Genomic DNA, 110928 nt, shown 5'->3' with positions numbered 1-110928 from the left:
CAGCCATGATGGCGAGGCCCTTTCTCCTCATCTTCCCCATGGCGCACTTCGCCATGAGACGGAATTGGCACCTTCCCTAGCCGGGGACCTCGCTGCGGCGCTGGAATGCGCGATCGCGAGACCGACTGGAGGGTTGCCGGGGCTTCAACGGGCCGTGTCCCTCTGCCCCTCTGGATGAGCGGTATGGCACCGGCACACGCGCTCTATGGCGCGCCGGTGCGTTTGTACGCGGGCCCCCCGGCATGCGGTGGACCATCGCGTTGTTCAAGACTGTAACCGAAGGCCCGGGGGGTTGAGACAGCCGTCCGAACCGCGAGATGGATCACATTTCGGGCCAAACCAGTGAACGACCAGAGCGAACGACCAGGGAGTGCTGAGGGTGCTGGAAGAGGTGGAGCGCTGGTTGGCAGACCGCTCCTGGTCCGCCGCCGACCGACCGCTCGGCCAGCTGCTTTCCGCCAAGCGGGCAGCGGGGACCACGGTGAGCGTGGTGTTGCCGGCGCTGAACGAGGAGGCGACGGTCGGCGAGATCGTCGAGGTGATCCGGCGCGATCTCATCGAGGGGCTGCCGGTGCCGCTGGTGGACGAGCTCCTCGTGGTCGACTCGGGTTCCACGGACCGCACCGCGGAGGTCGCGGCCAAGGCCGGGGCCCGGGTGGTGCACCGCGACGAGGTCCTGCCGCGGATCCCGGCGCTGCCCGGCAAGGGCGAGGTGCTGTGGCGCTCGCTGCTGGCCACCACCGGGGACATCGTCTGCTTCGTGGACGCCGACCTGCGGGATTTCTCGGCCGCCTTCGTCTCGGGGATCGTCGGCCCGCTGCTGACCGATCCGGACGTGCGGTTCGTCAAGGCGATGTACGACCGCCCGCTGGGCGACGAGTTCGGCGCCAGGGCCCACGGCCAGGGCGGCCGGGTCACCGAGCTGGTGGCCCGCCCCCTGCTCAACCTGCACTGGCCGCAGCTGGCCGGCTTCGTCCAGCCGCTGGGCGGCGAGTACGCCGTACGCCGCGAGCTGCTGGAGCGGCTGCCGTTCCCGGTGGGCTACGGGGTCGAGCTGGGCCTGCTGGTGGACGCGCTGCACACGGCCGGGCTGGACGCGCTGGCCCAGGTGGACGTGGGCGTACGGCTGCACCGCCACCAGGACGGCCAGGCCCTGGGCCGGATGGCCGCGGCGATCTACCGCACGGCGCAGGTCCGGCTCTCGCGCGGCCATCTCGTACGCCCCGAGCTGACGCAGTTCGAGCGCGGCCCGCAGGGGTTCGTACCGCGCACCTACGCCGTGGACACCGAGGAGCGGCCGCCGATGCGGGACATCGAGGAGTACGCGCGCCGCCGCGTGGCGTAACGGGCCCCGCCCCCGGCGGTGTGGTCTTCCTCTCGGTCCGGCGGACTCGCGGGCGCCGACGTTTGACCGGAGCCGGGGCGGGCTAGGTTCGCCGCATGGCTTCCCAGGTGCTCGTCGCCGCGAATCGCGGCCCCCTCTCGTACGCCCTCGCCGCGGACGGCACGCTCAGTGCCCGCCGCGGCGGGGGCGGACTCGTCTCCGGCCTCTCCAACGCCCTCGCCGAGCAGCCGGACGCGCTGTGGATCTGCGCGGCGCTCTCGGACGCGGACCGGGAGGCGGTACGGCGAGGGGTATCCGAGCCGGGCGTACGGATGCTGGAGATCGACCCGGACGTCTACGACGGCGCGTACAACGGCATCGCGAACTCGGTGCTGTGGTTCCTCCACCACCACCTGTACGAGATCCCGCGCGAGCCGGTCTTCGACGCGGAGTTCCGGCGGCGCTGGGCCTCGTACGTCACGTACAACGAGGCCTTCGCGGCGGCCCTCGCGGAGGAGGCGGCCGAGGGGGCGGCGGTCCTGATCCAGGACTACCACCTGGCCCTCGCCCCCGGGATGCTCCGGGAGCTCCGCCCCGACCTGCGGATCGGGCACTTCACGCACACCCCGTGGGCCTCCACGGAGTTCATGGACATGCTCCCGGACGACATCCGGACCCAGCTGGTCTGGGGGATGCTCGGGGCGGACCGGCTGGGGTTCCACACGTGGGGGTGGGGGTTCAACTTCATCAACTGCGCGAACGTCGACGATGCGAGCGGTGTCGCCCAGGGCCACATCCCGACCGGGACCCCGGAGCGCGGGGTGTGGCACCGCAGGGCGGCCGGCACCCCGACCGGGCTCGGGGTGAAGCGGTTCACCGAGGTGACCCCGTACCCCCTCGGCGTGGACGCGGACGAGCTGCGCGCGCTCGCGCACCGGCCCGAGGTGGACGACAAGCTGGCGGCGCTGCGGGCGGAGGTCGGCGGGCTGCGGACGATCGTCCGGGTGGACCGGACGGAGCTGTCGAAGAACATCCTGCGCGGGCTGCTGGCGTACCGGGAGCTGCTGACCACGTACCCCGAGTGGCAGGGCGAGGTGGTCCACCTGGCCTCCGCCTACCCGTCCCGGCAGGACCTGGCCGTCTACCGGGAGTACACGCAGTCGGTGCGGGAGCTGGCGGCGGAGATCAACGCGGAGTTCGGCACGGAGGAGTGGCGGCCGGTGATCGTCTCCGTCGAGGACGACTTCGCGCGGTCGCTGGCGGCGTACCGGCTGGCGGACGTGGCGCTGGTCAATCCCGTGCGGGACGGCATGAACCTCGTCGCGAAGGAGATCCCCGTCGTCTCGGAGGCGGGATGCGTGCTGGTCCTGTCCACCGGTGCGGGGGCGTACGAGGAACTCCGCGCGGACGCGCTGACGGTGAACCCGTACGACGTGACGGCCACGGCGGAGGCGCTGCACGCCGCCCTCTCCATGCCGGCGGCGGAGCGCGCCGACCGCACGAAGCGCCTGGCGGCGTCCGCCACGGCCCTCCCCCCGGCCCAGTGGTTCACGTCCCAGCTGGACGCCCTGCGCACCCCTTCCTGACTCAGGAAGGGGCGGTCAGGGCCCTGGCCAGGGCGGAGAGGAAGCTGACGACCTGGGAGGGGCCCGGCAGGGTCAGGTCCGCTCGGGCGGCGAGTTCCGGGACCTCCGCCGAGCCGCTGCACAGGAGCAGGCCCGGCATGCCCCCGGCGCGGAGCTTCTCGACCGCCGAGTACGCCGCGAGGTCGCCCAGGTCGTCCCCGGCGTAGAGCACGGCCTCCGCGCCCACCTCCGCGAGGTACTCCGTGAGCGCGACGCCCTTGTCCATCCCCGGGGGCCGCAGCTCCAGGACGGCCCGTCCCGGCTCGACCATCAGGCCGTGCCGGGCCGCCAGCCCGGCGAGGGGCTCGCGCAGGGCCGCGAAGGCGGCTTCCGGGTCGGCCGCGCGGCGGGTGTGGACGGCCAGCGCCTGGCCCTTCTCCTCGATCCAGGTGCCGCGCCACGCGCCGATCGTGTCCAGGAACCCGGGCAGCTCCGCCCGCAGCGCCGCGACCCCCGGGTGCTCGGCCGGAGCGTGCACGATGCCGGTCACGGCGTCCCAGCGCTCGGCTCCGTAGTGTCCGAGCACCACGAGGTGTTCGAGTCCGGGGACTCCGGCGAAGCCTCCGTAGCGGACGGCGACCCCGGCCGGCCGGCCGGTGACGACCGCGACGGAGCCGACCTCGGGGGCGAGGGCGGCGAGCGCGGCGACGGCTCCGGGGTGGGCCCGTGCCTGGTCGGGGTCGGGGACGATGTCGGCGAGTGTGCCGTCGAAGTCGAGGGCGACGACGGAGCGGCGCGGTGACCGGAGGAGGGCTTCCAGTCCCTCGCGCCCGGCCGTGGTGACGGGCATCGGCAGATCGTGCGGATGGCTCCCCATACGCACGACCCTAACGGCCCCGCCGGGCCACGGCTACGGCGCGGTCCACGGCCGCTACCGCCGGGCCCGCTGGGCCTCCCGGATCCGCCGCAGGCGGTTCACGGTGCCGGGTGCGTGCTGGAGCGCCCTGGGGTCGTCCATCAGCGCGTTGAGCAGCTGGTAGTACCGGACCGGGGGCATCCCCAGCCCTTCCCTTATGGCCCGCTCCTTGGCGCCCGGGCCGGGCCAGGTGCGGGCTTCGTAGGCCAGTACGGCCGCTTCGTCGGGGCTCAGCCCGGCGGGCGGCCTCTCGTCCGCGTCCGTCATACGGCCAGGTTAACTCCGGCCTCCGACAGCCCCCACCGGGCGGGGACGGGCTTCGCCGATCAGCGCCGATCAGGGCCGATCAGCGCGGCTCCGCCTTGCGGCCGGCCTCCGCGATGTCCGCGAGGATCTTCTCGGGCTGCCCGCCCGGCTGCACGGCCTTGCCGATGTTCTTCTTGACGTCCTCGCTCACGGTCGCCCAGGACTTCTTGCCCACCGGGTAGAGCCGCGCGTTGGGCAGGGCGTGCAGGAAGGTCTTCAGCTCGGCCGAGGAGGTCCCCGTGGAGCCCTCCATCGCCCGGGAGCCGCTGGTGGTCACCGGGAGCAGGTCGTACTTCTCGGTGAAGGTCGTCACGTTGTTGGCCTCGTACAGGAAGTCCAGGAACTTCCCGGACTGCTTCTGGTGGCCGGTCCTGAAGGCCATCACCCAGTCGGCGACGCCCATCGTCGGGTGGCTGACGCCGTCCGCGGTCGGCATGGGGGTCATGCCGAACTTCACGCCCTTGGCGGCGGCCTGCTTGAGCAGCGTCGGGTGCCCGTTGAGCATGCCGACCTCGCCGCGCGAGAAGGAGTCGAAGGCGGCCTGGCGGTTGAGCTTGCCCGGTTCGACGGGGCCGGTCAGGCCCCCGCCGACGAGCTTGTCGCGCAGGAACTCCAGGGTGCTGACGTTGTTCGCGGAGTCGATCGCGTACTGGTCCTCGTTGTCGGCGTAGCCTCCGCCGCCCGCGAGCAGCCACTGCATCGTCTCGGCCTGCGCCTCCTCGCGGCCCAGGGGCAGCGCGATGGGCGTCGGGACGCCGTCCGCCTTGAGCTTCTTGGCGGCGGCCTCCAGGTCGGCCCAGCTCTTGGGGTGCCAGCCGGTCTTGCCGTCCTTGGGGATGATGCCGGCCTCGGCGAAGAGCTTCTCGTTGTAGAACATCAGCCGGGTGCTGGCCACGAAGGGCATGCCGTACTGGTCGCGCCGGACCTTGCCCGCGTCGGCGAGCGGTGCGAGGAAGTCGGCCTCGGTGTTCACGGAGAGCAGTTCGTCGGCGGAGTACAGCTTGCCTTCGGCGGCGTAGTCGGCGTAGGCGCCGATCTGGGCTATGTCGGGGGCGTCGCCGGCCTTGACCATCTCGGCGACCTTGGCGTCGACGTCCTCCCAGGAGTAGACGTCGACCTGGACCTTGATGCCGGGGTTGCGCTTCTCGAAGGCCGAGGCGAGCTCCCGCCAGTAGGGCTTGGAGGAGTTTTCCGGTTTGTCCCCGTAATCGGCCGCCACGACCTTCAGGGTGACCTCGTTGTCACCGGTGAGGCCCGGCACGGCGCCGCAGCCGGTCAGCGTCACCGTGGTCAGGCACAGGGTGAGGCCGGACGCGGCGAGGTTCAGCTTTCTGGCCTGGACAGTTCGGGCCTTCACAGTTCTCGTTCCACCCCAGGTTGTTCCGTACGATTCGCGTAAAGGTCTACACCACTTTTGACCCTGGTCAACATCCACCCCCCATCCCTGCACACGGCCTGCACGCGCACACACGTACGGGCCCGCGCCCGGGCGCTGTGCGGGCCCGTTCACAGGACCGTCCGCCGACGAAGGTCCTGAATTTGTATGGCCACTCAACAATCCCTCTCAGTGGACTAGACCTTTGCCCTCCGATCACGCGAGACTGTCACCCGTGAAACCCGTGAAACACGTCATCGCCCTCGATGTGGGCGGCACTGGGATGAAGGCCGCCCTCGTCGCCGCCGACGGCACCCTGCTCCACGAAGCGCGCCGTGCGACCGGCCGCGAGCGGGGCGCCGAAGCCGTCGTCGAGACGATCCAGGACTTCGCCGCCGAGCTCCTCGACCTCGGCCGGGAACGCTTCGGCACGGCCGCCTCCGCGGCCGGCGTGGCCGTCCCCGGCATCGTCGACGCCGAGAACGGGATCGCCGTCTACGCGGCGAACCTGGGCTGGCGCGACGTCCCGATGCGCGAACTGCTCGGCAGACGCCTCGGCGGCATCCCGGTCGCGCTGGGCCACGACGTCCGCACGGGCGGACTCGCCGAGGGCCGCATCGGCGCGGGCCGCGGCGCCGACCGCTTCCTGTTCGTGCCCCTGGGCACCGGCATCGCCGGAGCCATCGGCATCGCCGGCCGCATCGAGGCCGGCGCGCACGGGTACGCGGGCGAGATCGGCCACATCGTGGTCCGCCCCGGCGGACCCGCCTGCGGCTGCGGCCAGCGCGGCTGCCTGGAGACCCTCGCCTCCGCCTCCGCCGTCAGCCGCGCCTGGGCGGCCGCCTCCGGCGATCCCGAGGCGGACGCCGCGGACTGCGCCAAGGCCGTGGAGTCCGGCGACGAACGCGCCCTGGAGGTCTGGCTCGCCGCGATCGGCGCCCTGGCCGACGGGCTGGTCACCGCGATCACCCTGCTGGACCCGCGCACGCTGATCATCGGTGGCGGACTGGCCGAGGCCGGGGAAACCTTGTTCACACCACTACGGACGGCCGTCGAGGAACGCGTGACGTTCCAGCGGCTGCCCCACATCGTTCCGGCCGCCCTAGGGGACACCGCCGGATGCCTGGGTGCAGGGCTGCTCGCCTGGGATCTACTCGCCACGGAGGTACCAGCCTGATGTCCGGAAGCGCACATGTGGGCCGCAGCACCGTTCTCTCCGGCGCCGACGTGGTGCTGCCCACGGGCATCGTCAAGGGCGGGCGTCTGATCGTCGACGGCGACCGCATCGCCGGCGCCGCCGACGAGAACGCGGCCGTCGTCGACCTGACCGGGCACTGGATCGTCCCCGGCTTCGTCGACATGCACAACCACGGCGGCGGCGGTGCCTCCTTCACCTCCGGCACCGCCGAGGAGGTGCTCAAGGGCGTACGGACCCACCGCGAGCACGGCACCACCACCCTGGTCGCCTCCACCGTCACCGGCGACCTGGACGAGCTCGCCCGCCGCGCCGGACTGCTCGCCGAGCTGACCCAGCAGGGCGACATCGCGGGCATCCACTTCGAGGGCCCGTTCATCAACCCCTGCCGCAAGGGCGCCCACAAGGAAGACCTGCTGCGCGACCCCGACCCGGCCGAGGTCCGCAAGCTGATCGACGCCTCGCACGGCGCCGCCCGCATGTTCACCCTCGCCACCGAGCTCCCCGGCGGCCTGGACTCCGTACGGCTGCTCGCCGAGCACGGGGTCATCGCGGCGATCGGCCACACGGACTCCACCTACGAGCAGACCTGCGAGGCCATCGACGCGGGCGCGACCGTGGCCACGCACCTCTACAACGCGATGCCCGGGCTGGAGCACCGCGCCCCCGGCCCCATCGCGGCCCTGCTGGAGGACGAGCGGGTCACCGTCGAGCTGATCAACGACGGCGTGCACCTGCACCCGGCCATGCTGGAGCTGGCCTTCCACCACGCGGGCCCACACCGGGTGGCGCTGATCACCGACGCGATGGACGCGGCCGGCTTCGGCGACGGGACCTACCACCTCGGCCCGCTGGAGGTCGAGGTCAAGGAGGGCGTCGCCCGCCTCGTCGAGGGCGGCTCCATCGCGGGCTCCACCCTCACCCTGGACACCGCCTTCAAGCGGTCCGTCACCCTCGACAAGCTCCCCGTCGAGTCCGTGGTCCAGGCGATCTCCGCCAACCCGGCCAAGCTGATCGGCGTCTACGACCAGGTCGGCTCGCTGGAGCCCGGCAAGTACGCCGACCTCGTCGTCCTCGACTCCGCCTTCGACGTCCGCGGCGTCATGCGGCGCGGCGAGTGGATCGTGGACCCGCTCGCGGCGGGCAGCTGACCGAGGCCGTACGCGAAGCGGTCGGCCCGAGGTACTGGGCCGACCGCTCCCGCATTTGGCATGCTGTGGCCCCGCACCAGGCGGCACCCACCGAGACCGGGACCCGGCCATGATCCTGACCGTGACGCTCAACACCGCGCTCGACGTCACCTACCGCGTACCGCGCCTGCTCGCGCACGCCTCCCACCGCGTCACCGAGGTCACCGAACGCCCCGGCGGCAAGGGCCTCAACGTGGCCCGCGTGCTCGCCGCGACCGGCCACGAGGTCACCGCGACCGGCTTCGCGGGCGGCCCGACGGGAACCCTCGTACGCGAGCTGCTCGCCGGCTCCCCCGGCGTCCGCGACGCGCTGGTCCCCTGCGCGGGCACCACCCGGCGCACCCTGGCCGTCGTCGACGAGGCCTCCGGGGACACCACGCAGTTCAACGAACCGGGCCCGCTGATCACCGCCGCCGAGTGGTCCGGGTTCCTCTCCCGCTACGAGGCCCTGCTGGCGGGCGGCGCCCGCGCGGTGGCCCTGTGCGGCAGCCTGCCCCCGGGCGTACCCGTGGGCGCCTACGCCACCCTCGTACGGGCGGCCCGCGCGGCCGGCGTGCCCGTCCTCCTCGACACCAGCGGCGAGGCCCTGCGCCGCGGGGTCGCCGCCCGGCCCGACGTGATCAAGCCGAACGCCGCCGAGCTCGCCGAGCTGACCGGGTCCCGCGACCCGCTGCCCGCCACCCGCGACGCCCGCCGTCGCGGGGCCCACGCGGTGGTCACCTCCCTCGGCCCGGCCGGCCTCCTCGCCGCCACCGCCGGCGGCACCTGGCGGGCGGCCCCGCCCCGCACCCTGGCGGGCAACCCCACCGGCGCCGGCGACTCCGCGGTCGCGGGCCTCCTCTCGGCCCTCACCGAAGGCCTGGACTGGCCGGACCGCCTGACCCGCGCGGTGGCCCTCTCGGCCGCCACGGTCGCCGCCCCCACGGCGGGAGACTTCGACCCCCGCACCTACGAGGAGGTACGGGGGTCGGTGAAGGTCACGGAGGGCTAGGCCGCCGGGCCGGTCCCGGTCAGCGCTTCTCCAGCACGAACTGGTCGATGACCGCCTCGCAGGAGTTGCCCGACTCGCAGGAGATCTTGATGGTGTTCGTGCCCTGCTTGAGGTCCACGTACGAGTAGGTGTTGGTCCAGCCCTTGGCCCAGTCGCCCTCGCCGGCCTTCGCGAAGTTCTTCATGTTGATCGGACGCGTCTGCGTCTTGCCGTTGATCGCCAGCGTCATGCTGGCGTCCTTGCCGGGCACGCCGTAGAACATCCGGAAGGTGTACTCGCCCCCCTTGGGGAGGTCCAGCGTCCACGTCACCGCGGCACCCTGCTGGTTGAACTGGCCGACGTACTTGCCGCCCGCGCTCTTGGCCCCCGGCACCGCGCTCTCCAGCGCCGCGCCGCCGCTGATCACCATGCCCGAGCCACCCGCGTCGCCCTTGGGCAGCGGGGCGTCCGGCGACGCGGAACCGCTCGGCTGGCCCGAGGGGGTGCTCGGGGCGGGTGCCGACGGGCTCTGGCCGGTCTGTGCCGTGTCGGTCTTGCCCTTGTCGGTGTCGTCCTTCTTGCCGAAGATCACCGCCGCGCTGATGCCGATCGCCACCGCCGCGACCACTGCGACGGCCGCGATGAGCATGCCCTTGCGGCTGGACCCGCCGCTGCCGTGCCCGCCGCCGTGGCCACCGCCGTGCCCGCCGCCGGAGCCCGGGAGCGGAAGCGACTGGGTGTACTGCGGGGGCTGCTGCTGCGGCGGCACGCCGTAGCCGCCCGCCTGGAGCGCTTCGGGGGCCTGGTACTGCGCCTGGTAGCCCGGGGGCTGCTGGGGGCCCTGCTGATAGGGAACGGGCCCGCGCTGGCCGCGCTGGGGCCGGTCACCGACGGTGCGGACCTGGTTGTACGAGGTCCGGGGCACGCCCGGCTGACCGCCGGCCGGTCCCGGGTAGCCGTACCCGCCGCCCTGCCCGGGCGGGGTGGCCCCCGCGGCCTGGCCGTCCTCGTAGAGGTAGCCGAACGGGTCGTCATCCTCGGGCTGGTTCGCCCCGTTGTTCGGGCCGTGGTTCGCGGGCGTCGTCATCGCAGGTCACTCCTTTCGACCCCGGGGAGCCTACCCCGAACAGGTGCGCCCACGGGCGGCCCGAGAGCTTACCCGGCCCGGCGGTGCGCCTTCGAACGGGAGCGCTTCTCGATGTACATGCGCTGGTCGGCCGAGCGCAGCACCTCGTCGGCCGACATGCCGCAGCTCGCCCAGCCGATGCCGAAACTGGCTCCCACGCGGACCGCGCGGCCGTCCACCCGGATCGGCGGGATGATGGCGTTGCGCAGCCGTACGGCGAGGTCGGCGGCGTCGGCGGCGCCCAGCCCGTCGGCGAGGACGACGAACTCGTCACCGCCCAGCCGGGCCACCGTGTCCCCGTCGCGGACCCCGGTCGTCAGCCGCCGGGCCACCTCGATCAGGACCGCGTCGCCGGTGTGGTGCCCGAACCGGTCGTTGATCGACTTGAACCCGTCGAGGTCGCAGAAGAGCACCGCGAGCCCCTTCGTACCGTCGTCGATGTCGGTGGCCGGCGCGACCGTGTGCACGTGGTGGTCGTACGGGCCCCCCGCGGCCGGGCCGCCCATGCCGCCGGGCCCGCCCATGCCACCGGGGAACTCGAAGGGCTCGGGGAAGCCGTCGGGCCGGAACCCGTGCTCGCCGTGGTCTCCGTGCTCGCCGTGGCCCCCCTCCCCGGCCGGCCGGGTCTCGAAGGCCGCGTCCAGCGCCTCCACGGCGGTGGCCCGCACCGACTGGGGGCGGCGGCAGAGCCGGGCCCCGAGCCGGGAGCGCAGCTCGGCGCTGTTGGGCAAGCCGGTCAGCGAATCGTGGCTGGCGCGGTGCGCGAGCTGCAGCTCGTGCCGCTTGCGCTCCTCGATGTCCTCGACGTGGGTGAGCAGGAAGCGCGGCCCGTCCGCGGCGTCGGCGACGACGGAGTTGCGCAGCGAGACCCAGACGTACGTACCGTCGCGCCGGCCCAGCCTCAGCTCGGCGCGGCCGCCCTCGGCGGAGGTGCGCAGCAGGGTGCCGATGTCCTCGGGGTGCACGAGGTCGGAGAAGGAGTACCGGCGCAGCACGGAGGCGGGCCGCCCCAGCAGCCGGCACAGCGCGTCGTTGGTGCGCAGCAGGCGGCCGTGCTGGTCGCCGCCCATCTCGGCGATGGCCATGCCGCTCGGCGCGTACTCGAAGGCCTGGCGGAACGACTCTTCACTGGCGCGCAGAGCCTGCTGTTCACGCTCCAGCCGCACCAGGGCCCGCTGCATGTTCGCGCGGAGCCGGGCGTTGCTGATGGCAATCGCGGCCTGGAAGGCGTACATCTGGAGCGCTTCGCGGCCCCAGGCGCCGGGCCGGCGGCCGTTGCGCGGGCGGTCCACGGAGACGACGCCGAGCAGTTCGCCGCCGGAGGCGTACATGGGGGCGTAGAGCCGGTCCTCGGGGTGCCACTCGTCCTCGAACCGCGGGTCGGGGCCCTCGGTGTGCCACTGCGGGACGTCGTCCTCGACGAGGACCCAGCCCTCGGTGTGCGGGATGAAGCGCAGGCCGTCCCAGTTCTCGCCCATCGTCAGGCGGCGTTCCCAGGAGGCGCGCGAGCCGACGCGGCCGGTGATCAGGGCTTCGGCGGCGGGGTCGCCCGCGAAGGCGGCGACGACCAGATCACCGTCCGGGCGAACGAGGTTGACACAGGCGAGTTCGTAGCCGAGACCCAGGACGATGCCGTCCACGACGGTCTGCAGGGTGTCCGCCAGGCTCCGGGCCGTATTGAGCTCGGCCACCACCCGGTGCAGCTGCCGCAGGGTCGCAAGACGGACGTACGGCTCCGACTCGGTCTCCATTGCTCGCTCTCCCCGAGACCTCGACAGCAACTCCAGGTTTGTCATCGGCGCTTCGTTGCGGTGTCCCGTCCACTGAATCACAGTGAGCTGTGCGGCAGGTACACAGGGTCAACAAATCTTGCTCTCTGTGACTCAAGTCACATGAGATGAATAATGATGGCCTCTGCGCCACTCCCCGGGGGGCCGTTCCAATGAGTTCGCCCGGACCGTTCCCGGAAGCAAACGATACGCCCGGCCCCTGGGCGGCCTAGGTCGACGGGCCCGGGAGCGGCTCCGCCCTGCGCCCGATGCGCCGCGCGAGGGGTGACAGTAGCGTCCCGACCGTGCCCCCTACGACCCCCGTGACACCACTTTCCGCACCCGCACCCCATGCTGTGGGGGTGAGCGACGACGAGTTCCGGGCCGCGATGTCCCGACTGGCAGCGGGCGTGTGCCTGATCACCGCGCAGGAGCCGCCCCTGGCGGCCGGCGGCCCGCGCGGCGAGGACGTCGGCATGACGGCGACCGCCTTCATGTCCGTGTCCCTGGAACCACCGCTGGTCCTGGTCAGCGTCCGCGAGGGCTCCCGGATGGACGATCTGCTGGCCGAGCAGCCGCTGTGGGCGGTGTCGGTGCTCGCCGACCACCAGCTCCAGATCGCGAGCCGGTTCTCGATGAAGAACCGCATCAGCGACCGGCTGCTCTTCGCGGACCTCCCCCACACCCGCGGCGGCGTCTCCGGCGCCCCGCTGCTGTCGGGGGCGCTGGCCACCCTGGAATGCCGTACGGAGAACCGCGTCGAGGCGGGCGACCACACCCTGGTCATCGGCCACGTCCTCACCGCGTCCCAGCCCGCCCCGGACTCCCCGCCGCTGACGTACTTCCGGGGCCGCTACCGGCACCTGGCGCCCTGAGCCCGGGCGCCCGGGCTCCCTCCGGCTACCAGTCCCGCGGCTACCAGTCCCGCGCGTTGCGTCCCCGCTTGGTCTCGCCGCGGGCCTTCTTCTCCCGCAGCCGGCGCTCGTTGATCCCCCGGGGGATCTTCGTCGCCCGGCGCGCCTTGGGCGGCGGAGCCGTGGCCTCGGCGAGCAGCGCGGCCAGCCGGACCAGCGCCATCTCGCGGTTGCGGAACTGCGAGCGGTGCTCGGAGGCCCGTACGGTCACCACCCCGTCGACCAGCCGGGACGCGAGGCGCTCCAGCGCCCGCTCCTTCCACACGTCGGGCAGCGACTTCGTCGCCGCGACGTCGAAGAGGAGCTCCACGCGCGAGTCCGAGGTGTTCACGTGCTGGCCGCCCGGCCCGGAGGACCGCGAAAAACGCCAGGCGAGCTCGCCCTCGGGGAGCACGACCGAACCGCGGATGACATAGGGACCAGGCATGCCCCCTATGATCCGTGCCCGCGGGGGCCCCGTCACCCGCATTTCCGCCCGCATCGCGGACAATTCCCCGGATGCGGAACCCGGCGCCCCTCTCCCCGCGTTATGGAGGGCAGCGGTACCTTGGGCGCCTCACGGTCGGTACGACGAGTGAGACCAAGTGAGACTAGGAAGGGACACCAGTCACCATGGCAGTAAGCCTCTCCAAGGGCGGAAACGTCTCGCTCAGCAAGGAGGCCCCGGGCCTCGCGGCCGTCACCGTCGGCCTCGGCTGGGACACCCGCACGACCACCGGTGTCGACTTCGACCTGGACGCCTCCGCCATCGCGGTCAACGCGCTCGGCAAGGTCGTCTCCGACGGCCACTTCGTCTTCTTCAACAACAAGTCCACCCCGGACCAGACGATCGTGCACACCGGTGACAACCGCACCGGCGAGGGCGCGGGCGACGACGAGGCCATCAACGTCAACCTCGCCGGCCTGCCGGCCGACGTGGACAAGATCGTCTTCCCGGTCTCCATCTACGACGCCGAGACCCGCAGCCAGAACTTCGGCCAGGTCCGCAACGCCTACATCCGCGTCGTGAACCAGGCCGGCGGCGTCGAGATCGCCCGCTACGACCTCTCCGAGGACGCCGCGACCGAGACCGCCATGGTGTTCGGCGAGCTCTACCGCAACGGCGCCGAGTGGAAGTTCCGCGCCGTGGGCCAGGGTTACGCCTCCGGCCTGACCGGCATCGCCCAGGACTTCGGCGTCAACGTCTGATCCTGAGCACCCGCGTCCCAGGACGCGACTCAGCTGAAGCCCCCTCCCGGCCGTCCGGGGAGGGGGCTTCGCTACCGTTCGTCACGTGATCCTCCTGCCGCTCGCCCCCGTCGAGGACGGCGCCCTACCGGGCCCGGTCCTCACCGAAATCGCCACGCTCTACGCGACCAACCACGCGTTCTTCGAGCTCAGCGGAGATTTCCCCGACCCCGGCCGCATCACGGTCGAGCAGGTCGCCGCCTCCCTCGCCGACGAGCTCGCGCGCGAAGGCGCCGAGGTCCTCCTCGCCCGCTCCGCCGGACGCCTCGTAGGCCTGGCCGCCACCCTCGCCCACCACCCGGACCCGGCGTCCGAGGACCCCGACCCGTGGATCGGCCTCCTGCTCATCGACGCCACCGCACACCGCGAGGGATACGGCCGCGCCGTGGTCGCCCTGGTCGAGGACCGCTTCCGGGACGCGGGACGCAAGGGCGTACGGATCGCCGTGCTCGACGCCAACGACAAGGCCCTCGCCTTCTGGCAGTCCCAGGGCTACGTCACCCTGCGCCACGCCGCCGACCGCGAGGCGGGCCGCCCCTGCACGGTCCTGCGCAAGGCGCTGTAGCGCGGGCAGAACACCCTCAGGGTGTCTTCGGGGCCTTCGGGCGGTCCTTGCCGTACAGCCACACGTCCCAGACCTCCGACAGATCACGGCCCGTCTTCTCCTCCGCGTAGGCGGTGAAGTCGGCCGTGCTCGCGTTCCCGTGCCGGTGGTCGGCGGCCCAGCCGCGGACGAGGGCGAAGAACTTCTCGTCGCCGGCCTCCTGCCGGATCCGGTGCAGGACCATCGCCCCGCGCCCGTACACCGGGGCCTCGGAGATGTCCTCCGGGCCGGGCGGGGCGGCCGGCGGGAAGGCGTCCCAGTCCGAGTCCGCCGCGTCGTCGACGCGGGTGTCCCCGGCGAGGTAGGCGTCGAAGTGCTGCTGCGCGCTCGGGCCGCCGTGGTCCTCGGTCCACAGCCACTCGGCGTAGGTCGCGAAGCCCTCGTTGAGCCACATGTCCTTCCAGGACTTCGGCGACACCGAGTCCCCGAACCACTGGTGCGCCAGCTCGTGCAGCACCAGTTCCTCGCCGCCGGGCGCCCCCGGGAACACCGGCCGGGTCTGCGTCTCCAGGGCGTAGCCGAGGCTGTGCGCGGGCAGCACGATCGCGCCCGTCGCGGAGAAGGGGTACGGGCCGAAGCGCCCGACGCCCCACTCCACCATCTCGGGCAGCCGCGCGAGCACGGGCGCGCTCGCCGCCGCCTCCCCGGGCGAAACCGCCGTGTACACGGGGATCCCGGAGGGGGTCCGCCCGGTCGTCACCTCGAACTTCCCGACGGCCACGGTCGCCAGGTAGCTCGCCATCGGCTCCGCGGAGTGCCAGGCGAACACGGTCCGCCCGTCGTCCTCCTGCGTACGGGAGCGCAGCTCGCCGTTGGACACGGCCTCGTACCCGCGGGGGACGGTCACCGTGATGTCGTACGTGGCCTTGTCGCTCGGGTGGTGGTTGCCCGGGAACCAGCCCATCGACCCGACGGGTTCGCCGACGCCGACCGCGCCGTCGCCGCCCGGGGTGACGATCCACCCCTCCTTCGACCCGTCGGGGTCGGTGACGGCCCTGGGCCGGCCGGAGTAGTCGACCTCCGTACGGAAGACCTCCCCCTGCTCCAGGTCCTCGGCGGGGCGCACCGTCAGCTCGTTGCCGCTGCGGTTGAAGCGGGCCCCGGCGCCCTGCACGGTGACGCCCTCCACCTCCAGCCCGCTGAGGTCGAGGTTGAAGGAGCTGAGCCCCTGCTCGGCGCGGGCCGTGATGACGGCGGTGGCGTGCAGCTGCCCGTCGGCCGGGTCGTAGTCGAGGTCCAGGGAGTAGTGCTCGACCTGGTAGCCGCCGTTGCCGGCCTTGGGGAAGTACGGGTCGCGCACCCCCGACGCACCCGGCCGCCCCTGCACGGTCTCCCCCGTGCAGCCCGTGGTGAGGGCGAGCAGGGCGGCGACGGCGGGGGCGGCCAGGCGGGAGAGAACGCGGTGATCCACGCGTTCGAGAGTACGTCCCGCGGCGCTGCTACTTGTTGAGGGCGTCCACGCCGGCCTTGGCGAACTTCTCGTCCAGGTCACCGCTCGGGGCGCCGGCCACGCCGACCGCCGCGACCGGGGCGCCGTCGGCCTGCACCGGGGTGCCGCCGCCGAGGAAGAGGGTGCCGGGGATGTCCTTCAGGTTCGGGGTCTGCGCGAGGCGGCCGGCGAGCACGGAGGTCGGGGCGTTCCAGGACACGGCGGTGTAGGCCTTGCGCTGCGCCGACTCGTAGGACTGGGGGCCCGCGCCGTCGCCGCGGAGCGTGACGATGGTGTTGCCGTTGCGGTCGACGACGGCGACGGTCACCTTCTGGTTCTCCTGCTCGGCGGCGTCCAGCGCGGCCTGGGCGGCGCGGGTGGCGGCGTCGATGGTGAGGTGCGTGGAGGTGGTGAAGTTCTTCTTGCCGTTGTCCTTCTTCGCGACGGCGGCCGGGGCGGCGGCCGGGGAGGCCGGGGCGGCGCTGGCGCTGACCGCGCCGAAGGCTCCGGCGCCGAGGGCGACGGCGACGGCGGTACCGGTGAGAACGCGGGTGCGGGTGTTCATGTCTGCTGCTCCTGTGAACGTCGGCACGGCGGGCTGTCCTGCCGTTGCTCCAACCCTCGCCCCGCACCCCCCTCCACCCCGTCCCCGTACCGGCTCCGAAGCCGCCCCCCACCGGCTGATGCGGGGGTCAACCGATCGGCTGATGCGCGATGGCCCCGACGGCGGCTTACCTGAACTCCCGCCGGGGTCGATCCAGCCGTCCGGCGTCTGAGGACCGGGGTCCTCCCAGCCGTCCGGCGTCTGAGGACCGGGGTCCTTCCAGCCGTCCGGCGTTTGAGGACCGGGGTCTGGGGCGGAGCCCCAGGGGGCCCGGGCGCAGCCCGGGGGCCCAGAAGGGTCCGGGCAGCGCCCGGGGAACGGTGGAAGGGTGGGTAGGGGACAGCCCCGCGCAGCGCCCCCACCCGCACCACAGCACGACCCGGCACCATGGAACGACCGCACCACCCCAGGAGCACCCCGTGACCAGCGCGCCCCCATCGGCCCCCGCGGCCCCGCCCCCACCGGCCCCGCCGAGCCCGGCGACAACCCCACCCGCCCAGGACACCCGCGCGCTCGCCACGGTCATGCACACCGCGTTCTTCCTCCTCCTCGGCGCCTCCGTGGCCCGCTTCCTCCTCCGCCACCCCGACGAACCCCGCACCCCGTGGATCATCGCCCTCGGCATCACCCTGGCCCTGCTCTACGTACTGGGCCCCGCCCTCGGCGCCGCCCCCACCCTGCGCCGCCTCCTGTGGCTCGGTGTGGTCGTCGCCGTCTGGGTGGTCCTCGTCGTGCTCGCGCCGAGCTTCGCCTGGTGCGCCGTACCGCTCTTCTACACGGCCCTGCGCACCCTCCCGCCCCGCGCCGCCGTCGTCCTGGTGGCCCTGCTCACCGTGTTCGTCGTGGCGGCGCAGCTCCGCCTCGCGCAGACCTCCGTCCCGGGCGAGCCCTTCGATCCCAACCTGCTCCTCGCCCCGCCCGCCGTCGCCGCCCTCGCCACCGCCGTCTTCGTCCACATGGAGCGCCAGGCGGCAGCCCAGCGCACCCTGATCGACGATCTGATCCGCACCCGCCGGGAACTGGCCGCCACCGAACGCCGCGCCGGCACCCTCGCCGAACGCCAGCGCCTCTCGATGGAGATCCACGACACCCTGGCCCAGCACCTGTCCAGCCAGCAGATGCTCCTCCAGGCTGCCGAACGCACCTGGGACACCCACCCCGGCACCGCCCGCGCGCACGTCCGTACCGCCACCGAGATCACCGCACGCGGCCTCGCCGAGGCCCGCCGCCTGGTGCACGACCTCGCGCCGCCCGAACTCGCCGGCGGCGCCGGCCTCCCGGACGCCCTGCGCGCGCTGGACGCGGGCCCCGAGATCGAGGTGCGCTTCCACCTGGAGGGCGCCCCGGTCCCCCTCCCCGACCGCGCCGAACAGGCGCTGCTGCGCATCGCGCAGGGTGCGCTGGCGAACGTACGGGAGCACTCGGGGGCCCGTACCGCGGCCCTCACCCTCAGCTTCCTGGGCGACCAGGTCGTCCTGGACGTCGCCGACGACGGCCACGGCTTCGCCCAGCCCCGCGCCTCCGCCGCGGAACGCGGCCACGGCCTGCCCGCGATGCGCGCCCGCGTCCGCCAGCTCGGCGGCACCCTGACCATCGAATCCACCGCGGGCGAGGGCACGGTCCTCTCGGCGTCGATCCCCCTGGAGCACACCCCATGACCACGATCCTGCTCTGTGACGACCACGTCGTGGTCCGCGCCGGCCTGCTGGCCCTGCTCGGCAGCGAGCCGGACATCGAGGTGCTCGGCGAGGCGGGCAGCGGCGAGGAGGCGGTCGCGCTCGCGGCCAAACTCCGCCCCGACGTGGTCCTGATGGACCTCCAGCTCGGCGAGGGCATCGACGGCGTGGAGGCCACGCGCCGCATCACCGCCGCCCCGACCCCCCCGCACGTCCTGGTCCTGACCACGTACGACACCGACGCGGACATCACCCGGGCCATCGGCGCGGGCGCCACGGGCTACCTCCTGAAGGCCGAACGGCCCGAGGAGCTGTTCGCCGCGATCCACTCCGCCGCCCAGGGCCGCACCACGCTCTCCGCCCCCGTGGCCAGCCGCGTGATGGCCCACATGCGCGGCGGCAACCGGCCCACCCTGACCGACCGCGAGCTCGACATCCTCGGCCAGCTCGCCCGCGGCCTCGGCAACCGCGACATCGCCCGCGCCCTCTTCATCAGCGAGGCCACGGTCAAGACCCACCTGGGCCGCATCTACGACAAGCTCGGCGTGGACACCCGCGCGGGCGCGGTCTCGGTGGCCAAGGAGCAGCGCCTCCTCCCCTGACCCCCTCACGCCGGCACGCCCACGGCACGGAACCGCCCGGCACCGCACGGAACCGCACGACACCGCGCGGCACCGCCCCGAACCACACAACACCGCGCGACACCGCGCGGCATCGCGCGGCATCGCGCGGCATCGTCCATCCGTACGAGATCGCGCTCGTACGCCGCGCCGATCCCCCGCGGGCGGCGACACGACAGGCTCGTCAGTGCCCGGACCGCCCCGAGCAGGCCCGGGCGCCACCAGCCGTGTCGAGAGGAACCCGCCATGCCGACCACCGATTTCGCCCCGGAACGCCGCCGCATGCTCACCATGCTGGGCAGCGGCGCCGCCGTAGCCGGGCTCGGCGCCCTCGCCGCCGCGACGCCCGCCGCCGCCGCGTCCACGTCCGGCTCCGAGGAGCTCTCGACCGCCTCCTACGCCTCCGGCCCGGCCGGTTCGGCGGAGGACGAGCTGGCGATCAACCGCCTGCTGGAGACCTACCTCTTCGCCGTGGACACCAAGGACAAGACGGTCTTCCGGACCCTCTTCACCGACGACGCCACCCTCACCGTGATGGCCCACCCCGACGGCACCGCCGGCATCGTCAAGTCCGGCATCGAGGCGGTCGTCGCCAACCTCGACGGCGCGGCGGCCTGGGGCTACTCCACCCACGTCACGGCCAACGCCTACATCCGCGTCACCGGCCGGTACACCGCGACCGGCGACAGCCACGCCACCGCCCAGCTCGTCTACCCGGCCACCGCCACCGCCCCGGAGACCGTCGTCGTACGCGGCATCCGCTACCGCGACGAGTACGTGAAGTCCGCCGGCGTCTGGAAGATCCGCAAGCGCGTCTTCTCCCCGCTCTGGCAGTACAACGGCACCGCGGTCCAGATCGCGTACCCGAACTGACCCGGCCCGTCCCGGGGTTCACCCCAGCCCGATGAGCCCCCGGTCGACGGCCGCGCGCACGGCCGCCGTACGGTTCTCCACCCCGAGCTTCTCGTAGACGTGCACGAGGTGCGTCTTGACCGTCGTCCCGCTGATGAACAGGGCCGAGCCGATCTCCCGGTTGGAGCGGCCCGTCGCGATCAGCTCCAGGATCTCGGTCTCCCGGGCCGTCAGCGCCGCACTCGGCGCCCGGTACCGGCTCATCAGCCGCGAGACCACCGAGGGCGACAGCGCGGACTCCCCCGACGCCACCGTCCGCAGCGCCTGGAACAGCAGGTCGGGCGGGGACCCCTTCAGCAGGTACCCCGCCACACCCGCCTCCACGGCCCGTACGACGTACGCGTCGGACTCGTAACTGCTGAGCACGACCACCCGGGGCGGCGCGGGCAGCCGCCCGATCCGGCGCGTGGTCTCCACCCCGCACATCCCCGGGCCCATCCGGATGTCCATCAGCACCAGCTCGGGGCCCAGTTCGCGCACCATCCGCAGCGCGGAGCCCCCGTCCGCGGCCTCACCGCACACCTCGAACTCGGGGCACCCGCCGAGCAGCGCCCGCAGCCCCGCCCGCACGACGGGATGATCGTCCACCAGCAGGATCCGCACCGGAGCCGGAGTCATACCGGCCCCGGGGGCGCGGGCACGCAGACCGACACCACCGTCCCTCCCCCGCCCGGACTGCTCTCCACCGTCGCCGTGCCCCCCAGGTACGCGATGCGGCGGCGCAGCAGCCGCAGCCCGTCCCCACCCGGGCGCGCGGCCGCGCCACCGGAGCCCGCGCCGATGTCGGCGCCGGCGTCGGCCGGATCGCAGTCGAAGCCGACGCCGTCGTCCCACACGTCCAGGGCGAGCACGTACGGCTGGTAGGTCAGGGTCACCACGACGGCCGAGGCCCGCGCGTGCCGCCGTACGTTGGCCAGGGCGCCCTGGGCCGCCCGCAGCACCGCGGCCTCGGCCCTGCCCGGCACCGGCCGGGGTTCCCCCTCCAGCCGGAACCGGGCCCCGTCCGTCCCGGCGCACAGCTCGCGCAGGACATCGGCCAGGGCCGCCCGTTCCAGCTCCGCCGGAGCCAGGTCGTGGATGATGCGCCGGGCCTCGGCGAGGTTCTCGCGCGCCGCGGCGGCGGCCTGCCGGACCAGCCGCCGGGCCTGGACCGGCTCCCGGGTCCACTCCCGGTCGGCCGCGTCGAGCAACAGGTGCATGCTGGTCAGCCCCTGCGCCACGGTGTCGTGCAGTTCGGCCGCGAGCCGGTGGCGCTCGCGCAGCACTCCGTCCACCACGGCCTCCCCCTGCCCCCCGGCTCCCCCCACGCCCGTCCCCTCTCGCCACGACCCCCCGGACGCGCCGAGCTTAATCCGGCCAACCCGACACCCCCCGGGGGCATCAGGAACTCTGATCCCCGGCCCCGCACCCCCTCCACCCGGAGAACGCACGGTCGGCATGGTCGGCATGGTCGGCATGGTCGGCATGGTCGGCGTGGTCGGCGTGGTCGGCACGGTCCACATGGGACGCGTGGGGCACCCCCACCCCGCCCATGACACCATCGGGTACGTGCTCGACATCGGCTACTCCCTCTCCCGGCGCTTCCCCGACCCCCCGCAGACCGACTACCGCTCGGCGGACGTCCACTCGCTGCGCCACGACCTGTTCTGCGGGGACGTCTACCTCGCCGACACCACCGCGGACCGGGAAGTGTCCACAGCCTGGGGATGGGTGCCCGTACTGGACTTCGCCTGGGCGCTGTGCGACATCGTCGAGCAGCTCGACCAGGACCCGCGCGGCAGCCGCGCGGCCGGCCGGCAGTACGCGGAGATCGACTTCACCGAGTCCTCGGACCGCATGCTCTTCGAGCGCCGCTTCGGCTGGGTCGACGTCGAGGCCGACTGGATGCCGTCGGAGGAGGCCCCCCTCACCTTCAGCCACCGCCTGCTGCGCCGCGAAGCCCGGGACTTCCTCCACGACGTGATCGCGGACCTCGTCGACATGCACGACGGCCTGGCCGACAACCCGATCATCTGGACCCTCCAGTCCCGCTTCCCCCGCGTCCCGGCCTAACCCCCGGGCCCCCGGGCCAGGTCCGGCCCGTCCCGGGCCTACCGGGCCACAGACCTACCCAGACACGGGCCTGCCGGGCACGGCCCGCCGGGCCGCGGACCTGCCGGCCACGAACCTGCCCGGCAGACGGGCCTGCCCGCCACGGGCCTGCCAGGCTGCCTCTCCGCCACCCGGAGGCCGGGCACCGGCCGCCCCGTACGGCCAGCAGGTAAGGTCGCTCCCTTCGGGCCCGACCGGCCCGGAGTCCCCGTGAGGCAGCGCCGACCATGACCGACCCCGCCCCCACCCCCGGCTTCGACCCGGCGGCCGCGGCCGCCCCCGCCGCCCGGCTGCGGCTCGACCGGGCGCTGGACCGCCTCGCCGTCGTCTTCCGCGGGATGACCGCCCCGGCCGGCGAGGTCCAGTGCGACTGCCACTGGGGCAGCCCCGAAGAGCTCGCCCTGCTGAAGCTCCCCGGCACGGACGACCTCGACCCCGACCTCCTGCACCGCACCTGGAGCGCCCCCGACTGGAACGACCACGGCGCCGTGCTGCGCCGCGTCCTGCCGCAGTTCGCCCGCGAACTGACCGCCGGTCTCGGCGCCCACGCGGGGGAGATCGACCGGGTCGGCATCTCGTTCCACCGCGGCGCATGGCAGCAGTGGCCCGCGCCGCAGAGCGCGGCCGTGGCGGAGTTCCTGCACGCCTGGTGGGCCCACACCCTCCTCACCCCGCATCCCGCCATCCCCGCGCACGAGGTCCTCCAGACATGCACCGAGGCCTCCGGCGGCATCGGCCCCTGGCTCGCGGACTGGGAGACCGTCCGCCACCCGGTCGCGGACCAGCACCTCGCCGACACGCTCCCCGCATGGCAACGGGACCTCCTGTGCGAAGAGCTCCCCTGGTCCACATGGACCTTCTCCGAGGACGAGGAGGAGGAAGCCGTGCGCACGGAACTGACCGACTGGCTCGCGAGCCACGCGCCCGCACGCCTCCGCGCCCACGGCGCCCCCGAAGAGATCCTCCACACCGTGCGGCTGCTCGGCCTCGCGGATGCCGACCGCTGGAACGACCCGCACTGGCCGTGCCGTACCCGTGATCCGCCCGACGGGACGCAGCTGAAGGGGGATGGAGCCCGCGCCCGCGCCCCACGGCACCCCACCACGGCACCCCACCGCAGCACCGTGTCCGCAACCCGCCGCCCCGCGCCGGGCCGCCCCGCTACGGAACCACCCTCAGCCCCAGCTGCGCAGCCATCGCCGGAGCCAGCTCGAACAGTTGACCCGCGCTGATCACCGCCCCGGCCAGCGCATCCACCCCCCGCGCGATCTCCAGCGCACGCGCCCCCCTCAGGTCCACGTCAGCCATCCGCACCCCCGTGAAATCCACCCCCCGGACCTCGCAGTCCCGGAACTCCACCCGCTCCAGCACCGCGCCCGCGAAGTCCGGCTCCACCAGCACGCACCCCTCGAAGACCACGTCCTTGAGCCGCGCCGTGCGCAGGTTCAAGTAGTCGATCTTGCCCCCGCGCACGAGCACCCGCTCCAGCACCGCCCCGTGCAACTGCACCCCGCCCAGCCGGGCGTCCAGCAGTTCCACGTCGCGCAGCGAGGCCCCGGACAGGTCCGTCCCCACCCCGCGGACGCCGTCCAGCACCGAGTCCAGGATCCGTACCTTTGCCAGCCCGGTCTCGTCCAGCACGCAGCGCCGTAGCGCGCAGTCCATGAACCGGGCCCCCCGCCCGTCCCCGCCCGCCAGGTCCACCTCGACGAGCTCCAGCCCGTCGTAGTCCCCGTCCGGCTCCAGTTCCTGCCCCGCGTCCTGCCACCCGCCCAGCTCCGGCAGCCGCACCTCCGGCCGCCGCGCCGCCTTCACCGTCTGCTGCTGCCCGTTTCGCGCCATCCCCCCATCCTGACGGACCCCACCGACAACCCTGGCCCCTTGACCTCAACCCCACTTGAAATCGGACCCTTTCCCCATGACCACCACCAGGACCGCCACGCCCGCCGCGCCCGCCGCGCCCGCCACTCCCGCCCCCACCACGCCCGCCACTCCCGTCATGCGCGCCGTCCGCCTCCACGCGTTCGGCCCCGCCGAGAACCTCACCCACGAGTCCGTCCCCCGCCCCGTCCCCGGCCCCGGCCAGGTCCGCATCGCCGTCGCCGCCGCCGGAGTCCACCTCCTCGACACCGCCCTGCGCCGCGGTGTCCAGGGCCCGCCCGCGCCCCTGCCCGAACTGCCGACCGTCCCCGGCCGCGAAGTCGCCGGCACCGTCGAGGCGATCGGCCCCGGCACGGACACCGGATGGCTCGGGCAGGCCGTCGTCGTCCACCTCGGATTCGCCCCCGGCGGCTACGCCGAGTACGCCGTCGCCGACGCCGCCCGGCTGCACCCCGTCCCGGCCGGCCTCGACCCCGCCACCGCCGTCGCCATGATCGGCACCGGCCGCACCACCCTCGGCATCCTGCAGTTCGCCGAGCTCGGCCCCGGCTCCGTCGCCCTGGTCCCGGCCGCCGCCGGCGGCATCGGTACCCTGCTGGTCCAGTACGCCCGGCACGCCGGAGCCACCGTCGTCGCCCTCGCCGGCGGCCCCGCCAAGACCGCCCGGGCCACCGCCAACGGCGCCGACCTCGCCGTCGACTACACCGCCCCGGACTGGGCCGACAAGGTCCGCGCCCACCACCCCGAAGGCGCCACCGTCCTGTTCGACTCCGTCGGCGGCGCCGTCGCCCGCACCGCACTCGGCCTGCTCCGCGAAGGCGCGCAGCACCTCGTCTTCGGCTGGTCCGGCGGCCCCCTCGCCCTCACCGCCACCGAGCAGGCCGCCCTCGACGCCCGCGGCATCACCACGCGGAACGTCCTCGGCCCCGCCATGCTCCGGCGGGCCGGCGGCGAGGACCCCCTGCGCCTCCTCGAAACCCGCGCCCTCGCCGAGGCCGCCGCCGGCCGCCTGCGCCCAGCCCTCCAGCGCTACCCCCTCGCCGAAGCCGCCGCGGCCCACCGCGACCTGGAGACCCGCGCGACCACCGGCAAGGTCGTCCTGGAACCCTGAGGGCCCCCGGCTACGCGCCCCCGAGCTCCGCCAGCGCCCCGTCGGTCAGCCGGTACACCGACCACTCGTCCTGCGGGCGCGCACCCAGGGCCTCGTAGAAGGAGATCGTCGGCTCGTTCCACTTCAGGACCGACCACTCCAGCCGCTCGTACCCGCGCTCCACGCAGATCCGCGCCAACTCCCGCAGCAGCGCCTTCCCGTGGCCTCCGCCGCGCACGCCCGGGCGGACGTACAGGTCCTCCAGGTAGATCCCGTGCACCCCGCGCCACGTCGAGAAGCTGAGGAACCACAGGGAGAACCCGACCGCCTCGCCCTCCTCGGTCACCGCGAGGTGCGCGAAGGCCGCCGGGCGCTCCCCGAAGAGCGCCTCCCGCAACTGCTCCTCGGTGGCGCGCGCCTCGTGCGGCACCTTCTCGTACTCCGCGAGCTCGCGGATCATGGCCTGGATGACGGGTACGTCGCTGACGACGGCGCTACGGATCATGCCTGCACCCTACGAGCCACCGCGCCGGCCCCTCCCGCGCGGCCCGCCCCGCCCGCTCCGCCCGCTCCGCCCCAGCAGCTCCTCCGCGATCCTCAGCTGCCGCCCCGCGGGCCGGTCCCCGTCCTCCACGTCCCACAGGCAGTTCTGCAGCACCCGGCCCAGCGTCCAGGCCCGCGCCCGTTCCCGGTCCGCGCCCACCGCCTCCGCGAGCGCCTCGAACCGCCACCGCACCTCGTGCGCACGGAAGTTGTTGGCCAGCGCCGGCAGCAGCTCGAACCCCGGATCGCCCGCGAGCGGCTTCGGATCGATGGCCAGCCACGGCTCGCGCCCGGCCGCCAAGACGTTGTCGTAGTGCAGGTCCCAGTGCAGCAGCCGGTCCCCCGGCTCCCCGGCCACCTCCGCGAGGGCCGCCGCGCAGTCCGCGACGAGCCCCCGCTCCCGGCCGTCCCCCAGCCGCGCCAGCGCCCCCGGCGCCGCCTCCAGCATCGCCGCCGCCACGTCCCCGAGCCGCCGCACCCCGGCCGGCGCCGGGACCGCCGTCAGCCGGGCCAGCAGCCCGCCGAGCAGCCCCACCGCCCGCGCGGAGTCCCGTACGGCCAGGCCGGACAGCGGCCGGCCCTCGTCGAGGCGCTCCAGCAGCAGCGTGCCGGTCTCCGCGTCGTCCGCCAGCAGCCGTACGCAGCCCTCCCCGGCCCATGCGCGCAGCGCGAGCGCCTCCTGCGCGTTCTCCTCGTCCAGCGCCGGCAGTTTCAGCGCGGCCGGGGTCCCGTCGGCCCGTACGACCGGCAGCACCAGGGCCGTCACCCCGTACATCCCGGGCCCGGTGACCCGTAGCTCCCACCGCTCCAGGAAAGCGGCCACCCGCCCGGGCAGCGCGTCGACGAACTCCCGCCCGGCGGCGCCGTTGTCCCGCACCTGCGCCCGCGCGAACGGCGCCGGAACCCCGCCGAACCCACTCCCTCCCGAACCACCCGAACCACCCGAGCCACCCGAACCACCCGCCGACGCACCGTCCATGGCCCGACCCTAAGGCGGGCCGATGGGCCCCGGGGCGGACGGTTCCGGACATGCGAGAGGGGTGTCACCCGCATGCGGGTGACACCCCTTCGCCGCCCGCCCTCCTACACGCTGGAGTCGTCGAACGGGTTCTGCATCACCTTGGAGTCGTGGCAGCTCGCGACCGCGCCGCTGCTGGCGTTGATCTTGCAGACCTGGAAGTAGGCGTAGTCGATCCAGCCGGCCTCCAGGTACGTCTGCCACTCGGCGTGCGTCTGGCCGGTGGGCACGATCCGCATCGACCAGGTCTTCTTGCCGAGTTCGCCGCCGGTGACGAGGCGGATGCCGATGCGGTAGCCGTCGGTCGCCCGGTCCTCGGCGATGACCGCGATCGGGTCGAGACGGTAGGGGTTGATCCTCCACTGCCAGGCCATGCGCCCGTAGTACGCGTTGGTCGAGATGCTTTCATCGCTGACCAGGTTGCCCGCGGCCGCGGGGCTGGCGATGAGCGGAGTGAGGAGCGTGGCCAGAGCCGCGGCGGTGACGACGAGGCCGGTCTTGAAACGCAAGGATCCCCCAGGGAACGGATGTTGGCTGGAAACGCCTACTCTAGCTCGAAACCGATCACGCCTGACCATGCATCAACTCCACCCGAGCCGCGCGCGCTTCACCCTCCCGAAGGGACCCCCCGGCCCCGAAGCCACGCGGACGAGACCCGAAGGGGACGGCCGAGACACCCCCGTCAAAGGGACGGCCAGGACAGCCCCTAGGCGGAAGCCCCGATCCCCACACCGCTCAGCGCCCGCGTGAACGCCTCCGCGTCGAACAGCGACCCGTCCCTCGACCCGACCGGCTTCCCCTCCACCAGCACCATCGGCGTCCCCTGCGCATGCGTCGCCTCGAAGGCCCGCTCCGCCTCGGCGACCCACCCCGCGTACTTCCGCCCCTTCACCGCCGCGTCGAAGTCCGCCCCGCGCAGCCCCGGGACCCGGTCCGCGATCTTCAGGAGCAGCTCGTCCGTGAACCTCCCCTTCGGCTGACTGGCGAAGACGGCCGCGTGGTACTCCGCGAACTTCCCCGCGTCCGCCGACGCGCGCAGCGCGTTGACCGCCCGGACCGAACCGCTCGCGCCGTCCCGGTCGAGGAAGGAGGCCAGCAGGTACTCGATCTTCACCTGCCCGGCCGCCGCCAGCTTCAGCAGCGACTCCCCGCCGGTCGCCTCGAACCGCGCGCAGTGACCGCACCTGGGGTCCACCAGCACCTGCGCGGTGCGCGGCGCGTCCGGCTTCCCCACCACGATCTTCGCCCCGTCCACCACCGCCGGCAGCCCCGCGAGCTGCCCGGCGATCGGGCTGGTCCGCACCGGCACCTCGGAGGCGGTCACGGCCTCCCCCGCACCCGGCCCGGAGCCGCACCCGACGACCGCCCCGCCCAACAGGGCCACGGACGCGACCACCGCGATCAGCCGCCCCGCGATCAGCCGCCCCGCCCTCACCACCCGCGCCATACGAACCCGTACCTCTCACCCAAAAACCTGACAAAATCCCCGCTCCACCTTAAGAAGGATCCGCGCCGCCCACATCAGCCATCCGGCCACCCCCCGGCCCCCGAAACCCGACAGCACGCCCCTGGACACCCCTCCACCACCCCGTGTAGCAACTCCCCCATGACGATCAACGGCGGCATTTCCTTCTGGTACGCGACGGACGAGACCGCCCCCGCCCACCCACCGCGCGCCCCGCTCACCGGCAACACCACGGCCGACGTCGTCATCGTCGGCGGCGGCTACACCGGCCTGTGGACCGCGTACTACCTCAAGACCGCCGCCCCCGACCTGCGCGTCACCGTCCTGGAGCAGAAGTTCTGCGGCTACGGGGCCTCCGGCCGCAACGGCGGCTGGCTCTACAACGGCATCGCCGGCCGCGACCGCTACGCCACCCTGCACGGCCATCAGGCCGCCCAGCGCCTCCAGCACGCCATGAACGAGACCGTCACCGAGGTCATCGACACCGCCGCCAAGGAGGGCGTCGACGCCGACATCCACCGCGGCGGAGTCCTAGAAGTGGCCCGCACGCCCGCCCAGCTGTCGCGCCTCAAGGCTTTCCACGCCGCCGAACTCGCCTTCGGCGAGACGGACCGCGAGCTCTACGACGCCACCGACACCCGCGCCCGCATCGACGTCGCGGACGCCGTGGGCTCCTCCTGGACCCCGCACGGCGCCCGCATCCACCCCCTGAAACTGGTCAAGGGCCTGGCCGCCGCCTGCGAACGGCTCGGCGTCGTCATCCACGAGTCCACCCCCGTCACGGAGATCGCCCCGCGCCGCGCCCTCACCCCGTACGGCACGGTCCGCGCCCCGTACGTGCTGCGCTGCACGGAGGGCTTCACCGCCGCCCTCAAGGGCCAGAAGCGCTCCTGGCTCCCGATGAACTCCTCGATGATCGCGACGGCCCCGCTCCCCCCGGAGACCTGGTCCCAGATCGGCTGGTCCGACGCCTCCACCCTCGGCGACATGGCGCACGCCTACATGTACGCCCAGCGCACGGCCGACGACCGCATCGCCATCGGCGGCCGCGGCGTCCCGTACCGCTACGGCTCCCGCACCGACAACGACGGCCGCACCCAGCCGGCCACGATCACGTCCCTCACCCGCCTCCTCGAATCCTTCTTCCCGGCCCTCACCGGCGTGGAGATCACCCACGCCTGGTCGGGAGTCCTGGGCGTCCCCCGCGACTGGTGCGCCACGGTCACCCTCGACACCACGACGGGCCTCGGCTGGGCCGGCGGCTACGTGGGCTCCGGCGTGGCCACGGCCAACCTCGCGGCCCGTACCCTGCGCGACCTGGTCCTGAACGACAGGACGGACCTCACGACCCTCCCCTGGGTCAACCACCGCGTCCGCCGCTGGGAACCGGAACCCTTCCGCTGGCTGGGCGTCCAGGCCCTGTACGCCGCCTACCGCGAGGCGGACCGCCGGGAATCCACCACCCACACCCCGGCCACCACCCCCCTGGCCCGCCTGGCGGACCGCATCTCGGGCCGCGGCTGACGCGCCCGCGCAAGAAGGCCCCGGGCAACCGCCCGGGGCCTTCCGATGGGGCCCCCTGTCGGATTCGAACCGACGACCTACGCATTACAAGTGCGTTGCTCTGGCCGGACTGAGCTAAGGAGGCGTGGCGACTCCGTGCGCGGCACGGAATCGCCTTCACTCTACACATCGCCCCGACCGCTCAGCGAAGAACTTTCCGGTGGCCGGGGCCCCCGCCGGCGGCCCGCCTCACGCCCCCGGATACCCCGCCCGTGCCACCCGCGGGGCAACCGCCGCCAGCGGGAGACCCGGGTTGAGGGCGTCCACGACGGCCTGGGTGAGCGGGCGCAGCTCCCACACGTGGCGGACCGCCTCCAGGGGCAGGTCGGTCTCGTAGTAGTCCTCGGCGAAGTCGCGGTAGGCCTCCGGGGTGCCCGCCACGAGCAGCTCGAAGAGGTAGTCCGCGCCGTCCGGGTCGGACTTGCCCTCCGGGAACTCCACCTCGCCCGCGCGCCACTGCGTGTCGCCGGTCTCGCGCCAGAACACGGCGGTGGCGTTGAGCACGCCGTCCACGCAGAACGCCGGCTCCTCCAGGTACGGCCGGAAGGCCTTCGGTATGCCCTCGGTCAGGCCCGGCCACCCGTCCTCGTTGTCCGTGTCCGCCCACGGGCTCATCACCGACTCGTGGTCGAAGCCGTGCCCGAAGACCCCGTCGGCCGTGAAGACGATCGCGTAGTCGTCGCCGGAGCCGTTGTCCATCAGTGCCGCCTCCTCGCCCGGGCCCCACTTCGGGTCGTAGGCGAAGTAGCCGTCGTCCTCTTCGCCGCTGATCACCAGTTCCAGCGCCGCCATCGCCCGGCAGCGGTCGCGCAGCGTCTCGATGTCCGGCAGCGCGCGGGTCACGTCGTAGATGGTCATGCCCGCGATGAAAGCAGCCGCCTCTGACAGCCACCCCGACGGCCGGCTCCACGGGTGGAAACGCACCGGAACTCATCCGGGTCCAGGTGCTGACAGGAACGGCGCGGGCGGGTAGCGTCGGGCCGAGTCCAGTCCACTGGACTAGACCTTCCACTCGGATCGTCCGGCACGTTCCTGCCGGTAGAAGGGATTCATCACCATGGCTTCTGTCACGTTCGACAAGGCGACCCGTCTGTACCCCGGCGGCGACAAGCCCGCCGTCGACCAGCTGGAGCTGGAGATCGCGGACGGCGAGTTCCTCGTCCTCGTCGGCCCCTCCGGCTGCGGCAAGTCCACCTCGCTGCGCATGCTGGCCGGCCTGGAGGACGTCAACGGCGGTTCCATCCGCATCGGTGACCGCGATGTCACGCACCTGCCGCCCAAGGACCGGGACATCGCGATGGTGTTCCAGAACTACGCGCTGTACCCGCACATGTCCGTCGCCGACAACATGGGCTTCGCGCTCAAGATCGCCGGCGAGGACAAGGCCACCATCCGCAGGAAGGTGGAGGACGCGGCGAAGATGCTGGACCTGACCCAGTACCTCGACCGCAAGCCGAAGGCGCTCTCCGGCGGTCAGCGCCAGCGCGTCGCGATGGGCCGCGCGATCGTGCGCAAGCCGCAGGTGTTCCTCATGGACGAGCCGCTGTCGAACCTCGACGCCAAGCTCCGCGTGTCCACCCGTACGCAGATCGCGGCCCTCCAGCGCGACCTGGGCATCACCACCGTCTACGTCACCCACGACCAGGTCGAGGCCATGACGATGGGCGACCGCGTGGCCGTGCTCAAGGACGGTCTGCTGCAGCAGGTCGACACCCCGCGCAACATGTACGACCGCCCGGCGAACCTCTTCGTCGCCGGCTTCATCGGCTCGCCGGCCATGAACCTCGTCGAGGTCCCGATCACCGACGGCGGCGTCAAGTTCGGCGACAGCGTCGTCCCGGTGTCGCGCGAGGCGCTGTCCGCCGCCGCCGACGCGGGCGACCGCACGGTGACCGTGGGCGTCCGCCCGGAGCACTTCGACATCGGTGACACGGGCGGTCTGACCATCACCGTGAACGTCGTCGAGGAGCTGGGCGCCGACGGGTACGTCTACGGTTCCACCTCGCACTCCGAGGGTTCGCAGGACATCGTGGTCCGCGTGAGCGGCCGCAACGTGCCCGAGAAGGGCTCCACGCTGCACGTGGTGCCGCGCGCCGCCGAGATCCACGTGTTCTCGACCTCCTCGGGTGCCCGCCTCTCCGGCTGACCCGGCACGTACGCTTCCACAGCCGCCGAAGGGGCGTCCCGTCAAGGGGCGCCCCTTCGGCGCGAGTTCCGCGCGGCCGGGCCCGTGCCCAGGTCCGCGGTCCGGTCCGAAGTCCCCCGCGAGGTCCGGCAGATCGGGCCATTCGGCCCCAAGCGTCAACCCTTAATTCGAAAAGCCACGTCGAACCATCCCCCGACCGGGTGACTAAATGTCGCCATATCTTCACCGAGCGCTACTCTCGCCCTCGTGACCCACACTGCCCGCCGTATCGGCCGATCCCTCGCCCTGGTCCTGCCCGTCGTCCTGGTCCTGTCCGGGACCCTCGCGGTCACCATGGTCCCCTGGGCGGACAACACCCCCTCCCAGATCCTGACCGCGTCCGCCGAGGACGTCTCCGTCCCCGCGAAGCCGCGCGCCGCCCAGGACGTGCTGCGCGAAAAGCTGTTGAGCGAGATCCAGCAGGGCGAGCAGCCGGGTGACGTCCTCACCCACCTCCAGCAGGAGGTCGACCGGCGGCCGTCCCTCGCCGAGCACTGCGTGGGGATCGCCCGCGCCCTCGGGCGGGCCGCGGTGGACGCCTACGGGCCCACGAAGGCCCAGTCGTTCGCGCGGCCGGTGTGCGACACCGCGTACGCGTCCGGCGTCGCCTCCATGGGCTGACGGCCGCCGCCGCACGCCCTTCCGCACCCGGACACCGAGAACATGACCGATTCCGAGCGTTCCGAAGGCTCCGGGCCTTCCGACCGACCCCACGCGGCCGCGTTCCCGGCCTCCCCGACCCAGGCGGTTGTCCTGGCGGGGGGCCAGGGTTCGCGGCTGCGGCCGTACACGGACGACCGTCCCAAGCCGATGGTGGAGATCCCCGGTACGGGGCTGCCGATCATCGGGCACCAGCTCGCGTGGCTGGCCTCGGAGGGGGTGACGGACGCCGTGGTGTCCTGCGGGCACCTCGCCGAGGTGCTCCAGCAGTGGCTGGCCGAGGCGCCGTTGCCGCTGCGCGTGACCACCGTCGTGGAGGACGAGCCGCTGGGCCGGGGCGGCGGCCTGAAGTACGCCGCCCGCCACCTCCCGTACCCCGACCGCTCCTGGTACGCGACCAACGGCGACGTGTGGACCCGGTTCTCGCTGCGCGAGATGGCGGCCTTCCACGCCGAGCGCGGCGCCACCGCGACCCTCGCGCTCGCCCGGCCGCGCATCCCCTGGGGCGTGGTGGAGATCAACGAGTACGGGCACGTACTGGACTTCATCGAGGCGCCGCAGTCCCCGTACCCGGTCAATGCCGGCGTGTACGTCTTCGGTCCCGAATTCGCGGCCCTGCTGCCGGATTTGGGGGACCACGAGCGCACGACGTTCCCCCGCCTGGCCCGTGAGCGGCGCCTCGCGGGCTTCCCGCTGCCCCAGGGGGCCTACTGGCGGGCGATCGACACGGCGAAGGACCTCACCGAGGCGGCGCGGGAGTTGGCCGCGCAGAAGGCCACGTAGCGCCTCCACGGCCCGTACGCGAAGGAAGAGGGGCCCGGCACGCTCTCGCGTACCGGGCCCCTCTTCGCGTCTGTTCGCGTCTCTTCGTGTCTGTTCTCGCCTCTTCGCGTCTCCTGCGTGCCGCCCGCGCGGGCCGCCCCTCAGTTGCCGAGCAGTCCGCCCAGCAGGTCGGGCTTCTTGGGCGCGGTGCTGCCCGCTCCCCCGGTGGACCCGCCGCCGCGGGTCCCCGTGGAGCTGGCCGGGGGCTTCTGCGGGGTGGACTGGCGGGGGGTGCTGCGCGGGCTCTTGCTGCTGCTGCCGCTGGTGGCGCCGCGGGTCGCGCTGGGCGAGCCGGAGCCGGCCGTCGGGGAGCTCGAACCGGCGGCGCCGCGGCTGGCCTTGGCCGCCGGGGAGGAGGCTCCGGCCGAGGGCTTGACGGTCTGCTTCGGGGAGGTGGAACGCGTCGCGGGCTGCTGCTGCTTGGAGGTGCTCGGCAGCGGCCGCCCGGGCAGGTAGTTGCTCGGGGCCTCGCCCGGTCCCGGCACGGTGACGACGGTGGTGGAGCGGACGGCGCCGCCGAGGAGCGAGCCGACGAGCAGGGTGAGCCCGCAGATGACGCTGGCCATGACGGCCCCGCGGCGCAGGACCCGGCGGCGCAGCCGCCAGACCTCGGAACGCGGGCCCAGGGTGCGCCAGGCCTCGCTCGCGAGGCGGCCGTCCAGGGAGTAGACGGGGGCGCCCGCGATGATCAGCGGGCTCCAGGCGGCGAGGTAGATGATGTCGGGGGCGTCGTAGGCGGGGACGGTCTTCCAGCTCACCGTCATCAGCAGCGCGGCGGACAGCAGCGCCCCGAAGCAGGCGGCGAACCGCTGCCACAGGCCGAAGACCGTCAGCACGCCCACGATGACCTGGAGGAAGGCCACGCTCAGACCGGCGCCGACCGGGTGGGCCAGCGCGAAGTCGCGCAGCGGTTCGGCGAGGGCCCACGGCTGCAGGGTGTGCAGCCAGGTCACCATGGAGCCGCGCTCGCCGCCGTCGAAGTAGACGGGGTCGCACAGCTTGCCCATGCCGGCGTAGATGGAGATGAAGCCGAGGAAGACGCGCAGCGGAAGCAGCACGACGCCGAGGTTCATGCGGCGGCCGGGGTAGTACGAGGCCTGCGCGCGGGCGTCGCCCTGGGCCCGGCGGGAGTCCGCGGACCCGCTGCCCTCGGAGTAGGTGCCGTCGTAGGCCTCGTGGGGGTGGGAGAGACCCCCCACCACGGGCTGCAGCCGGGTTTCCTCGGCGTCGCCGTAGCTGCGCTGGCCGATGACGGTCGGGGTGGCGAGCGTGTCGTCCGCGAGGTCGTGGGCGAGGTCGATGCGCGGGATGGTCTGGGTGGCGCCGCCGTCGTACTCGTCGCGGCCGTGGCCGCGCCCGTGCTCGCGTACGGCCTGGAGCAGGCCGCCCATGGCGGCGCTGGCGGCGGCGTCGCCGGGGGCGGACTTGCCGCTCCAGACGACGGGGCGGCGGCGTGCGGCGCCGGCTCCGGCGGCCGCGAGGGCCCCGCCGAGTACCGGGGCGAGCCCCGGGGCGCCCGAGGGCCTGGGACGCGCGCTGGGGCTCGGTGCGAGCCGCACGCGGAAGCTGGCGTGGTTGACGATGACCTGTGCGGGGTCGCACGGCACCTTGACCATGCTCAGCGCGGGCTGGTCGTCGAACCCTGGCGTTCTGGTGTCCACACTCATCTAACCGAGTGATGAGTGTTTAGGACACTGCCTTGACATCAGGGATGTGTCCGAGACCCGTCAAATCAAGCCACCCCGCCCGTAAGGGGCGGGGTGGCACGCTCACGGGTCACGTCCGGTGAGCCAAGTGGATCAAGCGGGGGCCGCGGTGGTGCTCAGGCGCGGCCACGGGTGGCACGGCGGCGGGAGGCCTCGTAGAGGACGACGCCCGCGGCGACACCGGCGTTGAGCGACTCGGCGCCGCCCGGCATCGGGATGCGCACGAGGTAGTCGCAGTTCTCGCCGACGAGCCGGCCGAGGCCCTTGCCCTCGGAGCCGACGACGATGACGACGGGGCCGCCGAGCGCTTCGAGCTCGTGGACCTCGTGGGTGCCCTCGGCCGCGAGGCCGACGACGGTGATGCCGGCCTTCTTGTACTCCTGGATGGCGCGGGTCAGGTTGGTGACCCGGGAGACCGGGGTACGGGCGGCGGTGCCGGCCGAGGACTTCCAGGCACCGGCGGTCATGCCGGCGGCGCGGCGCTCGGGGATGACCACGCCGTGGCCGCCGAAGGCGGAGACGGAGCGGACGATCGCGCCGAGGTTGCGCGGGTCGGTGACACCGTCGAGGGCCACGATGAGCGGGTCCTCGTGGTTCTCGTACGCGGCGGCGGTGAGGTCCTCCGGGTGCGCGTACTCGTACGGCGGGACCTGGAGGACAAGGCCCTGGTGGTTGAGCCCGTTGGTGAGGCGGTCGAGCTCGGGGCGCGGGGCTTCCATCAGGTTGATGTTGCCGCGCTCGGCCGCGAGCTGGAGGGCCTCGCGGACGCGCTCGTCGTTGTCGATGAACTGCTGGACGTACAGGGTGACGGCCGGTACGCCGTCGCGCAGCGCCTCGAAGACCGGGTTGCGGCCGACGACCATCTCGCTGGTGCCCTTGGGGCCGCCGCGGCGGGGGGCCGGGCGGCGCTTGGCCGCCTGGCGCGCCATGGCGCCCGCGATGCGGTTGGCCTTGTGCTTCTTGCGGTCCTCGGCCTTGGGCGTGGGGCCCTTGCCTTCGAGGGCCTTGCGCCGCTGGCCACCGCTGCCGACCGTCGCGCCCTTCTTGTTGGACGTGCGGCGGTTCCTGCGCTGGCTGTTCCCGGCCATGACCTCTACCTGATTTCGTTGGTGCTGCGATATGTACGTATGAAGAGTGTGCCGCCCGGATCGCCGGGCGGCCCAATCCGAGTGCGCCAGTCGGACTGCTCCGGAGGGCCTGTCGGCGGTACGCGCCTAGCGCGGGCCGAGGGTCCAGCGGGGTCCGGTGGGGCTGTCCTCGATGACCAGGCCCGACTGCTGGAGCTGGTCGCGGATGGCGTCGGCGGTGGCCCAGTCCTTGCGGGCGCGAGCGGACTCGCGCTGCTCCAGGACCAGGCGTACGAGGGTGTCCACGGCTCCGTGGAGGTCCTCCCCGCGGTCCGCCTCGCCGGCCCAGTGCGGGTCGAGGGGGTCGAGTCCGAGGACGCCCAGCATGGCCCGCACCTCCGACAGGCGCGCGATGGCCGCGTCCTTGTCGTCGGCGGCGAGCGCGCTGTTGCCCTGGCGGACGGTCGTGTGGATGATCGCGAGCGCCTGCGGGACGCCCAGGTCGTCGTCCATGGCCTCGGCGAAGGCCGGCGGCACCTCGGCGGCGGGCTCGACGGAGCCGCCGGCCTTCTCGATGACGCGCTGGATGAAGCCCTCGATGCGCGCGAAGCCGGACTCCGCCTCGCGCAGGGACTCCACGCTGTACTCGATCATCGAGCGGTAGTGCGGGGTGCCGAGGTAGTAGCGCAGCACGATCGGGCGCCAGACCTTCAGCATCTCCGAGACGAGGACGGAGTTGCCCAGGGACTTGGACATCTTCTCGCCGGACAGGGTGACCCAGGCGTTGTGCATCCAGTACTTCGCGAACTCGTCGCCGTAGGCCTTGGCCTGGGCGATCTCGTTCTCGTGGTGCGGGAAGATCAGGTCGAGCCCGCCGCCGTGGATGTCGAAGGCGCTGCCGAGGTACTTGTGCGCCATCGCGGAGCACTCCAGGTGCCAGCCGGGACGGCCGCGGCCCCACGGGGTCTCCCAGTCGGGCTCGCCCGGCTTGGAGGCCTTCCACATGGCGAAGTCGCGCGGGTCGCGCTTGCCGGTGATGCCCTCCTCGGCGGGCTGGCGCAGGTCGTCGATGTTCTGGTTCGACAGCTCCAGGTACCCGGGGAAGGAGCGCACGTCGAAGTAGACGCTGCCGTCGGCCTCGTACGCGTGGCCGCGCTCGATGAGCCCGCGCATCATCTCGATCATCTCGGGGACGTGCCCGGTGGCGCGCGGCTCGTACGTGGGCGGGAGGCAGCCCAGCGCGTGGTAGCCGTCGTTGAAGGCGCGCTCGTTCTCGTAGCCGATGGACCACCACGGGCGGCCCTGGTCCTCGGCCTTCCCGATGATCTTGTCGTCGATGTCGGTGACGTTGCGGATGAAGGTGACGTCGAGACCGCGGTAGGTGAACCAGCGGCGCGCGATGTCGAAGTTCAGGTACGAGCGGACGTGCCCGATGTGCGGAGCCGCCTGCACGGTGGCGCCACAGAGGTAGATCGAGACGCAGCCCGGGACGAGCGGGGTGAAGTCACGGATCTGCCGGGCGCTGGTGTCGTACAGGCGAATAGTCACGGCATCCAGGGTAGTGCGCCTGTAGCAGTGCCCCGCGACCCTTTCGGTACGCGGGGCCCGCATTGTTGGCGCGGAGGTGCGGGCGGGGTGTGTCCGTACGGGGTACTAGGCCCGGTTCGTCCGGTGGACGAGGGCCGTGGCGATGGCGGCGAGGCCTTCGGCGCGGCCGGTGAGGCCCAGTCCGTCGGTGGTGGTGCCCGAGACGGAGACGGGGGCGCCCGCCGCCGCGGCGAGCGCCTTCTGCGCCTCTTCGCGCCGCTTGCCGATCTTCGGGCGTACGCCGATCACCTGGATGGCGATGTTGCCGATCTCGAAGCCCTCGGCGCGGACGATCCGGGCGGCTTCCGCCAGAAGGGTGACTCCGGCGGCGCCGGACCACTCGGGGCGGGAGGTGCCGAAGTGCGCGCCGAGGTCGCCGACGCCGGCGGCGGAGAACAGGGCGTCGCAGGCGGCGTGCGCCGCGACGTCCCCGTCGGAGTGCCCGGCGAGGCCGTCCTCGCCCTCCCAGAGCAGGCCGGCGCACCACAGTTCGCGGCCGGCCTCGAAGGCGTGCACGTCGGTGCCGATGCCGACGAGCGGCATCGGCACGGTCGGCGGGGCGTCGGGGCTAGTAGGCATCGGTGGCCCTCCTGCGGGCGAGTACGGCCTCGGCGAGGACGAGGTCCAGCGGGCGGGTGACCTTGAAGGCCTCTTCGTGGCCGGGGACCACGACGACGGTGACGCCGAGCTGCTCCACCATGCCGGCGTCGTCGGTGGCGCCCTCGCCGCTGATGGCGATCTTCTCGTGCGCGAGCCGCAGCGTGGCGAGGTCGAAGCCCTGCGGGGTCTGCACGGCGCGCAGCCGGGCCCGTACGGGGGTGGCGACGACCGGCTCGGGCTCGCCGGGCCGGCCGGGCTCGACCTCCTTGACGGTGTCGGCCAGCGGCAGCGCGGGGACGACGGCGGGTGCGCCGTCGCGGACGGCCTCGACGACGGAGTCGACGGTGTCGACGGGGACCAGGGGGCGGGCCGCGTCGTGGATGAGGACGGCCGTGACGTCGGCCGGGAGCGCGTCCAGGCCGGCGCGTACGGATGCCTGCCGGGTCTCCCCGCCGGGGACGACCAGGATCTCCGTGCGCTCGGGCAGGGCGTGCTCGTCGATCAGCCGGCGCACCTCGGCGGTGCCGTCCGGCGGCGCCACGACGACGACGAGGGCGATCGCCCGGGAGCGCGCCATGGCGCGTACGGCGTGGATGAGCATGGGGGTGCCGCCCAGGGTCCGCAGGGCCTTGGGGGCGCCGGGACCGAGACGGACCCCGCGGCCGGCGGCCGGGATCACCGCGGCGGTGCGGTGGGGGCGCGATTCGTCAGACATCAGTAGCTCCGAGCCAGGTTTGTGACTTCGGCCGACATGGGTATGGCCTGAAGGGTGCCGGGTGCGACGCCCTCGCCCCTTCCGTGACGACCGGTCGAGTCGGCTGCCCGGACCCGGCACGCCAGTGATGGTCAGGCCCAGTGATAGTGATGTTCAGGCCAGTGATGTTCAGGCAAGGCCGCACAGGTGCAGACATGCCGCAGCGCCCGGCAACAAGTCTCCTTGTCATCGGGCACCGCGGCACAACTGTGTACGACAAAAGCGTACGAAGATCGCGTCAGGACGCGAGCACTTCGTCGAGGAGGGCCTCGGCCTTGTCCTCGTTGGTGTTCTCGGCGAGCGCGAGCTCGCTCACCAGGATCTGACGCGCCTTCGCGAGCATGCGCTTCTCCCCTGCGGAGAGCCCACGCTCACGCTCACGACGCCACAGGTCACGCACGACTTCGGCGACCTTGATGACATCGCCAGAAGCGAGCTTTTCCAGATTTGCCTTGTAGCGCCGGGACCAGTTCGTCGGCTCTTCGGCATACGGTGCGCGGAGCACCTCGAAGACCCGGTCCAGCCCGTCCTGGCCGACTACGTCGCGAACGCCTACGAACTCCGCATTGTCCGCAGGGACGCGAACGGTCAGGTCACCCTGGGCGACCTTGAGCACCAAGTAGGTCTTGTCCACGCCTTTGATCTGGCGAGTTTCGATGGCCTCGATCAGCGCGGCCCCGTGATGGGGATAGACCACGGTGTCGCCAACCTTGAACGTCATGTGACAGGTACCCCTTCCGTGGCTATCCAGGGTAACACGAGAATCGACCGTTATGAATGGCGTTTTCGCAGGTCAGGGCCCATCTCAGGGCTTGACAACTGCGACAGGAACGTGCTGGGAGAGGCCCACGGAAGGGGGTATTCGCAGGTCGGAGCCGCTGTGCGGACCAGCCGAAACGGCTACGTTACACCTGCCCGGGACCCCCGACGATGTGACCTACGTCCCGTTTTGACGGTTTCGGGGTCGGGAAACCGAACTACTCCGTTCGACTGGCGGCCACCCGTACGGGTCCGTTCCGGCCCAATCCCGGAATTGATCACCGGTCCGTGTTCGATGAAATCCCGAAATTGATCACCGGAGGCCCGCCCGCCTTTGCGGGCGGGCCTTTTGCGAATGAAAGATCACCCGGCCCCGGCGGCGCGGTGACGGGAGCGGCGCGTGTGACGGCGGGACCCCGGTCGGGGCCCGGCCCCACACTGCGGAGGGTCGGGTGCGGGGGCGGGGCGGCGGCTCGGTAACCTAAGCGCGCTGACACATCCTTAGAGCGGCTTTACTTCGCCGCTCCGAGGCGTCCACCCTTCCGTTCCGTACGTCCAAGGAGTTGCCTCCCCCGTGAGCCGCAGCCTTCGACGCGGCGCCCTCGCCGCCACCGCCGCCGCCTTCTCGATCGTCTCGCTGGGCGCCTGCGCCGCGGGTCACGACGCGCCGACTCTCCAGGTCAAGCCGGACAACGCCGCCGTGACCAAGGGCGACATCAAGGTCCAGAACGCCTTGGTCATCACCCAGGAGAAGGACAAGAAGGGCCCGGCCGCGGTCTCCGCGACGGTGTTCAACAACGGCACCAAGGACCAGACGCTCGACGCCATCACGCTTCCGGGCAGCAAGGCCGTGGTGACGCTGAAGCCCGCGGGCAGCGCCTCCAAGGTGGTCGTCCCGGCCGGCGGCTCCGTCCTCCTGGGCGGCACGGGCAACGCCTCCGCCGTGGTCGCGGGCGCCGAGTCCGTCCTGGACGGCAACGTCCAGAAGATCGTCTTCCAGCTCAGCACCGCGGGCGACGTCGCGCTGGACGGCTTCGTCGTCCCGGCCACCGGCATGTACGAGGGCTACGGCCCGACCGCCGTGGCGGTCGTCCCGGGCGCCACCCCGTCCGGCACCCCGTCCGGCACCCCCTCGGGCTCGCCCGCGGCCACGCCGTCCGGATCCCCCTCCGGGGCCCCCTCGGGCTCGCCTTCGGGCAGCCCGTCCGGTTCCCCCTCCGGGTCCCCGTCCGCCGGTCACTGAGGCGCGCAGCACCGTACCCAACGGGAACGGCCCCCGTCCGCTCGATGCGGACGGGGGCCGTTCTTCGTGTTCCGGGCCGTGCTCGCGGGCCGTGCTCGCGGGCCGGTTTACGGCTCGAACTTGTAGCCGAGGCCGCGGACCGTGACCAGGTAGCGCGGGGCGCCCGGGTCCGGCTCGATCTTGGCGCGCAGGCGCTTCACGTGGACGTCGAGGGTCTTGGTGTCGCCGACGTAGTCGGCGCCCCAGACCCGGTCGATGAGCTGCATGCGGGTCAGGACGCGGCCCGCGTTGCGCAGCAGCATCTCCAGCAGGTCGAACTCCTTCAGCGGGAGGTCCACCTTCGCGCCGGCGACGGTGACCACGTGGCGGTCCACGTCCATGCGGACCGGGCCCGCCTCGAGAGCGGCCGGGGTGACCTCTTCCGGCTCGCCGCGGCGGCGCAGGACCGCGCGGATGCGGGCGACCAGCTCCCGCGAGGAGAAGGGCTTCGTGACGTAGTCGTCGGCTCCTATCTCCAGCCCGACGACCTTGTCGATCTCGCTGTCCTTGGCGGTCACCATGATCACGGGGACGTTGGAGCGGCCGCGCAGCTGCCGGCAGACCTCGGTGCCGGGCAGGCCGGGGAGCATCAGGTCGAGGAGGACGAGGTCGGCGCCGTTGCGCTCGAACTCGTCGAGCCCGTCGGGCCCGGTCGCGGCGATCGCGACCTCGAAGCCCTCCTTGCGGAGCATGTAGGACAGGGCGTCGCTGAAGGATTCCTCATCCTCGACGACGAGCACTCGGGTCACGGAAGGACCTCCGGGGCAGGGATGGCTGGAGCGGTGTGAGGTTCGAGCTGGGGGCGGGCGGGTGCGGAGGCCGTCGCCGGGGCCGGCGCGGCTGCTTCGGGGAGTCGCAGGGTGAACGTGGAACCCTGGCCCTCCGAGCTCCATACCGACACCTCCCCGCCGTGCGAAGCCGCTACGTGCTTCACGATCGCAAGGCCCAGGCCGGTTCCTCCCGTGGCGCGGGAGCGGGCCGGGTCCACACGGTAGAAGCGTTCGAAGATGCGCTCGCGGTCCTTTTCCGGGATGCCGATGCCCTGGTCGGTCACGGCTATCTCGATCAAGTCTCCACCCGGCGCGGTCACCCGGCGCGCGGCGATGCCGACGCGGGTACGGGCGGGGCTGTAGTTGACGGCGTTCTCGACCAGGTTCCCGAGGGCGGCCGCGAGCTGCCCCCGGTTCCCCCATACCCGCAGGTCGGCGGTGCCGCCGGCGGCCATGGTGATCTGTTTCGCGGAGGCCGTGTGGCGGCAGCGGTCTATGGCCTCGGCCACGAGCGTGTCCACACGGACGGGCTCCGCGTCCTCCAGCGGGTCGTCGTTCTGTACCCGGGAGAGGTCGATGAGTTCTTGTACGAGGTTGATCAGGCGGGTGGCCTCGATCTGCATGCGGCCCGCGAAGCGGTGTACGGCCTCGGGATCGTCCGAGGCGTCCATGACGGCCTCGGAGAGCAGGGAGATGGCGCCGACCGGGGTCTTCAGCTCGTGCGACACGTTCGCGACGAAGTCGCGGCGTACGGCCTCGATGCGGCGGGCCTCGGTGAGGTCCTCCACGAGGAGGAGCACCAGGCGGGAGCCGAGCGGGGCGACGCGCGCCGAGACGGCGAGCGCCTCGCCGCGGCCGGTGCCGCGCCGGGGCAGGTCGAGCTCGACCTGTCGTATCTCCCCGTCGCGGCGGGTGTCGCGGGCCATGTGGAGCATGGGCTCCACGGCGAGCTTGCCGCCGCGGACCAGGCCGAGGGCATATGCCGCCGAGCTGGCCTTGACGACCGCGTCCCCCTCGTCGAGCACGACGGCGGAGGAGCGGAGCACGGAGAGGACGGTGTCCACTCCCGGTGGGAGCACCGCGTTGATGTCGGGGCGCATGGAGCTCCGGGTGGGGCGGGCTTGGTCGCGCTCGCTCCAGCGGAACGCCAGCATCGCGATCACACCGGTGCAAAGACCGGCGATCGCTGCAGCTGCGGCGACCGCCGCGTTCACGTCCATGACTCCAGGTTAAGCAGGTCAGGGAACACTTCCACAGCCGTTCGGGTGGCACCTCGAACAGTCGTCGCCCAGAGTTCACCCTGACGACCGTGCTGATTCACTTGTGATGCCGGAGTCGGTCGCGTTGGGGGTTCACCGTGGCAACGTGGGGCCAGTGGCCGCACCGGCCCGCCCCGGGCAGCAGTACGGCAGTAGCAGTAGGTCGAGAGAGGGACACGAGACATGCGTGACGCGTACCACGAGGAACTGGACTCGATCGGTGAAGGCCTGGTCGAAATGGCCCGGCTGGTCGGATCCGCCATCGGGCGGGCCACGACCTCCATGCTCGACGCCGACCTGAAGCTCGCCGAGAGCGTCATCGCCGCCGACCAGAAGGTGGACGACCTCCAGCACGACCTGGAGGCCCGTGCCATCGCGCTGCTCGCGCGCCAGCAGCCGGTCGCCACCGACCTGCGCATCGTGGTCACCTCGCTGCGCATGAGCGCCGACCTGGAGCGCTCCGGGGACCTGGCACAGCACGTGGCCAAGCTCGCCCGGCTCCGCTTCCCCGACACGGCGGTCCCGCGCGACCTGCACGCGACCATCCTGGAGATGGGGCAGCTCGCGCAGCGGCTGATGGCGAAGGCGGCCGAGGTCATCATCACGAAGGACGTCGACCTGGCGCTCCAGCTGGAGCAGGACGACGACGAGATGGACCAGCTGCACCGCACGCTGTTCCAGCACCTGATGGACGACCGCTGGAAGCACGGCATCGAGACGGCGGTCGACGTGACCCTGCTGGGCCGCTACTACGAGCGCTTCGCGGACCACGCGGTGTCGGTGGCCAAGCGCGTGGTCTACCTGGTGACGGGCGAGCACGCGGACGAGCTCCAGACGCCCACGCAGGTCGAGGGCGTCTGAGCCCGGGCCCTGACCGGCCACCGGCGCTGGATCAACAACGAGCCCCCAATGCGCCGTTGACGCGGGGGCCCGGCTGGGCATGAATGAGGCGAAGGCACAACGCCTACGAGGAGGATCCATGCCCGATTCCCCCGTCCCCATCACCCCGGAGCAGGAAGCGCAGCCCCCGGAGGGCCTGCGCCTGAGCTTGCCCCTGCTCGCGGCCTGCGGCTGCGGCTCGGGCTGCGGCTGCGGCTGCCAGTCCGGCGCCCCCTGCCAGTGCGGCGGCTGAGGCCGCCCGCCCGGCAACCCGTCCACGAAGGGCCCCGTCCGACAACCCGTCGGCCGGGGCCCTTCGCGCACGCGGGGGCGGCCGAGCCCGTCAGAGGTGCCGCTTCGCGGCCGTGACCAGGGCCGATATGCCTTCGCGGGTGCTGGCCCGACGGGCCTCGAACTCCTCGCGGCTCTCCGTCTTGTGCACCACCGCGACCTCGGCGAACAACGCCTGCGCCCGCGTGCTCAGCACCTCGTCGACGGTGAGCATCTGCAGCCGGAAGAGGGCCTCTTGGGCTGCGGAACGCAGCTCGTAGGACCGGGCGGCGACCGAGCCCGGTTCGTCGTACTGCTGGGCGTAGGTGCAGAACCACAGGTGGACGAGGGTGCGCCGGAAATTCACGAGTGCCCCCGCGTACGCGGTGTAGGCATCGAGCCGCTCCTGCCGCAGCTTCTCCGACCGGGTGAACTCCTGCCCCCGCGTCGCCACCCGCTGCTGGAAGGCGAAGGTCACCCCCGACCCGAGCAGGGTGCCCAGAACCGCTACCGCGCTGGCGATGATTGCTTCCACCCCACCACCCGAGCACGTCGGGTCACCCGCCACAAGACGGAAATCGCCCTCCCCTGGCGGGAAACCCGCAGGCGGAGGGCGTTTCGTAGGAGAAAGCGGCTTCTTGCCCGGGTCAGCCGGCGAGTACGCCGAAGCCGCTGCCGGCCGTGGCCTGGGGGGCGGTCGGCGGGGTGACGACTCGGGTGGGCGAGGGGCCGGCGGGCTTGCCGGCCTTCGTGCCGACGGACCAGACCTGCGGGACCGTCGCCGCGACCGCGAAGGTGATCTCGGGCTGCTTGTCGCCGTTCAGGTCGGTGATCTTGAGCTGCGAGGGGATGCGGTACGTGCCCGCGGGGGTGGGCAGGCCCGGCGCGTTGTGGGCGTACCAGGCGGCTCCTAGGCCGGTGACGCCCTTGGCCGTGCCCTTGAGCACGTAGAAGCCGCCGCCGCTGATGTAGCAGTGCTCGCAGGTGGGCTTGCGCTCGCCCGGGGCGCCGACGATCAGCTCGGGGCTGCCGTCGAGGTCGAGGTCGGCCGCGGCGACGGAGTAGCCGAACCGGTCGGCCTTCCCGATGCCGCCCGGGACGCCGTCGCTGTCCTCGGTGAAGGTGCGGACCCCGCGGGTGTCGTCCACACCGCTGGCGGAGCCGTAGTTGATCCGGACCAGGCCCGCGGCGTAGTCCGTGCCGTTCTGGATCTCGGAGTCGCCCACCGCGATGTCGCCGTAGCCGTCCTTGTCGAAGTCCGCGACGGCGACGCTGCCGCCGCCGCGGACGGTGACCGGGGTGAAGCGCAGCCCGGACGTCCCGCCGAGGAGCACCCGGCCCCGCATCGCCGGGCCGTTGCCGAAGTCGGACCGTTCACCGAGGACGACGAGGTCGTCGATGGCGCCCTTGTTGATCCGGCCCACCGCGATCCGCTTCTGCGCGTCCTGCGCTCCGAAGACGGGGTAGTCGCGGCCGAGGTCGAGCTGCTTCGTCGAGAGGGGCGAGCCGTCCTCCTTGAACGGGCCCCGGAACAGCCAGAGCGAGGTGGAGTAGCCGACGACGAGGTCGGCCCTGCCGTCGCCGGTGAAGTCACCGGACTTCAGGACGACGCCGTAGCCCGGCCGCTTCTGCGGGTCGGCCATCGCGGTGGCGCCCTTGAGGCCGGTGGCGCTGCCCCAGATCAGGGTGACCTGGTCGTCGTGCGTGCCCACGGCGAGGTCCGCGTAGCCGTCGCCGTTGAAGTCGCCGTTGGTGAGGACCGCGCCGAAGGCCCGGTTCGCCGTCGGATCGCCCGGGATTCCGGGGCTGTTCTGGGTGATGACCTTCAGGCCGGTCTGCTGGGCGCCGTTCTTGCCGCCGTAGGAGACCGTCACGTAACCCGCGCCGTGCACCGGGGTGATGGCACCGTCCGCGCCCTTGACGTCGACGGCGGCGTCCGGGGCCCCGATCGCCAGGTCGTGGTACCCGTCGCCGTTGAAGTCGTCGGCGTACCGGCCGGCCGCGGGCCCGGCGGCGGCCGCCTCGGCCCGTCCGCCGGCGGAGGCCAGCAGGCCTCCGGTGAGCGAGGTGAGCGCCGCGGCGATCGCGACGGCATGAAGGATGTGGCGCCTCACGGCAGATTCCCCCGGAACTCGATCCAATGTCCGCCCCTATGACTCCCGTTGAGGCGAAACGGTTGTACGGGCCATGCCCTGCGCCCTGCGCGATCCCGGATCGCGCAGGGGTGCAACCGGCCAGTGGCATGGCGCGTCCGGAGGGAAATGAGACGGGGAACGGGACGGTGGGGAGCGACGCTGGCACTGGCACTGGCACTGGCACTGGCGTCGACCGGATGCGAGGAGCCGACACCGCCGCTCTTGGACCCGGAGTTCGTGCGCACGATGCGGCCGGTGATCCAGGACGATCTGGCCGCGACCGCGCGATGACGGCCGCGGCTTCGTGCGCCCGGACGCGGGGCAAACGAATGCCCCCGATCTGCGCCGTGTGCGCAGATCGGGGGCATGATCGCTTCGGCTACTTCTTCTTGCCCTGGTTCTTGACGGCCTCGATGGCGGCCGCCGCGGCGTCCGGGTCGAGGTAGGTGCCGCCCGGGTTGAGGGGCTTGAAGTCGGCGTCCAGCTCGTAGGAGAGCGGGATGCCGGTCGGGATGTTCAGGCCCGCGATGTCCTCGTCGGAGATGCCGTCCAGGTGCTTGACCAGCGCGCGGAGGCTGTTGCCGTGCGCGGCGACCAGGACCGTGTGGCCGTCCAGCAGGTCCGGGACGATCGAGTCGTACCAGTACGGGAGCATGCGGACGACGACGTCCTTCAGGCACTCCGTGCGGGGGCGCAGCTCCGGCGGGATGGAGGCGTAGCGCGGGTCCCCGGACTGCGAGAACTCCGTACCGTCCTCGAGCGCCGGCGGCGGGGTGTCGTACGAGCGGCGCCACAGCATGAACTGCTCCTCGCCGAACTCGGCGAGGGTCTGGGCCTTGTCCTTGCCCTGGAGGGCGCCGTAGTGGCGCTCGTTGAGGCGCCAGGAGCGGTGGACCGGGATCCAGTGGCGGTCGGCGGCCTCCAGCGCGAGCTGGGAGGTGCGGATCGCGCGCTTCTGGAGGGACGTGTGAACCACGTCGGGGAGAAGTCCGGCGTCCTTCAGGAGTTCGCCACCGCGGACTGCCTCCTTCTCGCCCTTCTCGTTGAGATTGACGTCCACCCAGCCGGTGAACAGGTTCTTCGCGTTCCATTCGCTCTCGCCGTGGCGGAGGAGGATCAGCTTGTACGGTGCGTCGGCCATGCGTACGAGCCTAATGGACGCACCCGCCCGCCCGCGCGCGGTGTGTACGGCATGTGGACGGTCCCCGATTGACGCCGGCCGTCAATCCAGTGGCTCCGCGAGGCCCCGGTCCGTAGGGTCCGAACGAGCAGGAGGACGCTTACATCTCGGGGGGATTCCGTATGTCCGTTGCCGGTATGAGACGGGCCGCACGCGAGAGCGTGGCGGGACTGCCCCGGGAGTTCTGGTGGCTCTGGACGAGCACCCTGGTCAACAGGCTCGGGGCCTTCGTCGCCACATTCATGACCTTGTACCTGACCCTGGAACGGGGCTATTCGGCCTCCTTCGTGGGACTTGTGGTGGCACTCCACGGGCTCGGCGGTGTGGTGTCCTCACTGGTCGCCGGCGTGCTCACCGACCGGCTGGGCCGGCGGCCCACGCTGATGGCGGCGCAGGCCTCGACTGCGTTCTCGGTCGCGCTGCTCGGGTTCATGGAGCATCCGGCGGCGATCGCCGCGGTGGCGCTGCTGGTCGGCATGACCTCCAACGCCTCGCGGCCGGCGGTGCAGGCGATGATGGCGGACATCGTCCGCCCGGAGGACCGGGTACGGGCCTTCGCGCTGAACTACTGGGCCATCAACCTCGGCTTCGCCGTCAGCTCGACCGCGGCGGGCTTCATCGCCGAGTACAGCTACCTGGCCGGCTTCCTCGGCGAGGCCGCCCTGACGCTGGTCTGCGCGGTGCTCGTCTACCTCAAGCTGCCGGAGTCGCGGCCGGAGCGGACGGCGGCGGAGAAGGCGTCCGCCGAGCCCGAGGTCGGCCTGGGGACGGTGCTGCGGGACGGGCGGTTCATGGGGGTGGTCGGGCTGTCGTTCCTGATCTCGCTGATCTTCATGCAGGGGTCCTTCGGGCTGCCGCTCGCGATGGGCGCGGCCGGGTTCTCCACCGTCGACTACGGGCTGGTCATCGGCCTGAACGGCGTGCTGATCGTGGTGCTGCAGATCCCGGTCACCCGGTTCATCGAGCACCGCGATCCGCAGAAGCTGCTGGTGGTCTCGGCGCTGCTGGCCGGGTACGGGTTCGGGCTGACGGCCTTCGGCGGCTCGGTGTGGAGCCTGGCCCTGACCGTCTGCGTGTGGACGCTGGCCGAGATCATCAACTCCCCGACCCAGATGGGCCTGGTCGCGCAGCTCTCCCCGACGCACGGGCGCGGCCGCTACCAGGGCATGTACACGCTGTCGTGGGCGGTGGCCTCGCTGATCGCGCCGCTGATGGCGGGCTTCGCGATCGAGCACTTCGGCGCGGCCTGGCTGTGGGGCGCGACGGCGGTCCTGGGGACCGTCGCCGCGGCCGGCTACTGGCTGCTGATGCGGGGGCTCGCGCGGGACGGTGACGGAGCGAGCCCGGTGGAGGCGGTCCCGGGGACCGTCGTGGACGTGGCCGCCGTCGTGGACGTGGAGGCCGTCGTGGAGGTCGCCGCTCCGGCGAAGGCGACCGATCCGGTGGCTCCGGCCGCCTGACCGTCCGCCCGCCTGAGCCCCCCTGCTCCCCTACTCCGGCCGCGCCGCCGCCCCCGACGGCTGCGTCAGGTTCTTGAAGGCGTCCAGGTTGCGCGTGGACTCGCCCCGCGAGACCCGCCACTCGTACTCCCGCCGGATCGCGCTCGCGAAGCCCAGCTCCAGCAGGGTGTTGAAGGCCCCGTCCGCCGCCTCCAGGACGGTGCCGAGGAGGCGGTCCAGGTCGTCCGGGGTGATCACGGACAGGGGGAGGCGGGCCGTCAGGTAGATGTCGCCGAGGGCGTCGACCGCGTAGGCCATGCCGTAGAGCTTGAGGTTGCGCTCCAGCAGCCACCGGTGGACGCCGGCCTCGTTCTCGTCCGGGTGGCGGATCACGAAGGCGTTGACCGACAGGGAGTGCTTCCCGGCCTTGAGCGAGCAGGTGGTGCTCAGCTTGCGGGTGCCGGGGAGCTGGACCACGTACGAGCCCGGCGCGGGGCTCTCCCAGCTCAGTTCCGCGCCGGTCAGCGTCGCTTCGATGATCCCGTGGATGTCGTGGATGTCGTGGACGTCAGCGTCAGCCATGGTGGGAGCGTACGTGACGGCGATGATCGTGCATCGCCCCCGTGTACACGTCGGCCGTACCGCTCGCGGCGGTGTCCCAGCCGAAGAACTGCGCGTGCCGCGCGGCCGCCGCGCCCATCCGGTCCGCGAGGCCCGGCTCGTCCACGAAGCGCCGTAGCTGACGGGCGTAGTCCACCGGATCGTGGCCGGGTACGAGGATCCCCGTGACCCCGTCGTCGACGGCGACCGGCAGTCCGCCGACGGCCGCGGCCAGCACCGGGGTGCCGGTGGCCTGCGCCTCTATGGCGACCAGCCCGAAGGACTCGTTGTACGAGGGCATGACCAGGACGGACGCCGCCCGGAACCAGTCCGCGAGCGCGTCCTGCGCCACCGGCGGGTGGAAGTGCACGAGGTCCGCGATGCCGAGCTTCGCGGCGAGCTTCTGCAGCCCCTCCGGCTTGGCGAGCCCGCTGCCGCTCGGCCCGCCGACGACGGGCACGAACAGCCGGGCGCGCAGCGCCGGCTCGCGGTCCACCAGCTCGGCGACGGCCCGCAGCAGGATGTCGGGGGCCTTGAGCGGCTGGATGCGGCCCGCGAAGAGCGGGATGACCGCGTCCTGGGGCAGCCCGAGGCGGGCGCGGGCGGCGGCGCGGCCGTCGCCGACGGTGAAACGCTCCAGGTTCACGCCGGGGTGCACGACGGCGACCTTGCCGGGGTCGGCCGCGTAGTGGCGGACGAGCTCGTCGGCCTCCTCGGCGGTGTTCGCGATGAGCCGGTCGGCGGCCTCGACGATCTGCGTCTCGCCTATGACGCGCGCGGCGGGCTCGGGGGTGTCGCCCTCGGCGAGCGCCGCGTTCTTGACCTTGGCCATGGTGTGCATCGCGTGCACGAGCGGGACGCCCCAGCGCTCGGCGGCGAGCCAGCCGACGTGGCCGGAGAGCCAGTAGTGGGAGTGGACCAGGTCGTAGTAGCCGGGGCGGTGGCGGGCCCAGGCCTGCATGACGCCGTGGGTGAAGGCGCACAGCTGGGCCGGCAGCTCCTCCTTGGCGAGACCCTCGTACGGGCCCGCGTCCACGTGCCGTACGAGGACTCCGGGCGCGAGCTCGACCACGGGCGGCAGGCCGCCGGTGGTGGCGCGGGTGAAGATCTCGACCTCGATGTTGATCGCGGCGAGGCGCCGGGCCAGCTCGACGATGTAGACGTTCATCCCGCCGGCGTCACCGGTGCCGGGCTGGTGCAGCGGCGAGGTGTGCACGCTGAGCATGGCGACCCGGCGCGGCTTGCGGTGACCGCCGACGGCGGGCAGGCGCAGGCGCGGCGGCTCGTGGCGGGTGCCGGAACGGGCCGCGGCGAAGCGGCCGCCGATGCTGCCGCCGATGCGGGACACGTACTGGCTCAAGGGAGCAGTTCCTCTCGCTCGGACGGCATGACACGCAGAGCGCTGTCGCGCTCTTCTAGGAGTGCAACCCGGATGGCCGTCCCCCGCATTCCGGGACGAGCCGTTTTCCTGCCCCCGTGCCGGATTTTTATCGCGCGGGAGCGCTCCGCTTACTCTCTGCACATGGCCTCCCGCTCCACCCCTCCCCCTCGTCGCCCCGTCGGCACGGTGACCCGCGGGACGACGAACCCGAACCGCCTGCGCCGCATGGACCGCTGGATCGCGGCGACGCACGGGGCGGCGCTGCGCCGTGCGGACGACCCGGTCGCGGTGGACCTCGGCTACGGGGCCGCGCCCTGGACCGCGGTGGAGCTGCTGGCCCGGCTGCGCGAGGCGGCTCCGCGGGTGCGGGTGGTCGGCATCGAGATCGAACCGGCCCGGGTGGCGGGCGCGAAGCCGTACGAGCGCGAGGGCCTGAGCTTCCGGCACGGCGGCTTCGAGGTGCCGCTGGAGGGCGGGGTCCGGCCGGCGCTGATCCGGGCCGCGAACGTACTGCGCCAGTACGACGAGGAGCAGGTCGAGGCGGTGTGGGAGCGGCTGTGTGCCCGACTGGCGCCCGACGGGCTGCTGGTGGAGGGGACCTGCGACGAGATCGGGCGGCGGCACGTGTGGGTCGCGCTGGGGCCCGAAGGGGCCCGGACGGTCACCTTCGCGACCCGGCTGGGCTCCCTGGAGCGCCCCTCGGACCTGGCGGAGCGGCTGCCGAAGGCGCTGATCCACCGCAACGTGCCGGGCGAGGCCGTGCACGCGTTCCTGCGCGACTTCGACCGGGCGTGGGCGGCGGCCGCCCCGTACGCCTCGTACGGGGCGCGGCAGCGCTGGATCCGGACGGCGCGGGCGCTGTCCGGGGACTGGCCGCTGGCGGACGGTCCGGTGCGGTGGCGTCAGGGGGAACTGACGGTGCGGTGGGAAGCGTTGAGGCCTTCGGGATGATGCGGGGTGCCGGGGCCGGCGGGGCAGTTGGGGCTGCGGGGGCGATCGGGACGCATCGGATGGATATCCACAAGGGTGTTGGAATTCACCGACTCATGGCACCATCCCGAAGGCAATCACAAGTTACTGACGATTAGTCAATCCGGTGTCTGGGGGGACCATGAGGAAACGACGACGCGGTTCGATCGCCCTCACCTTGCTCTGCGCGACCGCGCTGCTCTCCGCGCCCGGCGCGCTCGCCGGCACCGCCTTCGCGGCGCCGGAGCCCCAGCCCAAGACCCTGGAGCAGGTCCGCACGGAGATAGAGGGCCTCTACCGCGAGGCCGGCACCGCCACGGACGCCTTCAACCTCGCGGAGAGCGAGGCCAAGGCCCAGTCCGACAAGATCGTGGAGATCGCCAACCTGGTCGTCGCGGGCCAGGACCGCATCACCGCCCTGAAGGTCCGCGCGGGCGCCGCCGCCCGCGCCCAGTACCGCTCGGGCGGCCTGCCGCCCGGCATGCGGCTGGCCCTGGCCGACGACCCGACCCAGTTCCTGGACGGCAGCGACCGGCTGCGCCAGGGCGAGAAGGCCACCTCGGGCCTGCTCTCCGAACTGAACCGGACGCAGACCGACTTGGAGCAGTACGCGAGGGACGCGAGCGCGCACTGGGAGACCCTGGAGGCCAACCGGGTCAAGCAGGAGGCCGCGAAGAAGCAGGTCGAGGGCAAGATCAAGGCGGCGGAGGAGCTCGAGAGCAAGCTGGAGGCCGAGCAGAAGGCCCGGCTGCTGGAGCTGGAGGCGGAAGCCCAGCGCAAGGCGCAGAACGACTGGCTGTCCACGGGCGCGATGACCGGCTCCACGGGCGCGGCGGCCACCGACGCGGGCAAGCGCGCCGTGCAGTTCGCGACCGCCCAGATAGGGAAGCCGTACGTGTGGGGCGCCGAGGGACCCGGTTCGTACGACTGCTCCGGGCTCACCTCGCAGGCCTGGCTCGCGGCGGGCAGGGCGATCCCGCGCACCTCGCAGGAGCAGCTGCGGCTGCCGAAGGTCGCGGTCAAGGACATGCGGCCGGGCGACCTCATCATCTACTTCGACGACGCGAGCCACGTCGGCATGTACGTCGGGGGCGGCACGATGGTCCACGCCCCCCGCCCCGGGCGCAACGTCACCCTGGCGGGCGCCGGCTCCATGCCGATCAAGGCAGTGGTCCGGCCGGACGCGTCGTAGCGGCGGGCGGCAAGGCCGGTGGGGCCGGCGGACCGATGGGCCGGGCGGCCCGGTGGACCGGTGGGCCGGTGGGCCGGTGGGCCGGTGGGCCGGACAGCCGGCCCCGGTGGCCCGGCGGATCACTCCCCGCGTCCGGCCGTTCCCCGCGAACGGTCACGGTCCGTGACCATCCGCCCCGCCCCGGGGGGAGAGACGTCTCGGTGGGCGGGATGCCGCACCCCGATGCCGTGACGTTGGTCATTCGCCGACGCGGACTTTCCCACCCGATAACGGCATATGCCGGAGCCCCGCGCCGGACCCGGCATTCCGCTTCCCTCGTCCCGCGGCTAGGGTCGCCGGACGAGCGAACCCCCGAGGGGGCGGGAAGGAACCGGAGACGATGCCCGTACCCGTACCGCGGCAGAGGGACATCCCGGCCACCGAGAGCGGCCCGGGCGGCGCGTCATCGCTCACCCTGCTGGTGATCGAGGACGACCCCGCCGGCGGCCTCACCGTCCCGGAGATCCTCGACTCCGACGGCCACCGCATCCGGCTGCGCAGCGCCCGCAACCTCACGGAGGCGGCCCGGCTGCTCACCCCGGACGTGAACTGCGTCCTGCTCGACCTCGCCCTCCCGCACGGCCCGGGCGCGGGCTCCGGCTCCGGCTCCGGGGACCCCGCCGCCGATCCCTTCGCCGCGCTGCGCCAGGTGCTCCGCATCGCCCCGCGGCACGCCGTCCTCGTGCTCACCGCCGAGGACGACGCGGAGCGCGCCGCGGAGGCCGTACGCGTGGGGGCCCAGGACTTCCTGTTCCGCGACGAGCTCGACGGGCGGCTGCTGAGCCGGGCCATCCGCTACGCGGTGGAGAGAAAACGGGCGGACATCGCCCAGTACAAGCTTGCAGAATCGAAACTTCGGGCCCAGGAGAACGCCCGCCTGGAACGCGGACTGCTCCCGCACCCGCTGCTGGAGGGCTCCGACCTCCGCTTCGCCGCCCGCTACCGCCCCGGCCGCAGCCGCGCGCTCCTCGGCGGGGACTTCTACGACACCGTCCGCACCCCCGACGGCACCGTCCACGCGATGATCGGCGACGTCTGCGGCCACGGCCCGGACGAGGCCGCCCTCGGCGTCGAGCTGCGCATCGCCTGGCGGGCGCTGACCCTGGCCGGGCTGTGCGGCGACGACCTGCTCGCCACCCTCCAGGAGGTGCTCGAAGTGGAGCGCCCCTGCGAGGAGATCTTCGCGACGCTCTGCACGGTGGACATCGCCCCGGACGGCCGCCGCGCGGGCCTGTGCCTCGCGGGCCATCCGGCGCCGCTGATCTCCCGGCCGGGACGCCCCGCGCGGCTGCTCCCGTACGAGAACAGCGGCCCGGCGCTCGGCCTGCTGCCGCGGGCCCGCTGGCCGCGCCGCCAGGTGGAGCTGGGCGGCACGTGGAGCCTGATGCTCTACACCGACGGCCTGATCGAGGGCAGGATCGGCGAGGGCAAGGAACGGCTCGGGCAGGACGGGATGGTCGAGATGATCAACCGCCACCTGGCCGGCGGACTGACCGGCGAAGGCCTGCTCGAAGCCTCCGTGACCGAGGCCCGCCGCCTCAACGGCGGGGAGCTGACGGACGACGTGGCCGTCGTCCTGCTCTCCCGCGCCGAGGGCTGACGGGCCCGGGCGGACCTACGGCCGCCGTCGCGCCTGACGCCCTACGGCCCTACGGCCCTACGGCCCTGCGCCCGACGCCCGCACGCCCTACCGTCCGCCGTTGTAGGGCCCGTACGGCCCGTCGCTGCTGCTGCCGCCCCGCCGGCCGCCACCGCCGCCGCCCGAGACCTGCTTGAGGGCGGGACGCACGTCGACGAAGAACACGATGCTGGCGACCAGCCCGGCGATCTGCAGGAAGAGCATCCCGAGGAACAGGTTCACGACCACGGTGATGCCGAGGATGACCAGCCAGAAGGTCTTGGTCTGCTTGCCGGCCGCCCGGTACGCGTCCTCGCGCGCCATGAGCGCCATGACGAAGGCCACCACGGCGAGCCCGAGCATGGCCCACGCGAGCAACCGGAGCACTCCGTCGAACCCGTCCATCAACATCGCCTGACCGCCTTCTCACGTCGTGCCCGCCGGATGCCACCTGCCTCCACGCTACCGGCAGAGCCCCTTTCCCAAACCACAACGGACCGGGCGCCCCGTGGGTGCCCGGTCCGTCGCGCGTCGCTCAGCTCTGGTCGGCCGGCTCGGCGGCGGCCTTCTTGGCCGCGGCCTTGCGCGCCGGAGCCTTCTTCGGCGCGGGCTCCGCGACGGGCTCCTGCGCCACCGGCGCGGCAGCCTCCGGCTCCACGACGACGGCGATGTCGACGATCTCCTCGGAGACCTCGCCGCGCCACGCCCGTACGGTCTGCTCACCGTGCTCGGCGACCTTGTCGTAGGCCTCCTTGGCCTTGACGGCGTACTCGGCGGCCACGCCGACCCCGCGCAGCGCCAGGTCCTGGGCGGTTTCCCCGATCTTCTTCGCGTCGATCGCGCCGAGCACCTCGGCGACCGTGGCGGTGACCGCCTCCTGCGCCTCCTTGGCCTTCCCCTTGGCCCTCTCCTGCACGGCCTTCGGGTCGGTGTTCTTCACGGCCTCGATGCGCGCGGGGGCCTCGGCGCGGAGCTGCTCGATCAGCCCGGGCACCTTCTTGGCCTGCTGCACGGCGAGGTCGGCGGTGCCGGCGGCGAAGTAGAGGGGGGTCGGGTCGGTGAGGGTCTTCTTCAGGTCATCGGCGATGGCCATGTGGTGGTCCTCCCGGATCACGGTCTCGGTTCGTGCTCAGTGTGGTGCGTGCTCAGTGCGTACGGCGCGTCTCGGCATCGCCGCCGGCATCGTCGTCGTCGGCCTCGCCGGCGGCCTCGCCGGAAGCTCCCGCTCCCGCCGCCGCCTTCGGTTCGGCCTCCGCGGCGTTCTCCTTGCGGAAGGACTCGTAGATCTGGAGCAGCACCTGCTTCTGCTGCTCGCTGATCGACGGATCGGCGAGGATCACGGCCCTCGTCTCCACGGCGTCCCGGTCCGCCCGCTCGTCCAGGATTCCGGCCTGCACGTACAGCGTCTCGGCGGAGATCCGCAGCGCCTTGGCGAGCTGCTGCAGGATGTCCGCGCTCGGCTTGCGCAGCCCGCGCTCGATCTGACTGAGGTAGGGATTCGACACCCCCGCCGCATCGGCCAGCTGCCGCAGCGAAAGCTGCGCCTGCCGCCGCTGCTCGCGCAGGTACTCGCCGAGGTTCCCGACGTTGAGCGATGCCATGCCCCGATCCTGCCGCACCGCGCTAACTATTGCAAGCAGTCCCGCTTGCAATAGCTCCCACCCGTCGTGGTGCCCGGCGCGGCTACGGGGCCGTCGCGATGATCACCGTCGCGTAGTACTCCTCGGAGGTCACCGCTCGCACCGACAGGCCCGCCGCCGTCAGGGCCGAGGCCGTGACCGGCGCCTGGCGGGCGCTCGTCTCGATCAGCAGGCTGCCGCCCGGCGCGAGCCAGGGCGGGGAGCCCGCGGCCACCCGGCGGTGCACGTCCAGGCCGTCCGCCCCGCCGTCCAGCGACACCGGCGGCTCGTGGTCGCGGGCCTCCGCCGGCAGCAGGCCGATCTCCCCGGTCGGGACGTACGGGGCGTTGACCACCAGCACGTCCACCCGGCCCCGGAGCCCGGCGGGCAGGGCCGCGTAGAGGTCGCCCTCCCACACCCGGCCGCCGTACGGGGCCACGTTGCGCCGGGCGTAGGCGAGCGCGGCGGGGTCGATGTCCGCCGCGTGCAGTTCGGCCCCCGGCACCTGCGCGGCCACGGCCGCGCCCAGCGCGCCCACCCCGCAGCACAGGTCCACGACCACCGCTCCGGGCCGGGCCGCGCCCGCCGCCTCCTGCGCGAGGAACTCGCTGCGCCGGCGCGGCACGAAGGCCCCCTCGCCGACGGCCATCCGCAGCCCGCAGAACTCCGCCCAGCCGACGACGTGTTCCAGCGGCTCGCCCGCCACCCGCCGGGCCAGCAGCCCCTCCAGGTGCTCCGCGTCCTCGGCGGCCGCCGTCAGCAGCTCCGCCTCCTCCTCCGCGAAGACGCAGCCGGCCGCGCGCAGGGTTTCCACCAGTGTTGCCACGTACCTCAGTCCTCGGTCCTCGGCCCTCGGCCGCCGTCGTGCTTCGTTCCGCCGCTCAGAAGATGTCCGGGCACCACGGCCGGCGCGCCGTCCGGAACACCACGTCCGCGAGCGCCAGCGCCCCGGGCCGCTCCTCCGTGATCGCGCCGAGCGCCGCCAGCCGCACCGCCGACTCGTCGCCCAGGTACAGCGACCCCAGGGTGCCCACGTCCAGCCGCAGGTCGGCCGGCGCCTCCGTGCGGACGCACTCCCCCGCGCCCGCGTCGAGCCGGTAGCGCCCGCCCGCCGGGCCGGTCTTGTCGACGACCTCCAGGACGAGGACCCCGGGCACGGCGTAGGTCCGCGCGCCGAGGGCCCGTACGACGTCCAGCAGCCGTACCCACAGCCAGTCCGCCGAGGTCAGCGTCCGGGCGGCGCGCACGTCGGGCAGCAGCCGGGCGACGAGGTCGTCGGGGGCGCGGTAGCCGGTGCGGACCTTCACCACCCAGTCGATGGAGCACAGGAACCGCCACAGCGCCCGCTCCGCCTCCGGGGCGGTGGTGAGCAGCCGCATGACCCGTACGGTGTTCTGCGGAACCTTCGCGTCCGTCCAGTGGTCGTCGACGGTGTACCGGACCAGCCCGGCCACCTCGCCCCCCGCCGTGCGGTACACCGCGTGGAAGGACGGGGTGTACGGGTTGTGCGACAGCGTCTGCGCGCCCGTGTTCACCTGCCACCAGCGGTCGTCGCGGTTCACCGCGCCGGGCGTGGCCGCCCGCACCCGCTCGTGCAGGGCCGGGCCCAGCTCCCGCACCTCGTCCTCGTCCACGAGGTCGATCCTCCCCCCGTCCCCGGGGAGCGGCCGGCGCAGGTCGAGTCCGGTGCGCGGTACGTCGATCTCCCACTCCGCTACGGAGGTGGCGGGCCCGTACCCGTACCGCCCGTAGATCGGGTACTCGGCGGCGATCAGCGTCGACAGCACGTCGCCGCGCGCGTGGGCGGCGGACAGTTCGGCGGTCATCATCCGGGTCAGCAGGCCCTGGCGGCGGTGCGTGGGCGACACGGTCACGTTCGTGACGGCGCTCGACGGGACGAACGCCCCGCCCGGCACGGTCAGTTCCTGCGGGAAGGAGCGGAAGGTCGCCGCGCACCGGCCGGTGTCCGCGTCGAACGCGCCCAGGGTGCGGGCGAAGTCGAAGGCCTCGGTCAGCTGGGCGATGTCCGCGGCCGTGGGTGGGGTCGCGTTCAGGAAGCCGACCTGATTGGCACGCAGCCACTCGGACAGTTCGGATGCGGCGATCGGCCGGACGTCAGCGCTCATAACGGCCCACGCTAATCGGCCCGGCCCGCCCCGGTCGCGCGGATTTCCCGCGGCGCACCCCACCCGCGGCGCACCCGCCGCGCACCCCACCCGCGCCCGGCCCGCTCCGGCACGGGCCCGGGCTCGGGCACGCGCCCGGTCTCAGGCCAGCAGGTCGTCCACCTGCGCCTCACCCTCCCGGTAGCGCCGGGTGATCTCCGCGCTGCAGTCGTCGGCCGTGCGCTGGAGCTGCTGGCGGCGCCGCGAGACCTGCTGCTCGTAGCGCACCAACTTGCCCATGCCCTCGTGGAGTTCCTCGTCCGTGCGCGCACCGAGGTCCGACAGCTCCACGTCGGAGAGCATCTCGGCCGCCAGCAGCCGGTACTCCTCCCCGTGCGGGGTGCCGAGCGTGACGTGCCGGGCGGAGGCGCTGCGGCTGGAGGGGGCGTCGGCGAGGATCTCCGAGAGCCGGTCCACCACCGGCGCCTCGGGGTCCGTACGCCGCGCGAGCTCGGCGCGCAGGATGTCGATGCGGCCCTGGAGCAGCCGGCGTACGTAGCTCAGGTCGGCCTCGTCGCGCTGCGCGTCGCGGCGCAGTCCGCGCAGCTCCGGCAGTCCGAGCGCGCTGGTCGCCGTCGGCGGGGCGTCGGAGCCCCCGCTCCGCTGCGCGGGCGGCCGGGGCGCCGGGGCCTGCGGGGCCGGCGCCGCCGCGGTCTCGGCGGACGCCGCGGCCACCGCGGATGCGACGGGCGCAGGAGCAGGAGCAGGTGCAGGTGCAGGTGCGGAGGTACCAGAAGTGTTCATGCGTTCGTGTCCGTCCCCTCGACCGGTGCTGGGGGCACCGCCTGCGTGCATGGTGCCACTCCGCACGGTGCCGACGCAGTCGCACGCCACCCGATCGGCCCCGGACGGGTGCACGCCTGGTACACAGGTGGTATGCGAGCAGTGGTGCAGAGGGTGGACGGCGCGAGCGTCGTGGTGGCCGGCGAGACCGTCGGGGAGATCGTCGGGGAGGGGCTGTGCGTCCTGGTGGGGGTGACCCACGACGACACCCCGGAGAAGGCGGAGCTGCTGGCGCGCAAGCTGTGGTCGGTGCGGATCCTGGAGGGCGAGAAGTCCTGCAGCGACGTGAACGCGCCGCTGCTGGTGATCTCCCAGTTCACCCTCTACGGAGACGCCCGCAAGGGCCGCCGTCCCACGTGGAACGCGGCCGCGCCCGGCCCCGTCGCCGAGCCGCTCGTGGACGAGGTCGTGGCGCGGCTGCGGGCGCTGGGTGCGACGGTGGAGACGGGCCGGTTCGGGGCGGACATGCGGGTCTCGCTGACCAACCACGGCCCGTTCACCATCGTCATCGACGTCTAGCGCGGCCTGCGGCCTGCGGCCTGCGGCCGACGGCCGACGGCAAGCGCCTACGGCGCCACGACGACCTCCTGGGCGGCGGCCGTTCCGCCCACCAGCAGCGGGGCGTCCACCGGAACGTTCCGCTTGACCAGCGCGAGCGCGATCGGGCCCAGCTCGTGGTGGCGGACCGAGGTGGTCACGAAGCCCAGCTGGCGGCCCTCCTCCCCGTCCGCGGCCAGCCGTACGGGCGCGCCGTGCGCGGGGAGCAGCACCTCGGAACCGTCCAGGTGCAGGAAGACCAGCCGGCGCGGGGGCTTGCCCAGGTTGTGGACGCGGGCCACCGTCTCCTGGCCGCGGTAGCAGCCCTTCTGCAGGTGCACGGCGGTGCCGATCCAGCCGAGCTCGTGCGGGATGGTGCGGTGGTCGGTCTCCTGGCCGAGCCGCGGCCGGTGCGCCTCGACGCGCAGGGCCTCGTACGCGAGCAGGCCGGCGGCCGGGCCGTGGGAGCGGGCGAAGGCCTCCAGGTCGGCGCGGGGCAGGAACACGTCGCGGCCGTACGGGGTCTCCCGTACGGCGAGTTCCTTGGCGACCTCGGCGATGGAACCGGCGGGCAGGTGCACGACGGCGAACTCGGCGGTGGCGTCGGCCACTTCCACCCGGTAGAAGAACTTCATCGACTCCAGGTAGGCGATCAGCGCCTCCTGGGTGCCCGGCTCGACGTGCATCCACGTCGTCTCGCCGTCGTCCACGAGGTAGAGCGCGTGCTCGATGTGGCCGTTCGCGGAGAGGATCAGCGCCTCGGTGGCCTCGCCGGCCGGGAGCGCGGTGACGTGCTGGGTGATCAGCAGGTGCAGCCAGCTCAGCCGTTCCGGGCCGGTGACGGTGACCACCCCGCGGTGGGAGAGGTCCACGAAGCCGCGGCCGTCGGCGAGGGCGCGCTGTTCTCCGTAGAGCTCGCCGTAGTGGGCGGCGACGCCCTCGTCGCGGCCTTCGGCCTGCACGGCGCCGGGGAGATGGAGCAAGGGGCTGCTGGTCATGCCACCAGCCTACGACCCCGCCCCGGGGTGACCTAGGGCGCGCCCGGCCCGCGCCCGGCCCGCGGCCGGCCCGCGGCCGGCTAGTGCTGCTTGGCGGCGCAGGTCTTGCAGCGGCCGAAGATCGCGAAGTGCTTCATGTCGGTCTCGAAGCCGAAGGTGTCGCGGAGCGTGGAGGTGAACCCGGCGGCGATGTCCACGTCGGCCTCGATGACCTCGGTGCAGTCGCGGCAGACCAGGTGGATGTGGTGGTGCCGGTCGGCGAGGTGGTACGTGGGGGCCCCGTGCCCGAGGTGGGCGTGGGAGACCAGCTTCAGCTCCTCCAGGAGCTCCAGCGTGCGGTAGACCGTGGAGATGTTGACCCCGGAGGCCGTCTTGCGCACTTCCACGAGGATCTCGTCCGGGGTGGCGTGCTCCAGGGCGTCCACCGCTTCCAGCACGAGCTGGCGCTGCGGGGTCAGGCGGTATCCGCGCTGCCGCAGATCGCTCTTCCAGTCGCCGCCTTCGGCGGGGGCCGTGCTTTCGGCGCTGTCGGTGCTTTCGGTGCTGTCGGTGGTCACCACCCGGCCAGTGTAGGCCTCGGGCCCGCGGGAGGGGAGCGGGGAGGCCGCGCGCGAGGAGGCGGCGCTCGGGAGCCCCCGGCGGCCGAGGCTGCCGGGGGCTCCCGTGAACGTCCGTCGCGGCGCCGCCACGGCGGTCTAGCGGAAGAAGGCGATGCCGTCGTCCGGCATGTCCGGCAGGTTGCGCGCCATCTCCGCGACCTCCTCGGGCGTGACGACCTTCTTCAGCTGGGCCGACATGTAGGGGCGCAGCTCCACCTCGGGGGTGGCCTTCTCGCCGACCCACATCAGGTCGCTCTTCACGTAGCCGTAGAGCCGCTTGCCACCGCTGTACGGGCCGGAGGCCGCGGTGCGGGCCACGGCATCGGTGACCACGTCGATCTGCGGCTTCTTGTCGGCGAGCTCGCCGTACCAGACCTCGACGACGCCCTGGTCGCGGACCATGACGATCTCGACCTTGCGGTCCTTGTCGATGCGCCAGTAGCCCGACTCGGACTCCAGCGGCCGCACCTTGTTGCCCTCGGCGTCGAGCACCCAGGTGCGGGAGGTGTACTCCAGGAAGTCCCGGCCGTCGTGGCTGAAGACGACTTCCTGGCCGAAGTTGCACTTCTCCTCACCGGGGAAGTCGAAGACGCCTGCGCCCTCCCAGTTGCCGAGGAGGAAGGCGAGGGGGACGAGACCGGGGTTCAGGTCGGACGGGATCTGGATCATGGATGGCTGCTCAGCTCAGGCGATCTGTGGGAGGGGTTCCGGTATCCGGGGCGGTCGGCGGCAGATCCGGGGGGATCAGCGCTGGCCCTGGTACAGCTTCTTCACGGCCAGTCCGGAGAAGGCGAGGACGCCGACGCAGACCAGGACCAGCAGGGAGGTGAAGACTGCCTCAAGCACGGGGTGCTCCTCGGAATTCTCAAGGGTTTCAGGGTGGCGTTACGGGGCCGGTCCCCAAGCCTACTGGCCTGGGGACCGGAGCACGGTGTGAGGTGGCCCGTACGAGGGGCCGCCCCGGTGGCCGCGCGCTAGCCGAGCAGCTGGTGCTGGAGGATCACCGTCTGGTGGAAGGGCACGGTCGCCACCCCGCCCTTGCGGGTCTGGACGACCAGGGCCTGGATGTCCCCGGACTGGATGCAGCCCAGCTTGGTCTGCTCGTCGCCCGTGGGCTCGGGCTCCTGGTAGAGGATGATCTCGCTGGTGTTGCCCTGCGTGCTGTACCCGGAGGTCCGGGCCCCCAGCGGGTGCCGCTGCGAGGACTTGGCATTGCGCCAGGACGTGTCGATCTCCAGCCTCGCGGCACTGCCGATGCCGGTGTCGACGCCGCAGCCCTTGAAGGTGTTCAGGAACTCGTGCGTGTGGAAGCGCAGCAGGTAGACCCGCGTACGGGTGCCGTCCGGGGTGGTCCAGCCGCGCGCGGCGATCTGGCGCAGTCCTTCGTTCCCGAACTCCTCCTTCAGCTTCGCGCGCGACGTGGCCTCGTACTCGTCCAGGAGGGTGTCGACGGTCACCATCCCGTCCTTCTCCAGCTTCAGCGTGGAGTCGGGGGCCGAGCCGGTGGGCGCCGGCACGAGCAGCTCGCTGAGACCCGCGTAGTGGATGCCGCCCGGGTTGTCCTCGGCGAACGGCAGGGCGGCGCCCGGCGGCAGCGCCGGTTTGGCCAGCGCCGGGAAGGTCCAGCGGCCGTCGGCCTTGGTGGACAGGCCCGGCATGTCGGTGCGCGCGGGCTGGGCGACCCCGTACGCGACGCCCGTGCCGACCGCGCCGAAGACGAGTACGGCGGCGGTCCAGCGCAGTGCTGCGAACAGCTTGCGGCGGTCCTTGGGCGCGGCCGGGACCTCCGGGGCCGCGAAGGGGTAGGCCGCGAGCGGGTCCGCGGCGAACGCGGCGGCCCGGGCGGCCCCCTGCTCGTCCTCGGCGGACAGCGGCGCGGCGTCCTCGGCGGACAGCGGCGCGGCGTCCTCGGCGGACAGCGGCGCGGCGTCCTCGGCGGACTGCCTTACGGCATCCTCGGCGGACAGCGGCGCGGCATCCTCGGCAGACAGCGGCGCGGCACCTTCGGCGGACAGCGGCGCGGCGTCCTCCGGGAGCGCCGGCACGGATCCGGTGGTGGACTGCTCGGTCACGCGGACTCCCCGGGAGACTTCAGGTGCTTCATCTGGCTCTGGAAGAGCGCGACGGCATGGGCGGTGGCGAAGGGCTTGGGCCCGTACGCGCGGAAGGTGACCATCACGTCGCCCTCGACGGCCACGCAGTCGATCGAGTCGATCTTTTCCTTCTTCTTCTCGCCGACCGCCTCCAACGAGCACTTGGCGTTCGGGAAGCCGTCCACCTTCGGCGCCGTGCGGCCGTCCCCCGTGAAGTCGAGGAACTTCTTGCCGACCTCGGAGAACGCGCCCACGGCCTTGGGGTCGGCCTGCATGATGCGGATCTCGGCGAACCAGCTGGTCCGCTCGTTCACGTAGCTGCGCCCCGCCAGCCCCTTGAGCTTCAGGTTGGCCAGCATCTTGTCGCGGTCCTTGCGCTCGGCGCTGGTCAGGCCCCCGCGGGTCTCCTTGAGGCCCTCGACCGCCTTCTCGCCGGAAACGAAGAAGTTGTTGCCGTCCTCCTCCAGGTCCGGCCCCAGGACGAATCCGGCCGGGATCGGCAGCAGTTTGCCCAGGAGGGCGTTCGCCGGCACCGCACCGGGGGCCTCGCGCTTCGGGATGTCCTCGCCGAAGGGGACCCAGTAGGCGGTCGGCGCGTCCCGGTCGGCGTCAGCGATGGCGATGGACGCCCAGACGCCGCCGCCCACCAGCACGGCCGCGGTCACGCCGGCGGCGATCAGGGCGACCGCCTTGCGGTTCGGCTTGCGCGCGGGCTTCGCGGTCACAGTCGCTCCAGCTGTCGCTTGGCCAGGTCCACGACATCGCTTTCGCTGACCTTGCCGCGGTTGTTCGTGTAGTGGATGTCGAGCACGATGTCGCCGCGCCGGGCGATGGCACGGGCTCCGCGCAGCGGAAGGTACCCAGGCTTCTCGTCGGCCTTGGAGTTCACCCAGACGCGCCCGAGGTCCGCGCGGAGACCGGGAATGAGAACGCCGCTGTTGCCCGCGTACTCGGCCTCGGGCATGTACCTGGACTGGCCCGTCTGGTAGCTGTCCGCACCGGAGCGTTCGTTGAACTGGATCAGCCGCACGTACACGAAGGTCGTGTCGTTCACCGCCCAGCTCACCGCGGCGATCCGCCGGATGTCCTGTTCGGCGAGGTACTCCAGCTGGCTGTCCGGCTTCTTGAAGAAGGTCGCGAAGTATTCGATGGGCTCGTAGCCCGCCGCTTCGGTCTTCGCCCCGCCCGGTGCCTCGATCAGCAGCTTCGCGAGGTCGTCGTCCGTCTTGTGCCAGCGGTTGGCGTTGATCGTCTTGTGCGTGGTGGTGTCGTCGGGCGCGAGCGCCTTCGGCTCGGCCAGGTCCGCCTGCGCGAGCGGCGCCAGCGGGGTCGGTTCGCGGTCGTACTGGATCGCGTAGCCGGTGACCGCGCCGCCGAGGACGCCGAGGGCGGCGGCGGCCGCGATCAGGAGGACCGTACGGCGGCCGCGGCGGCGGGGGGTGGTCGCGGTTGCGCCCGCAACCGTGTCCGGAGTGCCCGATTCCGGGCCGCTCTCCCCCTCTTTCCGCTGCTCAGGGATGGTCTGTTCGTGTTCCAAAAGAAGTCCCCCCACAGGACTGGACGCGCGGATCGATTGCCCGCGTACACAGAAAACACTCTCGGGTGGGGAGAAGCAGCGATCATGCTTATTACATTTTTATCTCAACAGGTTTCAGTCCTCGTGGCGCCGCTTTCCATCCAGTTCGTCCCACCACTCGTCGGACTTCGGATCGCCCGAGGGGTCGTCCCACCACCGGTCGTCCGGGCCGCGCCGGTTCGCGACCATCGCGGCGACCGGAGGGATGACCATGGCGACCACGCACAGGGCCACGGCGGCCTCGACGGACCACAGGCGCACGAAGGACCAGGCGGAGACGAAGAGGAACAGGCATCCGCCCATGAGCAGGAAATAGGCGCGCCGGCGCCGGGCGTACATGACTCCAGGGTAGGGCCGCGCGGCGCTTCCGGGGAGGCCCGGAACGGCGCGAAGGGCCGCATCCCGAACCAGTGGCGTCCAACCCCCGGGGATGCGGCCCTTCGGCCGGTCATACGGTCACACAGGTGCGGTGCTCAGACCGCGATCGCCACGTCCGTCACGCCACCGGTCTCGGCGACGACCACGGCGCGGTCCGCCTGGGCGCCGGGCACGAGCGCGCGCAGCGTCCAGGAGCCCTGGGCCGCGTAGAAGCGGAACTGGCCGGTCGCCGAGGTCGGGACCTCGGCGGTGAACTCGCCGGTCGAGTCCAGCAGGCGGACGTAACCGGTGACGGGCTGGCCGTCCTTGGTCACCTGGCCCTGGATGGCGGTCTCACCGGGCTTGAGCGTGGCGAGGTCGGGCCCGCCGATCTGTGCTCCACACATGTTCTCTGTCCTGTCTTAGAGAGGTATGACTACGGGCGTCGCGTGCCCGGCAGGCTTGTCGCCCGGACCTACTTGTTGGCGCCGAGCTCGATCGGCACGCCGACCAGCGAGCCGTACTCGGTCCACGAACCGTCGTAGTTCTTGACGTTCTCCTGGCCCAGGAGCTCGTGCAGCACGAACCAGGTGAGCGCGGAGCGCTCACCGATGCGGCAGTAGGCGATGGTGTCCTTCGCCAGGTCGACCTGCTCGGCCTGGTAGAGGGCGGTGAGCTCCTCGTCGGACTTGAAGGTGCCGTCGTCGTTGGCGTTCTTCGACCACGGGATGTTGCGGGCGCTCGGGATGTGACCCGGGCGCTGCGACTGCTCCTGCGGGAGGTGCGCCGGCGCGAGCAGCTTGCCCGAGAACTCGTCGGGGGAGCGGACGTCGACCAGGTTCTTGGTGCCGATCGCGGCGACCGCGTCGTCACGGAAGGCGCGGATCGAGGTGTCCTGGGCCTTGGCCTTGTACTCGGTGGCCGGACGGTTGGGGACCTCGGCGCCGTCGACCAGGTCGCGGGAGTCGAGCTCCCACTTCTTGCGGCCGCCGTCGAGCAGGCGGACGTCCTGGTGGCCGTAGAGCTTGAAGTACCAGTAGGCGTAGGACGCGAACCAGTTGTTGTTGCCGCCGTAGAGGACGACGGTGTCGTCGTTGGAGATGCCCTTGGCGGAGAGGAGCTTCTCGAAGCCCTCCTGGTCCACGAAGTCGCGGCGGACCGGGTCCTGGAGGTCGCTCTTCCAGTCGATCCGGACGGCGTTGGTGATGTGGTTCTTGTCGTACGCGGACGTGTCCTCGTCCACCTCGACGATGACGACGTTCGCGTCGTTCAGGTGGGCCTCGACCCAGTCGGCGTCTACGAGGACGTCGCTGCGGCTCATGATGTTCTCCTCCGGGGCAGTGTGCGGCGGGGTGGTGCTGGTGGTGCGGGGTGCGTGCGTCCGGGTGTTCCCCCGGCTACCGCTGGGGGGCGCCCCCGGCGGATCCTGTTGCGGGGAGGCTTCAGGAGGGCGGGAGGCGGAGGTGGTCGCACGGAAAAGAGAAAGCGGAAGGCCGTCGTCCGGCTGTGGAGCGGGATGCGCTCACACGTCACATGGATCGACAGAGCATGGCGGCGACGCGACACAGGTCTACTGCCCGCCGCTTCGTGAGGTCCGCCTGCTGATGCTTCATAGCCATGGATCGTAGGGACGAATCGGCCGCCCTGTCACCGCCGTGTCATATTCCGAGACAGGATCGTCCGTATAGTGGGATGACAGGGCTCGCGGACGTCCCGTACGGGGCGTGCGCGGCCCTGTACGGCCCTCCCATCTGCGGATCGGACCCACGCGTCTCAGCATCCGGCCACTATCCGGCCAGCGCCAGATTCCTGCCGCCCAGGGTGAGCATCACGCCCGACGCGTCCGAGGTGAGCGCCGTCAGCTGGACCCCCGAGGGCAGACCCTCGTCGATCCGCCGGTCGAAGTCGGTCTTCCTGCGGACCACGGTCTCGATGCCGGGGAGCCCCTCGCCCGGCACCTCGTCGGCGCGGACCCGGACGGTCTTGCCGCCCTTGCCCCCGCCGGCGTCGACCAGGGAGACCGTCGAGACCACGCTGCGGCTGAGGGTGCGGCCGAGGAACTCCACGCGCGCGGTGACCTTCACCTTGCCCGGCGCCCCGCCGTAGGCGACCGTCACCCCGGGCTGGGCGGCCGCGGTCAGGTCGGCGTACGTGACGAGGGCCGAGCCCTTGGCGGAGCGGGCGGTGCCGCCGCTGTAATCGCCGTTCAGCTCCACGCCGCTGAAGGCGACCCGCAGCCGGGACACGTGGGTCGTACGGCCCTCCGCGGTCGCCACGTCGGCCCCGGCCACCTTCAGGTCGACCTCGTCGAGGTCGCGGGAGAGCGCCTGGGTCAGGAACGGGAACCCCTGGATGTCCACCTCCACCCCGGACAGGCCCTGCCGGGCCTGGATCCGCTCCGCGATGCGGTCCTCGGCGTAGCCGGCCGCCCAGCGGTCCAGCCCGGCGAACAGGCCGCCGAGGACCACTCCGATGATCACAACGACACGCAGGACACGCACGTGCCCACCCCCAGACGATTGGTACGACGGCCCAGTGGACCATGTCCGGCCGTGAGGGCGCTGTGAGATGACGGGGTGTGAGGTGGGGTGACAGGCGGTGCGAGGCGGTGCGCGGACGCCCGCCCCCGGGCAGGCGGGGCGGGCGTCGTGGAGGGCGATGCGGGGGGGGGCTCCGGCCCTCAGCCCACCACCCTGCCGATCAGGTAGACCGCCGGGGCCGCCGCGGCCAGCGGCAGCGCGACACCGGCCGTCATGTGGACGAACTTCGACGGGTAGTCGTACGCCGCCACGCGCAGCCCGATCAGCGCGCACACCCCGGCCGCCAGGCCGATCAGCGCGCCGCCCGCTCCGACGGACGTCAGCCCGCCCACGGCGATGCCCGCACCGGCCGCGGCGGCCAGCGAGACGCCGACCGAGGGCGCGGTGGGCAGCGGGAGCGCCCGGGCGAAGACGGCCACCGCCACGGCGGCGGCGCCCACGCTCGCGGCGGCGGAGTCGGCGGCGAGGTAGCCGGCGCAGACGATGGCCAGCGCGGCCGAGGCCACCGAGGCCATCAGCCCGTACATCCGCTCGTCCGGCTCGGCGTGGCTGCGCAGCTGGAGCACCAGCGTCAGCAGCACCCAGGCACCGAGGGTGCCGACGATCGCGCCGGGGCCGTACGGCTCCTCGACCGCGAGCACGGCGGCATCGGCGACGACCGCCCCGGCGAAGGCCAGGGCGATGCCCTGACGGGCCGGCCACATCCCGTTGAGCCGGAACCAGCCCGCCGCGGTGAGGCCCTGGAGGGCGATCAGCGGCGCGAGCAGCGCGTACTCGCTCAGCGCCGCGGCGGCGGCGAGGACCAGCCCGAGGGCGGCCGTCAGTATGGCCGCCTGCGGGCCGGGATCGATGATCGGCGAGCGGCCTTCGGCGCGGGCCTGGGCCGGGTCCACGGCGCGCAGCGTGTTGCCGGCGAGGGTGGGCGGCGACCAGGCGGGCTCCTCCTCGCCCGCCCCGTCGGGCACCGGGTCCGCGGCGGGAGCCCCGGCGGCCCCGCCCGGGGCCTCGGCCGCCTGCTGCGGGAGGTACGGGTCGTACGGGTCGGACGGGCCGGGGTAGGACGCCGGGTGGGCCGTCTCCCCCCACGGCTGCTGCGGCTCGGCCTGGGCCTGCGAGTCCTGCGGGACCTGCGGGCCTTGCGGGACCTGCGGGCCTTGCGGGACCGGAGCCTGCTGGGCCTGCGCCTCCTCGCGGAACCAGTGGTCCGGGGCCGAGGTCTGCGGGTAGGGGGCCGGCGCCGCGTAGCTGTCCGCGTACGGGTCCGCGTACGGGTCCGCGTACGCCTGCGGCTGCCCCCACTCCTGACCGGGGACGGGCGCCTGCGCCTGGACCTGCGGCTCCTCCGGGAACCAGCCCTCCGGGGCGACCGGGTACTGCGCCGGTACGCCGTCCAGCGGGGCCACGACCGGCTGGTACGAGGTGTCCCACGTCGGGGACTGCCAGGTCTGGGTCCCGTACGGATCGGGATCGGGCTGCACTTCCTGCTGCTGTTGCTGCTGTTGCTGTTGCTGGAGGTACTGCTGCTGCTGTTCCTCGGGCGTGCTCGGTGTAGTCATCGGGCTCCGCTCACCCGCCCGCGAACGGCGGGAGCACCTCGACGGTGCCCCCCTCGGTCAGCTCGACGGAATCGTGCGGGCGCTTGCCCACGGGCTCTTCGTTCACGAGGAAGGAGCAGCGCAGCAGGACCCGGGTCAGCTCCCCGGGGTGGCGTTCCCGCACGTCTTCGAGCGCCTCGGCCAGTGTCCGCGCCGAGTACGGCTCCTCCGCCGTCTTGGCCGCGGCCTTCGCCGCCGCCCAGTAGCGGATGGTTCCGGTTGCCACTGCACGCTCCTCTCGTCGGCGCTCTGCCGTCGGCCTCCATCATGACCCCTCCCGCCCCCGATCCCGGCGTGCCTCCACGCGCCCCGTGTGCGCCCAGGCGGCCCGCACCGGGTCCACCGATCCGGTGAAACCGGCGCATATGCGGGCCCGGGGGGTGGTGGGAACCACAGAAGTGGAAGGCGTAGAAGCCTCGGCCCCGCCGGGGCGGGTGGGCTATTCTGCTGCCGAGAGGATCCGGGCAACGTAGCCCCCGGGTCCTTTTGTGCTTTCAGCACGTTGAACGGACCGAGAACAGTGGTGTCCCTCCGGGCCTCAGGGCGCGGGGACCGGGCGGACACCGGCAAGTCGTACGAAGCAGTGCCGCGAAAGTCCTCGACGGGACCGAGGAGGAACCGACGTGATGGACCAGCGAACCGTCGTGCAAGTGCAGGTGCGGGCAGAGGTACAGGCGCACGCACCTGCGCACGCACACCAGCAGTACTTCCGCCCGACCCGGGCAGGTGGTCGGGCATGAGCTCACTCCTGCTCCTGACCAATGCCCTGCAGCCCTCGACCGAGGTCCTGCCGGCCCTCGGCCTGCTGCTCCACAGCGTCCGGGTGGCGCCCGCCGAGGGCCCCGCCCTCGTGGACACCCCGGGCGCCGACGTGATCCTCGTCGACGGCCGCCGCGACCTGCCCCAGGTCAGGTCGCTGTGCCAGCTGCTGCGCTCCACGGGGCCCGGCTGTCCGCTGATCCTCGTGGTCACCGAGGGCGGCCTCGCGGCCGTCACCGCCGACTGGGGCATCGACGACGTCCTCCTCGACACCGCGGGACCGGCCGAGGTCGAAGCGCGGCTGCGCCTCGCCACCGGCCGCCAGCAGCTCGGCTCGGACGACTCCCCGATGGAGATCCGCAACGGCGACCTGTCGGTCGACGAGGCGACGTACTCGGCGAAGCTGAAGGGCCGGGTCCTGGACCTGACCTTCAAGGAGTTCGAGCTCCTCAAGTACCTCGCCCAGCACCCGGGCCGGGTCTTCACCCGTGCGCAGCTCCTCCAGGAGGTGTGGGGCTACGACTACTTCGGCGGCACCCGCACCGTCGACGTGCACGTACGGCGTCTGCGCGCGAAACTCGGGCCCGAGCACGAGTCGCTGATCGGTACCGTCCGCAACGTCGGGTACCGCTTCGTCACCCCGGAGAAGGTGGAACGGGCGGCGGCGGAAGCGGCCGCGCAGGCGGCGACGAAGGCGGCGGCCGAGGCCTCCGCGCGGGCAGCCGCGGCGCTCACCCGGATGGACTAGGGAGCGCGCGGGAAGCTGTGGGAATGACCTCCTCCGGACGCCCTGCCCAGAGGTAGGTCACCCCGCGTAGACTTCCGCGCGTGGCCAAGGTGACGCGGGATGACGTGGCACGACTTGCGGGTACCTCTACCGCCGTCGTGAGCTACGTGATCAACAACGGACCCAGGCCGGTTGCCCCGGCCACGCGCGAGCGTGTCCTCGCCGCGATCAAGGACCTGGGCTACCGCCCGGACCGGGTCGCCCAGGCGATGGCCTCACGGCGCACCGACCTCATAGGCATGATCGTCCCCGATGCCCGTCAGCCGTTCTTCGCGGAGATGGCGCACGCGGTCGAGCAGGCCGCCGCCGAGCGCGGAAAGATGGTGCTGGTCGGGAACTCCGACTACCGCACCGAGCGCGAGGTCCACTATCTGCGGGCCTTCCTCGGGATGCGGGTCTCCGGACTGATCCTGGTCAGCCAGGGCATGAGCGAGCAGGCCGCGTCCGAGATCGAGGCCTGGGACGCCCGGGTCGTCCTCCTCCACGAGCGCCCCGAGGCCATCGACGACGTCGCCGTCGTCACGGACGACATCGGCGGCGCCCAGCTCGCCACCCGCCACCTCCTGGAACACGGGCACGAGTACGTCGCCTGCATCGGCGGCATCGAGAACACCCCGTCCGTGGGCGACCCGGTGGCCGACCACGTCGAGGGCTGGCGCCGGGCCATGCAGGAATCGGGCCGCTCGACCGAGGGCCGGATCATCGAAGCCCCGTACAACCGCTACGACGCGTACAAGGTCGCCCTGGAGGTCCTGGCCAAGCCCGACCGGCCGACGGCGATCTTCTGCGCCACGGACGACCAGGCGATCGGTGTGCTGCGGGCCGCGCGGGAGCTGCGCATCGACGTCCCCGAGCAGCTCGCGGTCGCCGGCTTCGACGACGTGAAGGAGGCGGCCCTCACGGACCCGCCGCTGACCACGGTCGCCTCGGACCGGCCGGCGATGGCCCGCGCGGCGGTGGACCTCGTCCTGGACGACGCCCTGCGGGTGGCGGGGTCGCGCCGCGAACGCCTGAAGCAGTTCCCCTCGGCCCTGGTCATCCGCCGCTCCTGCGGCTGCCGCTGAGCCCCTTTTTTGACGCGGAGCTCGCACCGCTGCGCGGGCCTCGCCCCGCTGCGCCGGACTCCGTCCGACGGTGGCCGGGCGGTGCATGCGCCACTGCCGTCCCGGCCCGGGGTCGGTGGGCGGGTGCGGGTGGGCGGGCCCTGCGGGGCGGAGTTCCCCTACCCGCCCTTCGCCCGTTCCCCGGGCTGCGCCCGGACCCCTCCTGGGGCTCCGCCCCAGACCGCGCGCCTCAGACGCCGGCGGGGCTGGAATTGCCCTGCGGGCGGAGCGGGGTCCGGGCAACGCCCGGGGAACGGTGGAAGGGCGGGTAGGGGACCTTGCCCCGCAGGGCCCACCCACCCGCACCCGGGGGACCACCGGGCCGGGCCGGCCCCCGCCCTTATATCGGGCATACACGGTTCTGTCGGGCTTCTCAGCCGGGACTCAGGAAGCTCTCATGATGCGCGGACAGAGTCATAGTCATGACCGAGAACATCCGCCGCGAAGGCGAGTACCCCCAGGAGAACCGCCCCCAGCCGCAGCGCGGTGGAGATGGGTTCGCTCAGGACGCCGCGGGCGCGTACCCGCCGCCGCCGTCCTACCCCCCGGCCGCCCCGGCCCCGGGCTGGCACGAGGCCCACCAGCCCCCCGTCCTCCAGGGCGAGACCGTTCCTCAGACGGGCGGCAACGGCAGCGGCAACGGCGCCGGCTGGGCCACCTGGGGCGAGGCCGCCCCGGCGGCCCCCGCACCGCAGGGCCAGGGCCAGGGCCACGCCCGGGCCAAGCGCCCGGTCGCCCTCCTCGCCGCGGTGGCCCTCGCGGCCGCCGTCGTCGGCGGCGGAACCGCCGCCGCGGTCCAGCAGATGCTGAACAAGACGAACGGCACCGGCACCGGCGTCAACGGCAGCACCATCTCCCAGTCGAGCAACGGCACCGTCTCCGGCGTCGCCGAGAACGTCAGCCCCTCCGTCGTCCGCATCGACACCCGCACCGGCTCCGGCCAGGGCACCGGCTCCGGCATCGTGATCACCGCCGACGGCGAGATCGTCACCAACAACCACGTGATCGACGGCGCGAGCCAGGTCCAGGTCACGATGAGCGACGGCAAGAAGTACAGCGCGAAGATCGTCGGCACGGACCCGGACAAGGACCTCGCCCTCATCAAGCTGCAGGGCGCGAGCGGCCTCAAGCCCGCGAACCTCGGCAACTCCGACACCATCAAGGTCGGCGACGAGGTCGTCGCCATCGGCTCCCCCGACCGCCTCACCGGCACGGTCACCAGCGGCATCGTCTCCGCGCTCGACCGCGAGGTGAACGTCCCCAAGTCGGAGCAGCAGCAGTCCCCCGAGGACGGCTTCCCCTTCTCCTACGGGGGCCGGCAGTTCAACGGGAACACCGGCTCGGACACCACCTCGTACAAGGCCATCCAGACGGACGCCTCCCTCAACCCGGGCAACTCCGGCGGCGCCCTGGTCAACATGAACGGCGAGATCGTGGGCATGCCCTCCGCGATCTACTCCCCCTCCAGCGGCAGCGGCTCCGCCGGCAGCGTCGGTCTCGGCTTCGCCATCCCCGTCAACACCGTCAAGGCCGACCTCCCCTCCCTGCGCAAGGGCGGCCCCGGTGGCGCGGGCAACAGCGCCGACAGCGGCACCGGCAGCACCGCGAACGGGTTCGGGACCTCCTTCTAGCCCGACTTCCCGCCCGCCCGTGCGAGCCTGGTAGGAGACCGACCACCACCTGGGGGGACCCCGTATGAGCGCCGAAGGCGACCAGCAGCGCATCCTCGTCGTCGACGACGAACCGGCCGTACGCGAGGCCCTGCGCCGCAGCCTGGCCTTCGAGGGGTACGGCACGCAGACCGCCGTCGACGGGCTCGACGCCCTCGACAAGGCGGGCGCGTACGCCCCCGACCTGATCATCCTGGACATCCAGATGCCGCGGATGGACGGACTGACCGCCGCCCGCCGGCTGCGCGCCGCCGGCAGCACCACCCCGGTCCTGATGCTGACCGCCCGCGACACGGTCGGCGACCGCGTCACCGGCCTCGACGCGGGCGCCGACGACTACCTGGTCAAGCCCTTCGAGCTCGACGAGCTGTTCGCCCGGGTCCGCGCCCTGCTGCGCCGCAGCTCCTACGCCGCCCCCTCCCCCGGGGAGGCCGGGCCCGGCGACGCCGACGCCCTGACCTTCGGCGACCTGCGCATGGACCTCGCCACCCGCGAGGTCACCCGCGCCGGCCGCCCGGTGGAGCTGACCCGTACCGAGTTCACCCTGCTGGAGATGTTCCTCGCGCACCCGCGCCAGGTCCTGACCCGCGAGCAGATCCTCAAGACCGTATGGGGCTTCGACTTCGAGCCCAGCTCCAACTCTCTGGACGTGTACGTGATGTACCTGCGCCGCAAGACCGAGGCCGGGGGCGAGTCCCGCCTGGTCCACACCGTCCGCGGGGTGGGCTACGTGCTGCGCGCCGCCGGGGCCGGAGACCACTCCGGCGGTCCGGAGTGAGCCCCACCGCCAGATTCCGCGCCCTCCCGCTCCGCTCGCGCCTGGCCCTGCTGGTCACCGTCGCGGTCGCGCTCGCCGTCGCGGCGGTCGCCGCGGTGTCCTGGGTGATGGTGCGCCAGCAGCTGAGCGACCAGCTCGACCGTTCCCTGATGGCGACGAACGTCAGCGCCGAGGTGGGCCAGACCATCCAGCGGGAACGGTGTCTGACCGGGCCTCCCCAGCCCGGCACCTCGCAGATCGCCGGGACGCTGAACGCGACCGTCCAGATCGTCCTCGCCGACGGCACCCACTGCTGGGTGAGCGGGCCGGCCACCCTGCCCGTCACCGGGACCGACAAGGAGATCGCGGCGGGCAAGCGGGACAAGACCCTGCACGACGTGACGACCACCGACGGCATCGGCATGCGCGTGTACACGCTGCCGGTGACGACCCCTGCCACCGGTCAGGTCTTCGCCATCTCCATCGCCAAGCCGCTGGCCGACATCGAGAAGCCCCTGTCCACCCTGGCCTGGGTCCTCGTCTTCGTCTCCGGCGTCGGCGTCCTCGGCGCGGGCGTGGCCGGCCTCTGGGTGGCCCGTACGGGGCTGCGCCCGGTCGACGAGCTGACCGGCGCCGTCGAGCACATCGCCCGCACCGAGGACCTCACCGTCCGCATCCCCGACGAGGGCGACGACGAGATCGCCCGCCTGTCGCGGTCCTTCAACTCCATGACGGCCGCGCTCGCCTCCTCCCAGGAGCGCCAGGCCCAGCTGATCGCGGACGCCGGGCACGAGCTGCGCACCCCGCTCACCTCGCTGCGCACCAACATCGAGCTGCTGGCGCGCAGCGAGGAGACCGGCCGGGCCATCCCGCCGGAGGACCGCAAGGAGCTGCTGGCCTCGGTCAAGGCGCAGATGACGGAACTGGCCTCGCTGATCGGTGACTTGCAGGAGCTGTCCCGCCCGGACGCGGCCGCCCCCGGCCCGCTCGGGGTGGTGGCCCTGCACGAGATCGCGGGCACGGCGCTGTCCCGGGCCCGACTGCGCGGCCCGGAGCTGGAGTTCGACTCGGACCTGGCGCCCTGGTACGTACGCGGGGAGGCGGCCGCCCTGGAGCGGGCGGTGGTCAACGTCCTCGACAACGCGGTGAAGTTCAGCCCGCCGGGCAGCACCGTCACCGTGTCGCTGCGCGCGGGCGAGCTGACCGTACGGGACCGCGGCCCCGGCATCCCGGCCGAGGACCTCCCGCACGTCTTCGAGCGCTTCTGGCGCTCCCCGTCCGCCCGGGCCCTGCCCGGCAGCGGCCTGGGCCTGTCGATCGTGGCCCGTACGGTGCAGCGCGCGGGCGGTACGGCCGCGCTGCGCGCCCCGGCGGACGGCGGCCCGGGGACGGAGGCGGTGCTCCGCATCCCGGGCGCCCCGACTCCGCCGCCCGCGCCCGCTCAGGCGTCAGTTGTGCCGGATCAGTGAGGCGACCAGGCCGGAGCGGGTGTTCGGGAAGTCCATGGGGACGATCCCGAGCCCGGTCCGGCCGGCCAGCTCCGAGCCGTCGACGAAGGCGTGCACCTGCGGGTTGAGCCGGTCGGAGTTCCAGCGGGGCGGCAGGGCCGCGGCCGTGCTGGTGTAGTTCATGAAGAACTTGCCGGGCTGGGCGGCGGCCTTGCGGAACTGGTTCTCGATCTTGCCCCGTTTGGCGAAGGGCTCGGCCATGTAGTCGTCCTGGATGTCGAAGACGTTGCCGTCGCCGTAGCGCAGGCCGCCGGGCAGACCGCCGTTGTCGGGGAGCAGCAGCACCTTGCCGCGGACCTGGCCGAGGGCGGGCAGCGAGTCCGCGACCTTGAACAGGGGGCTCCAGCCCCGGTTGTTCAGGTAGTCGTCGAAGACGGCGCGGAAGGTGGCGTCGCTCTCCTCGGAGTACTCCTGCTTGAGCCGCATCAGCACGGTCTCGGAGGGGTGCGCGGCGAGGAAGTTCCAGCAGGCGACGAGGACGTCGCCGAACATCAGGTTCTGGTAGTACGCGGCGTGGTGGATCGCGAAGGAGCCGCCGGTCACCCGGCAGCGGACGTCGAGGAAGCGGATCCCGGAGTCGAGCTGCTGCGCGATCGAGGTGTTCTGGCAGGCGACGTAGAGCCCGCCCTTCGTGGCGCCCGAGTCGTGGGTGCCGGGGATGGTCATCCGCTGGAGGGGGGTGGAGTCGCCGAGCCCGCTCATCCAGTCCTGGGTGGAGAGTCCCGCGGCGGTCGCCGGGGCCGCGCCGAGCCCGGCGGCGACGCCGGTGGCGCCCAGGGCCGCCGCCCCGGCCAGGAAGCTGCGCCGGCGCAGCCCCGTGGGCACGACCGTTCCCGTTCCCGTTCCCGCTTCCGTTCCCGTTCCCGCTTCCGTGCCCACGCCCGTGCCCACGCCCATGCCCGCCCCTTTGCCGACCCAGTGGTGGCCCGGATTATGGCGTGCGGAGCCATGCATTACTACCCACGGGTAGCGTCAGTTTTCGAGCAACTCCGCCATCAGGCGCAGCCCTTGGGCGAGCGAACGGCCGTCCGGCGCCTGCTCCGGGTCGGTCAGGACCTGCACCATGACCCCGCTCAGCAGCGCGATGTGCACCGATCCGAGGCTCCGTACGTCCTCCTCCGCGACCTCCTCGACGGGGACCCCGCGCAAGTGCGCGGCCACCATGCGCCGGTTCTGCCGCTGCCCCTCCGCCAGCACCGCGAGGAGCTCCGGTGAGGACTGCGCGTGCACGAAGGCCTCGACGGAGGCGGTCCAGAGCCAGCGCATCTCGCCGAAGTCCCGGATCTTGCGGTCCCAGGTGTCGGCGTAGCGCTCCCGCGCGGTGTCGCCCTGCCCGGCGAGCCGGCCCGACCCCGCGGCCCACTCGTCCATGGCGGCGAACAGCGCCTGGTTGAGCAGCACCTCGCGGGTGCCGAAGTGGTAGCCGATCGCGGCCATGCTCACCTGCGCCGCCGAGGCGATGTCGCGCACGGTCGTCCGGAGGTAGCCCTTCTCCTCCAGGCAGCGCCGGGCTCCGGCCAGCAGGTCCTCGCGATTTCCCATGCCGGGATCGTATCCGCGCCCAGGGTTTGGGCAAGCGCGCTAAACGATCGTATTGCGCGAGTGCCCAAATCCTGGCAGGCTGAACCCAGGCCCACCGACCAGCACACACGGGGAGAGCAACGCCATGACCGACGCCATGAGCAACGCCACGCGCCACGAGCTGAAGATCGACGACCGCACGCTGTCCTACCTGGACTTCGGCGGCCCCGGCCGCCCGCTGCTCGCCCTGCACGGCGGGCTCTCCGAAGGCGCCCACTTCACCGCCCTCGCCGCCGACCTCGGCGAGCAGTGGCGGGTCATCGCCCCCGACCAGCGCGGGCACGGCGACTCCGGCCTCGCCGCCGAGTACGGCCGCGCGGGCTACGCCGCCGACGCCGCCGCCCTGCTGGAACACCTCGCACCCGGCGGCCCCGTACCCGTCCTCGGTTTCTCCCTCGGCGGGATCAACGCCTACCACCTGGCCGCCGCCCGGCCCGACCTGGTCTCCGCCCTGATCAACGTCGACGCCCCGGTCGAGAGCCCGCGCCAGGACGGCCCGTCCTTCTGGGACTTCCTGCACGACCTCCCGTACACCGCGCCCACCCGCGAGGAACTCCTCGCCGCCCTCGGCCCGCTCGCCGAGGGGATCGGCCCCTTCCTGCGCCCGCTGCCGGACGACACCGGCTGGCGGCTGCCCTTCGACCCCGCGGCCACCCTGGCCACCCTCGCCGGGGACGAGAGCTCGCGCTGGGACGTCTGGCTCGCGAGCGGCTGCCCGGCGCTGCTCGTGCACGGGCTGCGCAGCGACGTGCTCTCCCGGGAACTGGCCGACGCGATGGTCGCCCGGCGCCCCGGGACCTCGTACGCGGGCCTGGACACCGAGCACTTCGTGCCCTTCCAGGACCCGAAGGGTCTCGCGGAGGCCGTACGCGGCTTCCTGGCCCCGCTGTAGGACGCTGCCGGCCCCCGGGAACGCCGGAGGGGCGGCAGGCCCGTGGCCCGCCGCCCCTCCGCTGGAGCAGGTGCTACTTGATGATCGTGATCCGGTCCGCCGCCGGCGGGGCCAGCGGCGCGGCCGCCGAGGAGTGGCCGGTCAGGTAGGCGTTGAAGACGTCCAGGTCGGACGCGCCGACCAGCTTGTTCTTGTGCTCCTTCAGGACGGTGAAACCGTCACCGCCGCCCGAGAGGAACTCGTTCATCGCGACCCGGTAGGTCTTGGCCTGGTCGATCGGCGCACCGTTCAGCTTCACCGAGTCCACGACGATGCGGTCGGTGCCCGCCTTCGTGAGGTCCAGGGTGTAGGTGAAGCCCTTGGAGATCTGCAGGATCTTCGGAGCCGGACCGTTGACCGGGCCGCTGACCTGCTGCTGGAGCATCGTGATCAGCTGGGCGCCGGTCAGGTCCACGACGTTCATCATGTTCGTGAACGGCTGCACCGTGTACGACTCGCCGTACGTCACCACCCCGTCGCCCTCGCTGCCGCCCGCCTTGTAGGCGAGGTCGCCACGGATGCCGCCCGGGTTCATGACGGCGAGCTGGGCGCCGCCCTTGGCCGCCGGGGCCAGGGCCTCCAGCTGCGCGTCGGCGATCACGTCACCGAGCGGCTTCTCGTACGCCGTCGAGCCGCGGCCCGCGATCTCGGCCGACACGTAGCCGATGGGACGGTTCGCGATCGGCGCGGCCAGCGCGTTCCAGCGCTTGATCAGATCGCTCAGGTCCTTGGCCCCGTCCTTCCGCTCGACGACCTTCTGGACCACCAGCGGCGAGGTGACCGGCGTACGGACGATGTCCTTGGTCCGGCGGTCGTACGTGAGGGTGGTCTCCGTGAACAGCCGGCCGAACGAGGCGGCCGAGGTGACCGTGCGCGGATTGCCGGCCGGGTCGGGGATGTTGCACGCGTACGCCTGGTGCGTGTGCCCGGTGACCAGGGCGTCGACCTTCGGCGAGACGTTCTTCGCGATGTCGACGATGGCCCCGGAGACACCGGCGCCGGCACCCGGCACGTCACAGTCGTAGTTGTACGCGCCGCTCGCGGGCAGCCCGCCCTCGTGGATCAGGGCCACGATCGACTTCACGCCCTGCCTGTTCAGGTCCTCGGCGTACTTGTTGATCGTCTCGACCTCGTCGCCGAAGGTGAGGCCCTTGACCCCGTCGGCCGTCACGATGTCCGGCGTGCCCTCCAGGGTGACGCCGATGAAGCCGATCTTCACGTCCCCCTTCTTCCAGATGTAGGTGGGGTTCATCATCGGACGCTTGGTCTTCTGGTCCACCACGTTCGCGGCGAGGTACTTGAACTCGGCGCCGCCGAACTCCTTGCCGTACTCGAAGCAGCCCTCGACCGGGTGGCAGCCGCCGTACTGCATGCGGCGCAGCTCGGTCTTGCCCTCGTCGAACTCGTGGTTGCCGACGCTGGTCACGTCCAGGTCGAGGTCGTTGAGCGCCTCGACGGTCGGCTCGTCGTGGAAGAGTCCCGACAGCAGAGGGCTGGCGCCGATCATGTCGCCGGCCCCGGCGGTGACGGAGTACTTGTGGCCCTTGCGGGCCTCGCGCAGACCGGTGGCGAGGTACTCGACACCGCCCGAGAGTATGGGCTTGGTGGTGCCGTCGGCCTGAAGCTCGTTCACGTAGGCGGAGGAGCCCTGCGGGGGCTCCAGCGTGCCGTGGAAGTCGTTGAACGACAGCATCTGCACGTCGACGGTACGGCCGTCGTCATGGCCGTGCCCGTCACCACTCGCGGCTCCGGCCGGAAGGGCGGCGGCGATCATCGCACCGCCGGCCGTGGCCACGGCGAGGGCGGTGAGGGCCAACCGGCGGGTTCGGCGGTGCCGTTGTGGCGTCGCTGACATGTGGTCCCCTTTGCGGACAGCGATACATCTTGGGAGGTCTGCCGCAGCCTAGAGTCAACGCGCGTAGCGCGACAGGGGGTACCGGGTATCGAGCTGGTTACACGCAGACGAAGAAGTACCGCGAGCAGGCCGTTCCCGGGTCGCTCCCGGCTCGTTCCCGGGTCGTTCCCGGTCCGCCCACGGGCCGCACCCCACCGGGCCCCACCGTGGTCGTAGGCTCGGCTCCATGACTGACGACGCAGCAGTGGTCCTGGAGCCGGGACGGCAGATCCAGACCCTCGACGAACTGACGGACGAACAGGCCGACGCCGTTCTCGCCCTGATCGAGGACGCGGCCCGCACCGACGGCACCACCGCCGTGTCCGAGCAGGGCCGGCTCCAGCTGCGCGGCGGAGCCAGGGAGGGCATCCGCCACTTCCTCCTCACCGCCGACGGACGGCTCACCGGGTACGCGCAACTGGAGGACACCGACCCGGTGGAGGCCCCCGCCGCCGAGCTCGTCGTCCACCCCGCGCTGCGCGGGCGCGGGCACGGGCGGGCGCTGGGCACCGCCCTGATGGCCGCGTCGGGCAAGCGGATCCGGGTGTGGGCGCACGGCGGCAAGTCCGCGGCCCGCCACCTCGCGCAGGTGCTCGGCCTGACCCTGTTCCGCGAACTGCGCCAGCTCCGCCGCCCGCTCGGCCCGGACGCCGCTCCCCTGCCGGAGGCGGTCGTGCCCGCCGGCGTGACCGTACGGACCTTCGTGCCCGGCGCCGACGACGCCGCCTGGCTGGCCGTCAACGCGGCGGCCTTCGCCCACCACCCGGAGCAGGGCTCGCTCACGCAGCGGGACCTGAACGACCGCATCGCGCAGCCCTGGTTCGACGCCGCCGGCTTCTTCCTCGCGGAGCGGGACGGCGAACTGATCGGCTTCCACTGGACGAAGGTGCACGCCGAGCAGCAGCTGGGCGAGGTCTACGTCCTGGGGGTGCGCCCCGGCGCGCAGGGCGGCGGCCTCGGCAAGGCCCTCACCGCGATCGGGCTGCGCCACCTGGCCGCGGCGGGCCTGCCCACCGCGATGCTCTACGTGGACGCCGACAACCCGGCGGCCCTCGCCGTGTACGAGGGCCTCGGCTTCTCCACCCACGAGGTGGACCTGATGTACCGCACGGAGAGCTGACCGCCGCGCGGCCCCGGCACCCGGGGCCGCGTACCCGGCCACCCACCACCGCGGCACCGTTCCCCGGGGCGCGGCATGGCGCGCGGACGACAGCCGGAGCCGCGCCGCCCTCAGCCGCTACCCGACCCGGCCGACAGGGGCGGCCCGGCGCCGGGCGCCGACCCCACACGGCCCCGGGCCCAGCTCCCGCACCGACCCTGCAGCAAGCCCTCCCCACGCCCACGGAGACCCCGGACCTCCACACCAGGTCCCGGGCCCCACGGCCGTACCCGGCAGACCGGGGCCGCAGGCCGTGGGGCCGCGCCCGAGACCCCGGACCGGTGGCCGTGCCCGCCGGCCAGGGCCCGTGACCGCCCCCGCGAACCGGGACCGGGCCCCGCATCCAGGTCGGCGATCCAGGCCCCGCGGCCGGTGCCGGTGTGCCGGTGGCCAGGGCCCGTGGCCACGCCCGGCAGCCGGGGCCGGAAGCCGGGCCCGGGTCGGTGGCCCGGGCCAGTGTTCCCACCCAGCAGCCAGGACCGGGAGCCGTGGCCAGGTCGGCGTAGCCGGGCCCGGCAGCCGGGCCCCGCGGCCCTGCCCGGGGGTGGCCATGCCCGGCAGCCGCGGCCGGGGTGCCGGTGGCCAGGGCCCGTGGCCATGCCCGGGACGGGGCCGGGCCGGGCCCTGCGGCCTTACCCCCTGGCCGTGCCCAGCAACCGGTGCCGGGCCAGTGCCGGCGCCGGCCCGCGTCCAGGTCTGCGAGCCGGGCCCCGCGGCCGTAACCGGCGGCCGGGCCCGCGGCGCCGGTGGCCGGGGCCCGGGGTCGCGCCCCGGCTACGTGGCCAGGGCCGGCGACCGGGGCCGGGGTGCCCGTGGCCAGGGCCCGGGGTCGTGCCCGGCAGCCAGGGCAGACCGCGCAGTGCCGCCGGCGCCACGCGGCAGTGCGGTGGTGGGGCGTCGCCGTGGGGCGCGAGCACCGCTGTGCGGGCGCAGCCGGCCGCCCCCGCGTTCCCGGTCGGCACCAGACGACCCCCGCCCGGACCCTGGAAGCCATACGCCATTAACCGGGCATTAATGCGCGGTCGCGAAGCTGACCGCATGCATCCCCGACTCCGACTGACGGCCGACCCGTCCGACGCGCCTGTCCTCCCGCGTACGCGGAAGAATGGAGTCATGAGCCACAAGCCCAGCGCCGCCCCCACCGAGGTCCCCACCCAGCAGCCGCCGCAGAAGTTCGCGTCCCCCTCCGCACCATCGGCCGCGGACATCTCCGCCGCCGCGGCCGCACGCGCCGGCACGCCGGAAGCGGTGGCCGCACGCGCCGCCACCGGCGCCCACGCCCGCCTGGGGTCCATAGCCGCCCACCGCCCGCACGTCGATCTGGAACCGGATCTCGACGCGGACCTGGACGCCTACGACGACAAGGACACCGGCGAGCTGCCCCCGGGCCGCTTCCTCGACCGGGAGCGCAGCTGGCTCGCCTTCAACGAGCGCGTCCTGGAGCTCGCCGAGGACCCCACGACGCCCCTCCTGGAGCGCGCGAACTTCCTGGCGATCTTCGCGAGCAACCTCGACGAGTTCTTCATGGTCCGCGTCGCCGGCCTCAAGCGCCGCATCGCGACCGGCGTCGCCACCCGTTCGGCCTCAGGGCTGCAGCCCCGTGAGGTGCTGGACCAGATCTGGACCCGATCGCGCGAGCTCATGGCCCGGCACGCCGCCTGCTTCCAGCAGGACATCTCCCCCCAGCTCGCCGAGGAGGGCGTCCACCTCATCCGGTGGCCCGACCTCACCGAGAAGGAGCAGGCGCGCCTCTTCACCCTGTTCCGCAACCAGATCTTCCCGGTGCTCACCCCGCTGGCCGTGGACCCCGCGCACCCGTTCCCGTACATCTCCGGGCTCTCCCTGAACCTGGCCGTGGTCGTACGCAATCCCGTCAGCGGCCACCGCCACTTCGCCCGGGTCAAGGTCCCGCCGCTCCTCTCCCGCTTCCTGGAGGCCTCCCCGCAGCGCTACGTCCCGCTGGAGGACGTCATCGCCGCGCACCTGGAGGAGCTGTTCCCCGGCATGGAGGTGCTCGCGCACCACATGTTCCGCGTGACCCGCAACGAGGACCTCGAAGTGGAGGAGGACGACGCCGAGAACCTCCTCCAGGCCCTGGAGAAGGAGCTCATGCGGCGCCGCTTCGGCCCGCCGGTGCGCCTGGAGGTCGAGGAGTCCATCGACCCCGGGGTCCTGGACCTGCTCGTGCAGGAGCTGAAGGTCAACCCGTCCGAGGTGTACCCGCTCCCCGGCCCCCTCGACCTCACGGCCCTCTTCGGGATCGCCTCCCTGGACCGCCCGGAGCTGAAGTACAAGAAGTTCGTCGCCGGCACGCACCGCGACCTCGCCGAGGTCGAGTCCGCGTCCGCGCCCGACATCTTCGCCGCGCTGCGCGAGCGCGACGTGCTCCTGCACCACCCGTACGACTCCTTCTCCACCTCCGTGCAGGCCTTCCTGGAGCAGGCCGCCGCCGACCCCGACGTCCTCGCGATCAAGCAGACGCTGTACCGGACCTCCGGCGACTCCCCGATCGTGGACGCCCTGATCGACGCCGCCGAATCCGGCAAGCAGGTCCTCGTACTCGTCGAGATCAAGGCCCGCTTCGACGAGCAGGCCAACATCAAGTGGGCCCGCAAGCTCGAGGAATCCGGCTGCCACGTCGTCTACGGCCTCGTCGGCCTCAAGACCCACTGCAAGCTGTCGCTCGTCGTCCGCCAGGAGGGCGACACGCTGCGCCGCTACTCCCACGTCGGCACCGGCAACTACCACCCCAAGACGGCACGGCTCTACGAGGACCTCGGCCTGCTCACCGCCGACCCGCAGGTCGGCGCGGACCTCTCCGACCTCTTCAACCGGCTGTCCGGCTACTCGCGCCGCGAGACCTACCGCCGGCTGCTGGTGGCCCCGCGCTCGCTGCGCGACGGCCTGATCTCCCGGATCGACAAGGAGGCGGCGCACCACAAGGCGGGCCGCCCCGCGTACGTCCGGCTCAAGATGAACTCCATCGTCGACGAGGCACTCATCGACTCCCTCTACCGGGCCTCGCAGGCGGGCGTGCCCATCGACATCTGGGTCCGCGGGATCTGCGCGATCCGCCCCGGTGTCCCCGGGCTCTCGGACAACATCCGGGTCCGCTCGATCCTCGGCCGCTTCCTGGAGCACTCCCGGGTCTTCGCCTTCGGCAACGGCGGCGAACCCGAGGTGTACATAGGCAGCGCCGACATGATGCACCGCAACCTCGACCGCCGTATCGAGGCACTGGTCAGGGTCGCCGACCCGGCCCACCGCGCGGCACTGGACCGGCTGCTGGAAACCGGAATGTCCGACGAGACCAGCTCCTGGCACCTGGGCCCGGACGGCGAATGGACCCGGCACAGCACCGACGGCGAGGGCCAGCCGCTGCGGCACGTTCAGGAGATGCTCATTGACGCCCGGAGGCGCCGGCGTGGCTCAGCCAAACCATGACCTGACCGCGACGACGGCAGGCACCGTGCTCGGTACGTACCTGCGTGCGCAGGCCACCGCGTTCCTGCGGGGCCTGCGCCTGCACGAGGAGGGCGCGGCGAACGGGGGCGCCGAGGGCAGTGAGGCGGCGCGCAGCCTGCGGGGGGCTGCGCGCCGGATCTCCTGCTCCCTGTCCACGTTCAGGGCGGTCGCCGATTCCTCCTGGGCGGATTCGCTGCGCACCGAGCTGGTCTGGCTGTCGGCGACGCTGGCCGACGAGCACGCGTACGGGGCCCGGCTGCTGCGCCTGATGGACGCCCTGCAGCGGCTGTCGGGGAGCCCCGAGGTACCGGCGCCCCGGGGCACGGCGGGCTCGCTGACGGTGGGCTCGGCCCGCGCGGGCGCCCTGCTGGAGCGCCAGCTGACCCTGGCCCGGACCCGGGCCCACTCCGCGACCCTGCAGGCGCTGGGCTCCTCCCGCTTCCACGCCGTCGCGGACGCGGTGGCGGTCCTGGCCTCCGAGGTCCCGCTGGACCCCGTGGCGGCCCGGGGCCGGGTGGAGGAGGTCCTGGTCCCCCTGGCAGAGGTGGCTCATTCCCGCCTGTCGACGGCGGTGCACTCCCTGCCGGCCCCCTCGCCCTCGCAGCCGTACGACGCCGACCACGACAGCGCGTGGAACGAGGTGCGCCGCCTGCTGCGCGTCCACCGCTACGCCCAGGAGGCCCTGGGCGGCGACGTGGCCCGCCTGACGGTCGCGGGCGAGGCCCTGACCCGCCACCGCGACGCCGCGGAGGCGGCCGCCGCCTCGGCCACGGCCGCCCGCACCCCCCGTATCGCCCCGGCGACGGCGTACGCCCTGGGCGTCCTGCACGCGGACCAGCGCCACGAGGTCGAGGCCTCCCGGGCCACCTTCCAGCACCTGTGGCAACCGGCCGGTTCCAGCCACGCCGGGGTCTGACTCCGCCGGCCCGGGGGCCCGGCGCCGTCCGCCTTCACGACGGTCACGCATCGGTAACGGCGGGGTAACGGGAGATGACGTCGGATAACGAAATCACCCGGACGCACCACCCCGTCCGCCACGGTTCACCATCCGTTCACTTACCCCGGTCGGCCGCTTCACCTGATCTGCCTAACTTCGTAGATGCAGGGAGCGAGTCACCGCGAAGGCGGACGATTCCTCCGGGCAACCGACGTAGTCCTCTTCGCACGCCGCCCCGATACAGAAAGCGGCCGGCGGCTTCTGGAAGGAAACACCCGAAAGTGAAGCTTCAGCGCAAGAACATGCTTCGTGCCTCCGCCCTCGGGGCGCTCGTCGTGTCCGGCGCCCTGGTCCTCACGGCGTGCGGCTCGGACGACAACACCAAGACCGACGCCGGGGCCTCGGGCAAGCCTTCCGCCGCCGCCGCGGGCGACATCAAGTGCGACGGCGCCAAGGGCAAGCTCCTCGCCTCGGGCTCCTCCGCGCAGAAGAACGCGATCGACCTGTGGGTCAAGAACTACATGGCGGCCTGCTCCGGCGTCGAGGTGAACTACAAGTCCTCCTCCTCCGGTGAGGGCATCGTCGCCTTCAACCAGGGCACCGTCGGCTTCGCCGGTTCGGACTCCGCGCTGAAGCCCGAGGCCGTCGAGGAGTCGAAGAAGATCTGCACCGGCGGTCAGGGCATCGACCTGCCGATGGTCGGCGGCCCCATCGCCATCGGCTTCAACGTCGCCGGCGTGGACAAGCTGGTCCTCGACGCCCCGACCCTCGCCAACATCTTCAACGACAAGATCAAGAAGTGGGACGACGAGGCGATCAAGAAGCTGAACCCCGGCGTCACGCTTCCCGCCACCCCGATCCAGGCGCTCCACCGCTCCGAGGACTCGGGCACCACCGAGAACCTCGGCAAGTACTTCAAGGCCGCCGCTCCCGAGGCCTGGACGTACGAGCCCGCGAAGAAGTGGCCGGCCCCGGGTGGCCTCGGCGCCTCCGGCTCCTCCGGTGTCGCTTCGCAGGTCAAGGCCGTTGACGGCTCGATCGGTTACTTCGAGCTCTCCTACGCCTCTGCCCAGAGCATCAAGACCGTGGACGTCGCCACGGGCGCCGCGACCCCGGTCAAGGCCACCGGCGAGAACGCCTCCAAGGCCATCGCCGCCGCCAAGATCTCCGGCACCGGCGACGACCTGGCGCTGAAGCTCGACTACGCCACCAAGGCCGAGGGCGCCTACCCGATCGTCCTGGTGACCTACGAGGTCGTCTGCGACAAGGGCAACAAGGCCGAGACGCTCCCGACCGTGAAGTCCTTCCTGAACTACACCGCTTCCGACGCCGGCCAGAAGGTCCTGACCGAGAACGGCTACGCGCCGATCCCGGCCGAGATCAACGCCAAGGTCCGCGAAGTCATCGCGAAGCTCGCCTGATCCAGACCCCCGGGACCACCGGTCCGCTCCCCCCGTCCGGGGGGCGGACCGGCCCCGGGGACCCTCCCCTCCACCCAGGGGATCCGGTGCACCGCCGCCAGGGGGCCTGCCCCCGTCCAGACCGGAAAGAACATGGCTTCCACCACACCCACCCAGATAGAAACGGCTCCGCCCGTCTCCAAGAGCGGAAGGTCCACCGGCCGCGCCGGTGACAAGATCTTCGCGGGCCTCTCCAAGGGCTCCGGCATGCTGCTCCTGGTGATCATGGCGTCGATCGCCGCCTTCCTCACCTACCGCGCTTCGATCGCTCTGGCCGACAACGAGGGCAACTTCCTCACCACGTTCGACTGGAACGCATCGGCCACGCCCCCCGTCTTCGGCATAGCCGTCCTGCTCTTCGGCACCGTCGTCAGCTCGATCGTCGCGATGCTCATCGCCGTTCCGATCGCCGTCGGCATCGCCCTCTTCATCTCGCACTACGCGCCGCGCAAGCTGGCCGCGCCCCTCGCCTACGTGATCGACCTGCTGGCCGCCGTGCCGTCGATCATCTACGGCATCTGGGGCGCCCTCTTCCTCGTCCCGTACCTCGGCGGCCTGAACATGTGGCTCGACGAGTACATGGGCTGGACCTACGTCTTCGACAAGACCCAGGTCGGCGTCGCCCGCTCGCTCTTCACCGTCGGCATCCTGCTCGCGATCATGATCCTGCCGATCGTGACCAGCGTCAGCCGCGAGGTCTTCCTCCAGGTCCCGCGCATGAACGAGGAGGCCGCACTGGCCCTCGGCGCGACCCGCTGGGAAGTCATCCGCATGTCGGTCCTGCCCTTCGGCCGCTCCGGAGTCATCTCCGCCTCGATGCTCGGCCTCGGCCGCGCGCTCGGCGAGACCATGGCCGTCGCGACCGTCCTCTCCCCGAGCTTCCTGATCTCCGGCCACATCCTGGACCCGGGCGGCGGCACGTTCGCGCAGAACATCGCCGCGAAGTTCGACGAGGCCAACGAGTTCGGCCGCGACGCCCTGATCGCCTCCGGTCTCGTGCTCTTCCTGCTCACCCTGCTGGTCAACGGCGCCGCCCGGCTGATCATCGCCCGTCGCAAGGACTTCTCGGGGGCGAACGCCTGATGAGCCACGCACTCCAGGACCCGCGCCCCTCCCGGGCCGCCAAGTCCGTCGCCCCCGGCAGCCTGACGCAGGGCCACCTGCCCCGCTGGGCCCCGGCCGGCATCGCCGTCCTCTCGGTCGCCCTCGGCTGCGCCCTCGGCGCCCTCTTCGGCCTCCACAGCAGGATCCAGTGGGGTCTGCTCGCCGCCGCCCTGTTCGTGGTCATCACGTACACGGCCAGCTCGATCGTCGAGAACCGCCGCCAGGCCAAGGACCGGGTCGCGACCTCCGTCGTCTGGGTCTGCTTCGTCCTCGCCCTCGTCCCGCTGCTCTCGCTGCTGTGGACGACGATCAGCCGCGGCATGAAGGTCCTCGACGGGGACTTCCTCGGCCACTCGATGAACGGCGTGACCTCCTTCGAGGCCGGCGGCGGCGTCTACCACGCCCTCCTCGGCACCATCGAGCAGGTCGCCCTCGCCACCGCGATCTCGGCCCCCATCGGCCTGCTGACCGCCGTCTACCTGGTCGAGTACGGCAAGGGCTCGCTCGCCAAGGCCGTCACCTTCTTCGTCGACGTCATGACCGGCATCCCCTCCATCGTCGCGGGTCTGTTCATCCTGACGACGTGGATCCTGATGCTCGACTTCGGCCCCTCCGGCTTCGCCGGATCCCTGGCCCTGTCGATCCTGATGATGCCCGTCGTGGTCCGCTCCACCGAAGAGATGCTCAAGCTGGTCCCGAACGAGCTGCGCGAAGCCGCGCTCGCCCTCGGTGTGCCCAAGTGGCGCGTGATCCTCAAGGTCGTGCTCCCCACGGCCATCGGCGGCATCGCCACCGGCGTGATGCTGGCCGTGGCCCGCATCGCGGGTGAGACCGCCCCGATCATGCTGCTGGTCTTCGGCACCCAGCTGATCAACAACAACCCCTTCGAAGGCGCCCAGTCCTCGCTCCCCCTGTACATCTGGGAGCAGTACAAGGTCGGCAGTGAAGCCTCCTACGACCGGGCATGGGCCGCAGCGCTCGTCCTGATCGCCTTCGTCATGATCCTCAATCTGGTGGCTCGCGGCATAGCCCGCTGGAAGGCCCCCAAGACCGGTCGCTGACGCGACCACTGAAAGCGAAGTGACCACCATGGCGAAGCGAATCGACGTCAGCGGACTGTCCGCCTTCTACGGCAACCACAAGGCCATCGACGACATCTCGATGACCGTGGAGCCCCGCTCCGTGACGGCCTTCATCGGCCCCTCCGGCTGCGGCAAGTCCACCTTCCTGCGCACCCTGAACCGCATGCACGAGGTCACCCCCGGCGGCCGCGTCGAGGGCAAGGTGCTGCTGGACGACGAGAACCTGTACGGCCCCGGCGTGGACCCGGTCGCGGTCCGCCGCACGGTCGGCATGGTCTTCCAGCGCCCGAACCCCTTCCCCACCATGTCGATCTTCGACAACGTGGCGGCGGGCCTGCGGCTCAACGGCTCCTTCAAGAAGTCCGAGCTCACGGACATCGTGGAGAAGTCCCTCCAGGGCGCCAACCTCTGGAACGAGGTCAAGGACCGGCTGAACAAGCCCGGTTCGGGCCTCTCCGGCGGTCAGCAGCAGCGCCTGTGCATCGCCCGTGCCATCGCGGTCGAGCCCCAGGTCCTCCTGATGGACGAGCCCTGCTCGGCCCTCGACCCGATCTCCACCCTCGCCATCGAGGACCTGATCGGCGAGCTCAAGGAGCGCTTCACGATCGTCATCGTGACGCACAACATGCAGCAGGCGGCGCGCGTCTCCGACCGCACGGCCTTCTTCAACCTCTCCGCGGTCGGCCAGCCCGGAAAGCTGGTCGAGATCGACGACACGGACCGGATCTTCTCGAACCCGTCCGTGCAGGCGACCGAGGACTACATCTCGGGCCGCTTCGGCTAAACCGGGATGTGAGTGAGCGTCCTGCGGTGCTGCATGGCGGTGCCACCGCAAGGCGAATGGGCCGGTTCCCCCTGGGTGGGGGGAACCGGCCCGCTTCTTTTCCCGGGCCCCGCACGCCGCCCCGCCACGTGACCCGGATCACAGCAACCCTGCTCCCGGCCCGTTGGTCATACGTACACCAGCGACAAGTGACGTACCGGCAGGGGCCCTTGGTCCCGCCACCGGACACCGGACACCGTCCCAGGGGGGACCCCACCCATGCGCACCCGCACGCTCCTCGCCTCGGCCGCCTGCACGGCCGCCGTCCTCGGCCTGACCACCCTGGCCCCCGCCACCGCGGCCCCAGCCGCGGCCGCGGCCAAGGCCCCCGCGGCCCCCGCCGCCCCCGACACCGCCGACTTCAACGGGGACGGCTACCCCGACCTCGCCATCGGCGCCCACACCGCCACCGTCAACGGCATCAAGAAGGCGGGAGCCCTGGCCGTGGTCTACGGCTCGGCCACCGGCTTCCAGTACGACAAGGCGTCCGTCATCAGCCAGGCCACCGACGGCGTCGCCGGCGACCCCAGCCTGACCGGCAAGTGGAGCCACGTCAGCGGCCACGGCGACTTCGACAAGGACGGCTTCGACGACCTGCTGGTCTCCAGCTACGGCCACATAGAGATCCTCTGGGGCAGCAAGCAGGGCATCACCGGCGCCTCCGTCACCGTCCCGAACGGGAACCGGCCCGCCGGACCGGACCGCCTCTACGCCGCCGTCTCCATCGGCGACGTCAACGGGGACGGCGTCCCGGACATCCACTCGGTGACCTGGGGCACCGGCCGCCTCGGCCACGGCCTGGTCACCGAGTTCGGCCCGTTCGACCGGACCACGGGCAAGCCGAAGTCGATCACCCAGCGCGACACCGCGGAGCTGGACGGCCACGAGACCAGTTCCCTCCAGGTCGGTGACATGACCGGCGACGGCATCGGCGACATGCTGGTGGGCGGCGCCGACAGGAGCTGGGTGTACAAGGCCACGCTGTTCAAGGGCACGCGTGGCGGCGGCCTGGTCAAGGTCGGCCCCGCGCCGGCCTTCGTCGACCCCAGGAACTACGACGTCATCAAGCCCGGCGGCTTCGGCGACATCAACGGGGACGGCCACCAGGACTTCGTCAGCGGCACGGGCGAGAAGGTGACCGTCATCTACGGCGGCCCCAAGGGCATCAGCACCACCCTCCCCTCCCGCTCGTACAGCCAGAACAGCACCGGCGTCCCGGGCGTCAGCGAGACCGGAGACCTCTTCGGCAACGCGATCACCGTCGCCGACACCGACGGCGACGGCTACGCCGACGTCCTCATCGGTGCCCCCGGCGAAACCGGTACGGACCCCGCCACCACCGCCCGCTCCGGCGCCATCACCATCCTGCGCGGCTCCGCGGCCGGCCTCACCACGACCGGCGCCAAGTCCTTCACCCAGAACAGCACGGGCATCCCCAGCACCTCGGAAACCGACGACAAGTTCGGCACCACCCTCCGCGTCCTGGACAGCGACAAGGACGGCAAGCCCGAGGTCTACGTCGGCGGACACGGCGAGGACGGCTTCGCGGGCCGCGTCTGGAAGCTGAAGACCGACACCACCGGCGTCACCGGCGCCGGCGCCACCAGCTTCGGCTTCGCCGACGTCGGCGGCCCGAGGGGCCTCGCCTCCTTCGGCTTCCGCACCGCCGGCTGATCCCGGAAGGAACCGCACCGTGCGCAAGCAGCACCTCCTCGCCCTGGCCGCCGTGTGCGCGGCCGCCCTGCTGGCCCCGGCTCCGGCCTCGGCGGCCGGCCCCGCCGCCGCACCCCGGCCGGCCACCGCCTCCGACGGCTCCGCCGACTTCAACGGCGACGGCTACCCGGACCTCGCCATCAGCGCGCTCACCACGACCGTCGGCGGGGTCGAGCACGCCGGGGCGCTCGCCGTCCGGTACGGGTCCGCCGACGGCCTCTCGGACAAGGCCGCACTGATCTCCCAGGACACCCCGGGCGTTCCCGGCGAGCCGAAGAACGGCGACCGGTTCGGCAGGATCCTCGGCCAAGGGGACCTGGACCACGACGGCTATGCCGACCTGCTGATCAGGAGCAACTGGCCGGGCCCCGCCGCGATCATCCTGCGCGGCGGCAAGCAAGGCCTCAGCGGTCGCGGCGTCGTCGCCATCGACCGCGCGGCCGTGGACAGCGGCGCCCTTCCGCTGTCCCCCACCGTGATGGGACTCGGCGACGTCACCGGGGACGGCGTCACCGACATCGTGACCGCCACCTTCGACGGCGCCCTCAAGCGCCGGCTGACCGTGCTCCAGGGCCCCTTCGACTTCTCCCGCCAGCGACCGGCGGCGGTCCACCACCGGCAGGTCGAGGTCCTGGACGGCATCCATCCCTACCGCGTCTACGTCGGGGACATGACCGGGGACGGCATCGCGGACGTCGTCACGGGCACCCACACCGAGGGAGTGACCGGCGCCGTCGGAAAGGGAATGGTCTACAAGGGCGGCCCGGCCGGCCTCACCCCCGCGGGCAGCGCCGCGGCCGGCACCAGCGGTGACTTCGGAGACGTGGACAAGGACGGCTACCAGGACTTCGTCACCGGTGCGCCCGGCGGCAAGTGGACCCCTGACGGCGGCTGGATCCACGTCACCTACGGCGGCCCGGGCGGAGCCCGCACCCCGTCCGCCATCCGCGCGTACACGCAGAACAGCCCCGGCGTCCCCGGGGCCGGAGAGCCGGAGGACTACTGGGGCGCCGCGGTCACCGTCGGGGACACCGACGGCGACGGCTACGCGGACGTCGTCGTCGGCGCACCCCGGGAGACCGGCACCGACACGGAGGCCACGTTCCGGTCCGGTGCGATCACCGTGCTGCGCGGCGGGCCCGCGGGCATCACCGCCGTCGGCGCCAAGGCGTTCACCCAGAACTCGGCGAGCATCCCCAGCACCTCCGAGCGCTTCGACAACTTCGGCGCTTCCGTGACCCTGATCGACACGGACAAGGACGCGAAGCCCGAGCTGTACGTCGGCGGCTACGGCGAGGACTCCTACACGGGCCGCGTCTGGAAGCTGAAGACCGACGCCACCGGCCTCACCGGCACCGGCGCCACCAGCTTCAACCTCGCCGACCTCGGCGGCCCGGGGGGCCGGGCCCACTTCGGCATCGGCTTCGGCCACGACCCGGGATTCGGCTACAACATGTGAGCGGCCCGCCGGGCACACCACCCTGCCCCGGACACCGGTGCGCCCCGCAGGATCAGCCGATCCGGCGGGGCGCACTGGGCTGCGTACGGCACGTAGGACAGGGACACCCACGTCGCGCGCGGTCACACGAAGGCGAGGTTGACCACCCAGAAGCTGAGGGCCGCGACCAGCGCCGCGGCCGGCATGGTGATGAACCAGCCCAGGATGATGTTCTTGGCGACGCCCCAGCGGACCGCGTTGACCCGCTTGGTCGCGCCCACACCCATGATCGCCGAGGTGATCACGTGGGTGGTGGAGATCGGCGCGTGGAAGAGGAACGCCGAGCCGAACATGATCGAGGCGCCGGTGGTCTCGGCCGCGAAGCCCTGCGGCGGGTCCAGCTCGATGATCTTGCGGCCGAGGGTGCGCATGATGCGCCAGCCGCCCGCGTACGTACCCAGCGACAGCATCACGGCACACGCGATCTTGACCCAGACCGGGATCTCGTCGCCCGCGCTGTTCACGTCGGCGATGACCAGGGCCATCATCACGATGCCCATGGTCTTCTGCGCGTCCTGCAGACCGTGGCCGAGCGCCATGCCGGCCGCCGACACCGTCTGCGCGATGCGGAAACCGCGCTTGGCCTTGTGCGGGTTGGCCCGGCGGAACATCCACAGGATGGCGACCATGACCAGGTAACCGACGACGAGGCCGACCACCGGCGAGACGAACATCGGGATGACGACCTTGTCGACCACGCCCGACCAGAGCACCTCGGTACCGCCCGCCAGCGCCGCGCCCACCATGCCGCCGAACAGCGCGTGCGAGGAGGACGAGGGCAGGCCGAAGTACCAGGTGATCAGGTTCCACACGATCGCGCCGACGAGCGCCGCGAAGAGGATCCACATGCCCCGGTTGCCGTGGGGCGTCTCGATCAGCCCCTCGCTCACCGTCTTGGCGACCCCGCTGCCGAGGAAGGCACCGGCGAGGTTCATGACCGCGGCCATCGCCAGCGCGGCGCGCGGGGTCAGCGCACGGGTCGAGACCGAGGTCGCGATCGCGTTCGCGGAGTCGTGAAAACCATTCGTATACGTAAAGCCGAGCGCGACACCGATGGTCACGATCAGAGCGAAGGTGTCCACGAGGTTCAGGACTCCTTGACCGCGATGGTCTCCACCGTGTTCGCGACATGCTCGAACGCGTCGGCCGCCTCTTCGAGCACGTCGACGATCTGCTTGAGCTTCAGCACCTCGATGGCGTCGTACTTGCCGTTGAAGAGCTGGGCGAGCAGCTTGCGGTGGATCTGGTCGGCCTGGTTCTCGAGGCGGTTGACCTCGATCCAGTACTCGGTCAGGTTCTCCATCGTGCGCAGGTGGGGCATGGCCTCGGCGGTCAGCTCGGCCGCGCGCGCCAGTACCTCGATCTGCTGCTCGACGCCCTTGGGCAGTTCCTCCACGTTGTAGAGGACGACCAGGTCGACCGCCTCCTCCATGAAGTCCATGATGTCGTCGAGGCAGGACGCCAGGTTGTAGATGTCCTCGCGGTCGAACGGCGTAATGAAGGAGGAGTTGAGCTGGTGGAAGATCGCGTGGGTCGCGTCGTCTCCCGCGTGCTCCGCTGCCCGCATCCGCTCCGCGATCTCGACCCGGGCGGAGGAGTCCGCTCCGAGCAGTTCCATGAGGAGCTTCGAGCCCGTGACGATGTTGTCCGCGGATGCGGCGAACATGTCGTAGAAGCTCGTCTCCCTGGGGGTCAGACGAAATCGCACGTGAGGTCCTCGGGGTGCATTGGATTCGGTCAGGCTGATGCTAGGCGCATCCCCCGGCCACGGCTAACCGGCAGTTCCCCAGTGTCCTCCATCAGGCAGAGTGAGGACGACGGGCCCCTGCCCCAGCGGCCGGGGGCCGGTACCCTATACCCATGAGGGGTATAGGTCCCCCATTCCGGACCACGGGAGGACGCATGACTGCCATCCAGGCGGAGGGCTCCGGAGCCACCACGGCCACGGACCCGGACACGGCGGCGGACGCCGTGACGGCCCCGGCGGCGGACGCGGCGGCAGCCGGCCCGGCCCCCGGCGCGGTGCACGGCTACCACCACCAGAAGGACGAGCACCTCAAGCGCCTGCGCCGGATCGAGGGCCAGATCCGGGGCCTCCAGCGCCTCGTCGACGAGGACGTCTACTGCATCGACATACTCACCCAGGTCTCGGCCAGCACGAAGGCGCTCCAGTCCTTCGCGCTCCAGCTCCTGGAGGAGCACCTGCGGCACTGCGTCGCCGACGCCGCCCTCAAGGGCGGGGGAGAGATCGACGCCAAGGTCGAGGAAGCCACGAAGGCGATCGCCCGGCTGCTGCGCACCTGAAGCCGGCCCGGGGAACGGGGGTCAGCCGGACCAGACGCCCATCAGCACCTCGTCGATCCGGTCCTGGCTGAGCCTCTCCTCGGCCACGGCCGACGCCGCGATGATCAACTCTCCGCACAGCTCGATCTCGGCGAGAGCCACGAGGTCCTGCACCGTCGAACCGCCTGCGGGAGTCACGCGTGTCACCTCAATCTGCCGTCGTCCGGTCGCCGGCGCTCGGCTTCTCAGCGTAGGGAGCGCGCGGCGCGGCGCGCATGACACGGAAGGACCATTTCCGGCTACCCGGCCATGGCCCGATCGCGCCGCCCCCGGGGGCTCCGGCCGGCTAATCGGCGATCTTCCCGGCGTAAATGTCCCCTTCGGCGGGCAATACGACGGCGACCGGGGTCCCGAAACCGTAGAGCAGCGTGGTGGAGGACACATCGATCACGCCATCGTTGACGTAGGTGAAGCGGTGGCGGACCTTCCGCAGCAGCCCCTCGGAGTCGAGGTAGGCGTCGAAGGGCACCGCGTCCTTGCCGAACCCTTTCGCCGCCGCCTCCAGCGCCCCCTTCACCGCCGGTGAGGCCTGCGCCGCGGCCCGCGCGATGTCCGTCGTACCCCGGTAGTGCCGCACCTTGGTCCCGCCGACCTCGGTCTCGCCCACGTACGTCACCTGCTGCGCCCCGCGCAGCAGCTCGGCGGCGGCCATCGGGTCGGTGGCCCCGCCGGTCACGAGGTTCCCGTCGGCCAGGGCCGTCGTGTCCACGCGGACCCACTTGTCGGCGGGGACGCCCGCGCCCCGGTTCTTCATGTAGAGCGCGCCGGGCACCAGCAGCTCGGTGATGGGCCGGTGCTCGGCCTTGCCCTTGGCGTCGTCGGGGAGCATGACGAGCAGCTGCCCCATCCGGTTCTTGAAGTCGACCCCGCCCTCGCCGCGGATCGTGACCCGGGTGCCGCCGGTGGCCATTTCCATGGCCGTACGGGCCTGCGCGCTCCCGGTCCGGGCGAGCGCGTCGGCGGCCGCGCGGACCGTCGCCGCCGGATCGCCCGCGGCCCGGATGCCGTCCGCGGCCCGGCCCTCGCCCGCGGCCCGGCCGTCGTCGCCCGCCACGGCGTCGCCGCCGCACCCGCTCAACGCCGCCACCGTCAGGGCCAGGCCGACCGCGACCGCAGCCCGGCCCGCGCGACCCCGCCTGTGCTGGTGCACCACCATCGCCTGCCAACCCCCAACGCGTGACCGCTTTTTGCCCGAGGCCCCACCCGCTCCGCTTAACGAGGTCCCGGGCCTCCCGTCACGGCCGCGGCCTCCTCGCCCCGGGCCAGTGCCCCACCCGCGCCCGGCCCGGTACCTTGGTGGAGTGGAACCGCACACCGAAGCGACTCTCGTCCCTCCGCTTGCCTCAGTGCCGCTGCCCCGCGATCCCTCGGGCACGGCGCCGGCGCCCTCCACCGGTCAGCCGCCTCATGCGACGAGCACCTCCGAGCGGGGCTCGTTCAGCCTCGCCGCCTGTACGTGCGGCTGGCGCGGCCCGGCCCGCCGCTCCCGCGACCTGGCCCGCAAGGACGCCACCGGCCACGCCCCGGGGTAGGCCGTCCCTTCGGATCCTGCCGGTCCGTGCCGCGGGGAACGGCCCGGGCCGGGTCGCCCGATCGGACGGCCCGGCTGGCCGACGCGCCCGGGAGCGGTTGCCCTTGACTCATGCCCGGACCCGCGCCCCGACTCGCCGCCCTCACCTGGGCCCTCCTGATCGCGTTCGCCCTCGCCGCGCCGGCCCGGGCCAGTCCCGTGGGCACGGCCGACGGGCCCGGCGACGTCGCCCTGGCCATCGGGGTCACCGCCGCCGCGGCCACCGCCACCGGCCTGTGGCTGCGCTCCCGCTACCGGCGCTCCGACACGGATGCGGACACCCCGGACCACGGCGGCGATCCGTGACCCCGCCCCCGCGTTCCCGCCCGGCGGCGGTCCGCGTCTGCTTCGGGGCCGCGGCGCTGTGCCTGCTGGCGGCCGTGGTGCTGAGCGTCTGGGACTCGTACCGCATCGGCTGAGGCTCCGGACACCGCCCGGAGCGGCCCGTCAGGCGGCGAGATCGCTCTCGTGCCCGCGCCCCGCGGGCTCCGTCGCCGCGAGGTCCACCGGGCGGGCCAGCACGCGGTCGCGCGCCCGTACCAGTACGCCCAGGCGCGGGGACCGGGCCACGGCCCGTACGACCGGGGTCAGCAGCGCCATCGCGATCGGAGCGAGCAGCAGCACCACCGCGGTGCCCAGCGCGAGCCCGCCGATGACGTCGGTCGGATAGTGCCGGCCGGTGTAGACCCGGGTGAACCCCTCCAGCAGGGCCAGCCCGATCCCGATGAAGCCGAGCTTGCGGTGGGCGACGAACAGGCCGACGCCGAGCGCCATCGCGAGCGTGGCGTGGTCGCTGACGAACGAGAAGGCGCCGTGTCCCATCCCGGCGCCGGGCTCCAGCACCTCGATCCCGCCGTGCTGCGCGGCCGGCCGCGGCCGGCCCACGAACTCCCGCAGCGGGATGTTGAGGAGCAGCGCGCCCGAGGCGGCGAGCGGGGCCCACACGAGGGCGGCGAAGGTCTCGACGGCGGCGGGCTCGTCCTGCCGGCGCGCTCCGCGCCAGCACCACAGCACCAGGAGCACGAGGGCGAGCAGGATCCCGTACTCCCCGAGGACCGCGACGGTCCGGTCCAGCCAGCCGGGGGCCTGCCGCGCCAGTCCGTTGATCTCGTACAGCAGGCTTACATCCACGTTCGGCCCACCTGTTGTGAGTCCAGCCATGGTGATGCGGCCCCTTGCCCTTGCCTTGGTACCCGTACGGCCGCACGCCTGTGTGCGGCCCTTCGCCCCCCGGTGATCAATCCGGCGCTTCCGCTCGTGCTGCCCCCAGTGACCATGGAACGCCCGTTCTGGCGGCTACGTTCCGCTCTCCACCGAATGATCACCCCAACGTTATCGAAGAGTGACTCATCGTTGCAGCTCAGGGCCTTCGGTTCACACTGCGTTGCCGACGCCCTCGCGCCGGGGCAAGGCCTCCGCCCCGTCCTTCGTCACCCGCGTCGCGCCGAAGTAGTCGGGCGTGTCGATCTTGTCGAAGCGGATGACCGCTCCGGTGAACGGGGCGTTGATCATGTATCCGCCGCCGACGTAGAGCCCGACGTGCCGGATCTCCCGGGAGTTCGTCAGATCGTCGGAGAAGAACACCAGGTCCCCCGGCAGGAGTTCCGCGCGCGAGGGATGCGGACCGGCGTTGTACTGGTCGTTCGCCACGCGCGGCAGATCGACCCCCACCGACTCGTACGCGGCCTTGGTCAGACCCGAGCAGTCGAACCGCCCGCCCTGCTCGGGCGTGCCGTTGCCGCCCCACAGGTACGGGGTCCCCAACTGCTTCTGCGCGAAGTAGATCGCCCCGGCGGCCTGCTGCGAGGGCGCGACCCGTCCGACCGGGGCCTCGAAGCTCTTGGCGAGGGTCGTGATCGTCTTCACGTACCCCTGGGTCTCCCGGTACGGCGGGACGCCCCCGTACTGCTTCACCGCGCCGGGACCCGCGTTGTAGGCGGCCAGCATGTTCTTCACCGCGTCCCCGGGCACCTTGGACACGTACCGCGCCAGCGCGCAGTCGTACGAAGCCGCCGACGGGATCGCGTCGTTCGGGTCCCAGATGTCACGGTCCCCGTCGCCGTCCCCGTCGATGCCCTGCGTCGCCCACGTGCCCGGGATGAACTGCGCGATGCCCCGCGCGTCGGCCGGGCTCACCGCGCCCGGGTTCCAGCCGCTCTCCGAGTACAGCTGGGCCGCCAGCACCGCCGGGGTGAGCGTCGGACAGAGGTTGCCCCACTTCTGCACGAGGGACTGGTACTTCCCCGGCACGGCCCCCTTCGCGAGCCCGGAAGCCCGCCCGCCGACGCCGGTCGCGATGCCCGCGGCCGCCGAGTACGTACCGATCACGAGCAGGGCGAGAAAGCACAGGCATGCCCCGAAGCTGATTCCACCGACCACCCAGAGTCTGCGCACCCGCCAACCTTCCCCCATCGAACGGCTTTTCCCGGCGCTCCCGCCACCCCGTGTCGAATCATCCCGCCGGGCAGGCCCCGCAGGAACCGCCGCACCCGAGGCACTTGGAGCACGGACCGGAGCGGACGGGTGAACTCATATGACGATACGAAGTACTTGAGCCCTCCCTCTCCCCTACCCCCGGGGAGCGACGAACAGGCTCTGCGCGCTCCGCCCGATCGGGCCCTTCTCGTCGTGCAGCCGTGCGTCCGCCAGCCCGATGCCCGCCGCGTCCACGCTCGTACGGGCCTCCACGCACACCCATTCACCGGCCGGATGGCGGTGCAGGTGCACGGTGAGGTCGCCGTTGACGAAGAGGTACCGGCCGAAGTCCACGGCGGCGCTGATGCCGTTGCCGGAGTCCGCCGCGACCAGCACCCGGTCCAGGGGCCGGGGCTCCTCCCCGGCCACGAGCGGCACCTTCATCCGCATCCAGCAGGTCCCGGGACCCAGTTCGACGAACGCGCCCCGCGTGAAACGGGTCTCCATCGCCGAGTGGTACCCCTGCTCCCACGGCACCGGGAAGAACGGCGTCGGCCCCACCTCCCCGGGCGGCGGCAGTTCCGCCGCCGGCGCGACCGACGGTACGGACTCCTCCGCCACCCGGATCCGCAGCGCCCGCGCGAGCATCACCGGAGCGGCCCCGGCGGGCGCGAGCGCGGCCTCGACCACCTCGGTCCCCCGGCCGGCCCGCAGCACACTGGTCGTCAGCTCCAGCGGGCCGATCGGCACCGGGCGCAGGATCTCGTAGGTGATCCGGGCGATCCGCATGTCGGAGCGCCCGCCCGGCCGTTCCTCGACCGCCCGCCCGAGCAGCGCGGCCGGCGGACCCGCGTGCTGCGAGCCCGGATCCCACGGGCCGCGCGTGTAGCCGGTCGCCAGGAACCGCCCGGCGTCGATCCGCTCGTAGAAGCCCTCGACATCGCTGATGTCACTGACAGCACTCTCGGCACCCATGACGGCCACGCTACCGACTGGTAATCCGCGACCACCAGCCCCCACGGGGCCCCACGGACGGCCACCGGCCCCCACGGACCTCCACGGACCCCCACCGGCCGCGCGCCCCGAAGGCTCAGCGGGCGAAGCCCAGCCCCACCCCGAGCCCGACCAGGACCGAGCCGATGGCCCGGTTCAGCGCCTTCTGCGCCTTCAGCATCCGGTCGCGCAGACGGGAGTTGGAGAAGAACAGCGCGACCGCCCCGAACCAGCCCAGGTGCGCCGCCGACATGAACAGCCCGTACCCGGCCTGCTGCCACACCGGCGTCCCCGGCCCGACCACCTGCGTGAAGGTGGAGACGACGAACAGCGTGGTCTTCGGGTTGAGCACGTTGGTCAGGAAGCCGCTCCTGAGCGCCCCGAACGGCGTCAGCCCGCCCTTCTCCTCCAGGTCCACCGCCACCTCGGTGCGCGCCCGGAAGGTCCGTATCCCGATCCACACCAGGTACGCGGCGCCCGCGAGCTTGATCACCGTGAACAGTTCGGCGGAGGAGGCGATCAGCAGACCGACCCCGAGCATCGTGTAGGAGACGTGGACCAGCACCCCGGCCGCGACCCCGGCGGCCGCGAACAGCCCGGTGGGCCGCCCGTAGAGGTAGCTGTTGCGGACGACCATGGCGAAATCCGCGCCGGGACTGATGACGGCGAGGAAGGTGATGACGGCTACTGCGATCACTTCGGTCATACGCCGATGCTCCCCGGACCCTCCCGCGGCGATCAAGGGCTTTCCGTTCGCCGGCCACCCGCGCACCGCCCAACTCCCCCACGGGGAGACAATGAGGACGTGCCCAAGCCCCAGCCCACCGGCCCCGCCACCCCTCCCCCGCTCCCGCTCCCCCTCCTGCGGGCGGACTGTGCCAACTGCTTCGCGCTCTGCTGCGTGGCCCTGCCCTTCTCCAGATCCACCGACTTCGCCGTGAACAAGCCCGCCGGCACCCCCTGCAAGAACCTCCGGCAGGACTTCGGCTGCGGCATCCACACCGGCCTGCGCGACAAGGGCTTCCCCGGCTGCACCGTCTTCGACTGCTTCGGCGCCGGCCAGCAGGTCTCCCAGCACACCTTCGGCGGCCGGGACTGGCGCTCCCACCCCGCCACCCGGGCCGCCATGTTCACCGTCTTCCCGGTGATGCGGAACCTCCACGAGCTGCTCTGCTACCTCGCCGAGGCCCTCACCCGCACCGACACCCTCGCCCTGCCCGCCGCGCGCCCCCTCCACACGCAGCTGCGCACGGCCCTGGCCGACACCACCCGGTGGACGGAGGCCACCCCGCAAGCCCTGGCGGAGTTCGACATCACCCCGCTGCGCCAGGACGCGAACGCCCTCCTCCTGCGGACCAGCGAGCTCGTACGGTCCACGGTGGCGGGCCGCAAGAAGAACCACCGCGGCGCCGACCTGATGGGCGCCCGCCTCCCCGGCGCCAGCCTGCGCGGCGCCAACCTCCGCGGCGCCTACCTGATCGCCGCCGACCTCAAGGGCGCCGACCTGCGCACGGCCGACCTGATCGGCGCGGACTTCCGCGACACCGACCTGCGCGACGCCGACCTCACCGACGCCCTCTTCCTCACCCAGCCCCAGCTGAACGCCGCCCGCGGCAACCCCGCGACCCGCATCCCGCCCTCCCTCACCCGCCCCCCGCACTGGCTCCCGTAAGGCCACGTCGCAGTCGTCGCCGGCGCCCACCGGCCGGACGCATCCGCATTGATCCACATGGAGCATCACCCGCAACAAACCACCCGTACGACCCGACTGACGGAATGTCGGACCACACCCCCGACACGGCCCGAAGCCGCCCGGCCCATTGCGCCAAACGGCGCGGCCCCCTCCGGACCACCACCGCACCGAGACGACAATCATTGCCCGCAGTCACGCCGCGTGATACACAGAGTGACCATACGTTCTTTCCCCCACACGCCGCCCGACCCCAGGTCAGGACATACGGACGACACCCGGGGCGACAGATCGGGTAAAGAGAGCGGTCAAGTCGACATCCGACGGCGGTTTCATCAGGGAAGATAGAGCGTGACCCCTGCCGTCCGGGCACGGGCGACCGGAACTACCCATACAGGGGCGGTGAGTTACATGATCCTGGCAGCCGAAAAGGGCGACATCACCACCATCATCGGCGGAATCGCCCCGAACTGGGGGCCGTTCGGCAGTCTCGGCAACGAAGCGAAGGTCATGATCGAGGTGGTCATGGCCGTAGCGATCCTGCTCTGCCTCGGCATCGCCATCTGGGGCGCGGCCAAGCAGCGCATCGGCGCCACCGCACTGCGCGACACCTTCAGCGCGGAACAGGGCAAGGGCCTCATCGTGGCCGGCCTGACGGGCGTCTTCATCATCGGCTCACTGGGCACCCTCTTCACGATCGTCTACGGAATGGCCGTCTAGCCCGAGCCCCGATGAGGACTCAACCAGCGCTACCGTCGTACGACGCGGAGGGGGCGAACACCGAATGAGCACCGACGACCAATACGGTGGCGGCGAGGTCGGCGGCACCGGCCAGACCCGTACCCGCTTCCCGGAGCCCTCGGACCCGTACGCCCCACCCCGCCGCACCCCCCGAGGCCTGATCACCGTCGTCGGCGTAGTGGTCCTCCTCATCGCAGCCATCGCCTTCGCCAACCAGTCCCGAACCCCGGAAGACCCCCCCACCGCGGACAAGGCCCCCACGGCCACCAACCCGACGGCACCCACGGGCGTCGCCCCGGTCGACGGCAAGTCCGCGGGCATCCCGAAGGGCTTCGCCCAGACCGAACAGGGCGCCCAGTCGGCAGCGGCGAACTACGCGGTGGCACTGGGCTCCGACGGCATGTTCAAGAAGAACACCCGGCACAGGCTCGTGGACGGGATCTACACACCGGACGCGGCCGCCAAACTGAGAGGCCCCCAGGACGAGGCGTACTCCGCCGCGTTCCTCGCCAAGCTCGGACTCGACGCGAACGGCAACGCCCCGCAGGACAGCACCTTCGTCACCCGGGCCGTCCCCGTCGGCACCCGTACCGACGGCTACACGCCCACGAACGCGAAGGTCTCCGTCTGGTACACGGGTCTCATCGGCATGTCCGGGACGAAGTCCACCGACCCCGTACGCACGACGTGGAAGACCTGGACGTTCGAACTGGCCTGGTCGAGCGGAGACTGGAAGGTCGTCTCCGACTCCCAGGCGGACGGTCCGGCGCCCGTTCCCGGTGACGCCGTCGCGTCGCCTTCCGAGGACATCAGCAAGGCCGTCAAGGACTTCGGAGGCTTCACCTATGCCCGCTAGCCTCCGGCTCCGGGCCGGCGTGATCATCACCGCCCAACTGGCCGTCGCGGCCCTGGCAACCCGCGCCTACGCCGCCCCCAGCCCCACGCCGACCCCGTCCCGGCTGCCCGACAACGACCCGTGCGACCTGCTCATCGGTCCTGCCAAGCAGTACTGCAACCGCGAGGGCACCGCCCCCAACGGCCCAGGCGCAGGCCTCGCGCCCAACGACCCCGCTGACGCCCTCAACCCCCTCTCCTCCCTCGCAAAGGGCTGCGCCGACGCCGCAGCCTGGATCGTCGGCGAACTCAGCAAGGCAGTGAACGGCACCGCCAACGTCGACTTCACCAACGGCGCCTTCCTCAAGCAGTACGCCATCGTCTTCGCCGCCTCCACCATCCTCACGCTCGTCCTCTGGCTCTTCGCCGTCGCCAAACGAGCCATCCGCGGCGTCCCCTTCACCACCGCCATGTCCGAAGCCATCGGCTTCCTCTGGCTCACCGTCCTCGCCTCCGCCTTCACCCCCCTCATCCTCTACACCGTCGTCTCCGCCACCGACGGCGTCACCGAGGTCATCGCCTCCGCGACCGGCGGCCAGACCGACGTCTTCTTCGGCTCCTTCGCCGAGGCCCTCAAAAAGGGCGACGACATCGGCGGCGGCCCGATCATGCTGATCGTCGTCGCCCTCGTCACCGTCCTCGCCGCCGGCATCCTCTGCCTCGAGCTCGTGATCCGCGCCGCGCTCCTCTACGTCGGCGCCCTGCTCGGCACCGTCGTCTACGCCGGCCTCGTCGACCGCAACCTCTGGGGCCACGTCCGCCGCTGGGCGGGCATCATGATCGCGGTCATCCTCGTCAAACCAGTGATCGTCATCGTCCTCGGCCTCGCCGGAGCCCTCGCCGGGGAAAAGGGCCCGAACGCCTTCTCCGCCGTCGTCTCCGGCCTCGCGATCATCCTCCTGGCGATCTTCGCCTCCGCGATGATCTACCGCTTCGTCCCCGGCTTCGGCGACGAGATCGCCTCCGCCCGCACCAACCGCAGCAAGGCCACCGACGGCGCCCAGGCGGCCGCCGTCATCAGCTCCCCGGCCTCCCTGGTCTCCCAGGGCATCAAGACCCACAGCAGCCGCGGCGGCGGAGGCGGAGCCGGAAACAGCGGCGGCGGCGCCCACCGCGCCGGCGGCGACAACCAGATCTCCGGAGGCATGGCCGCGCACAGCAGCCGCGGCTCCGGCGGCGGGAAGGGCGGCGCCCCCGCCGCCGCACCCCCGCCCCGTACGGGCTCCAGCACGAGGAACACAGGAGGTGACGGGCGGTGACGACCCAGTCGCACCAGCTCCACCCGGTCACGCCCCGCCGCACGTATCTCATCGGCCGGGCCCGGCCGAACGCGATCGTCGGCAAGAACCGCGAGACCGGCGAGATCGCCCTGATCATCGTCGGCGCGTTCCTCGGCATGATGAGCGGACTGCTCGTCCCCGCCCTCACCCTGCGCATCGTCTCCCTCGCCGGCTTCCCGATGCTCGCCCTCGCCGCCGTCTACGTCCCCTACCGCGGCCGCACCTTCTACCGCTGGTTCGAGATCAACCGCAGCTTCAAGCGCACCCTGCGCCGCGGCACGACCTTCCGCTCCGGCGCCATGGAAGCGGGCATCCGCGCCGGCGACGGCCGCGAGGTCGAGGTCGGTCCGCCGCCCGGCATCGGCCGCATCAACTGGCTCGCCGCCCCCTTCGGCCCCGACGAGATCGCCGTCCTGCTCCACGCGGACCGCAGAACCGTCACCGCGGCCATCGAGATCGAGGGCCCCGGCGTGGGCCTGCGCGACAGCGAGGACCAGGAGGCCCTCGTCGACCGCTTCGGCACCCTCCTCAAGCACGTCGCCAACGGCGACGGCTTCGTCACCCGCCTCCAGATGCTCGTACGCACCCTGCCCGCCGACCCGGAGGCCCACGACAAGGACGTCGCCGCCCGCGGCAACACCAGCGCCCCCGTCTGGCTGCGCGATTCGTACGACCAGCTCCAGTCGATGGTGTCGACCTCCTCCGAGCAGCACCGCGCGTACCTCGTCGCCTGCATCCACTTCACCCGCGAACTCGCCGCCGAGGCCCACACCATCGCCCGCGCCGCGGCCCCCCACAAGGGCCGCCGGGTCGACCGCGACGCCGGCCTCGCCATCGTCATGGCCCGCGAGCTCACCGACATCTGCGCCCGCCTCGCCGAGGCCGACATCCGCGTCCGCCAGCCGCTCGGCCAGGGGCGCCTCTCCTCCCTCGTGCACTCCATGTACGACCCGGACCACCCCATCGACCACATCCAGGCCATGACCAAGCGCAACGCCTGGCCCGCCGAACTGGACGCCGTCGAACCGACCTACCTCCAGGCCAAGACCCGCGAATCCTCCACCCGCGCCCCCTGGTGCCACGCCACGGCCTGGGTGAAGGAATGGCCGATGACCCCGGTCGGCGTGAACTTCCTCGCCCCGCTCCTGGTCCACACCCCCGACGTGATCCGCACGGTCGCCGTCACCATGGACCTGGAACCCACCGAGATCGCCATCGAGCGCATGCTCACGGAGAAGACCAACGACGAGGCCGACGCCAGCCGCGCCGCCAAGATGAACCGCACCGTCGACCCCCGCGACATCGCCGCCCACGGCCGGCTCGACCAGCGCGGCGAAGACCTCGCGAGCGGCGCCGCCGGCGTCAACCTGGTCGGATACATCACGGTCTCCTCCCGCTCCCCCGAAGCCCTCGCCCGCGACAAGCGCACCATTCGCGCCTCGGCGGGCAAGTCCTACCTGAAACTCGAATGGTGCGACCGCGAGCACCACCGCGCCTTCGTCAACACCCTGCCGTTCGCCACCGGCATCCGACGCTAGCTGGAGGGAATGGCCGCCCATGCGAGATCCCATGTCCGCCCTGACGGACGCCTTCACCAGCTTCCTGTTCGGCAAGGTAGAAACCACGCGCCTGCCCGTCCGCACGTCGACGGGCCAGGCACAGGCGGTCTACCTCCCCACCGCCGCGCCCGGACTCGGCGACTCCGGCGTCATCATCGGCCGTGAGGTCTACAGCGGCAAGGGCTACATCTACGATCCCTTCCAGCTCTACGGCCAGCAACTGCCGGCCCCCCACTGGCTGGTCCTGGGCGAATCGGGCAACGGCAAATCAGCCCTGGAGAAGACGTACGTCCTGCGCCAGCTCCGCTTCCGGGACCGCCAGGTCGTCGTCCTGGACGCCCAGGGCGAGGACGGCGTCGGCGAGTGGAACCTCATCGCCCAGCAGCTGGGAATAACCCCCATCCGCCTGGACCCCATCGCCGCGAACGACGACGGGATCCGCCTCAACCCCCTCGACCCGGCGATCACCGCGACGGGTCAGCTCGCGCTGCTCCGCACCATCATCGAAGTCGCCATGGGCCACGGCCTGGACGAACGCTCCGGCTTCGCCCTGAAGGTCGCGCACGCGTACGTCGTGGAAACGATCACGGACCGCCAGCCGGTCCTGATGGACATCGTGGAACAACTGCGCCACCCGGAACCCGAGTCGGCCCTCTCGATGAACGTGGCCATAGACGATGTCCGCGCCTGGGGCCTGGACGTCGCGCTCGTCATCGACCGCCTGGTCGACGGCGACCTGCGCGGCATGTTCGACGGCCCGACGACCGTGGGCATCGACCTCGACGCCCCCCTGATCGTCTTCGACCTCTCCCACATCGACCGCAACTCCATCGCCATGCCGATCCTGATGGCGATCGTCGGCGTGTGGCTGGAACACACCTGGATCCGCCCGGACCGCAAGAAGCGCATCTTCCTGGTCGAAGAGGCCTGGCACATCATCAACAGCCCCTTCGTGGCCCAGCTCTTCCAGCGCCTCCTCAAGTTCGGCCGGCGCCTCGGCCTGTCCTTCGTGGCGGTGGTCCACCACCTCTCGGACGTGGTCGACGGCGCGGCGGCCCGAGAGGCGGCGGCCATCCTCAAAATGGCCTCGACCCGCACGATCTACGCCCAGAAGGCGGACGAGGCCCGCGCCACGGGCCGCGTCCTGGGCCTCCCCCGCTGGGCGGTGGAAATCATCCCCACCCTCACCCCGGGCATCGCGGTCTGGGACGTCAACGGCAACGTCCAGGTCGTCAAACACCTGATCACCGAGGCCGAACGCCCCCTGGTCTTCACCGACCGCGCCATGACCGAGTCCTCGGTCCAGCACCGCCTGCCCGACGACCTCCTCGCCGCCGAACTGGAGACAGAGGAGCGGGCCCTCCTGATGGAACGCCACCGCAACGCCGGCGGCTCGGCCACCACGGTGGCCTGACATGCCCGACCGCACGGACCACCCGGCCCCCCGCCCCCAGGGCGGCATCCCGGACGGCCTCCTCGTAGGCCTCCTGGCCTTCCTCCTCGGCCTGGCCGTCCTCACCTGGACGGCCACCGGCCTGGCGGCCCTCTTCACGAAGGGCGCCTGGCCGAGCAAGGTCACCTTCACCCGCACCCCGACCGCGGTCCGCTCCCTGATAGCTCAACCCCACGACATCCCGGCCGCCTGGCCGGACACACCCCCCGAGGCCCTCTCCAACTGGGGCCTCTTCTGGGGCCTGTTCATCAGCCAGCTCCTGGTCCTCCTGGTCCTGACCATCTTCACCCTGGGCGTAGTGGCCCGCACCAGGTCCCGCCACCGCCTGAAGACCCAGCAGGGCGGGCACGGCGGGCCGACTCCAGGGCCCGGACAAGCTCACACAGCCCACACCCCCACCGCAGGCCAGCCCTCCCCGGCCCACTCAGCCCCTCCGGCGTTCGAGGAGCCGGGGTCCGGCGGCCGACCCCCGGCAACGGCCCCGCACCCGCCCACGGTCTCGCCCCCCACCGAGCCCCACCCGGCACCGCAGGTCCTTTCAGCGCCTCCGGCGCTCAAGGAGCAGGAGCCCGGGGGCCGGCCCCCCGCAACGACGACGCCGTACCCACCCACGGTCCCCCACCCCGCAGGCAGAGCCCCCGGCCAGGGCTCCGCACCCGCCCCCACGGACGAGGCGTACCGCTACGGCTTCGGCTACGCCCCGAGCCCGATGCAGCCGCACACCCCACCCCAAACCCACGGCCTCGCCTACGCCCCACCCGCGGCCCGGACCACGGCCGCCACGGCGGCCATCACAGCCGCCCCCGGCGCGATCCTCGTGATCACGTCCTCCCCCACCCTCTGGGCCGACACGAAGGACGCCCGCTCGAAGCTGGGCCCCGTCCTCCTCTACGACCCCTCCCACCTCTGCGACACCCCCGCCCGCATCCACTGGAGCCCCACAGAAGGCTGCGCGGACCGCGCCACCGCCGCCGCCCGCGCCATCGCCCTGCTCGCCCCGGTCCGCCCCCAGGCCCGGATGGACTCCGCCCTCGCGGACACCGCGGAAACGCTCCTCCGCAGCTGGCTCCAAGCCGCCGCCCTGGACAACCGCCCCTTCAAGCAACTGCACCGCTGGGCCCAGGGCACCAACGCCCAGGAGCCGGTCCGCATCCTGCGCACCCACCCCCAGGCCGCCACGGCCGCCCCCGGCGCCGCCGGCGAGCTGGAGAGCGCCCTCACCGCGCACCCCGACCGCCGCGAACAGGCCCAACACCTCACGGCCCGGGCCCTGACAGCGCTCTCCTCGATCCACATCCGGGAATCCTGCAGCCCGAACCGAACCGATTCCCTCGCCCTCGCATCGTTCGTCTCCGAAGGGGGCACCCTCTACGTGGTGGGCGAACCCCTGGAAGACCCCCGGGCCCACCCCGGTGCGATGCCCCTGCTGACCGCACTCGCCTCCAGCGTGGTCGAGCACGGCCGCCGCATGGCCGCACGGTCATCCGACGGTCGGCTCGACCCACCACTGACCCTGGTCTTCGAGGACGTCGCCGCCGTGGCCCCGATCCCCCAACTGCCGCAGCTCCTCCAGGACACGACGCTCCCGCTCCTCGCCCTGTGCCGCAGCCGCGAGCAGGCCCGCTCCCGCTGGCCGGAAGCGGACCTCCCCGTAGCCGCCCGCTAAACGGGCCGCGGGAACACGTACTCCAGCTCCTTCGCGGACGGATCGGTCGGCATCGGCACGACCTTCCCGCTGGGCACGAACCCGAACCGCCGGTAGGACGCGGCGGCCCGCGCGTTCTCCTCGTGCACGAAGAGCCGTACGCGCGCCAGCACGGGCTCCTGCAGCCCCCAGGCCCACTCCAGCGCGGCACCGAACAACGCCTCGGTCAGCCCGGTCCCCCGCTGCTCGGGCCGGACGAACACGCCCACCAGGTGCCCCTGAGTCTGCTCGATCTCCCCGTCGAAGAGGTCGGCCGTGCCGGCTTCCTCGATGAGCACGGTCACCGTTCCCACCCATTCCCCGCCGGCGCCCTCGGTGACGAACTGCCGGACCCGCCCGCCCAGCGCAGCCCCGGCCGCCCTGTCCCGCCAGAACGCATCGCTCCGTCCCTCACCCTCCTCGAGCGTCTCCAGGAAGGCCACCGGCGCAGCCGGATCCCGCAGTGCCGCGATCCGCAGCTCCTTCACCTTGGCCCAGTCCTCGGCCCGTACTCCCCGTATCACGTACTCGTTCATAGCCCGGGATCCTAACCAGCCCACCATCCCGACCTCATCCGGATTCTTCGCGGACGGTCGGGTAAACGCAGAAAAGCCCCGCACCGAACCCGTAAGGGTTGGTGCGGGGCTTTCCCACAATGATTGTTCGGCGGCGTCCTACTCTCCCACA

The 110928-nt window shown here is 72.4% G+C and carries 112 protein-coding genes, 1 tRNA gene and 1 riboswitch (1 of these 114 only partly in view); of the genes, 51 read left to right on the top strand and 62 right to left on the bottom strand.

Annotated features, from left to right (window positions below; all coding sequences use genetic code 11):
- Positions 1-31 carry the start of a threonine synthase gene (gene thrC / locus ACWCP2_RS18550; protein WP_450909644.1) on the bottom strand. Its footprint begins 1319 nt before the window's first position, so 31 of the gene's 1350 nt are visible here — the first part of the coding sequence; the start codon lies at positions 29-31; its stop codon lies off the left edge, out of view.
- A riboswitch (SAM riboswitch) is annotated at positions 25-181 on the bottom strand. It overlaps the preceding gene by 7 nt.
- Positions 182-379: 198 nt before the next feature.
- On the opposite strand from thrC, the gene ACWCP2_RS18545 reads away from it, so the two are divergent.
- Both ACWCP2_RS18545 and ACWCP2_RS18540 read left to right on the top strand, forming a co-directional pair.
- Entirely contained in the window at positions 380-1345 is a 966-nt protein-coding gene (locus tag ACWCP2_RS18545) for a glucosyl-3-phosphoglycerate synthase (RefSeq protein WP_450909643.1), read from the top strand.
- Positions 1346-1440: 95 nt separating this feature from the next.
- Positions 1441-2910, top strand: coding sequence for an alpha,alpha-trehalose-phosphate synthase (UDP-forming) (locus tag ACWCP2_RS18540; protein WP_450909642.1), 1470 nt, complete (start codon positions 1441-1443; stop codon positions 2908-2910).
- 1 nt (position 2911) lies between these two features.
- Here the strand turns inward: ACWCP2_RS18540 and otsB are convergent, their stop codons facing one another.
- From otsB to ACWCP2_RS18525, 3 genes are all read right to left on the bottom strand, one after another.
- A complete protein-coding gene (gene otsB, locus ACWCP2_RS18535) occupies positions 2912-3766 on the bottom strand; it encodes a trehalose-phosphatase (RefSeq protein WP_450909641.1) in 855 nt (284 codons plus the stop codon).
- A 54-nt stretch (positions 3767-3820) separates the two neighbouring features.
- A complete protein-coding gene (locus ACWCP2_RS18530) occupies positions 3821-4072 on the bottom strand; it encodes a DUF3263 domain-containing protein (RefSeq protein ID WP_450909640.1) in 252 nt (83 codons plus the stop codon).
- 79 nt (positions 4073-4151) lie between these two features.
- Positions 4152-5468, bottom strand: coding sequence for an extracellular solute-binding protein (locus tag ACWCP2_RS18525; RefSeq protein WP_450909639.1), 1317 nt, complete (start codon positions 5466-5468; stop codon positions 4152-4154).
- A 301-nt stretch (positions 5469-5769) separates the two neighbouring features.
- Between ACWCP2_RS18525 and ACWCP2_RS18520 the strand changes: the two genes are divergently transcribed.
- The 3 genes from ACWCP2_RS18520 to ACWCP2_RS18510 all read left to right on the top strand — a co-directional run bounded on the left by ACWCP2_RS18520 (position 5770) and on the right by ACWCP2_RS18510 (position 8862).
- Positions 5770-6663, top strand: coding sequence for an ROK family protein (locus ACWCP2_RS18520; RefSeq protein ID WP_450909663.1), 894 nt, complete (start codon positions 5770-5772; stop codon positions 6661-6663).
- Positions 6663-7832, top strand: a complete 1170-nt coding sequence (nagA, locus tag ACWCP2_RS18515) for an N-acetylglucosamine-6-phosphate deacetylase (protein ID WP_450909638.1) — start codon at positions 6663-6665, stop codon at positions 7830-7832. The genes ACWCP2_RS18520 and nagA overlap by 1 nt, the downstream gene beginning before the upstream one ends.
- Before the next feature lie 109 nt (positions 7833-7941).
- A complete protein-coding gene (locus ACWCP2_RS18510) occupies positions 7942-8862 on the top strand; it encodes a 1-phosphofructokinase family hexose kinase (RefSeq protein WP_450909637.1) in 921 nt (306 codons plus the stop codon).
- 19 nt (positions 8863-8881) lie between these two features.
- On the opposite strand, the gene ACWCP2_RS18505 is transcribed toward ACWCP2_RS18510, so the two are convergent.
- Entirely contained in the window at positions 8882-9928 is a 1047-nt protein-coding gene (locus ACWCP2_RS18505) for a CBM35 domain-containing protein (RefSeq protein ID WP_450909636.1), read from the bottom strand.
- A gap of 68 nt (positions 9929-9996) precedes the next feature.
- A complete protein-coding gene (cdgB, locus tag ACWCP2_RS18500; protein ID WP_450909635.1) occupies positions 9997-11718 on the bottom strand; it encodes a diguanylate cyclase CdgB in 1722 nt (573 codons plus the stop codon).
- A 287-nt stretch (positions 11719-12005) separates the two neighbouring features.
- On the opposite strand from cdgB, the gene ACWCP2_RS18495 reads away from it, so the two are divergent.
- Positions 12006-12611 (top strand): flavin reductase family protein, encoded by a 606-nt coding sequence (locus ACWCP2_RS18495; RefSeq protein ID WP_450909634.1) that lies wholly within the window; start codon positions 12006-12008, stop codon positions 12609-12611.
- 40 nt (positions 12612-12651) lie between these two features.
- Here the strand turns inward: ACWCP2_RS18495 and arfB are convergent, their stop codons facing one another.
- On the bottom strand, positions 12652-13077 hold the full coding sequence (gene arfB, locus ACWCP2_RS18490) for an alternative ribosome rescue aminoacyl-tRNA hydrolase ArfB (RefSeq protein WP_250744548.1): 426 nt from the start codon (positions 13075-13077) through the stop codon (positions 12652-12654).
- Between the two features lie 185 nt (positions 13078-13262).
- Here arfB and ACWCP2_RS18485 point away from each other — a divergent pair, with 185 nt between their 5' ends.
- Both ACWCP2_RS18485 and ACWCP2_RS18480 read left to right on the top strand, forming a co-directional pair.
- Positions 13263-13838, top strand: a complete 576-nt coding sequence (locus ACWCP2_RS18485) for a TerD family protein (RefSeq protein ID WP_250744549.1) — start codon at positions 13263-13265, stop codon at positions 13836-13838.
- Between the two features lie 85 nt (positions 13839-13923).
- On the top strand, positions 13924-14442 hold the full coding sequence (locus ACWCP2_RS18480; RefSeq protein ID WP_450909633.1) for a GNAT family N-acetyltransferase: 519 nt from the start codon (positions 13924-13926) through the stop codon (positions 14440-14442).
- Positions 14443-14458: 16 nt separating this feature from the next.
- Here the strand turns inward: ACWCP2_RS18480 and ACWCP2_RS18475 are convergent, their stop codons facing one another.
- Together ACWCP2_RS18475 and ACWCP2_RS18470 are read right to left on the bottom strand one after the other, a co-directional pair.
- Positions 14459-15892: a M1 family metallopeptidase gene (locus ACWCP2_RS18475; RefSeq protein WP_450909632.1), complete on the bottom strand. Its 1434-nt coding sequence runs from the start codon at positions 15890-15892 to the stop codon at positions 14459-14461.
- A gap of 28 nt (positions 15893-15920) precedes the next feature.
- Complete coding sequence (locus ACWCP2_RS18470) at positions 15921-16475, bottom strand: GlcG/HbpS family heme-binding protein (RefSeq protein ID WP_450909631.1); 555 nt, start codon at positions 16473-16475, stop codon at positions 15921-15923.
- Between the two features lie 563 nt (positions 16476-17038).
- Here ACWCP2_RS18470 and ACWCP2_RS18465 point away from each other — a divergent pair.
- From ACWCP2_RS18465 to ACWCP2_RS18455, 3 genes are all read left to right on the top strand, one after another.
- The gene (locus tag ACWCP2_RS18465) at positions 17039-18172 is read left to right on the top strand and encodes a sensor histidine kinase (protein WP_450909662.1); all 1134 of its coding nucleotides are present in this window, start codon (positions 17039-17041) and stop codon (positions 18170-18172) included.
- Positions 18169-18792 (top strand): response regulator, encoded by a 624-nt coding sequence (locus ACWCP2_RS18460; RefSeq protein WP_450909630.1) that lies wholly within the window; start codon positions 18169-18171, stop codon positions 18790-18792. The genes ACWCP2_RS18465 and ACWCP2_RS18460 overlap by 4 nt, the downstream gene beginning before the upstream one ends.
- A gap of 264 nt (positions 18793-19056) precedes the next feature.
- The gene (locus ACWCP2_RS18455; RefSeq protein ID WP_450909629.1) at positions 19057-19683 is read left to right on the top strand and encodes a nuclear transport factor 2 family protein; all 627 of its coding nucleotides are present in this window, start codon (positions 19057-19059) and stop codon (positions 19681-19683) included.
- A gap of 18 nt (positions 19684-19701) precedes the next feature.
- Here ACWCP2_RS18455 and ACWCP2_RS18450 read toward each other — a convergent pair whose 3' ends face one another.
- Positions 19702-20340, bottom strand: a complete 639-nt coding sequence (locus ACWCP2_RS18450) for a response regulator (RefSeq protein WP_450909628.1) — start codon at positions 20338-20340, stop codon at positions 19702-19704.
- Positions 20337-21029 carry a sensor histidine kinase gene (locus tag ACWCP2_RS18445; protein ID WP_450909627.1) on the bottom strand — a complete coding sequence of 231 codons (693 nt, stop codon included), beginning with the start codon at positions 21027-21029 and terminating at the stop codon, positions 20337-20339. Before ACWCP2_RS18445 ends, ACWCP2_RS18450 begins: the two co-directional genes overlap by 4 nt.
- Positions 21030-21270: 241 nt before the next feature.
- Here ACWCP2_RS18445 and ACWCP2_RS18440 point away from each other — a divergent pair, with 241 nt between their 5' ends.
- Complete coding sequence (locus ACWCP2_RS18440; protein WP_450909661.1) at positions 21271-21774, top strand: hypothetical protein; 504 nt, start codon at positions 21271-21273, stop codon at positions 21772-21774.
- 266 nt (positions 21775-22040) lie between these two features.
- Positions 22041-23045, top strand: coding sequence for a hypothetical protein (locus tag ACWCP2_RS18435; RefSeq protein WP_450909626.1), 1005 nt, complete (start codon positions 22041-22043; stop codon positions 23043-23045).
- Here the strand turns inward: ACWCP2_RS18435 and ACWCP2_RS18430 are convergent.
- A complete protein-coding gene (locus ACWCP2_RS18430) occupies positions 22975-23655 on the bottom strand; it encodes a pentapeptide repeat-containing protein (RefSeq protein ID WP_450909625.1) in 681 nt (226 codons plus the stop codon). The two genes, ACWCP2_RS18435 and ACWCP2_RS18430, sit on opposite strands and share 71 nt — an antisense overlap.
- 157 nt (positions 23656-23812) lie before the next feature.
- Between ACWCP2_RS18430 and ACWCP2_RS18425 the strand changes: the two genes are divergently transcribed.
- On the top strand, positions 23813-24805 hold the full coding sequence (locus ACWCP2_RS18425; protein ID WP_450909660.1) for a zinc-binding dehydrogenase: 993 nt from the start codon (positions 23813-23815) through the stop codon (positions 24803-24805).
- Between the two features lie 10 nt (positions 24806-24815).
- On the opposite strand, the gene ACWCP2_RS18420 is transcribed toward ACWCP2_RS18425, so the two are convergent.
- The 4 genes from ACWCP2_RS18420 to ACWCP2_RS18405 all read right to left on the bottom strand — a co-directional run bounded on the left by ACWCP2_RS18420 (position 24816) and on the right by ACWCP2_RS18405 (position 27792).
- Positions 24816-25289 (bottom strand): N-acetyltransferase family protein, encoded by a 474-nt coding sequence (locus ACWCP2_RS18420; RefSeq protein ID WP_450909624.1) that lies wholly within the window; start codon positions 25287-25289, stop codon positions 24816-24818.
- Between the two features lie 9 nt (positions 25290-25298).
- The gene (locus tag ACWCP2_RS18415) at positions 25299-26306 is read right to left on the bottom strand and encodes an aminoglycoside phosphotransferase family protein (protein ID WP_450909623.1); all 1008 of its coding nucleotides are present in this window, start codon (positions 26304-26306) and stop codon (positions 25299-25301) included.
- A gap of 104 nt (positions 26307-26410) precedes the next feature.
- Positions 26411-26854, bottom strand: coding sequence for a hypothetical protein (locus tag ACWCP2_RS18410; protein WP_450909622.1), 444 nt, complete (start codon positions 26852-26854; stop codon positions 26411-26413).
- A gap of 197 nt (positions 26855-27051) precedes the next feature.
- A complete protein-coding gene (locus tag ACWCP2_RS18405) occupies positions 27052-27792 on the bottom strand; it encodes a DsbA family protein (RefSeq protein WP_450909621.1) in 741 nt (246 codons plus the stop codon).
- A 159-nt stretch (positions 27793-27951) separates the two neighbouring features.
- Between ACWCP2_RS18405 and ACWCP2_RS18400 the strand changes: the two genes are divergently transcribed.
- Positions 27952-29334, top strand: a complete 1383-nt coding sequence (locus ACWCP2_RS18400) for an NAD(P)/FAD-dependent oxidoreductase (RefSeq protein WP_450909620.1) — start codon at positions 27952-27954, stop codon at positions 29332-29334.
- A gap of 46 nt (positions 29335-29380) precedes the next feature.
- Here ACWCP2_RS18400 and ACWCP2_RS18395 read toward each other — a convergent pair.
- Both ACWCP2_RS18395 and ACWCP2_RS18390 read right to left on the bottom strand, forming a co-directional pair.
- Positions 29381-29458, bottom strand: a tRNA-Thr gene (locus ACWCP2_RS18395).
- 104 nt (positions 29459-29562) lie between these two features.
- Positions 29563-30231, bottom strand: a complete 669-nt coding sequence (locus ACWCP2_RS18390) for a hypothetical protein (protein WP_450909619.1) — start codon at positions 30229-30231, stop codon at positions 29563-29565.
- Between the two features lie 199 nt (positions 30232-30430).
- On the opposite strand from ACWCP2_RS18390, the gene ACWCP2_RS18385 reads away from it, so the two are divergent.
- From ACWCP2_RS18385 to ACWCP2_RS18375, 3 genes are all read left to right on the top strand, one after another.
- On the top strand, positions 30431-31519 hold the full coding sequence (locus ACWCP2_RS18385) for an ABC transporter ATP-binding protein (RefSeq protein WP_450909618.1): 1089 nt from the start codon (positions 30431-30433) through the stop codon (positions 31517-31519).
- A 246-nt stretch (positions 31520-31765) separates the two neighbouring features.
- Positions 31766-32179: a hypothetical protein gene (locus tag ACWCP2_RS18380; protein WP_266878811.1), complete on the top strand. Its 414-nt coding sequence runs from the start codon at positions 31766-31768 to the stop codon at positions 32177-32179.
- Between the two features lie 42 nt (positions 32180-32221).
- The gene (locus ACWCP2_RS18375) at positions 32222-33001 is read left to right on the top strand and encodes a nucleotidyltransferase family protein (protein WP_450909617.1); all 780 of its coding nucleotides are present in this window, start codon (positions 32222-32224) and stop codon (positions 32999-33001) included.
- A gap of 140 nt (positions 33002-33141) precedes the next feature.
- Here the strand turns inward: ACWCP2_RS18375 and ACWCP2_RS18370 are convergent, their stop codons facing one another.
- The 6 genes from ACWCP2_RS18370 to ACWCP2_RS18345 form a co-directional block, all read right to left on the bottom strand.
- A complete protein-coding gene (locus ACWCP2_RS18370; RefSeq protein ID WP_450909616.1) occupies positions 33142-34707 on the bottom strand; it encodes a DoxX family membrane protein in 1566 nt (521 codons plus the stop codon).
- A 155-nt stretch (positions 34708-34862) separates the two neighbouring features.
- Positions 34863-35834: a 23S rRNA (guanosine(2251)-2'-O)-methyltransferase RlmB gene (rlmB, locus tag ACWCP2_RS18365; RefSeq protein ID WP_450909615.1), complete on the bottom strand. Its 972-nt coding sequence runs from the start codon at positions 35832-35834 to the stop codon at positions 34863-34865.
- A gap of 126 nt (positions 35835-35960) precedes the next feature.
- Positions 35961-37361 (bottom strand): cysteine--tRNA ligase, encoded by a 1401-nt coding sequence (gene cysS, locus ACWCP2_RS18360; protein ID WP_450909614.1) that lies wholly within the window; start codon positions 37359-37361, stop codon positions 35961-35963.
- A gap of 105 nt (positions 37362-37466) precedes the next feature.
- The gene (ispF, locus tag ACWCP2_RS18355; RefSeq protein ID WP_450909613.1) at positions 37467-37979 is read right to left on the bottom strand and encodes a 2-C-methyl-D-erythritol 2,4-cyclodiphosphate synthase; all 513 of its coding nucleotides are present in this window, start codon (positions 37977-37979) and stop codon (positions 37467-37469) included.
- A complete protein-coding gene (gene ispD / locus ACWCP2_RS18350; RefSeq protein WP_450909612.1) occupies positions 37969-38715 on the bottom strand; it encodes a 2-C-methyl-D-erythritol 4-phosphate cytidylyltransferase in 747 nt (248 codons plus the stop codon). The genes ispF and ispD overlap by 11 nt, the downstream gene beginning before the upstream one ends.
- Before the next feature lie 277 nt (positions 38716-38992).
- Positions 38993-39475, bottom strand: a complete 483-nt coding sequence (locus ACWCP2_RS18345; RefSeq protein WP_003953493.1) for a CarD family transcriptional regulator — start codon at positions 39473-39475, stop codon at positions 38993-38995.
- A 612-nt stretch (positions 39476-40087) separates the two neighbouring features.
- Between ACWCP2_RS18345 and ACWCP2_RS18340 the strand changes: the two genes are divergently transcribed.
- Positions 40088-40756, top strand: a complete 669-nt coding sequence (locus ACWCP2_RS18340; RefSeq protein WP_450909611.1) for a DUF461 domain-containing protein — start codon at positions 40088-40090, stop codon at positions 40754-40756.
- Between the two features lie 107 nt (positions 40757-40863).
- Here ACWCP2_RS18340 and ACWCP2_RS18335 read toward each other — a convergent pair whose 3' ends face one another.
- Both ACWCP2_RS18335 and ACWCP2_RS18330 read right to left on the bottom strand, forming a co-directional pair.
- Positions 40864-41544 (bottom strand): response regulator transcription factor, encoded by a 681-nt coding sequence (locus ACWCP2_RS18335; RefSeq protein WP_007265514.1) that lies wholly within the window; start codon positions 41542-41544, stop codon positions 40864-40866.
- Positions 41541-42785 carry a sensor histidine kinase gene (locus tag ACWCP2_RS18330; protein WP_382980064.1) on the bottom strand — a complete coding sequence of 415 codons (1245 nt, stop codon included), beginning with the start codon at positions 42783-42785 and terminating at the stop codon, positions 41541-41543. The genes ACWCP2_RS18335 and ACWCP2_RS18330 overlap by 4 nt, the downstream gene beginning before the upstream one ends.
- 222 nt (positions 42786-43007) lie before the next feature.
- Between ACWCP2_RS18330 and phoU the strand changes: the two genes are divergently transcribed.
- Both phoU and ACWCP2_RS18320 read left to right on the top strand, forming a co-directional pair.
- Positions 43008-43685: a phosphate signaling complex protein PhoU gene (gene phoU, locus ACWCP2_RS18325; protein WP_450909610.1), complete on the top strand. Its 678-nt coding sequence runs from the start codon at positions 43008-43010 to the stop codon at positions 43683-43685.
- Between the two features lie 118 nt (positions 43686-43803).
- Positions 43804-43956 carry a hypothetical protein gene (locus ACWCP2_RS18320; protein ID WP_254386622.1) on the top strand — a complete coding sequence of 51 codons (153 nt, stop codon included), beginning with the start codon at positions 43804-43806 and terminating at the stop codon, positions 43954-43956.
- Positions 43957-44046: 90 nt separating this feature from the next.
- Here ACWCP2_RS18320 and ACWCP2_RS18315 read toward each other — a convergent pair whose 3' ends face one another.
- The 3 genes from ACWCP2_RS18315 to ACWCP2_RS18305 form a co-directional block, all read right to left on the bottom strand.
- Complete coding sequence (locus ACWCP2_RS18315; RefSeq protein WP_450909609.1) at positions 44047-44508, bottom strand: hypothetical protein; 462 nt, start codon at positions 44506-44508, stop codon at positions 44047-44049.
- Positions 44509-44620: 112 nt separating this feature from the next.
- A complete protein-coding gene (locus ACWCP2_RS18310) occupies positions 44621-46087 on the bottom strand; it encodes an FG-GAP-like repeat-containing protein (RefSeq protein WP_450909608.1) in 1467 nt (488 codons plus the stop codon).
- Between the two features lie 400 nt (positions 46088-46487).
- Positions 46488-47249, bottom strand: coding sequence for a phosphoglyceromutase (locus ACWCP2_RS18305; protein WP_250744579.1), 762 nt, complete (start codon positions 47247-47249; stop codon positions 46488-46490).
- Positions 47250-47410: 161 nt separating this feature from the next.
- Here ACWCP2_RS18305 and ACWCP2_RS18300 point away from each other — a divergent pair, with 161 nt between their 5' ends.
- Positions 47411-48748 (top strand): MDR family MFS transporter, encoded by a 1338-nt coding sequence (locus ACWCP2_RS18300; protein WP_450909607.1) that lies wholly within the window; start codon positions 47411-47413, stop codon positions 48746-48748.
- Positions 48749-48778: 30 nt separating this feature from the next.
- Here ACWCP2_RS18300 and ACWCP2_RS18295 read toward each other — a convergent pair whose 3' ends face one another.
- Positions 48779-49309 carry a YbjN domain-containing protein gene (locus ACWCP2_RS18295; protein WP_450909606.1) on the bottom strand — a complete coding sequence of 177 codons (531 nt, stop codon included), beginning with the start codon at positions 49307-49309 and terminating at the stop codon, positions 48779-48781.
- The gene (gene mshA, locus ACWCP2_RS18290) at positions 49302-50687 is read right to left on the bottom strand and encodes a D-inositol-3-phosphate glycosyltransferase (protein ID WP_450909605.1); all 1386 of its coding nucleotides are present in this window, start codon (positions 50685-50687) and stop codon (positions 49302-49304) included. Before mshA ends, ACWCP2_RS18295 begins: the two co-directional genes overlap by 8 nt.
- Before the next feature lie 162 nt (positions 50688-50849).
- On the opposite strand from mshA, the gene ACWCP2_RS18285 reads away from it, so the two are divergent.
- The 3 genes from ACWCP2_RS18285 to ACWCP2_RS18275 all read left to right on the top strand — a co-directional run bounded on the left by ACWCP2_RS18285 (position 50850) and on the right by ACWCP2_RS18275 (position 54508).
- A complete protein-coding gene (locus tag ACWCP2_RS18285) occupies positions 50850-51659 on the top strand; it encodes a class I SAM-dependent methyltransferase (protein ID WP_450909604.1) in 810 nt (269 codons plus the stop codon).
- A gap of 160 nt (positions 51660-51819) precedes the next feature.
- Positions 51820-52869: an NlpC/P60 family protein gene (locus ACWCP2_RS18280; RefSeq protein ID WP_450909603.1), complete on the top strand. Its 1050-nt coding sequence runs from the start codon at positions 51820-51822 to the stop codon at positions 52867-52869.
- A gap of 379 nt (positions 52870-53248) precedes the next feature.
- Positions 53249-54508: a PP2C family protein-serine/threonine phosphatase gene (locus tag ACWCP2_RS18275; RefSeq protein ID WP_450909602.1), complete on the top strand. Its 1260-nt coding sequence runs from the start codon at positions 53249-53251 to the stop codon at positions 54506-54508.
- An 87-nt stretch (positions 54509-54595) separates the two neighbouring features.
- On the opposite strand, the gene ACWCP2_RS18270 is transcribed toward ACWCP2_RS18275, so the two are convergent.
- The 6 genes from ACWCP2_RS18270 to ACWCP2_RS18245 all read right to left on the bottom strand — a co-directional run bounded on the left by ACWCP2_RS18270 (position 54596) and on the right by ACWCP2_RS18245 (position 59054).
- Positions 54596-54937, bottom strand: coding sequence for a DUF2516 family protein (locus tag ACWCP2_RS18270; RefSeq protein ID WP_450909601.1), 342 nt, complete (start codon positions 54935-54937; stop codon positions 54596-54598).
- A gap of 124 nt (positions 54938-55061) precedes the next feature.
- The gene (locus ACWCP2_RS18265; RefSeq protein ID WP_450909600.1) at positions 55062-55619 is read right to left on the bottom strand and encodes a hypothetical protein; all 558 of its coding nucleotides are present in this window, start codon (positions 55617-55619) and stop codon (positions 55062-55064) included.
- Between the two features lie 52 nt (positions 55620-55671).
- The gene (locus ACWCP2_RS18260; protein WP_450909599.1) at positions 55672-56127 is read right to left on the bottom strand and encodes a helix-turn-helix domain-containing protein; all 456 of its coding nucleotides are present in this window, start codon (positions 56125-56127) and stop codon (positions 55672-55674) included.
- Between the two features lie 82 nt (positions 56128-56209).
- Positions 56210-56971, bottom strand: coding sequence for a putative protein N(5)-glutamine methyltransferase (locus ACWCP2_RS18255; protein ID WP_450909598.1), 762 nt, complete (start codon positions 56969-56971; stop codon positions 56210-56212).
- Positions 56972-57026: 55 nt separating this feature from the next.
- Positions 57027-58271: a GNAT family N-acetyltransferase gene (locus ACWCP2_RS18250; RefSeq protein WP_450909597.1), complete on the bottom strand. Its 1245-nt coding sequence runs from the start codon at positions 58269-58271 to the stop codon at positions 57027-57029.
- Positions 58272-58412: 141 nt separating this feature from the next.
- Complete coding sequence (locus ACWCP2_RS18245; RefSeq protein WP_450909596.1) at positions 58413-59054, bottom strand: RsiG family protein; 642 nt, start codon at positions 59052-59054, stop codon at positions 58413-58415.
- 132 nt (positions 59055-59186) lie between these two features.
- Between ACWCP2_RS18245 and dtd the strand changes: the two genes are divergently transcribed.
- Positions 59187-59612 (top strand): D-aminoacyl-tRNA deacylase, encoded by a 426-nt coding sequence (dtd, locus tag ACWCP2_RS18240; protein ID WP_450909595.1) that lies wholly within the window; start codon positions 59187-59189, stop codon positions 59610-59612.
- A 47-nt stretch (positions 59613-59659) separates the two neighbouring features.
- Here dtd and ygfZ read toward each other — a convergent pair whose 3' ends face one another.
- From ygfZ to ACWCP2_RS18175, 13 genes are all read right to left on the bottom strand, one after another.
- Positions 59660-60628: a CAF17-like 4Fe-4S cluster assembly/insertion protein YgfZ gene (gene ygfZ / locus ACWCP2_RS18235; protein ID WP_450909594.1), complete on the bottom strand. Its 969-nt coding sequence runs from the start codon at positions 60626-60628 to the stop codon at positions 59660-59662.
- Positions 60629-60708: 80 nt separating this feature from the next.
- Positions 60709-61107 carry a Fur family transcriptional regulator gene (locus ACWCP2_RS18230; RefSeq protein ID WP_450909659.1) on the bottom strand — a complete coding sequence of 133 codons (399 nt, stop codon included), beginning with the start codon at positions 61105-61107 and terminating at the stop codon, positions 60709-60711.
- A gap of 216 nt (positions 61108-61323) precedes the next feature.
- The gene (locus ACWCP2_RS18225; RefSeq protein ID WP_356508338.1) at positions 61324-61896 is read right to left on the bottom strand and encodes an FABP family protein; all 573 of its coding nucleotides are present in this window, start codon (positions 61894-61896) and stop codon (positions 61324-61326) included.
- Positions 61897-62201: 305 nt separating this feature from the next.
- Positions 62202-63299: a hypothetical protein gene (locus tag ACWCP2_RS18220; RefSeq protein WP_450909593.1), complete on the bottom strand. Its 1098-nt coding sequence runs from the start codon at positions 63297-63299 to the stop codon at positions 62202-62204.
- Positions 63296-64045 (bottom strand): hypothetical protein, encoded by a 750-nt coding sequence (locus ACWCP2_RS18215; RefSeq protein ID WP_450909592.1) that lies wholly within the window; start codon positions 64043-64045, stop codon positions 63296-63298. The genes ACWCP2_RS18220 and ACWCP2_RS18215 overlap by 4 nt, the downstream gene beginning before the upstream one ends.
- Positions 64042-64857 carry a hypothetical protein gene (locus ACWCP2_RS18210; protein WP_450909591.1) on the bottom strand — a complete coding sequence of 272 codons (816 nt, stop codon included), beginning with the start codon at positions 64855-64857 and terminating at the stop codon, positions 64042-64044. Before ACWCP2_RS18210 ends, ACWCP2_RS18215 begins: the two co-directional genes overlap by 4 nt.
- A gap of 114 nt (positions 64858-64971) precedes the next feature.
- On the bottom strand, positions 64972-65235 hold the full coding sequence (locus ACWCP2_RS18205; RefSeq protein ID WP_450909590.1) for a DUF3099 domain-containing protein: 264 nt from the start codon (positions 65233-65235) through the stop codon (positions 64972-64974).
- Between the two features lie 134 nt (positions 65236-65369).
- Positions 65370-65660, bottom strand: coding sequence for a DUF1416 domain-containing protein (locus tag ACWCP2_RS18200; protein WP_450909589.1), 291 nt, complete (start codon positions 65658-65660; stop codon positions 65370-65372).
- Between the two features lie 68 nt (positions 65661-65728).
- On the bottom strand, positions 65729-66574 hold the full coding sequence (locus ACWCP2_RS18195; RefSeq protein WP_450909588.1) for a sulfurtransferase: 846 nt from the start codon (positions 66572-66574) through the stop codon (positions 65729-65731).
- A gap of 208 nt (positions 66575-66782) precedes the next feature.
- The gene (locus ACWCP2_RS18190) at positions 66783-66866 is read right to left on the bottom strand and encodes a putative leader peptide (protein ID WP_350206375.1); all 84 of its coding nucleotides are present in this window, start codon (positions 66864-66866) and stop codon (positions 66783-66785) included.
- 174 nt (positions 66867-67040) lie between these two features.
- On the bottom strand, positions 67041-67754 hold the full coding sequence (locus tag ACWCP2_RS18185) for an LmeA family phospholipid-binding protein (RefSeq protein WP_450909587.1): 714 nt from the start codon (positions 67752-67754) through the stop codon (positions 67041-67043).
- Between the two features lie 179 nt (positions 67755-67933).
- The gene (locus ACWCP2_RS18180; RefSeq protein ID WP_450909586.1) at positions 67934-69349 is read right to left on the bottom strand and encodes a hypothetical protein; all 1416 of its coding nucleotides are present in this window, start codon (positions 69347-69349) and stop codon (positions 67934-67936) included.
- A gap of 10 nt (positions 69350-69359) precedes the next feature.
- The gene (locus tag ACWCP2_RS18175) at positions 69360-69614 is read right to left on the bottom strand and encodes a MoaD/ThiS family protein (RefSeq protein ID WP_450909585.1); all 255 of its coding nucleotides are present in this window, start codon (positions 69612-69614) and stop codon (positions 69360-69362) included.
- A 510-nt stretch (positions 69615-70124) separates the two neighbouring features.
- Here ACWCP2_RS18175 and ACWCP2_RS18170 point away from each other — a divergent pair.
- The 5 genes from ACWCP2_RS18170 to ACWCP2_RS18150 all read left to right on the top strand — a co-directional run bounded on the left by ACWCP2_RS18170 (position 70125) and on the right by ACWCP2_RS18150 (position 75933).
- The gene (locus ACWCP2_RS18170) at positions 70125-70895 is read left to right on the top strand and encodes a response regulator transcription factor (protein ID WP_243339450.1); all 771 of its coding nucleotides are present in this window, start codon (positions 70125-70127) and stop codon (positions 70893-70895) included.
- 80 nt (positions 70896-70975) lie between these two features.
- On the top strand, positions 70976-71998 hold the full coding sequence (locus ACWCP2_RS18165; RefSeq protein WP_383950760.1) for a LacI family DNA-binding transcriptional regulator: 1023 nt from the start codon (positions 70976-70978) through the stop codon (positions 71996-71998).
- Between the two features lie 461 nt (positions 71999-72459).
- Positions 72460-73668: a S1C family serine protease gene (locus ACWCP2_RS18160; protein ID WP_450909584.1), complete on the top strand. Its 1209-nt coding sequence runs from the start codon at positions 72460-72462 to the stop codon at positions 73666-73668.
- Between the two features lie 64 nt (positions 73669-73732).
- On the top strand, positions 73733-74485 hold the full coding sequence (locus ACWCP2_RS18155; protein ID WP_450909583.1) for a response regulator transcription factor: 753 nt from the start codon (positions 73733-73735) through the stop codon (positions 74483-74485).
- Positions 74482-75933, top strand: a complete 1452-nt coding sequence (locus ACWCP2_RS18150) for a sensor histidine kinase (RefSeq protein WP_450909582.1) — start codon at positions 74482-74484, stop codon at positions 75931-75933. The genes ACWCP2_RS18155 and ACWCP2_RS18150 overlap by 4 nt, the downstream gene beginning before the upstream one ends.
- On the opposite strand, the gene ACWCP2_RS18145 is transcribed toward ACWCP2_RS18150, so the two are convergent.
- Together ACWCP2_RS18145 and ACWCP2_RS18140 are read right to left on the bottom strand one after the other, a co-directional pair.
- Entirely contained in the window at positions 75913-76797 is an 885-nt protein-coding gene (locus ACWCP2_RS18145) for a phosphatidylinositol-specific phospholipase C (RefSeq protein WP_450909581.1), read from the bottom strand. The two genes, ACWCP2_RS18150 and ACWCP2_RS18145, sit on opposite strands and share 21 nt — an antisense overlap.
- A 147-nt stretch (positions 76798-76944) precedes the next feature.
- Complete coding sequence (locus ACWCP2_RS18140) at positions 76945-77514, bottom strand: TetR/AcrR family transcriptional regulator (protein WP_450909580.1); 570 nt, start codon at positions 77512-77514, stop codon at positions 76945-76947.
- Positions 77515-77638: 124 nt separating this feature from the next.
- Here ACWCP2_RS18140 and ACWCP2_RS18135 point away from each other — a divergent pair, with 124 nt between their 5' ends.
- Entirely contained in the window at positions 77639-78445 is an 807-nt protein-coding gene (locus ACWCP2_RS18135; protein ID WP_450909579.1) for an alpha/beta fold hydrolase, read from the top strand.
- Positions 78446-78518: 73 nt separating this feature from the next.
- On the opposite strand, the gene ACWCP2_RS18130 is transcribed toward ACWCP2_RS18135, so the two are convergent.
- Positions 78519-80339, bottom strand: coding sequence for a bifunctional metallophosphatase/5'-nucleotidase (locus tag ACWCP2_RS18130; RefSeq protein WP_450909578.1), 1821 nt, complete (start codon positions 80337-80339; stop codon positions 78519-78521).
- Between the two features lie 226 nt (positions 80340-80565).
- On the opposite strand from ACWCP2_RS18130, the gene mshD reads away from it, so the two are divergent.
- From mshD to ACWCP2_RS18085, 9 genes are all read left to right on the top strand, one after another.
- Positions 80566-81498, top strand: a complete 933-nt coding sequence (gene mshD, locus ACWCP2_RS18125) for a mycothiol synthase (RefSeq protein ID WP_450909577.1) — start codon at positions 80566-80568, stop codon at positions 81496-81498.
- A 1152-nt stretch (positions 81499-82650) separates the two neighbouring features.
- Positions 82651-84981, top strand: coding sequence for an RNA degradosome polyphosphate kinase (locus ACWCP2_RS18120; protein WP_450909576.1), 2331 nt, complete (start codon positions 82651-82653; stop codon positions 84979-84981).
- A complete protein-coding gene (locus tag ACWCP2_RS18115; protein WP_450909575.1) occupies positions 84962-85918 on the top strand; it encodes a CHAD domain-containing protein in 957 nt (318 codons plus the stop codon). The genes ACWCP2_RS18120 and ACWCP2_RS18115 overlap by 20 nt, the downstream gene beginning before the upstream one ends.
- Positions 85919-86220: 302 nt before the next feature.
- On the top strand, positions 86221-87360 hold the full coding sequence (gene pstS, locus ACWCP2_RS18110; protein WP_450909574.1) for a phosphate ABC transporter substrate-binding protein PstS: 1140 nt from the start codon (positions 86221-86223) through the stop codon (positions 87358-87360).
- A 132-nt stretch (positions 87361-87492) separates the two neighbouring features.
- Positions 87493-88482, top strand: coding sequence for a phosphate ABC transporter permease subunit PstC (pstC, locus tag ACWCP2_RS18105; RefSeq protein ID WP_450909573.1), 990 nt, complete (start codon positions 87493-87495; stop codon positions 88480-88482).
- The gene (gene pstA / locus ACWCP2_RS18100) at positions 88482-89564 is read left to right on the top strand and encodes a phosphate ABC transporter permease PstA (protein ID WP_450909572.1); all 1083 of its coding nucleotides are present in this window, start codon (positions 88482-88484) and stop codon (positions 89562-89564) included. The genes pstC and pstA overlap by 1 nt, the downstream gene beginning before the upstream one ends.
- Before the next feature lie 28 nt (positions 89565-89592).
- Positions 89593-90369, top strand: a complete 777-nt coding sequence (gene pstB / locus ACWCP2_RS18095) for a phosphate ABC transporter ATP-binding protein PstB (RefSeq protein ID WP_382980126.1) — start codon at positions 89593-89595, stop codon at positions 90367-90369.
- A gap of 258 nt (positions 90370-90627) precedes the next feature.
- On the top strand, positions 90628-92082 hold the full coding sequence (locus ACWCP2_RS18090) for an FG-GAP and VCBS repeat-containing protein (RefSeq protein ID WP_450909571.1): 1455 nt from the start codon (positions 90628-90630) through the stop codon (positions 92080-92082).
- A gap of 19 nt (positions 92083-92101) precedes the next feature.
- Positions 92102-93580 (top strand): FG-GAP repeat protein, encoded by a 1479-nt coding sequence (locus ACWCP2_RS18085; RefSeq protein WP_450909570.1) that lies wholly within the window; start codon positions 92102-92104, stop codon positions 93578-93580.
- 122 nt (positions 93581-93702) lie between these two features.
- Here the strand turns inward: ACWCP2_RS18085 and ACWCP2_RS18080 are convergent, their stop codons facing one another.
- Together ACWCP2_RS18080 and ACWCP2_RS18075 are read right to left on the bottom strand one after the other, a co-directional pair.
- The gene (locus ACWCP2_RS18080) at positions 93703-94701 is read right to left on the bottom strand and encodes an inorganic phosphate transporter (protein WP_266878906.1); all 999 of its coding nucleotides are present in this window, start codon (positions 94699-94701) and stop codon (positions 93703-93705) included.
- Between the two features lie 5 nt (positions 94702-94706).
- Entirely contained in the window at positions 94707-95327 is a 621-nt protein-coding gene (locus ACWCP2_RS18075; RefSeq protein ID WP_266878908.1) for a DUF47 domain-containing protein, read from the bottom strand.
- A 194-nt stretch (positions 95328-95521) separates the two neighbouring features.
- On the opposite strand from ACWCP2_RS18075, the gene ACWCP2_RS18070 reads away from it, so the two are divergent.
- Positions 95522-95923 (top strand): metal-sensitive transcriptional regulator, encoded by a 402-nt coding sequence (locus tag ACWCP2_RS18070; RefSeq protein ID WP_450909569.1) that lies wholly within the window; start codon positions 95522-95524, stop codon positions 95921-95923.
- Positions 95924-95944: 21 nt separating this feature from the next.
- Here the strand turns inward: ACWCP2_RS18070 and ACWCP2_RS18065 are convergent, their stop codons facing one another.
- Both ACWCP2_RS18065 and ACWCP2_RS18060 read right to left on the bottom strand, forming a co-directional pair.
- Positions 95945-96100, bottom strand: coding sequence for a hypothetical protein (locus tag ACWCP2_RS18065; protein WP_250744641.1), 156 nt, complete (start codon positions 96098-96100; stop codon positions 95945-95947).
- Between the two features lie 148 nt (positions 96101-96248).
- Entirely contained in the window at positions 96249-97118 is an 870-nt protein-coding gene (locus ACWCP2_RS18060) for a hypothetical protein (RefSeq protein WP_450909568.1), read from the bottom strand.
- A gap of 190 nt (positions 97119-97308) precedes the next feature.
- On the opposite strand from ACWCP2_RS18060, the gene ACWCP2_RS18055 reads away from it, so the two are divergent.
- Both ACWCP2_RS18055 and ACWCP2_RS18050 read left to right on the top strand, forming a co-directional pair.
- A complete protein-coding gene (locus tag ACWCP2_RS18055) occupies positions 97309-97494 on the top strand; it encodes a hypothetical protein (RefSeq protein WP_450909567.1) in 186 nt (61 codons plus the stop codon).
- A gap of 110 nt (positions 97495-97604) precedes the next feature.
- Positions 97605-97838 carry a hypothetical protein gene (locus tag ACWCP2_RS18050; RefSeq protein ID WP_450909566.1) on the top strand — a complete coding sequence of 78 codons (234 nt, stop codon included), beginning with the start codon at positions 97605-97607 and terminating at the stop codon, positions 97836-97838.
- A gap of 141 nt (positions 97839-97979) precedes the next feature.
- Here the strand turns inward: ACWCP2_RS18050 and ACWCP2_RS18045 are convergent, their stop codons facing one another.
- The 4 genes from ACWCP2_RS18045 to ACWCP2_RS18030 form a co-directional block, all read right to left on the bottom strand.
- Positions 97980-98693 (bottom strand): phosphatase PAP2 family protein, encoded by a 714-nt coding sequence (locus ACWCP2_RS18045; RefSeq protein WP_450909565.1) that lies wholly within the window; start codon positions 98691-98693, stop codon positions 97980-97982.
- A gap of 213 nt (positions 98694-98906) precedes the next feature.
- Positions 98907-99926 carry a C40 family peptidase gene (locus ACWCP2_RS18040; RefSeq protein ID WP_450909564.1) on the bottom strand — a complete coding sequence of 340 codons (1020 nt, stop codon included), beginning with the start codon at positions 99924-99926 and terminating at the stop codon, positions 98907-98909.
- Between the two features lie 174 nt (positions 99927-100100).
- A complete protein-coding gene (locus ACWCP2_RS18035) occupies positions 100101-100922 on the bottom strand; it encodes a thioesterase family protein (protein WP_450909563.1) in 822 nt (273 codons plus the stop codon).
- A 115-nt stretch (positions 100923-101037) separates the two neighbouring features.
- Positions 101038-101646, bottom strand: coding sequence for a LysE family translocator (locus tag ACWCP2_RS18030; RefSeq protein ID WP_250744626.1), 609 nt, complete (start codon positions 101644-101646; stop codon positions 101038-101040).
- 6 nt (positions 101647-101652) lie between these two features.
- On the opposite strand from ACWCP2_RS18030, the gene ACWCP2_RS18025 reads away from it, so the two are divergent.
- The 7 genes from ACWCP2_RS18025 (at position 101653) to ACWCP2_RS17995 (ending at position 110223) form a co-directional block, all read left to right on the top strand.
- Positions 101653-102612, top strand: a complete 960-nt coding sequence (locus ACWCP2_RS18025; protein WP_450909562.1) for a pentapeptide repeat-containing protein — start codon at positions 101653-101655, stop codon at positions 102610-102612.
- Positions 102613-103041: 429 nt separating this feature from the next.
- Positions 103042-103350, top strand: coding sequence for a hypothetical protein (locus tag ACWCP2_RS18020; RefSeq protein ID WP_008742356.1), 309 nt, complete (start codon positions 103042-103044; stop codon positions 103348-103350).
- 64 nt (positions 103351-103414) lie between these two features.
- Complete coding sequence (locus tag ACWCP2_RS18015) at positions 103415-104227, top strand: hypothetical protein (RefSeq protein WP_450909561.1); 813 nt, start codon at positions 103415-103417, stop codon at positions 104225-104227.
- Positions 104217-105524 carry a hypothetical protein gene (locus ACWCP2_RS18010; RefSeq protein WP_450909560.1) on the top strand — a complete coding sequence of 436 codons (1308 nt, stop codon included), beginning with the start codon at positions 104217-104219 and terminating at the stop codon, positions 105522-105524. Before ACWCP2_RS18015 ends, ACWCP2_RS18010 begins: the two co-directional genes overlap by 11 nt.
- Positions 105521-107083: an SCO6880 family protein gene (locus tag ACWCP2_RS18005; protein WP_450909559.1), complete on the top strand. Its 1563-nt coding sequence runs from the start codon at positions 105521-105523 to the stop codon at positions 107081-107083. Before ACWCP2_RS18010 ends, ACWCP2_RS18005 begins: the two co-directional genes overlap by 4 nt.
- A gap of 19 nt (positions 107084-107102) precedes the next feature.
- A complete protein-coding gene (locus tag ACWCP2_RS18000; RefSeq protein WP_250744631.1) occupies positions 107103-108518 on the top strand; it encodes an ATP-binding protein in 1416 nt (471 codons plus the stop codon).
- A gap of 1 nt (position 108519) precedes the next feature.
- A complete protein-coding gene (locus ACWCP2_RS17995; RefSeq protein WP_450909558.1) occupies positions 108520-110223 on the top strand; it encodes a type VI secretion protein in 1704 nt (567 codons plus the stop codon).
- Here ACWCP2_RS17995 and ACWCP2_RS17990 read toward each other — a convergent pair.
- The gene (locus tag ACWCP2_RS17990; RefSeq protein ID WP_450909557.1) at positions 110220-110777 is read right to left on the bottom strand and encodes a GNAT family N-acetyltransferase; all 558 of its coding nucleotides are present in this window, start codon (positions 110775-110777) and stop codon (positions 110220-110222) included. The two genes, ACWCP2_RS17995 and ACWCP2_RS17990, sit on opposite strands and share 4 nt — an antisense overlap.
- Positions 110778-110928: the final 151 nt, after the last annotated feature.

The sequence above is a fragment of the Streptomyces sp. NPDC002104 genome (assembly GCF_053593795.1).
This window is presented reverse-complemented; position numbering and strand designations above follow the sequence as displayed.

Bases quoted from the DNA above. Each gene is read 5' to 3' on its own strand.
- ACWCP2_RS18520 (WP_450909663.1), top strand. From the start codon at position 5,770: ATGAAGGCCGCCCTCGTCGCCGCCGACGGCACCCTGCTCCACGAAGCG.
- ACWCP2_RS18330 (WP_382980064.1), bottom strand. From the start codon at position 42,785: ATGGACGTGAACGCGGCGGTCGCCGCAGCTGCAGCGATCGCCGGTCTT.
- ACWCP2_RS18120 (WP_450909576.1), top strand. From the start codon at position 82,651: ATGAGCCACAAGCCCAGCGCCGCCCCCACCGAGGTCCCCACCCAGCAG.
- ACWCP2_RS18155 (WP_450909583.1), top strand. From the start codon at position 73,733: ATGAGCGCCGAAGGCGACCAGCAGCGCATCCTCGTCGTCGACGACGAA.
- ACWCP2_RS18250 (WP_450909597.1), bottom strand. From the start codon at position 58,271: ATGAGCGCTGACGTCCGGCCGATCGCCGCATCCGAACTGTCCGAGTGG.
- ACWCP2_RS18400 (WP_450909620.1), top strand. From the start codon at position 27,952: ATGACGATCAACGGCGGCATTTCCTTCTGGTACGCGACGGACGAGACC.
- ACWCP2_RS18010 (WP_450909560.1), top strand. From the start codon at position 104,217: ATGCCCGCTAGCCTCCGGCTCCGGGCCGGCGTGATCATCACCGCCCAA.
- ACWCP2_RS17990 (WP_450909557.1), bottom strand. From the start codon at position 110,777: ATGAACGAGTACGTGATACGGGGAGTACGGGCCGAGGACTGGGCCAAG.
- ACWCP2_RS18530 (WP_450909640.1), bottom strand. From the start codon at position 4,072: ATGACGGACGCGGACGAGAGGCCGCCCGCCGGGCTGAGCCCCGACGAA.
- nagA (WP_450909638.1), top strand. From the start codon at position 6,663: ATGTCCGGAAGCGCACATGTGGGCCGCAGCACCGTTCTCTCCGGCGCC.
- ACWCP2_RS18295 (WP_450909606.1), bottom strand. From the start codon at position 49,309: ATGGCTGACGCTGACGTCCACGACATCCACGACATCCACGGGATCATC.
- ACWCP2_RS18205 (WP_450909590.1), bottom strand. From the start codon at position 65,235: ATGTACGCCCGGCGCCGGCGCGCCTATTTCCTGCTCATGGGCGGATGC.
- ACWCP2_RS18180 (WP_450909586.1), bottom strand. From the start codon at position 69,349: ATGACTACACCGAGCACGCCCGAGGAACAGCAGCAGCAGTACCTCCAG.
- ACWCP2_RS18265 (WP_450909600.1), bottom strand. From the start codon at position 55,619: ATGGCCATCGCCGATGACCTGAAGAAGACCCTCACCGACCCGACCCCC.
- ACWCP2_RS18020 (WP_008742356.1), top strand. From the start codon at position 103,042: ATGATCCTGGCAGCCGAAAAGGGCGACATCACCACCATCATCGGCGGA.
- ACWCP2_RS18190 (WP_350206375.1), bottom strand. From the start codon at position 66,866: ATGAAGCATCAGCAGGCGGACCTCACGAAGCGGCGGGCAGTAGACCTG.
- phoU (WP_450909610.1), top strand. From the start codon at position 43,008: ATGCGTGACGCGTACCACGAGGAACTGGACTCGATCGGTGAAGGCCTG.
- ACWCP2_RS18225 (WP_356508338.1), bottom strand. From the start codon at position 61,896: ATGATCCAGATCCCGTCCGACCTGAACCCCGGTCTCGTCCCCCTCGCC.
- ACWCP2_RS18495 (WP_450909634.1), top strand. From the start codon at position 12,006: ATGCGCCGCGCGAGGGGTGACAGTAGCGTCCCGACCGTGCCCCCTACG.
- ACWCP2_RS18390 (WP_450909619.1), bottom strand. From the start codon at position 30,231: ATGACCATCTACGACGTGACCCGCGCGCTGCCGGACATCGAGACGCTG.
- ACWCP2_RS18135 (WP_450909579.1), top strand. From the start codon at position 77,639: ATGACCGACGCCATGAGCAACGCCACGCGCCACGAGCTGAAGATCGAC.
- ACWCP2_RS18305 (WP_250744579.1), bottom strand. From the start codon at position 47,249: ATGGCCGACGCACCGTACAAGCTGATCCTCCTCCGCCACGGCGAGAGC.
- ACWCP2_RS18090 (WP_450909571.1), top strand. From the start codon at position 90,628: ATGCGCACCCGCACGCTCCTCGCCTCGGCCGCCTGCACGGCCGCCGTC.
- ACWCP2_RS18450 (WP_450909628.1), bottom strand. From the start codon at position 20,340: ATGACTCCGGCTCCGGTGCGGATCCTGCTGGTGGACGATCATCCCGTC.
- ACWCP2_RS18275 (WP_450909602.1), top strand. From the start codon at position 53,249: ATGCCCGTACCCGTACCGCGGCAGAGGGACATCCCGGCCACCGAGAGC.
- ACWCP2_RS18375 (WP_450909617.1), top strand. From the start codon at position 32,222: ATGACCGATTCCGAGCGTTCCGAAGGCTCCGGGCCTTCCGACCGACCC.
- ACWCP2_RS18140 (WP_450909580.1), bottom strand. From the start codon at position 77,514: ATGGGAAATCGCGAGGACCTGCTGGCCGGAGCCCGGCGCTGCCTGGAG.
- ACWCP2_RS18285 (WP_450909604.1), top strand. From the start codon at position 50,850: ATGGCCTCCCGCTCCACCCCTCCCCCTCGTCGCCCCGTCGGCACGGTG.
- ACWCP2_RS18015 (WP_450909561.1), top strand. From the start codon at position 103,415: ATGAGCACCGACGACCAATACGGTGGCGGCGAGGTCGGCGGCACCGGC.
- dtd (WP_450909595.1), top strand. From the start codon at position 59,187: ATGCGAGCAGTGGTGCAGAGGGTGGACGGCGCGAGCGTCGTGGTGGCC.
- cdgB (WP_450909635.1), bottom strand. From the start codon at position 11,718: ATGGAGACCGAGTCGGAGCCGTACGTCCGTCTTGCGACCCTGCGGCAG.
- ACWCP2_RS18415 (WP_450909623.1), bottom strand. From the start codon at position 26,306: ATGGACGGTGCGTCGGCGGGTGGTTCGGGTGGCTCGGGTGGTTCGGGT.
- ACWCP2_RS18470 (WP_450909631.1), bottom strand. From the start codon at position 16,475: ATGAACACCCGCACCCGCGTTCTCACCGGTACCGCCGTCGCCGTCGCC.
- ACWCP2_RS18455 (WP_450909629.1), top strand. From the start codon at position 19,057: ATGCCGACCACCGATTTCGCCCCGGAACGCCGCCGCATGCTCACCATG.
- ACWCP2_RS18025 (WP_450909562.1), top strand. From the start codon at position 101,653: ATGCTCCCCGGACCCTCCCGCGGCGATCAAGGGCTTTCCGTTCGCCGG.
- ACWCP2_RS18060 (WP_450909568.1), bottom strand. From the start codon at position 97,118: ATGGTGGTGCACCAGCACAGGCGGGGTCGCGCGGGCCGGGCTGCGGTC.
- pstC (WP_450909573.1), top strand. From the start codon at position 87,493: ATGGCTTCCACCACACCCACCCAGATAGAAACGGCTCCGCCCGTCTCC.
- ACWCP2_RS18505 (WP_450909636.1), bottom strand. From the start codon at position 9,928: ATGACGACGCCCGCGAACCACGGCCCGAACAACGGGGCGAACCAGCCC.
- ACWCP2_RS18000 (WP_250744631.1), top strand. From the start codon at position 107,103: ATGCGAGATCCCATGTCCGCCCTGACGGACGCCTTCACCAGCTTCCTG.
- ACWCP2_RS18045 (WP_450909565.1), bottom strand. From the start codon at position 98,693: ATGGCTGGACTCACAACAGGTGGGCCGAACGTGGATGTAAGCCTGCTG.
- ACWCP2_RS18420 (WP_450909624.1), bottom strand. From the start codon at position 25,289: ATGATCCGTAGCGCCGTCGTCAGCGACGTACCCGTCATCCAGGCCATG.
- ACWCP2_RS18510 (WP_450909637.1), top strand. From the start codon at position 7,942: ATGATCCTGACCGTGACGCTCAACACCGCGCTCGACGTCACCTACCGC.
- mshD (WP_450909577.1), top strand. From the start codon at position 80,566: ATGACTGACGACGCAGCAGTGGTCCTGGAGCCGGGACGGCAGATCCAG.
- ACWCP2_RS18320 (WP_254386622.1), top strand. From the start codon at position 43,804: ATGCCCGATTCCCCCGTCCCCATCACCCCGGAGCAGGAAGCGCAGCCC.
- ACWCP2_RS18270 (WP_450909601.1), bottom strand. From the start codon at position 54,937: ATGTTGATGGACGGGTTCGACGGAGTGCTCCGGTTGCTCGCGTGGGCC.
- ACWCP2_RS18130 (WP_450909578.1), bottom strand. From the start codon at position 80,339: ATGTCAGCGACGCCACAACGGCACCGCCGAACCCGCCGGTTGGCCCTC.
- ACWCP2_RS18195 (WP_450909588.1), bottom strand. From the start codon at position 66,574: ATGAGCCGCAGCGACGTCCTCGTAGACGCCGACTGGGTCGAGGCCCAC.
- ACWCP2_RS18070 (WP_450909569.1), top strand. From the start codon at position 95,522: ATGACTGCCATCCAGGCGGAGGGCTCCGGAGCCACCACGGCCACGGAC.
- otsB (WP_450909641.1), bottom strand. From the start codon at position 3,766: ATGGGGAGCCATCCGCACGATCTGCCGATGCCCGTCACCACGGCCGGG.
- ACWCP2_RS18460 (WP_450909630.1), top strand. From the start codon at position 18,169: ATGACCACGATCCTGCTCTGTGACGACCACGTCGTGGTCCGCGCCGGC.
- ACWCP2_RS17995 (WP_450909558.1), top strand. From the start codon at position 108,520: ATGCCCGACCGCACGGACCACCCGGCCCCCCGCCCCCAGGGCGGCATC.
- ispF (WP_450909613.1), bottom strand. From the start codon at position 37,979: ATGCCTACTAGCCCCGACGCCCCGCCGACCGTGCCGATGCCGCTCGTC.
- ispD (WP_450909612.1), bottom strand. From the start codon at position 38,715: ATGTCTGACGAATCGCGCCCCCACCGCACCGCCGCGGTGATCCCGGCC.
- ACWCP2_RS18170 (WP_243339450.1), top strand. From the start codon at position 70,125: ATGAGCTCACTCCTGCTCCTGACCAATGCCCTGCAGCCCTCGACCGAG.
- ACWCP2_RS18485 (WP_250744549.1), top strand. From the start codon at position 13,263: ATGGCAGTAAGCCTCTCCAAGGGCGGAAACGTCTCGCTCAGCAAGGAG.
- ACWCP2_RS18035 (WP_450909563.1), bottom strand. From the start codon at position 100,922: ATGGGTGCCGAGAGTGCTGTCAGTGACATCAGCGATGTCGAGGGCTTC.
- rlmB (WP_450909615.1), bottom strand. From the start codon at position 35,834: ATGGCCGGGAACAGCCAGCGCAGGAACCGCCGCACGTCCAACAAGAAG.
- pstA (WP_450909572.1), top strand. From the start codon at position 88,482: ATGAGCCACGCACTCCAGGACCCGCGCCCCTCCCGGGCCGCCAAGTCC.
- ACWCP2_RS18385 (WP_450909618.1), top strand. From the start codon at position 30,431: ATGGCTTCTGTCACGTTCGACAAGGCGACCCGTCTGTACCCCGGCGGC.
- ACWCP2_RS18160 (WP_450909584.1), top strand. From the start codon at position 72,460: ATGACCGAGAACATCCGCCGCGAAGGCGAGTACCCCCAGGAGAACCGC.
- ACWCP2_RS18280 (WP_450909603.1), top strand. From the start codon at position 51,820: ATGAGGAAACGACGACGCGGTTCGATCGCCCTCACCTTGCTCTGCGCG.
- ACWCP2_RS18300 (WP_450909607.1), top strand. From the start codon at position 47,411: ATGTCCGTTGCCGGTATGAGACGGGCCGCACGCGAGAGCGTGGCGGGA.
- ACWCP2_RS18245 (WP_450909596.1), bottom strand. From the start codon at position 59,054: ATGAACACTTCTGGTACCTCCGCACCTGCACCTGCACCTGCTCCTGCT.
- ACWCP2_RS18050 (WP_450909566.1), top strand. From the start codon at position 97,605: ATGCCCGGACCCGCGCCCCGACTCGCCGCCCTCACCTGGGCCCTCCTG.
- ACWCP2_RS18430 (WP_450909625.1), bottom strand. From the start codon at position 23,655: ATGGCGCGAAACGGGCAGCAGCAGACGGTGAAGGCGGCGCGGCGGCCG.
- pstB (WP_382980126.1), top strand. From the start codon at position 89,593: ATGGCGAAGCGAATCGACGTCAGCGGACTGTCCGCCTTCTACGGCAAC.
- ACWCP2_RS18435 (WP_450909626.1), top strand. From the start codon at position 22,041: ATGACCGACCCCGCCCCCACCCCCGGCTTCGACCCGGCGGCCGCGGCC.
- ACWCP2_RS18030 (WP_250744626.1), bottom strand. From the start codon at position 101,646: ATGACCGAAGTGATCGCAGTAGCCGTCATCACCTTCCTCGCCGTCATC.
- ygfZ (WP_450909594.1), bottom strand. From the start codon at position 60,628: ATGACCAGCAGCCCCTTGCTCCATCTCCCCGGCGCCGTGCAGGCCGAA.
- ACWCP2_RS18405 (WP_450909621.1), bottom strand. From the start codon at position 27,792: ATGGCGCGGGTGGTGAGGGCGGGGCGGCTGATCGCGGGGCGGCTGATC.
- ACWCP2_RS18200 (WP_450909589.1), bottom strand. From the start codon at position 65,660: ATGTGTGGAGCACAGATCGGCGGGCCCGACCTCGCCACGCTCAAGCCC.
- ACWCP2_RS18425 (WP_450909660.1), top strand. From the start codon at position 23,813: ATGCGCGCCGTCCGCCTCCACGCGTTCGGCCCCGCCGAGAACCTCACC.
- ACWCP2_RS18370 (WP_450909616.1), bottom strand. From the start codon at position 34,707: ATGAGTGTGGACACCAGAACGCCAGGGTTCGACGACCAGCCCGCGCTG.
- ACWCP2_RS18260 (WP_450909599.1), bottom strand. From the start codon at position 56,127: ATGGCATCGCTCAACGTCGGGAACCTCGGCGAGTACCTGCGCGAGCAG.
- ACWCP2_RS18465 (WP_450909662.1), top strand. From the start codon at position 17,039: ATGCACACCGCGTTCTTCCTCCTCCTCGGCGCCTCCGTGGCCCGCTTC.
- arfB (WP_250744548.1), bottom strand. From the start codon at position 13,077: ATGCCTGGTCCCTATGTCATCCGCGGTTCGGTCGTGCTCCCCGAGGGC.
- ACWCP2_RS18345 (WP_003953493.1), bottom strand. From the start codon at position 39,475: ATGACGTTCAAGGTTGGCGACACCGTGGTCTATCCCCATCACGGGGCC.
- ACWCP2_RS18540 (WP_450909642.1), top strand. From the start codon at position 1,441: ATGGCTTCCCAGGTGCTCGTCGCCGCGAATCGCGGCCCCCTCTCGTAC.